General features: G+C 62.7%; 100 protein-coding genes and 2 pseudogenes (2 of these 102 cut by a window edge). 56 read left to right on the top strand and 46 right to left on the bottom strand.

Going from position 1 to position 115,343, the window contains the following annotated elements:
* The 3 genes and pseudogenes from FVP60_RS04095 to glpK all read left to right on the top strand — a co-directional run.
* A protein-coding gene (locus tag FVP60_RS04095; RefSeq protein ID WP_281289104.1) for a glycerol-3-phosphate dehydrogenase/oxidase crosses the window boundary here: on the top strand, positions 1–1,550 show its 3' portion. Its footprint begins 172 nt before the window's first position; 1,550 of the gene's 1,722 nt are visible here — the last part of the coding sequence; its start codon lies beyond the left edge, outside the window; the stop codon is at positions 1,548–1,550.
* 141 nt (positions 1,551–1,691) lie between these two features.
* Positions 1,692–2,397 (top strand): annotated as a pseudogene (locus tag FVP60_RS04090) (MIP/aquaporin family protein).
* A gap of 38 nt (positions 2,398–2,435) precedes the next feature.
* Positions 2,436–3,950 carry a glycerol kinase GlpK gene (glpK, locus tag FVP60_RS04085; RefSeq protein WP_147824958.1) on the top strand — a complete coding sequence of 505 codons (1,515 nt, stop codon included), beginning with the start codon at positions 2,436–2,438 and terminating at the stop codon, positions 3,948–3,950.
* A gap of 63 nt (positions 3,951–4,013) precedes the next feature.
* On the opposite strand, the gene FVP60_RS04080 is transcribed toward glpK, so the two are convergent.
* The 3 genes from FVP60_RS04080 to trpS all read right to left on the bottom strand — a co-directional run bounded on the left by FVP60_RS04080 (position 4,014) and on the right by trpS (position 6,601).
* Positions 4,014–4,886: an Fpg/Nei family DNA glycosylase gene (locus FVP60_RS04080; RefSeq protein WP_147825505.1), complete on the bottom strand. Its 873-nt coding sequence runs from the start codon at positions 4,884–4,886 to the stop codon at positions 4,014–4,016.
* Positions 4,887–5,009: 123 nt separating this feature from the next.
* Positions 5,010–5,588, bottom strand: coding sequence for a GNAT family N-acetyltransferase (locus FVP60_RS04075; protein ID WP_246132454.1), 579 nt, complete (start codon positions 5,586–5,588; stop codon positions 5,010–5,012).
* A 2-nt stretch (positions 5,589–5,590) separates the two neighbouring features.
* Positions 5,591–6,601: a tryptophan--tRNA ligase gene (gene trpS / locus FVP60_RS04070; RefSeq protein WP_147824957.1), complete on the bottom strand. Its 1,011-nt coding sequence runs from the start codon at positions 6,599–6,601 to the stop codon at positions 5,591–5,593.
* 54 nt (positions 6,602–6,655) lie between these two features.
* On the opposite strand from trpS, the gene FVP60_RS04065 reads away from it, so the two are divergent.
* Positions 6,656–7,156 (top strand): hypothetical protein, encoded by a 501-nt coding sequence (locus tag FVP60_RS04065; protein ID WP_147824956.1) that lies wholly within the window; start codon positions 6,656–6,658, stop codon positions 7,154–7,156.
* 60 nt (positions 7,157–7,216) lie between these two features.
* Here the strand turns inward: FVP60_RS04065 and FVP60_RS04060 are convergent, their stop codons facing one another.
* The 6 genes from FVP60_RS04060 to sdhC form a co-directional block, all read right to left on the bottom strand.
* Positions 7,217–8,056 (bottom strand): exodeoxyribonuclease III, encoded by an 840-nt coding sequence (locus FVP60_RS04060; protein ID WP_147824955.1) that lies wholly within the window; start codon positions 8,054–8,056, stop codon positions 7,217–7,219.
* A gap of 9 nt (positions 8,057–8,065) precedes the next feature.
* Entirely contained in the window at positions 8,066–9,253 is a 1,188-nt protein-coding gene (locus FVP60_RS04055) for a YihY/virulence factor BrkB family protein (protein ID WP_246132453.1), read from the bottom strand.
* A gap of 86 nt (positions 9,254–9,339) precedes the next feature.
* Complete coding sequence (locus tag FVP60_RS04050; protein WP_147824954.1) at positions 9,340–10,107, bottom strand: succinate dehydrogenase iron-sulfur subunit; 768 nt, start codon at positions 10,105–10,107, stop codon at positions 9,340–9,342.
* The gene (gene sdhA, locus FVP60_RS04045; RefSeq protein WP_147824953.1) at positions 10,107–11,912 is read right to left on the bottom strand and encodes a succinate dehydrogenase flavoprotein subunit; all 1,806 of its coding nucleotides are present in this window, start codon (positions 11,910–11,912) and stop codon (positions 10,107–10,109) included. The genes FVP60_RS04050 and sdhA overlap by 1 nt, the downstream gene beginning before the upstream one ends.
* Before the next feature lie 25 nt (positions 11,913–11,937).
* Positions 11,938–12,399 carry a succinate dehydrogenase hydrophobic membrane anchor subunit gene (locus FVP60_RS04040; protein WP_147824952.1) on the bottom strand — a complete coding sequence of 154 codons (462 nt, stop codon included), beginning with the start codon at positions 12,397–12,399 and terminating at the stop codon, positions 11,938–11,940.
* The gene (gene sdhC, locus FVP60_RS04035) at positions 12,399–12,833 is read right to left on the bottom strand and encodes a succinate dehydrogenase, cytochrome b556 subunit (RefSeq protein ID WP_246132452.1); all 435 of its coding nucleotides are present in this window, start codon (positions 12,831–12,833) and stop codon (positions 12,399–12,401) included. The genes FVP60_RS04040 and sdhC overlap by 1 nt, the downstream gene beginning before the upstream one ends.
* A 228-nt stretch (positions 12,834–13,061) precedes the next feature.
* Between sdhC and FVP60_RS04030 the strand changes: the two genes are divergently transcribed.
* The 8 genes from FVP60_RS04030 (at position 13,062) to FVP60_RS03995 (ending at position 22,654) form a co-directional block, all read left to right on the top strand.
* Positions 13,062–14,177: a mannose-1-phosphate guanylyltransferase gene (locus FVP60_RS04030; protein WP_147824950.1), complete on the top strand. Its 1,116-nt coding sequence runs from the start codon at positions 13,062–13,064 to the stop codon at positions 14,175–14,177.
* Between the two features lie 153 nt (positions 14,178–14,330).
* Positions 14,331–15,449 (top strand): BMP family lipoprotein, encoded by a 1,119-nt coding sequence (locus FVP60_RS04025; RefSeq protein ID WP_246132451.1) that lies wholly within the window; start codon positions 14,331–14,333, stop codon positions 15,447–15,449.
* 97 nt (positions 15,450–15,546) lie between these two features.
* Entirely contained in the window at positions 15,547–17,058 is a 1,512-nt protein-coding gene (locus FVP60_RS04020) for an ABC transporter ATP-binding protein (protein WP_147824948.1), read from the top strand.
* Positions 17,055–18,539, top strand: a complete 1,485-nt coding sequence (locus FVP60_RS04015) for an ABC transporter permease (RefSeq protein ID WP_222705888.1) — start codon at positions 17,055–17,057, stop codon at positions 18,537–18,539. Before FVP60_RS04020 ends, FVP60_RS04015 begins: the two co-directional genes overlap by 4 nt.
* Positions 18,536–19,801 (top strand): ABC transporter permease, encoded by a 1,266-nt coding sequence (locus tag FVP60_RS04010; protein ID WP_147824947.1) that lies wholly within the window; start codon positions 18,536–18,538, stop codon positions 19,799–19,801. The genes FVP60_RS04015 and FVP60_RS04010 overlap by 4 nt, the downstream gene beginning before the upstream one ends.
* Before the next feature lie 9 nt (positions 19,802–19,810).
* Positions 19,811–20,212 (top strand): cytidine deaminase, encoded by a 402-nt coding sequence (locus tag FVP60_RS04005; RefSeq protein WP_147824946.1) that lies wholly within the window; start codon positions 19,811–19,813, stop codon positions 20,210–20,212.
* Positions 20,209–21,501, top strand: coding sequence for a thymidine phosphorylase (locus FVP60_RS04000; protein WP_147824945.1), 1,293 nt, complete (start codon positions 20,209–20,211; stop codon positions 21,499–21,501). The genes FVP60_RS04005 and FVP60_RS04000 overlap by 4 nt, the downstream gene beginning before the upstream one ends.
* A 37-nt stretch (positions 21,502–21,538) precedes the next feature.
* Positions 21,539–22,654, top strand: coding sequence for an adenosine deaminase (locus FVP60_RS03995; RefSeq protein ID WP_147824944.1), 1,116 nt, complete (start codon positions 21,539–21,541; stop codon positions 22,652–22,654).
* A gap of 21 nt (positions 22,655–22,675) precedes the next feature.
* Here the strand turns inward: FVP60_RS03995 and FVP60_RS03990 are convergent, their stop codons facing one another.
* The 8 genes from FVP60_RS03990 to FVP60_RS03955 all read right to left on the bottom strand — a co-directional run bounded on the left by FVP60_RS03990 (position 22,676) and on the right by FVP60_RS03955 (position 31,478).
* Entirely contained in the window at positions 22,676–23,629 is a 954-nt protein-coding gene (locus FVP60_RS03990) for an SDR family oxidoreductase (protein WP_147824943.1), read from the bottom strand.
* The gene (locus FVP60_RS03985) at positions 23,626–24,582 is read right to left on the bottom strand and encodes a bile acid:sodium symporter family protein (RefSeq protein WP_147824942.1); all 957 of its coding nucleotides are present in this window, start codon (positions 24,580–24,582) and stop codon (positions 23,626–23,628) included. Before FVP60_RS03985 ends, FVP60_RS03990 begins: the two co-directional genes overlap by 4 nt.
* Complete coding sequence (locus tag FVP60_RS03980; protein ID WP_246132450.1) at positions 24,579–25,877, bottom strand: flavin-containing monooxygenase; 1,299 nt, start codon at positions 25,875–25,877, stop codon at positions 24,579–24,581. The genes FVP60_RS03985 and FVP60_RS03980 overlap by 4 nt, the downstream gene beginning before the upstream one ends.
* Before the next feature lie 122 nt (positions 25,878–25,999).
* Positions 26,000–26,725 carry a TSUP family transporter gene (locus FVP60_RS03975; RefSeq protein WP_187240551.1) on the bottom strand — a complete coding sequence of 242 codons (726 nt, stop codon included), beginning with the start codon at positions 26,723–26,725 and terminating at the stop codon, positions 26,000–26,002.
* Positions 26,725–27,339, bottom strand: a complete 615-nt coding sequence (locus FVP60_RS03970; RefSeq protein WP_147824940.1) for a GNAT family N-acetyltransferase — start codon at positions 27,337–27,339, stop codon at positions 26,725–26,727. The genes FVP60_RS03975 and FVP60_RS03970 overlap by 1 nt, the downstream gene beginning before the upstream one ends.
* Positions 27,340–27,395: 56 nt before the next feature.
* Positions 27,396–28,835: an MFS transporter gene (locus FVP60_RS03965; RefSeq protein WP_246132449.1), complete on the bottom strand. Its 1,440-nt coding sequence runs from the start codon at positions 28,833–28,835 to the stop codon at positions 27,396–27,398.
* A gap of 142 nt (positions 28,836–28,977) precedes the next feature.
* A complete protein-coding gene (locus FVP60_RS03960; protein ID WP_246132448.1) occupies positions 28,978–30,648 on the bottom strand; it encodes a phospho-sugar mutase in 1,671 nt (556 codons plus the stop codon).
* The gene (locus FVP60_RS03955) at positions 30,645–31,478 is read right to left on the bottom strand and encodes a purine-nucleoside phosphorylase (protein WP_147824938.1); all 834 of its coding nucleotides are present in this window, start codon (positions 31,476–31,478) and stop codon (positions 30,645–30,647) included. Before FVP60_RS03955 ends, FVP60_RS03960 begins: the two co-directional genes overlap by 4 nt.
* A 115-nt stretch (positions 31,479–31,593) precedes the next feature.
* Between FVP60_RS03955 and FVP60_RS03950 the strand changes: the two genes are divergently transcribed.
* Together FVP60_RS03950 and FVP60_RS03945 are read left to right on the top strand one after the other, a co-directional pair.
* Positions 31,594–33,045 (top strand): NAD(P)H-quinone dehydrogenase, encoded by a 1,452-nt coding sequence (locus FVP60_RS03950; RefSeq protein ID WP_147824937.1) that lies wholly within the window; start codon positions 31,594–31,596, stop codon positions 33,043–33,045.
* Positions 33,046–33,125: 80 nt separating this feature from the next.
* Complete coding sequence (locus FVP60_RS03945; protein ID WP_147824936.1) at positions 33,126–33,920, top strand: hypothetical protein; 795 nt, start codon at positions 33,126–33,128, stop codon at positions 33,918–33,920.
* Between the two features lie 111 nt (positions 33,921–34,031).
* On the opposite strand, the gene FVP60_RS03940 is transcribed toward FVP60_RS03945, so the two are convergent.
* Together FVP60_RS03940 and FVP60_RS03935 are read right to left on the bottom strand one after the other, a co-directional pair.
* The gene (locus FVP60_RS03940) at positions 34,032–35,798 is read right to left on the bottom strand and encodes an acetyl/propionyl/methylcrotonyl-CoA carboxylase subunit alpha (RefSeq protein ID WP_147824935.1); all 1,767 of its coding nucleotides are present in this window, start codon (positions 35,796–35,798) and stop codon (positions 34,032–34,034) included.
* A gap of 78 nt (positions 35,799–35,876) precedes the next feature.
* Positions 35,877–36,524 (bottom strand): Maf family protein, encoded by a 648-nt coding sequence (locus FVP60_RS03935; RefSeq protein WP_147824934.1) that lies wholly within the window; start codon positions 36,522–36,524, stop codon positions 35,877–35,879.
* Positions 36,525–36,606: 82 nt separating this feature from the next.
* Here FVP60_RS03935 and FVP60_RS03930 point away from each other — a divergent pair, with 82 nt between their 5' ends.
* From FVP60_RS03930 to FVP60_RS03910, 5 genes are all read left to right on the top strand, one after another.
* Positions 36,607–37,290: an NUDIX hydrolase gene (locus FVP60_RS03930; protein ID WP_147824933.1), complete on the top strand. Its 684-nt coding sequence runs from the start codon at positions 36,607–36,609 to the stop codon at positions 37,288–37,290.
* Between the two features lie 79 nt (positions 37,291–37,369).
* Entirely contained in the window at positions 37,370–38,617 is a 1,248-nt protein-coding gene (locus FVP60_RS03925) for a class I SAM-dependent RNA methyltransferase (RefSeq protein WP_147824932.1), read from the top strand.
* A 41-nt stretch (positions 38,618–38,658) separates the two neighbouring features.
* Positions 38,659–39,333: a response regulator gene (locus FVP60_RS03920; protein WP_147824931.1), complete on the top strand. Its 675-nt coding sequence runs from the start codon at positions 38,659–38,661 to the stop codon at positions 39,331–39,333.
* On the top strand, positions 39,320–40,513 hold the full coding sequence (locus FVP60_RS03915; RefSeq protein WP_147824930.1) for a sensor histidine kinase: 1,194 nt from the start codon (positions 39,320–39,322) through the stop codon (positions 40,511–40,513). The genes FVP60_RS03920 and FVP60_RS03915 overlap by 14 nt, the downstream gene beginning before the upstream one ends.
* Complete coding sequence (locus FVP60_RS03910; protein ID WP_147824929.1) at positions 40,510–41,580, top strand: hypothetical protein; 1,071 nt, start codon at positions 40,510–40,512, stop codon at positions 41,578–41,580. The genes FVP60_RS03915 and FVP60_RS03910 overlap by 4 nt, the downstream gene beginning before the upstream one ends.
* Positions 41,581–42,612: 1,032 nt before the next feature.
* On the opposite strand, the gene FVP60_RS03900 is transcribed toward FVP60_RS03910, so the two are convergent.
* On the bottom strand, positions 42,613–42,831 hold the full coding sequence (locus FVP60_RS03900; protein ID WP_147824927.1) for an acyl-CoA carboxylase subunit epsilon: 219 nt from the start codon (positions 42,829–42,831) through the stop codon (positions 42,613–42,615).
* The gene (locus FVP60_RS03895; protein ID WP_147824926.1) at positions 42,828–44,477 is read right to left on the bottom strand and encodes an acyl-CoA carboxylase subunit beta; all 1,650 of its coding nucleotides are present in this window, start codon (positions 44,475–44,477) and stop codon (positions 42,828–42,830) included. Before FVP60_RS03895 ends, FVP60_RS03900 begins: the two co-directional genes overlap by 4 nt.
* Before the next feature lie 51 nt (positions 44,478–44,528).
* On the opposite strand from FVP60_RS03895, the gene FVP60_RS03890 reads away from it, so the two are divergent.
* The 6 genes from FVP60_RS03890 to FVP60_RS03865 all read left to right on the top strand — a co-directional run bounded on the left by FVP60_RS03890 (position 44,529) and on the right by FVP60_RS03865 (position 50,286).
* Positions 44,529–45,308, top strand: coding sequence for a biotin--[acetyl-CoA-carboxylase] ligase (locus FVP60_RS03890; RefSeq protein WP_147824925.1), 780 nt, complete (start codon positions 44,529–44,531; stop codon positions 45,306–45,308).
* A gap of 72 nt (positions 45,309–45,380) precedes the next feature.
* On the top strand, positions 45,381–45,926 hold the full coding sequence (locus tag FVP60_RS03885) for a PH domain-containing protein (protein ID WP_246132446.1): 546 nt from the start codon (positions 45,381–45,383) through the stop codon (positions 45,924–45,926).
* Positions 45,927–46,029: 103 nt separating this feature from the next.
* The gene (locus FVP60_RS03880; protein WP_425463441.1) at positions 46,030–47,157 is read left to right on the top strand and encodes a 5-(carboxyamino)imidazole ribonucleotide synthase; all 1,128 of its coding nucleotides are present in this window, start codon (positions 46,030–46,032) and stop codon (positions 47,155–47,157) included.
* Between the two features lie 129 nt (positions 47,158–47,286).
* Positions 47,287–47,754, top strand: a complete 468-nt coding sequence (purE, locus tag FVP60_RS03875; RefSeq protein ID WP_147825498.1) for a 5-(carboxyamino)imidazole ribonucleotide mutase — start codon at positions 47,287–47,289, stop codon at positions 47,752–47,754.
* Positions 47,751–49,163: an LCP family protein gene (locus tag FVP60_RS03870; RefSeq protein ID WP_147824923.1), complete on the top strand. Its 1,413-nt coding sequence runs from the start codon at positions 47,751–47,753 to the stop codon at positions 49,161–49,163. The genes purE and FVP60_RS03870 overlap by 4 nt, the downstream gene beginning before the upstream one ends.
* Positions 49,164–49,185: 22 nt before the next feature.
* A complete protein-coding gene (locus FVP60_RS03865; RefSeq protein ID WP_147824922.1) occupies positions 49,186–50,286 on the top strand; it encodes a glycosyltransferase in 1,101 nt (366 codons plus the stop codon).
* 115 nt (positions 50,287–50,401) lie between these two features.
* Here the strand turns inward: FVP60_RS03865 and FVP60_RS03860 are convergent.
* Both FVP60_RS03860 and FVP60_RS03855 read right to left on the bottom strand, forming a co-directional pair.
* Positions 50,402–50,986, bottom strand: a pseudogene (locus FVP60_RS03860) (ABC transporter ATP-binding protein); the annotation flags it as partial.
* Between the two features lie 139 nt (positions 50,987–51,125).
* Complete coding sequence (locus FVP60_RS03855; RefSeq protein ID WP_147824920.1) at positions 51,126–52,004, bottom strand: ABC transporter permease; 879 nt, start codon at positions 52,002–52,004, stop codon at positions 51,126–51,128.
* Positions 52,005–52,199: 195 nt separating this feature from the next.
* On the opposite strand from FVP60_RS03855, the gene FVP60_RS03850 reads away from it, so the two are divergent.
* Genes FVP60_RS03850 through FVP60_RS03820 form a run of 7 tightly spaced genes read left to right on the top strand, consistent with a single transcriptional unit; the run spans position 52,200 to position 62,076 of the window.
* Positions 52,200–53,888, top strand: a complete 1,689-nt coding sequence (locus tag FVP60_RS03850) for a glycosyltransferase (RefSeq protein ID WP_147824919.1) — start codon at positions 52,200–52,202, stop codon at positions 53,886–53,888.
* A complete protein-coding gene (locus FVP60_RS03845; RefSeq protein WP_147824918.1) occupies positions 53,858–54,793 on the top strand; it encodes a glycosyltransferase family 2 protein in 936 nt (311 codons plus the stop codon). The genes FVP60_RS03850 and FVP60_RS03845 overlap by 31 nt, the downstream gene beginning before the upstream one ends.
* Before the next feature lie 7 nt (positions 54,794–54,800).
* Positions 54,801–56,729, top strand: a complete 1,929-nt coding sequence (locus FVP60_RS03840; protein WP_147824917.1) for a DUF6541 family protein — start codon at positions 54,801–54,803, stop codon at positions 56,727–56,729.
* A complete protein-coding gene (locus FVP60_RS03835; RefSeq protein ID WP_147824916.1) occupies positions 56,726–57,616 on the top strand; it encodes a glycosyltransferase in 891 nt (296 codons plus the stop codon). The genes FVP60_RS03840 and FVP60_RS03835 overlap by 4 nt, the downstream gene beginning before the upstream one ends.
* 53 nt (positions 57,617–57,669) lie before the next feature.
* Entirely contained in the window at positions 57,670–58,806 is a 1,137-nt protein-coding gene (locus FVP60_RS03830) for an NAD-dependent epimerase/dehydratase family protein (RefSeq protein ID WP_147824915.1), read from the top strand.
* Positions 58,803–60,953: an acyltransferase family protein gene (locus tag FVP60_RS03825; protein ID WP_147824914.1), complete on the top strand. Its 2,151-nt coding sequence runs from the start codon at positions 58,803–58,805 to the stop codon at positions 60,951–60,953. Before FVP60_RS03830 ends, FVP60_RS03825 begins: the two co-directional genes overlap by 4 nt.
* Positions 60,954–60,984: 31 nt before the next feature.
* Positions 60,985–62,076 (top strand): glycosyltransferase family 4 protein, encoded by a 1,092-nt coding sequence (locus FVP60_RS03820; protein ID WP_147824913.1) that lies wholly within the window; start codon positions 60,985–60,987, stop codon positions 62,074–62,076.
* Here FVP60_RS03820 and FVP60_RS03815 read toward each other — a convergent pair.
* From FVP60_RS03815 to FVP60_RS03800, 4 genes are read right to left on the bottom strand one after another with little or no spacing between them, the layout of a single operon-like run.
* A complete protein-coding gene (locus tag FVP60_RS03815; RefSeq protein ID WP_147824912.1) occupies positions 62,073–63,326 on the bottom strand; it encodes a lipopolysaccharide biosynthesis protein in 1,254 nt (417 codons plus the stop codon). The genes FVP60_RS03820 and FVP60_RS03815 overlap by 4 nt on opposite strands.
* A complete protein-coding gene (locus FVP60_RS03810; RefSeq protein ID WP_147824911.1) occupies positions 63,316–63,708 on the bottom strand; it encodes a DUF2304 domain-containing protein in 393 nt (130 codons plus the stop codon). Before FVP60_RS03810 ends, FVP60_RS03815 begins: the two co-directional genes overlap by 11 nt.
* Positions 63,705–64,442 carry a glycosyltransferase family 2 protein gene (locus tag FVP60_RS03805; RefSeq protein ID WP_147824910.1) on the bottom strand — a complete coding sequence of 246 codons (738 nt, stop codon included), beginning with the start codon at positions 64,440–64,442 and terminating at the stop codon, positions 63,705–63,707. Before FVP60_RS03805 ends, FVP60_RS03810 begins: the two co-directional genes overlap by 4 nt.
* Before the next feature lie 50 nt (positions 64,443–64,492).
* Positions 64,493–67,240: an LGFP repeat-containing protein gene (locus FVP60_RS03800; RefSeq protein WP_147824909.1), complete on the bottom strand. Its 2,748-nt coding sequence runs from the start codon at positions 67,238–67,240 to the stop codon at positions 64,493–64,495.
* 113 nt (positions 67,241–67,353) lie between these two features.
* On the opposite strand from FVP60_RS03800, the gene rfbA reads away from it, so the two are divergent.
* The 8 genes from rfbA (at position 67,354) to FVP60_RS03760 (ending at position 77,838) form a co-directional block, all read left to right on the top strand.
* Positions 67,354–68,226 carry a glucose-1-phosphate thymidylyltransferase RfbA gene (gene rfbA / locus FVP60_RS03795; protein ID WP_147824908.1) on the top strand — a complete coding sequence of 291 codons (873 nt, stop codon included), beginning with the start codon at positions 67,354–67,356 and terminating at the stop codon, positions 68,224–68,226.
* Positions 68,223–69,221 (top strand): dTDP-glucose 4,6-dehydratase, encoded by a 999-nt coding sequence (rfbB, locus tag FVP60_RS03790; protein ID WP_147824907.1) that lies wholly within the window; start codon positions 68,223–68,225, stop codon positions 69,219–69,221. Before rfbA ends, rfbB begins: the two co-directional genes overlap by 4 nt.
* Complete coding sequence (locus tag FVP60_RS03785) at positions 69,218–70,639, top strand: sugar nucleotide-binding protein (protein ID WP_147825497.1); 1,422 nt, start codon at positions 69,218–69,220, stop codon at positions 70,637–70,639. The genes rfbB and FVP60_RS03785 overlap by 4 nt, the downstream gene beginning before the upstream one ends.
* 43 nt (positions 70,640–70,682) lie before the next feature.
* A complete protein-coding gene (locus FVP60_RS03780; RefSeq protein WP_147824906.1) occupies positions 70,683–72,818 on the top strand; it encodes an acyltransferase family protein in 2,136 nt (711 codons plus the stop codon).
* Between the two features lie 58 nt (positions 72,819–72,876).
* Positions 72,877–74,013 (top strand): UDP-galactopyranose mutase, encoded by a 1,137-nt coding sequence (glf, locus tag FVP60_RS03775; protein ID WP_147824905.1) that lies wholly within the window; start codon positions 72,877–72,879, stop codon positions 74,011–74,013.
* Positions 74,014–74,115: 102 nt separating this feature from the next.
* Complete coding sequence (locus FVP60_RS03770) at positions 74,116–76,179, top strand: acyltransferase family protein (protein WP_147824904.1); 2,064 nt, start codon at positions 74,116–74,118, stop codon at positions 76,177–76,179.
* A gap of 64 nt (positions 76,180–76,243) precedes the next feature.
* Positions 76,244–77,041, top strand: a complete 798-nt coding sequence (locus FVP60_RS03765; protein ID WP_147825496.1) for an ABC transporter permease — start codon at positions 76,244–76,246, stop codon at positions 77,039–77,041.
* A 59-nt stretch (positions 77,042–77,100) separates the two neighbouring features.
* Entirely contained in the window at positions 77,101–77,838 is a 738-nt protein-coding gene (locus FVP60_RS03760; protein ID WP_425463449.1) for an ABC transporter ATP-binding protein, read from the top strand.
* Positions 77,839–77,926: 88 nt separating this feature from the next.
* Here FVP60_RS03760 and FVP60_RS03755 read toward each other — a convergent pair whose 3' ends face one another.
* From FVP60_RS03755 to FVP60_RS03740, 4 genes are read right to left on the bottom strand one after another with little or no spacing between them, the layout of a single operon-like run.
* A complete protein-coding gene (locus FVP60_RS03755) occupies positions 77,927–78,502 on the bottom strand; it encodes a hypothetical protein (protein ID WP_147824902.1) in 576 nt (191 codons plus the stop codon).
* A gap of 13 nt (positions 78,503–78,515) precedes the next feature.
* Positions 78,516–79,487, bottom strand: coding sequence for a glycosyltransferase family 2 protein (locus tag FVP60_RS03750; protein ID WP_147824901.1), 972 nt, complete (start codon positions 79,485–79,487; stop codon positions 78,516–78,518).
* Between the two features lie 41 nt (positions 79,488–79,528).
* Positions 79,529–80,827 (bottom strand): O-antigen ligase family protein, encoded by a 1,299-nt coding sequence (locus FVP60_RS03745; protein WP_187240549.1) that lies wholly within the window; start codon positions 80,825–80,827, stop codon positions 79,529–79,531.
* On the bottom strand, positions 80,824–82,260 hold the full coding sequence (locus tag FVP60_RS03740; protein ID WP_147824899.1) for an O-antigen ligase family protein: 1,437 nt from the start codon (positions 82,258–82,260) through the stop codon (positions 80,824–80,826). Before FVP60_RS03740 ends, FVP60_RS03745 begins: the two co-directional genes overlap by 4 nt.
* Before the next feature lie 231 nt (positions 82,261–82,491).
* On the opposite strand from FVP60_RS03740, the gene FVP60_RS03735 reads away from it, so the two are divergent.
* From FVP60_RS03735 to FVP60_RS03725, 3 genes are all read left to right on the top strand, one after another.
* A complete protein-coding gene (locus FVP60_RS03735) occupies positions 82,492–82,809 on the top strand; it encodes a WhiB family transcriptional regulator (protein ID WP_147824898.1) in 318 nt (105 codons plus the stop codon).
* Positions 82,810–82,885: 76 nt separating this feature from the next.
* Positions 82,886–85,729, top strand: a complete 2,844-nt coding sequence (locus FVP60_RS03730; RefSeq protein WP_147824897.1) for a glycosyltransferase — start codon at positions 82,886–82,888, stop codon at positions 85,727–85,729.
* Positions 85,726–87,114 (top strand): DUF5719 family protein, encoded by a 1,389-nt coding sequence (locus FVP60_RS03725; RefSeq protein ID WP_147824896.1) that lies wholly within the window; start codon positions 85,726–85,728, stop codon positions 87,112–87,114. The genes FVP60_RS03730 and FVP60_RS03725 overlap by 4 nt, the downstream gene beginning before the upstream one ends.
* A 36-nt stretch (positions 87,115–87,150) precedes the next feature.
* Here FVP60_RS03725 and FVP60_RS03720 read toward each other — a convergent pair whose 3' ends face one another.
* The gene (locus tag FVP60_RS03720) at positions 87,151–87,573 is read right to left on the bottom strand and encodes a hypothetical protein (protein WP_246132444.1); all 423 of its coding nucleotides are present in this window, start codon (positions 87,571–87,573) and stop codon (positions 87,151–87,153) included.
* A gap of 85 nt (positions 87,574–87,658) precedes the next feature.
* Between FVP60_RS03720 and FVP60_RS03715 the strand changes: the two genes are divergently transcribed.
* Complete coding sequence (locus FVP60_RS03715) at positions 87,659–87,865, top strand: DUF3499 family protein (RefSeq protein WP_147824895.1); 207 nt, start codon at positions 87,659–87,661, stop codon at positions 87,863–87,865.
* A gap of 61 nt (positions 87,866–87,926) precedes the next feature.
* Here the strand turns inward: FVP60_RS03715 and FVP60_RS03710 are convergent, their stop codons facing one another.
* A complete protein-coding gene (locus tag FVP60_RS03710) occupies positions 87,927–88,724 on the bottom strand; it encodes an RDD family protein (protein ID WP_246132443.1) in 798 nt (265 codons plus the stop codon).
* 25 nt (positions 88,725–88,749) lie between these two features.
* On the opposite strand from FVP60_RS03710, the gene FVP60_RS03705 reads away from it, so the two are divergent.
* Complete coding sequence (locus FVP60_RS03705) at positions 88,750–89,742, top strand: stage II sporulation protein M (RefSeq protein WP_147824893.1); 993 nt, start codon at positions 88,750–88,752, stop codon at positions 89,740–89,742.
* Between the two features lie 33 nt (positions 89,743–89,775).
* Here the strand turns inward: FVP60_RS03705 and FVP60_RS03700 are convergent, their stop codons facing one another.
* From FVP60_RS03700 to FVP60_RS03665, 8 genes are all read right to left on the bottom strand, one after another.
* Positions 89,776–90,531, bottom strand: a complete 756-nt coding sequence (locus FVP60_RS03700) for an aquaporin (RefSeq protein ID WP_147824892.1) — start codon at positions 90,529–90,531, stop codon at positions 89,776–89,778.
* A 135-nt stretch (positions 90,532–90,666) separates the two neighbouring features.
* Positions 90,667–92,115, bottom strand: a complete 1,449-nt coding sequence (locus FVP60_RS03695) for a catalase (RefSeq protein WP_147824891.1) — start codon at positions 92,113–92,115, stop codon at positions 90,667–90,669.
* Positions 92,108–92,566, bottom strand: coding sequence for a Fur family transcriptional regulator (locus tag FVP60_RS03690; RefSeq protein WP_147824890.1), 459 nt, complete (start codon positions 92,564–92,566; stop codon positions 92,108–92,110). The genes FVP60_RS03695 and FVP60_RS03690 overlap by 8 nt, the downstream gene beginning before the upstream one ends.
* Positions 92,567–92,624: 58 nt before the next feature.
* On the bottom strand, positions 92,625–93,932 hold the full coding sequence (locus FVP60_RS03685) for a DUF58 domain-containing protein (protein WP_147824889.1): 1,308 nt from the start codon (positions 93,930–93,932) through the stop codon (positions 92,625–92,627).
* 1 nt (position 93,933) lies between these two features.
* The gene (locus tag FVP60_RS03680; RefSeq protein ID WP_147825494.1) at positions 93,934–94,920 is read right to left on the bottom strand and encodes an AAA family ATPase; all 987 of its coding nucleotides are present in this window, start codon (positions 94,918–94,920) and stop codon (positions 93,934–93,936) included.
* Positions 94,921–94,922: 2 nt separating this feature from the next.
* Positions 94,923–96,119, bottom strand: a complete 1,197-nt coding sequence (locus FVP60_RS03675) for a DUF4350 domain-containing protein (protein WP_147824888.1) — start codon at positions 96,117–96,119, stop codon at positions 94,923–94,925.
* Positions 96,116–96,778, bottom strand: a complete 663-nt coding sequence (locus tag FVP60_RS03670) for a DUF4129 domain-containing protein (protein ID WP_147824887.1) — start codon at positions 96,776–96,778, stop codon at positions 96,116–96,118. Before FVP60_RS03670 ends, FVP60_RS03675 begins: the two co-directional genes overlap by 4 nt.
* A 1-nt stretch (position 96,779) precedes the next feature.
* A complete protein-coding gene (locus FVP60_RS03665; protein WP_147824886.1) occupies positions 96,780–98,123 on the bottom strand; it encodes a hypothetical protein in 1,344 nt (447 codons plus the stop codon).
* 125 nt (positions 98,124–98,248) lie between these two features.
* On the opposite strand from FVP60_RS03665, the gene mtrA reads away from it, so the two are divergent.
* From mtrA to hpf, 5 genes are all read left to right on the top strand, one after another.
* Positions 98,249–98,929: an MtrAB system response regulator MtrA gene (mtrA, locus tag FVP60_RS03660; RefSeq protein ID WP_147824885.1), complete on the top strand. Its 681-nt coding sequence runs from the start codon at positions 98,249–98,251 to the stop codon at positions 98,927–98,929.
* Position 98,930: 1 nt separating this feature from the next.
* On the top strand, positions 98,931–100,613 hold the full coding sequence (mtrB, locus tag FVP60_RS03655; RefSeq protein WP_147824884.1) for an MtrAB system histidine kinase MtrB: 1,683 nt from the start codon (positions 98,931–98,933) through the stop codon (positions 100,611–100,613).
* A complete protein-coding gene (locus FVP60_RS03650; RefSeq protein ID WP_147824883.1) occupies positions 100,610–102,331 on the top strand; it encodes an LpqB family beta-propeller domain-containing protein in 1,722 nt (573 codons plus the stop codon). Before mtrB ends, FVP60_RS03650 begins: the two co-directional genes overlap by 4 nt.
* A 223-nt stretch (positions 102,332–102,554) precedes the next feature.
* Positions 102,555–103,085, top strand: coding sequence for a ComF family protein (locus FVP60_RS03645; RefSeq protein ID WP_187240548.1), 531 nt, complete (start codon positions 102,555–102,557; stop codon positions 103,083–103,085).
* A 111-nt stretch (positions 103,086–103,196) separates the two neighbouring features.
* Positions 103,197–103,859, top strand: coding sequence for a ribosome hibernation-promoting factor, HPF/YfiA family (gene hpf / locus FVP60_RS03640; RefSeq protein ID WP_147824881.1), 663 nt, complete (start codon positions 103,197–103,199; stop codon positions 103,857–103,859).
* A 115-nt stretch (positions 103,860–103,974) separates the two neighbouring features.
* On the opposite strand, the gene FVP60_RS03635 is transcribed toward hpf, so the two are convergent.
* A complete protein-coding gene (locus FVP60_RS03635; protein ID WP_147824880.1) occupies positions 103,975–105,291 on the bottom strand; it encodes a coiled-coil domain-containing protein in 1,317 nt (438 codons plus the stop codon).
* A gap of 68 nt (positions 105,292–105,359) precedes the next feature.
* The gene (locus FVP60_RS03630) at positions 105,360–105,926 is read right to left on the bottom strand and encodes a PadR family transcriptional regulator (RefSeq protein ID WP_147824879.1); all 567 of its coding nucleotides are present in this window, start codon (positions 105,924–105,926) and stop codon (positions 105,360–105,362) included.
* A 175-nt stretch (positions 105,927–106,101) separates the two neighbouring features.
* On the opposite strand from FVP60_RS03630, the gene secA reads away from it, so the two are divergent.
* Both secA and FVP60_RS03620 read left to right on the top strand, forming a co-directional pair.
* On the top strand, positions 106,102–108,885 hold the full coding sequence (gene secA / locus FVP60_RS03625; protein WP_147824878.1) for a preprotein translocase subunit SecA: 2,784 nt from the start codon (positions 106,102–106,104) through the stop codon (positions 108,883–108,885).
* 151 nt (positions 108,886–109,036) lie between these two features.
* Complete coding sequence (locus FVP60_RS03620) at positions 109,037–110,263, top strand: pyridoxal phosphate-dependent aminotransferase (protein ID WP_147824877.1); 1,227 nt, start codon at positions 109,037–109,039, stop codon at positions 110,261–110,263.
* Positions 110,264–110,273: 10 nt separating this feature from the next.
* On the opposite strand, the gene FVP60_RS03615 is transcribed toward FVP60_RS03620, so the two are convergent.
* Positions 110,274–110,717 carry an Rv3235 family protein gene (locus FVP60_RS03615; RefSeq protein WP_147824876.1) on the bottom strand — a complete coding sequence of 148 codons (444 nt, stop codon included), beginning with the start codon at positions 110,715–110,717 and terminating at the stop codon, positions 110,274–110,276.
* Between the two features lie 126 nt (positions 110,718–110,843).
* Between FVP60_RS03615 and FVP60_RS03610 the strand changes: the two genes are divergently transcribed.
* Positions 110,844–111,416 (top strand): hypothetical protein, encoded by a 573-nt coding sequence (locus FVP60_RS03610; RefSeq protein WP_147824875.1) that lies wholly within the window; start codon positions 110,844–110,846, stop codon positions 111,414–111,416.
* Here FVP60_RS03610 and FVP60_RS03605 read toward each other — a convergent pair.
* Positions 111,413–111,691 carry a helix-turn-helix domain-containing protein gene (locus FVP60_RS03605; protein WP_147824874.1) on the bottom strand — a complete coding sequence of 93 codons (279 nt, stop codon included), beginning with the start codon at positions 111,689–111,691 and terminating at the stop codon, positions 111,413–111,415. The two genes, FVP60_RS03610 and FVP60_RS03605, sit on opposite strands and share 4 nt — an antisense overlap.
* Before the next feature lie 99 nt (positions 111,692–111,790).
* On the opposite strand from FVP60_RS03605, the gene FVP60_RS03600 reads away from it, so the two are divergent.
* The 3 genes from FVP60_RS03600 to FVP60_RS03590 are packed head-to-tail and all read left to right on the top strand — an operon-like array spanning position 111,791 to position 115,120.
* The gene (locus tag FVP60_RS03600) at positions 111,791–112,393 is read left to right on the top strand and encodes an SAF domain-containing protein (protein WP_187240547.1); all 603 of its coding nucleotides are present in this window, start codon (positions 111,791–111,793) and stop codon (positions 112,391–112,393) included.
* On the top strand, positions 112,393–113,628 hold the full coding sequence (locus tag FVP60_RS03595; RefSeq protein WP_147824872.1) for a CpaE/TadZ family protein: 1,236 nt from the start codon (positions 112,393–112,395) through the stop codon (positions 113,626–113,628). The genes FVP60_RS03600 and FVP60_RS03595 overlap by 1 nt, the downstream gene beginning before the upstream one ends.
* 4 nt (positions 113,629–113,632) lie before the next feature.
* Complete coding sequence (locus FVP60_RS03590; protein WP_147824871.1) at positions 113,633–115,120, top strand: sensor histidine kinase; 1,488 nt, start codon at positions 113,633–113,635, stop codon at positions 115,118–115,120.
* A gap of 65 nt (positions 115,121–115,185) precedes the next feature.
* On the opposite strand, the gene FVP60_RS03585 is transcribed toward FVP60_RS03590, so the two are convergent.
* A protein-coding gene (locus FVP60_RS03585; protein ID WP_121060093.1) for a WhiB family transcriptional regulator crosses the window boundary here: on the bottom strand, positions 115,186–115,343 show its 3' portion. It continues 91 nt past the right edge of the window; 158 of the gene's 249 nt are visible here — the last part of the coding sequence; the start codon falls outside the window, past its right edge; it ends in the stop codon at positions 115,186–115,188.

Below are 115,343 nucleotides of genomic sequence, written 5' to 3'. Positions count from 1 at the left end.
CATCCAGTGCGTCGAGCCACATGATTCACGGAGGTATCCGTTACCTCGAGAACGGTGAGTTCCGCCTTGTGAAAGAGTCAGTCACCGAGCGCAACCGTCTGCTTCGTATCGCCCCGCACTACGTGCGCCCGCTACAGACAACGGTTCCGATCTTCTCGACTTTCTCAGGCATCCTCTCGGCTCCGCTGCGATTCCTGACCCACAAGTCGGGCAAGCCGACGGAGCGCGGTGCGCTCTTGATCAAGACCGGGCTTGTGATTTACGACACATTCTCGCGTGACGGCGGTGCGGTTCCGCGCCACAAGTTTGTGGGCCGCCGCAAGTCGCTGGAGGTGATGCCCCAGCTGAACCCCGGCGTGAAATATACCGCGACGTATTACGACGCTTCGATGCATGATCCAGAGCGTCTCGCGCTGGATGTGTTGCATGACGGTCTCAGCCAGGGGCCGCACGCGCGCGCTGCGAACTACCTCGAAGCGGTTGGTGTGAGCAGCGACGGGGTTACCGTGCGCGACACTCGCACCGGTGAAGAGTTCGCGATCAAGTCTGACGTCGTGATCAATACATCCGGACCGTGGACCGATAAGACCAATGCGGCGCTCGGTGCCCAGACCCGCTTTATGGGAGGCACAAAGGGATCCCACATTGTGCTGGATCACCCCGAGCTGTACCGGGCTACGGCCGGTCGTGAGCTCTTCTTCGAGCACGAAGACGGTCGCATCGTGCTGATCTACCCACTCAAAGGCCGGGTTATGGTCGGAACCACAGACCTCGAGCACGACATGGACCAGCCGATTCGGTGCACGTCGGAGGAGATTGACTACTTCTTCGACCTGGTCAAGCACGTGTACCCGTCGATCGAGATCGACCGATCACAGATTGTCTTCCGCTTTTCGGGGGTACGGCCTCTGCCGCGGCACGATGATGAAGCCCCCGGTTTCGTCTCGCGTGACTATCGTGTGGAGCGTTCGGAACTTGCCCAGATACCCGGAACCACGTTGCTGAGTTTGGTCGGTGGAAAGTGGACCACCTTCCGCGCCCTGAGCGAGCACCTCGCAAATGATGTGTTGCAGATTCTGGGGCGCAAGCGCGTGCGGTCGACGGAACGGGTTGCTATTGGCGGCGGCTACGAATACCCCACCACACCCGAGGCTCGCGCCGCCTGGATCGCCAGCCATCGCGGTGCACTCAGCGAGGCACGTGCAGACACTCTCCTGGAGCGCTACGGTACTCGGGCTGCCCGCATCATCGAAGAACTCGGTGATGACGACCGCCCGATGGTGAGTCTGCCTGCTTACTCGACGGGCGAGATCCGTTGGCTTGCGCGGCATGAGCTCGTTGTTCGGCTCGACGACCTGTTCCTCCGCCGAACGTCGATTGCCTTCGTCGGGTCTATGACCGCCGAAGCATTGACCGAATTGGCAGGCATCGTCGGCGATGTATTCGGCTGGAGCACTCAAACTCGTACTGCCGAGATTGAGCACGCCCGCTGGATTCTGTCCGATGCGCATGGCGTCGGTTCGGAAACCTCGCGTCACGTAGACGCGTAAACATTCGTTCCCCGTCGGAGCGGGAACGGACTGGCACCGGGGTGCCGACGTGTCTGTCAAAGAGGTAGACACGACAGTAGAAAGAAGGTCAGTGTGGACAATCTTGGAACCGCGTTCCTTGCAGAAGTCGTGGGAACAGCGATGCTGTTACTCCTTGGTGGTGGCGTGGTGGCCAACGTGGTCCTCCACCAAAACCAAGGGTTTCGGTGGAGGATTTCTCCTCATTAACTTCGGTTGGGGACTTGCCGTGTTCGCCGGTGTGGCGGTGGCGTACAACTCGGGCGCACACCTCAACCCAGCAGTCACGTTGGGACTCGTAGCCAGCGGTGCTCCCGAGTTCGCACCCGGGGTTGCCGTCAACGTGACGACGATCCTTGCATACATTGGTGCGCAGTTCATCGGTGCCATGATCGGTGCCGTGCTCACGTGGCTCGCCTATAAAGAGCACTTTGATGCAGAAGAAGACCCGGCGAACAAGCTCGGCGTATTCTCGACCGGACCCGGGATCCGCAATTACGGTTGGAACGTGGTCACCGAGGCCATCGGCACCTTCGTGCTGGTGTTCGTTGTCATCGCCTTCGGTAAGGGCGGCGGCATGGCAGCGCTGGGCGCACTGCCCGTCGCATTGCTGATCGTGGGTATCGGTGCCTCACTGGGTGGTCCGACCGGCTACGCCATCAACCCGGCGCGTGACCTGGGCCCGCGTATCGTTCACGCGATCCTGCCCATCAAGGGCAAGGGCTCCAGTGACTGGTCCTACGCGTGGGTTCCGGTCGTCGGCCCGATTATCGGCGGCGTGCTCGCGGGTTTCGTGGCCCCGGTCCTGCTGCCCGTCATTGGCGCCTAAGCGCTTAATTCCTATACAGATGAACAACGGAGACACTGATGTCTGATTACGTACTGGCAATTGATCAGGGCACGACCTCGAGCCGTGCGATTATTTTCGACCACAGCGGTTCGATCATCTCGACCGGTCAGCTTGAGCACGAGCAGATTTTCCCGCGTGCCGGCTGGGTTGAGCACGACCCGATGGAAATCTGGGCCAACACCCGCGAGGCTATTGGCCAGGCCCTGTCCAAAGCCAACTTGACTCGCCATGACATCGCGGCGATCGGTATCACTAACCAGCGCGAGACCGCGGTGGTATGGAACAAGAACACCGGAAAGCCGGTGTACAACGCGATTGTCTGGCAGGACACCCGTACGCAAGATATCGTGGATGCCTTGTCGGTCGCGGGCGGCGTTAACCGCTTCAAGGAGCGCGTTGGCCTGCCACTGGCAACCTATTTCTCGGGCACGAAGATTGTGTGGATCCTCGACAATGTCGACGGCGCTCGCGAGGCGGCAGAAGCTGGCGACCTGCTCTTCGGTACCACGGACACCTGGGTGCTGTGGAACCTCACGGGTGGAGTCAACGGCGGCGTTCACGCGACCGATGTCACTAACGCATCGCGCACCATGTTTATGGACCTCAAGACCCTGCAGTGGGACGAAGAAATCCTCGGCATCTTCGGCGTTCCCAAGTCGATGTTGCCAGAAATCAAGTCGTCTTCCGAGGTCTACGGTGTCGCAGAAGAACAGAGCTTGCTTCGCGAGACGCCGATCGCCGGTATCCTCGGCGATCAGCAGGCGGCGACCTTCGGTCAAGCAGCCTTCGCTACGGGGGAGGCGAAGAACACATATGGCACGGGCAACTTCCTGATCTTCAACACCGGTGAAGACATCGTGCAGTCGCAGAACGGCCTGCTGACGACCGTCGGTTACAAGCTCGGCGACGAGCCGGCGCACTACGCGTTGGAAGGATCGATTGCGGTTTCGGGTTCGCTCGTGCAGTGGCTCCGCGACAACCTTGGCCTGATCTCCTCGGCCGCTGAAGTGCAAGACCTGGCAGATAAAGTGGAAGACAACGGCGGTGCATACATTGTGCCCGCGTTCTCGGGCCTGTTTGCTCCGTACTGGCGTCCGGACGCGCGCGGTGCCATCGTTGGTCTGACCCGCTATGTGAACAAGCATCACATTGCTCGGGCCGCGCTTGAATCGATCGCCTACCAGACGCGTGACGTGCTGGAGGCTGTCAACGCCGACGCTGGTGTTGACCTGACGGAGCTTCGGGTGGACGGCGGCGCTACCGCCAACGACACTCTGCTTCAGTTCCAGGCTGACATTCTGAACGTCCCGGTCGTACGACCCGTTGTTGCTGAGACAACGGCGCTCGGGGCCGCATACGCTGCAGGACTCGCTGTCGGCTTCTGGAAGTCGCTTGATGAGTTGAGTGCCAACTGGCAGGAAGACAAGCGTTGGGAAGCACAGATGGGCGAACACGAGCGCGAGCGTCTGTACCGCAACTGGAAGAAGGCCGTCTCCAAGACCCTCGACTGGGTTGATGACGACGTTCTCTAACGGTGAATGACCGATGGCGCGTACTTTCGAGTACGCGCCATCGGCGTTTCCGGAATGCGAGCGTCATTTCAGGAGACGAGATCGGCGTCGATCCGCGAGGATCTTGCCGCCGGTCTGGCACGTCGGACAGTATTCAAGGCTGCGATCGGCGAAGTAGACGCTCCGCACCGTGACACCACACACCGGGCACGGGTGACCCGTGCGGGCGTGTACGGCGAAACCCGCGCGCTTGGCGTCTTTGAGTTCGGCAGGTGGCTTGCCTGACGCGTGCTCGATCGCGTGGCGCAGGGTATCTTTCATTGCTGTGTAGAGCGTCGTGATGTCGTCGTCGCTGAGGGCCGCGGCCGATGCGTACGGGGACAGCCGCGCGGCGTGCAGAATCTCATCGGAGTACGCATTGCCGATGCCGCCGATCAACGATTGATCGCGCAGCACGCCTTTAATCTGGGTGCGTCTGCCGCGGAGAATATCGGCGAAGCTCTCGCGTGTGAAGTCATCGGCGAGCGGATCAGGGCCGAGCGTGCTGATGCCGGGCACGACCTGCGCGTCACGCACCACGTACACGGCCAGCGACTTCTTGGTTCCGGCTTCTGTCAGATCAAAACCTGAATCATCGCTAAACACCACCCGCAGGGCGATTGGCGTCTTTCCTGGCTTAATGATGGTGGGGGAGATCTGTTCGGCGAAGCGTAGCCAGCCTGCCTTCGCGAGATGAAACACCACATGGAGGTCTTCATCGGGGCTGAACAGCGAAATATCGACGAACTTGCCGTGGCGGGTGACATCACGAACCACGGAACCGCGAATCGCCTCGAGCGGCGGATCAAACGTCTTCAGCGCAGATATTGCCGCCAGATCGACGCGTGTAATGCTCACGCCGCGAAGACGCGTCGCGAGGAACATCGCAAGCGCCTGCACTTCTGGCATCTCCGGCATGCGCCCCATGATGCCACCAACTTCTGACATCCGTCAGGGTGTGCTCGGCCGCTCTTGCCAGGGCGCGAGCTCGGTTGCCTCCGGCCGCGCTACGACCGGAAACCAACCCGCACCCGTAGCGGCCTAACGCGCGAGGACGGGCCACGGAGTGCGCTTGCGGGCGTCGTGAAAAAGTAACCCGGCAACCCACGCGTCGACTCGGCCGCGCGGCGTCAGCATCGCCCCGCGCCGGACCCCCTCGTATTGGAAGCCCAGTGCACGCGCGGTTCGTGCCGATGCGACATTGCCGACCGCGCCGTTCCACTCGATGCGATCCAGCCGCATGCCGTCGATGGCAAAGCCGTTGTCGATGACAGCGGCAGCGGCCTCTGTCATATAGCGTTGACGTCGCGCGTCGGCGATGATCCAGAAGCCGAGTTCTGCCGTGTCAGGAGTTGACCGTGTCAACGACGCCACGCCCAACAGCCGGCCCGATGCGCGGATCACCCAGTGCCGGGCGCGATCATCCCGCTCAGCCTGGGTAGTGTGCGCGACAAACCACTCCGCATCCGCCCGCTCGTATGGCGAGGGTAGCGCCGTCCATTCCCGTAGCGTCGGGTCTTGGCAAGCATCAACAATGTCGTCAATATCGCGCGCAGAAGCGAGCGTCAACACCAAACGTTCGGTCGTGAGCGGGGCGATATCGACGGCCGAAGCCGTCACGATTAGCGTGCGCGGCGCAGCAGGCCGACCTTGTCGTACACGTCGGTGAGAGTCTTGGTGGCGACCTCTTCTGCCTTGTCGGCGTTGCGCGCGAGCACGCGGTCGAGTTCGGCCGGGTCATCAAGCAGTTCGAGCACGTTTTCGCGCACCGGACCAAATTCGTTCACGACGGCTTCGGCGACGGCCTTTTTGAAGTCGCCGTAGCCACGACCGGCGAACTCGTCTTCAATCGCGGGGATCTGACGACCCGTCATGGCCGCGTAGATCACCATCAGGTTCGAGACGCCGGGCTTTTCTTCGCGGTCGTACTTCACGACACCGTCGTTGTCGGTGACAGCGCGCATGATCTTCTTCGCCGTCTTCGACGGCTCATCAAGCAACCACAGCACACCGGCATCGGTCTCTGCCGATTTTGACATCTTCGACGTCGGGTTCTGCAGATCGTAGATGCGTGCGGTGTCTTGCTGAATCATCGCGTTGGGCACCGTGAAAGCCTCGCCAAAGCGCGAGTTGAAGCGCTCCGCGAGGTCGCGGGTCAGCTCAACGTGCTGCTTCTGGTCGTCGCCGACCGGAACCACGTTTGCCTGGTAAAGCAGAATGTCAGCTGCCATCAGCACCGGGTAGGTGAACAGGCCGACGCTCGTCGAGTCGGCGCCGTAGCGCTGCGACTTGTCTTTGAACTGCGTCATGCGGCCAGCCTCACCGAAACCGGTGATGGTCGACAGTATCCACGCGAGCTCGGCGTGCGCCGAAACGTGCGACTGCACGTACAGCGTCGACTTTGCCGGCTTAATGCCAGCGGCAATGTACTGAGCGGCCGTGCGGCGTGTTTTCTCCGCAAGAATCTTCGGGTCTTGCGCGACCGTGATCGCGTGCAGGTCAACGACGGAAAAGAAGGCGTCGTAGGAATCCTGCAGATCGCGCCACTGCATCAGGGCACCAATGTAGTTGCCGATCTGGAGTGAATCGGCGGACGGCTGCATTCCGGAATAAAGACGCGCTTTCTCAGTCACTCGTCAACCCTACTCGTTCTGTGCGCACGGCTCACGCGCTGACATGCTGTCTGCATGGCTAAGCCGCAGTCCACGATCACCATTACCGACGCTGACATGCGATCGCACGGTCGCGACGTGATGCGATATCTGATGACAACGCCCACGATGCTGACGGCCTTCGCCTTTGTCGCGATTCCCAGCGTCGTTGCCATCGGTGCGGCTGCTGTGACCGGAAACATCACCATGCTCATCGCCGGCATCGGCATGATCGTGATCACAATCCTGGTGCCGTTCCTGTTGCGCTCGCAGGCGAAGAAGATGCTGCGCGCTGCCGCTCCGGAAGGCGCCCGCCTCGCAACCAGCGTTGCTGATGAGACCCTGTGGCTGCAGTCACCGCTGGCGACACAGACTCTTGAGCTTGCCAGCTTTCAAAAGGCTAAAATTGTGGGAGACACCCTGATTCTGCGGTTTCGCGGATCGACGAACTATTTAGCATTGCTGGTGCGTGTTTCACGCCAGACGCGGTGGCAACGGCACGCGAACGTGTGGGCGCATAGCCCCGTCGCCCCGTAGTCGCGTGGCCGAGTCGTCGCCCCGCCGGCGCGGCGTATCCGCGCGCCACGCCGCACCCGTTTAACCGAGGCGGTAGTCGACCGTAACCGGCGCGTGATCGCTCCAGCGGGTGTCCCAGCTGGGTGCACGCCAGACCGCGTAGTTTTCCACGCGCTCGGCGAGTGCGGGGGAGGCCATGTGGTAGTCGATACGCCAGCCCACGTCGTTGTCGAACGCCTTACCGCGGCTTGACCACCAGGTGTAGGGGCCGTCGATTTCGCCGTGGAAAGCACGCCCTACGTCAACCCACCCGAGACCCGGGCCGACGGTTCCGTCGACGCCGGTCACGTCGGTGCCATGCGCCCCGAAGTATCGATCGAAATAGGCGCGCTCACGTGGCAAGAAGCCGGACTTCTTGACATTGCCCTTCCAGTTGCGAATGTCGAACTCGCGGTGGCCAACGTTGAGGTCGCCCGTGACGACCGCCAGTGCGGAATTGCTGGCGAGCTGCGGCAGTCGCTCGTTCATCGCGTCGAGAAACGCCCACTTCGGGTCTTGCTTGGCCGGGGTCTCTGCCTCACCAGTAAAGACATAGGCGCTGACGACGGTGACCACCTCGCCGTCGATGGTGAAGTCTGCCTCGATCCACCGGCCCTTCGTATCGAGGTCTTCGGGGCCGAAGACGGTGCGAACCGCGGTGGGCTCACGGCGCGACGCGATTGCGACGCCGGCGCGGCCCTTTGCGGTGGCTTCGTCGTCGACGAGAGTCCAGCCGGGCAATGCCTTTTCGAGCTCGCTGCGGGGGGCTCGCACCTCTTGCAGAGTGAGAATGTCGACGCCCGCGTCAGCGAGCCAGGGGTGCATTCCTTTGCGTGCTGCTGCTCGGATGCCGTTGACATTGACAGAGGAGATTCTCACCATGACCTCAGCCTAGCGGCGGGCAACGACAGTCACCTTGCGCTTGCCCGACTGCGCGAGTGCGTCTTCCGCTTCGGTGACGCGTTGGCGCATTTCTTCAGCGCGATGCGCCCAGTGGCGTACCTCTCGCGTGGCCGCAGGCCGTGCATACCAACGGGCTCCTGCGCGCTCGATACGGGCCTCGCGGTATCGCACCAGTGCGGCTTCGTGGAGGGTGCGCGCCTCCAACAGCGCGCGCTCCTGTTGCGTCGGTAAGACAATGGCGATGTGGCGATCCTCGGCGCTCACCGCAACCCAGGCGGCCGCCAGCAGAATCACGGTCATGATGAGTCGGAACCACAACAGCAGACCGATAATCACAACAAACGATGCCAACAGCGGGTTGGAGGGGGTCTTGCCCAGCAAGAATCCGGCACCGAGCTGGAGAACGGCAAGACTCACGCCGCCCAGGAGTGCGCCCGGCAAGATCTGCTTCGTCTTGAGGTCGGTGCCAACCAAGAAACGGAACAGCACGATGAGCGTGAAGACATTGATGGCGCACGCAATCACGACGGCCAGGATTTGCGTGCTGGTACGCAGAAGCCATTCGTTGTTGGAAAGGCCGATGAGTTCGAGGAGGAAGTTCAGCGTGCTCGAGCCCACGGTCGACAGCACCGCACCGATCAAGAGCAATATGGCGAAACCGATCGAAGCCAGCAGGTCGCGAACCTTGAGAATCACAAAGGCGCCGGTCTCGGGCGGGAGGCCAAAGATGTCGCGAACAGCCTTGCGCACGTAACCCATCCAGCCGATCGCGGTCCAAATCACGGCGAGCAGCGCGGCGATACCCGTGATCGATAGCGCCCCGGTGGAGCTGACGACCACGTCACGCACCTGATCAGGGGTGAACAGGCCGCCGCTTTCTGCGATGATACCGGGAAGATACCCGTTGATGACGTCGATCAGGCCATTAACCGCGGTCGTGCTGGCGCCCAGCCAGAACCCGAGAATGACGAGCGCCACATAAATGGCAGCCGCGATCGCAAAGAACGCTTGGAAGCTCGCTCCAGACGCCAAGATAAAGCCATTGCGCAGAGAGAAACGCTGGAACACCCGGACTGGGAAGGAGCCCATGACCTTCTGCGCTGTCTCCGTCGCCTTTTCCACAACAGACGCACGTTCGTCTGCAGTGGCTGTCTCCTGGTTCCGCTCTTCACTCACACCCCCAGCCTACTCAACGGCCACTTTCCTGCGATGCACAAAAAAGTGGGCGCCACCCGAAGGTGACGTCCACGTGATTCAGCGGACTAGCGACCGCCGCGCAGAACAGCCCGCTTGACCTCGGCGATGGCCTTGGTCACCTCGATGCCACGCGGGCATGCCTCGGAGCAGTTGAACGTGGTGCGGCAACGCCACACGCCCTCTTTGTCGTTGAGGATGTCGAGGCGCACGTTGGCTGCATCGTCGCGCGAGTCGAAGATGAAGCGGTGTGCGTTGACGATTGCTGCCGGGCCGAAGTACTGACCGTCGGTCCAGAACACGGGGCACGACGAGGTGCACGCAGCGCACAGGATGCACTTGGTGGTGTCGTCGAAGATCGCGCGATCCTTGATGGACTGCGTGCGCTCCTTACCCGGGGTCGTCGGGCTGGACGGCTGCAGGAAGGGCTGCACTTCGCGGTAGGAGGCGAAGAACGGCTCCATGTCGACGATGAGGTCCTTCTCCAGGGGCAGACCCTTGATGGCCTCAACGTAAATCGGCTGCGAAATGTCGAGGTCCTTGATCAGCGTCTTGCAAGCCAGGCGGTTGCGGCCGTTGATACGCATCGCGTCGGAACCACAAATGCCGTGTGCGCAAGAACGGCGGAAGGACAGCGAGCCGTCAACCTCCCACTTGATCTTGTGCAGAGCATCCAGAACACGGTCGGTCGAGTACAGCTCGACGTCATAGTCCACCCAGCGCGGCTCTTCATCGACCTCAGGGTCGAAGCGGCGCACGATGAACGTCACCAGGAAAGACTGAACCTCAGACTCTTCTGCTTCAGGCGCGGTGGCCTCGGCGACGGCAGTAGACATCAGTACTTCCTTTCCATGGGCTGGTAGCGGGTCACGACGACGGGCTTCCAATCGAGCTTGATGTGGTCATCAGCGTTCGACGAGTGCGGGTCTCCCGTGAGGTACGCCATCGTGTGCTGCATGTAGTTCTCATCGTCGCGGTTGGGGTAGTCGTCGCGCATGTGTCCGCCACGGCTTTCCTTGCGGTTCTTCGCGGTGACCACAACGACCTCGGCGAGGTCAAGCAGGAAGCCCAGCTCGACAGCCTCAAGCAGATCGGTGTTGTAGCGCTTGCCCTTGTCGTCGACGTGCACGTTCTTGTAGCGCTCGCGCAGCTCTTCGATGGTTCCGAGAACCTCGGTAAGCGACTCGTCGGTGCGGAACACCTGCGCCTTTGCGTCCATGTCGTCCTGCAGCTTCTTGCGGAGTACGGCAATACGCTCGGTGCCCGGGTTTACCCGCAGGCCCTCGATCATCTCGCGAACTTCCTTGGCCGGGTCTTCCGGCAGCGGAACGAAGTCTGCGGTCTTGACGTACTCGACGGCGTTACGGCCCGCGCGCTTACCGAACACGTTGATGTCCAGCAGCGAGTTGGTTCCGAGGCGGTTCGAGCCGTGCACCGACACACATGCGCACTCGCCAGCCGCGTACAGACCCGGAACAACGGTGGTGTTGTCGGCGAGAACCTCGGCGTTGACGTTGGTGGGGATGCCACCCATGGCGTAGTGCGCGGTCGGCATCACCGGAACGGGCTCGACAACCGGGTCAACACCCAGGTAGGTACGAGCGAACTCGGTGATATCGGGGAGCTTGGTTTCCAGAACCTCGGCACCGAGGTGCGTGCAGTCGAGGAGAACGTAGTCCTTGTGCGGGCCGGCGCCGCGACCCTCGGCGACTTCCTGAACCATCGAGCGGGCAACGATGTCACGCGGCGCGAGGTCTTTAATCGTCGGGGCGTAGCGCTCCATGAAGCGCTCACCCGAGGCGTTACGGAGGATAGCGCCCTCACCACGGGCACCCTCGGTGAGGAGAATACCGAGGCCTGCGAGGCCCGTCGGGTGGAACTGGAAGAACTCCATGTCTTCCAGCGGGAGGCGCTTGCGCCAGATGATGCCGACGCCGTCACCGGTGAGGGTGTGTGCGTTCGACGTCGTCTTGAAGATCTTGCCGAAGCCACCCGTTGCGAAGATGACAGCCTTCGAGTGGAAGACGTGCAGCTCGCCCGTGGCCAGCTCGTACGCAACGACACCAGCAACCTGGGTCTTGCCCTCGTCATCGACAACAGTGATGAGGTCGAGCGCGTAGAACTCGTTGAAGAAGTTGATACCGAGCTTGACGCAGTTCTGGAACAGCGTCTGCAGAATCATGTGACCGGTGCGGTCAGCTGCGTAGCACGCACGGCGAACGGCGGCCTTACCGTGGTCGCGGGTGTGACCACCGAAGCGACGCTGGTCGATCTTGCCGTCTTCCGTGCGGTTGAAGGGCAGACCCATGTTCTCGAGGTCGATAACCGCGTCGATGGCTTCCTTCGCCAGAATCTCCGCCGCGTCTTGGTCGACGAGGTAGTCGCCACCCTTGACGGTGTCAAAGGTGTGCCATTCCCAGCTGTCTTCCTCGACGTTCGCGAGGGCTGCAGCCATGCCACCCTGCGCCGCACCGGTGTGCGAGCGCGTGGGGTAGAGCTTGGTGATGACGGCGGTCTTGGCGCCCGGGCCAGCCTCAATAGCTGCGCGCATGCCTGCTCCACCGGCACCGACGATGACAACGTCGAACTGGTGGTAGTGAACGCCGTCGCGGATGACGGAATCTGAAGTATTCGTGCTCACGTGAATGTGCCTAGCTTTCTGAGTTCTACTTGCCCGTCAGTTCTGCACATGCTTCCCACAGCGCGCCGTCTTCGAAGACACCGTTGCAGGGGTCAAATGTGAAGACAACAAGCGTGCCGAGGACGATGAGCAGACCAACGGCGATCCAGATCGCGGAGACAAGCACCTTACGTGCCGTCTTGTTCAGGACGTAGTCGTTGGTGATGGTGCGCATGCCGTTTGCGCCGTGGATGAGACCGAGCCAGAGCATGGCGACGTCCCACCACTGCCAGAACGGGGTCGCGAACTTTCCGCCGACGAAACCGAAGTCAATGGCGGAGATGCCGTCGCCGACCATGAGGTTGACGAACAGGTGACCGAAGATCAGGACGACCAGCACGACACCGCTAATGCGCATGTACAGCCAGCCCCACTTTTCGAGGTTGGCGCCACCGTTGCGGGGAGCGGATGCCTTCGAACGCGGAGCGGCGAGAGTTTCAGCAGTCATTAGTGTCCCCCTCCAACGTGCGAGAGAACGTTCGGGATGTGACGCACAGCGAAGGCGCCGACCAAAACAACCCACACACCGATGACAATCCAGAACAACTGCTTCTGGTACTTCGCGCCCTTCGACCAGAAGTCGACCAGGATGATGCGCAGACCATTCAGGGCGTGGTAGACGATGCCGGCGACGAGTACCAGCTCGCCGAAGCCCATGATCGGGTTCTTGTAGGTCGACATGACAGCGTCGTAGGCCTCAGGAGAGACGCGGATGAGTGCAGTGTCCAAAACGTGGACAAGCAAGAAGAAGAAAATCGCGACACCTGTAATTCGGTGCAGCACCCATGACCACATGCCCTCGTTGCCGCGGTAGAGCGTTCCCCGCGGCGTTTTTGAGGTGGTCTCGGATACCGACGGTGTCAAGCGAGCGCTTGCGGACACGTCGTCCTCCCTGATCGATGCGAGTTTTGCGGGCGCCAAGAGAGCGCGTGCGTAGACCTCCATCCTATTCCTGTAATTTCGCTGGGGGCGAATGAGGCATACCTAACACCGCACACTAATGACCACAATGTGCCTGAATCGTGACCTTGCCGTGGGTGCGCCCTGCGGTCTCTGGTGCCGAGCGGCGAGCATCCCGACTCCCAGGACGGGGGAGGCTAACCTTGCACCATGCAAGGCAAACTTCCTGATTTTTACGCCGTCATTCCTGCTGGCGGTATTGGCAGTCGGCTGTGGCCGCTTTCGCGCGCAGACGCCCCCAAGTTCTTGCACGACCTCACTGGTTCCGGTCAATCGCTGTTGCGTGACACGTGGGACCGCCTCGAACCGCTCTCGGGAAGCGACCGCATCGGCGTCGTGACGGGGCGCGCTCACCGCGCCGCGGTGGAGAAAGAGCTCCCCGGCGTCGCCGACCTGAACGTGTTTCTGGAATCTGAGCCGCGCGAGTCGGCCGCGGCAATCGGTCTTGCCGCCGCGATTCTGCACCGCCGCGAACCGAACGTGATTATTGGTTCCTTCGCCGCAGATCACGTGATTCAGGGCACCAACCGTTTCGAATGGGCCGTCGAGCAGGCCGTTGCGGTCGCGCGTGCGGGCTACATCTGCACGATCGGCATTCCGCCTGCCGAGCCCAGCGTGGGCTTCGGCTACATTCGCACCGGCGATGAGTTGGAGATCAAGGGCGCCCCCGAGGCGCTGCTGGTCAAAGAATTCGTTGAGAAGCCCAACCTCGAGACGGCGAAGCGCTACGTCGAGGAGCGCACATATTTGTGGAACGCTGGCATGTTCATTGCGCGTGCCGACGTGATTCTTGCCGAGCTCGAAAAGAATGAGCCCGAGTTGCACGCCGGCCTCATTGAACTTGCGGCGGCCTGGGATGACCGCAACCAGCGGGGCCCCGCGGTGGATCGGATCTGGCCGGGGCTGAAGAAGATCGCGATTGATTATGCCGTTGCGGAACCAGCGGCAGCGGCGGGCAGATTGGCCGTGATTCCGGGGCACTTCGACTGGGACGATGTGGGCGACTTCGCTAGCCTCGCCAAGCTGAACTCCCGCGGGCGCGGCAGCGACCTTGCGATTTTGGGAGAGAACGCGCGCGTGCTCGCAGATGCGTCGAGCGGAATTCTGGTGTCGCAGACCGATCGGGTGATCTCCGTCGTGGGCGTGAAAGACATCGTGATCGTCGATACTCCCGATGCGCTTCTGGTGACAACAAGTGAGCACGCGCAGCGCGTGAAGGGTGTCGTTGACGCCCTAAAACTCACCGGAAGAGGCGACGTACTCTAACGAGAGGGGCACCCCGCAGCTTCTGCTCATATGAGCAATCTGTTTCGGCTTGGTAACCATTGCCGTCAGAGTAAGGCGACAGATGCGTCATGCGGGGTAACTTTCTGGGAGCGAACCCGTGAATGGCGCGGGCGATCAATCGCGGAGGCAACCTTGACCATTTCCACCACTAAGAAGCTCGCTGGAGGCGTTTTCGCCGCCGGCCTCATCTTCTCGCTCGCCGCATGTGGCCAGGCACCGACGACGGAGCCGACCACCGATGCGACGTCGGGTGCATCGACCGAGGCTTCGGCTTCGGCAACCGACTTCCTCGGCTGCGTCGTTTCTGACGCTGGCGGGTTCGACGACAAGTCCTTCAACCAGCTCTCCTTCGAGGGTCTGACGATGGCTACGGACGAGCTCGGTGCTGAGTCGAAGTCCGTCGAGTCGAACTCTGAGGCAGAGTACGGCCCGAACATCGACGGCCTCGCAGCTGAGGGCTGCAACGCCATCGTTTCGGTCGGCTTCGCGCTCTCGGCCGCAACGGTCGAAGCCGCGCTGGCAAACCCGGACACCGACTTCATCCTCGTCGACGACGCTGCCGACAACGACTTCGACGGTGAGAAGGACGCAGAGAACATCAAGCCGCTGCTGTACAACACCGCTGAGGCAGCATTCCTCGCCGGTTACCTGTCGGCTGGCTACTCGGAGTCCGGCAAGGTCGGCACCTTCGGTGGCATGGAGTTCCCGACTGTGACGATCTTCATGGACGGCTTCAAGCAGGGCGTTGACTACTACAACGAGACCAACGGCACCGCCGTTGAGGTTGTGGGCTGGGACGGCAAGACGGGTACCTTCACCGGTGGCTTCGAAGCCAACGCTGACGCCAAGACCGCAGCATCCAACGTCATCGCCCAGGGCGTCGACGTGATCCTGCCCGTTGGTGGCCCGATCTACCAGTCGGCTCTGCAGGTTATCGAAGAGTCTGGCCGCGACATCGCCCTGATCGGTGTTGACGCTGACCTCTACGAGACCGACCCCAACACGCAGGACGTCGTGCTGACCTCGATCCTGAAGGCCATGGACCTGTCGACCTACGAAGCAGTTCTTGCTTCGGCTGACGGCTCGATCGACTTCGACGCATACGTCGGAACGCTGGAGAACGAGGGCGTCGGCATCGCCGACCTGCACAACTTTGCAGACAAGGTTGACGCAGCCCTGCTCGCCGAGGTGGAGGCCCTGAAGGCTGACATCATCGCCGGCAAGGTCACGGTCACGAGCTACCTCGACTAAGAACAACAGATAGAGGGAGGTCGGCGTATGCCGGCCTCCCTCTCCTGTCCACCGCAGGGCATAGCCCTCGACTACTACTGCTCACTAGGATCTGACCATGAAGCTCGAGCTGCGCGACATTACGAAGAGGTTTGGCGCTCTCACCGCAAACGACCACATCAATCTGGTGGTCAACCCCGGTGAGATTCACTGCCTCCTGGGAGAGAACGGCGCTGGCAAGTCCACGCTGATGAACGTTCTCTACGGCCTGTATCAGGCCGACGACGGCGACATCCTCCTCGATGACGAGGTGCAATCCTTCTCCGGCCCCGGAGACGCGATGGCGGCTGGCATTGGCATGGTGCACCAGCACTTCATGCTGGTTCCGGTGTTCACCGTTGCTGAAAACGTGATGCTCGGTCACGAGCCCAACAAGCTCGGCGTGCTCGATCTGAACGCCGCACGCGAGCTGGTGCGATCCATTTCTCAGCGCTTCGGCTTTGACGTTGACCCGGATGCGGTCGTCGAAGACCTCCCGGTCGGTGTGCAGCAGCGCGTTGAGATCATCAAGGCGCTCTCGCGCGATGCGAAGGTGCTCGTTTTTGACGAGCCCACCGCCGTGCTCACCCCGCAAGAGACCGACGAGCTCATGGCAACCATGAAGCAGTTGCGCGACGCGGGCACCGCCATCGTCTTTATTACCCACAAGCTGCGCGAAGTGCGCGCCGTTGCCGATCGCATCACCGTGATCCGCCTCGGCAAGGTCGTCGGTGAGGCCAGCCCCACCGCCACCAACGAAGAGCTTGCCTCGCTGATGGTTGGCCGCGCCGTCGCGCTCACCGTCGACAAGGGCAACGCCAACCCGGGCGAGGTGGCCCTTGCGGTGCGCGACCTCACCGTGATTGCCCCCAACGGCGTTGTCTTGGTTGACGATGTCTCGTTCGAGGTTCACGCCGGTGAAGTGCTCGCCATCGCCGGTGTGCAGGGCAACGGCCAGACCGAACTCACCGAGGCCATCATGGGCCTACAGCCGAAGACGCGCGGTTCGATCTCGCTCAACGGCACCGAGCTGGTCGGCCGTTCTGTGCGCGACATCGTGGAAGAGGGCGTCGGCTTCGTTCCAGAAGACCGCAAGGTTGATGGCCTCGTGGCCGAATTCTCGATCGCAGAAAACCTGCTGCTGACTCGTTCCTACGGTGAGCCGTTCTCCCGATTTGGAACCATTCGCCGCCGGTTCTTGAACGACTACGCGCGTAAAGAAATCAAAGAGTTCGACGTTCGCACCCAGGGCCCCGATCAGGCTGCAGGCCGCCTCTCCGGCGGAAACCAGCAGAAGGTCGTGCTGGCACGAGAGCTCGGTCACGACCTCTCGCTCTTCGTGGCGGCCCAGCCAACGCGTGGCGTCGACGTGGGCTCGATCGAGTTCATTCACAAGCGCATTATTGAGACGCGCGACACCGGGGTTCCGGTCATCGTGATCTCCACAGAATTGGATGAGGTCGCGGCTCTGGCCGACCGCATCATGGTGATGTACCGCGGCAAGGTTGTCGGCATTGTGCCCGGCGACACCTCCCGCGACACTCTCGGCATGATGATGGCCGGCATCGCCGCGGAAGGAATCGACGCATGACTACCGAAACGATGACCCAAACGACGACGCAGGCTCCTAAGAAGGGCCGCTTTGACGGCGTCGGCCGCGAAATCATGATGAGCCAGTTTCCGGTGGTGCTTGGCGCTTTCGTGCTCGCCATCGTCGCGGGCTCCCTCCTGATCGTCTTCACAAACGCAGACGTGCAGGCGGCCGCGGGCTACTTCTTCGCGAAGCCGCAAGACATGCTCTCGGCTGCTGGCAACGCCATCTCTGAGGCGTACTCTGCACTGTTCCGCGGTGCCATTTACGACTACACCAAGCCGACGTTCGAGCAGGGCATTGCCAGCCTGATGAACTCGCTGCACGAAGCGACCCCGCTGATCGCCGCCGGTCTCGGTGTTGGTCTCGCGTTCCGCGTTGGCATGTTCAACATTGGTGGTCAGGGCCAGATTCTGCTCGCCGCCGCCGGTGCTGGCTGGGTCGCGACTCGAATGGAACTGCCTGCCGGCATCCACCTGATCGTCGCCCTCGTCGTCGGTATCGCGTTTGGTGCGCTGTGGGCCGGTATCGCCGGAATCCTGAAGGCCCGCACCGGTGCCCACGAGGTGATCGTGACGATCATGCTGAACCACGTGGCGCGCTACCTGTTGCTGTTTGCCCTGGGCACGCAGTGGCTGCTGCAGGCTATTGGCTCCTCGAACGTCAAGTCTGGCTATATGGCGGAGACGGCCGTGCTGCCCAAGCTCTTCGGTGACCAGTACCGCGTGACCGTTGGTCTGCTGATCGCCATCGCTGCGGTGTTCTTCGTGTGGTGGCTGTTGGAAAAGTCGAGCCTCGGCTTCCGCATGCGTGTTGTCGGCCAAAACCCGGCCGCCGCCCGCACCGCTGGCATCAACGTTGGCCGCATGTACTTCCTCGGCATGCTGATCGCCGGTGCCCTCGTCGGCATCGCCGGCGTGACTCTGGCACTTTCCAGCAAGGCGCCCTTCGGTGACGGTGTCGATGCCGGTATCGGCTTCGACGCGATCACCGTCGCGCTGCTGGGTGGTTCCACGCCGTTCGGTATCCTCGCCGCCGGCTTGCTGTTCGGCATGTTCCAGGCAGGCTCGGTCACGATGAAGATCGCTCAGGTTCCGGCCGAGCTCGTCGATATCGTGCTCGCACTCATCGTGCTGTTCATCGCCGCGCCGCCCCTGGTGCGCGCGATCTTCGGCCTCCCGAAGCCGGGCAAGCCGTCGCGTAAGGAGCGCAAGGCTCGAAAGAGCGCCGCCGCCGATCGTGCTTCGCTCGTCGCGGCCGCCGCCGGAACCGTGACCGCCGTCACGACCGAAACGCTGGTGACCGATGCCGCAGGCTCTGAGGTTGTCACCGACGTTGCGGTTGAAATCACTCCCGAGGTGATCGCTGAGGATGCGGCAGACGCCCAGGTGCTGACGGACCTCGCCGAAGGAAACGTCGAGCCGGTGGAGTCTGATGCGGTCGGAGTCGACCCCATCGACGAGGAAGGATCCGAGAAATGACCAGCGCTGAGATGTCGACGATTGTCGAACCGCGCACCGTGGTCGTGCGCTCGCTGAAAAACCCCATCGTGATGACGGTCGTGGCCCTGGCGCTCAGCGCGCTGGTGGTCTTGGTTCCGCGCCACGACGTTGCAAACTTCTGTGTTCAGGTGCTGTGCTCCGGTGGCGAGGGAATCATTCCGATTCCTGCTGGCCCCGTCAGCATCGCCTCCGCCCTGGTGATGCTGGCCATCGCCGCCTACTCCTTCGCTCTTGCCAACAAGGGCAAGAAGATGCCGTTGTGGCTCACCGCGCTGTACATCTTCGCCCTGGTGTTTTCATTTGCCACGTGGGCAAGCGCAGGCAAGATGCTCACCGTGGTTCCGTTGCTTGCCGGAGCCCTGGCACTGGCCATTCCGCTGGTGCTGGGTGCGCTGGGCGGTGTGATCGGCGAGCGCGCCGGTGTCGTCAACATTGCGATTGAAGCGCAGCTGCTTGGCGGCGCTTTCACCGCAGCGGCGGTCGGAACCATGACGGGCTCGCCGTGGTGGGGTCTGGTTGCTGCCGTGGTTGCGGGAGCGCTCATCGGTCTGGTGCTCGCGGTCTTCGCCATCACCTACTACGTCAACCAGGTCATCGTTGGTGTGGTGCTCAACGTGCTGATCGCGGGCCTCACGACGTTCTTGGTGAAGGCATGGCTTGACCCTGCTGGCCTCAACGCGCCGCCGCTTCTTCCGCGCGTCAAGGTGCCGCTGCTCGGCGATATTCCCATCATCGGGCCGGTGTTCTTTGACCAGTCGGTGCTGGTTTACATCATGTACGTGATCGTGTTTGCGGTGTCGTTCGCGATGTTCCGCACCCGCTGGGGTCTGCGTCTGCGCGCCGTTGGTGAGCACCCGCAGGCTGCCGACACCGTTGGTATCAAGGTTGCTCGCACGCGCTACCTCAACGTGATGATGGCTGGTGGCATCGCCGGTATCGGCGGCGCGTACTACACGCTCGTGGTCAACCCGGAGTTCGGTGAGAACATCACCGCGGGCGCTGGCTTTATCGCGCTGGCCGCCGTGATCTTTGGTAAGTGGGATCCCATCAAGGCGACTCTTGCCGCGCTGCTGTTTGGTTTTGCCACCAACCTGCAGTCGCAGCTGTCGGTGATGAACTCCGGCGTTCCCAGCCAGTTCCTCGCGATGGTTCCGTACCTGCTGACGATCTTCGTGGTTGCCGGTCTCGTCGGTCGGGCACGCCCGCCGGCAGCCTCGGGCCAGCCCTACATCAAGAACTAACGGAGAATCATGACGGATATTGACTGGGACGAGCTGCGCACGGCAGCAACCGCAGCGATGAAGAATGCCTACGTGCCCTACTCTCGCTACCCGGTCGGAGCCGCAGCCCTGGTCAGCGACGGCCGCATTGTTTCGGGCTGCAACGTCGAGAACGCGTCGTACGGCGTCACGCTGTGCGCCGAGTGTGGCTTGGCATCGCAACTGGCGATGACCGGCGGCGGCAAGCTCGTTGCCTTCGTGTGCGTTGACGGCCACGGGGCAACCCTGATGCCGTGCGGCCGCTGCCGGCAGTTGCTGTTTGAGCACGCGCTACCCGGCATGCTGCTGGAGACCGTTTCGGGCATTCGTACGATTGATGAGGTGCTGCCCGACGCCTTTGGTCCGCGTGACCTTGAGGAGTATGGACGATGACAATCGAAGCATTTGACGCCGTTGATGTGATTCGCGCAAAGCGCGATCGCCAGCCGATCGCTGAAGACGCGTTGCGCTGGATGATCGACGCATACACGCGTGAGTACGTCACCGACGCGCAGATGGCCTCGTTCGCCATGGCGGTGTTGCTGAACGGTATGACGCGCGATGAGATTCGTGTGATGACCGACGCGATGATCGCCTCGGGGGAGCGCATGAGCTTCACCGGGCTCGGCAAGCCGACCGTTGACAAGCACTCCACCGGTGGCGTCGGCGACAAGATCACCCTGCCGTTGGCTCCGCTGGTTGCCTCGTTCGGCGTCGCGGTTCCGCAGCTCTCCGGCCGTGGCCTTGGTCACACCGGCGGCACGCTTGACAAGCTGGAGTCGATTCCGGGTTGGCGTGCGGCGCTGACTAACGAAGAGATGTTCGCGCAGCTGGGCAGTGAGGTTGGCGCGGTTATTTGCGCCGCAGGCTCGGGCCTTGCTCCCGCAGACAAGCGCCTGTACGCGCTTCGTGACGTGACCGGCACGGTGGAGGCTATTCCGCTGATCGCCTCGAGCATCATGTCGAAGAAGATCGCGGAAGGAACCGGCGCGCTGGTTCTTGACGTGAAGTTCGGCTCTGGCGCCTTCATGCAAGACATTGATCGGGCGCGCGAATTGGCGCAGACGATGGTTGCGCTGGGCACCGACTCCGGCGTTGCGACGACCGCGCTGCTGACCGATATGAACAGCCCGCTGGGTCGCGCTATTGGTAACGCCAATGAGGTGCGTGAGTCTGTCGAGGTACTGGCAGGTGGCGGCCCGGCCGATGTGGTCGAGCTCACCGTCGCGCTGGCACGAGAAATGCTCTCGCTGGTTGGCCAGCCGGACGCCGATGTTGAAGCCGCGCTGAAGGATGGCCGTGCGATGGACGCCTGGCGCGGCATGATCGCCGCTCAGGATGGCGACCCGGATGCCCCGCTTCCGCAGCCGAACGAGACGCACACCGTGTTCGCGCCGCGATCCGGTGTTATCACGCGGCTTGAGGCCCTCCCATTCGGAATCTCGGCGTGGCGCCTGGGAGCTGGCCGTGCCCGCCCGCAGGATCCGGTGATTCACGCCGCCGGTATTGATCTGCACGCCCAGCTGGGCGATACGGTTGAAGCAGGAGCGCCGCTATTCACACTGTCGGCGAACGACGAGTCTCGTTTCTCCCGTGCGCTTGAATCCCTCGAGGGAGCGTGGGAGATTGGAGACACGGCTCCTGGCCGTGGTCCGCTCGTGCGTGAGCGCATCACCGCGTAATTTCGCTCTCTCATCACTGCCAGAACAGGGGTAACTCATGTCTATCGACCAGCACGGTGACGCCAAGCTCGAAGGCGTCTCGCTGCGTAGCCTGCCGAAGGTGTCGTTGCACGATCACCTCGACGGCGGCGTTCGCCCGGCGACGATTCTGGAGCTGGCAGACGAGTACGGCATTGAGGCACCCGCCGCCGACGCGAAGGCGCTCGATGCGTGGTTCGCAACGCAGAGCGACTCAGGATCGCTCGTTGAGTACCTGAAGACGTTCGAGCTGACCACCGGCGTCATGCAGACGGAGGCCGCGCTCACCCGCATTGCTCGCGAGTTTGTCGAAGATCTAGCCCGTGATGGCGTGGTCTACGGCGAAATGCGCTGGGCTCCGGAACAGCACGTCGCCGGTGGCTTGACGCTGCAGCAGGCGGTTGACGCGATTCAAGATGGCATCGAGGAGGGCGAGGACGCGGCTTCCAGCCGCGGGCACGACATTCGCGTTGGTCAGCTGATCACCGCCATGCGTCACACCGATCGTTCGCTAGAAATTGCCAAGCTTGCGGTTGAAAACCGCGGACGCGGCGCCGTTGGCTTCGATATTGCCGGGCCAGAAGACGGATTCTTGCCTGCTCGCCATCGCGAGGCCTTCGACTACCTGGCTGCCAACTTCTTCCCGACCACGGTGCACGCCGGCGAGGCGGCAGGGCTCGACTCGATCCGTTCCGCACTCATCGACGGTCGTGCCCTGCGATTGGGTCACGGTGTGCGCCTGGCCGAAGACCTCGACGTTGTCGCCCGCGACGATGAGGAAGTGCGCGTACAGTTCGGCGACCTTGCCCGCTGGGTGCGCGATCGTGAGATTCCGCTTGAACTGTCGCCGAGCTCCAACCTGCAAACCGGGGCGATCGCGGCATGGGGGACCGACATGGTCGATCACCCGTTTGACCTGCTGTATCAGCTCGGTTTCGCCGTCACGGTTAACGTCGATAACCGCACCATGAGCCGCACATCGCTGACGCGTGAGCTCAAGCTTCTCGCCGACGCCTTCGAGTACACGCTCGACGACATTGAGGCGTTCCAGCTCAACGCCGCCGCCGGCGCGTTCCTCGCGGTTGAAGAGCGCGAAGAACTGATCGAAATCATCGCCGAGGGCTTCGAAAAATAACGTGCACCCGGTGCTGCTCGCCTAGGCGCGAGCAACACCGGGATGCGTTTGTAGGTAGTGCTCGAAGGCCTCGGCTGAGGTGTGCGACGGAACATACCCAAACGTCTCGCGCAGCGCCGTGTTATCGAGCACGGGGCGGTAGCGAAGAAAGCCGACCTGCGCCGGTCCGTGAACCGTCAACCGCATCGCGCGCGCGACGCCCAGCGCGACAGCCAGCAGGCCTGCGGGTACGCGCAGCACGCGTTTGTTGAGTCGCTGCGCAATCTCGGTGACCGTCATTGAACCGGTTCCGGCGATATTGAAGACTCCGGCGGGGCCCCCGGTTGAGGCTCGCACCATGGCCGCGGCGACGTCATCTGCCCAGATGAAGACGAAGGGCGACTCGGAACCACGAATCGCCAGAATGCGGTTGCCATCCCACAGCGCGGTGATCTGATTCTTCACCCCCGCACCGAGGATGGTTCCGATGCGAAAGACGACTTGCTCCAGCTTCGGGTGGGTATCCCGCGCCTCGGCAAGCATTTGCTCGACGAGCGCCTTGTGGCGGGAATACGGAAACTCGTCGCTGCCGCGCGTGGGCCACGCCTCGGTAATCCAGGCGGGGTTGTCGGCGCGGTAGCCATAGGCGGCGCCTGAGCTGGAGACGACCAGGCGGCGCACCCCCGTGGCGATGCACGCATCAAGCACGTTGCGGGAGCCGGTGACGTCAACGCGGTATTCCAGCTCGACATTGTGTCCGGGGTTCACAATCGCCGCGAGGTGCACGACAGTATCGATGCCGTAGCGCTCGATGACGGGTTCCAGGGCGCCAGGGGTGGTGATATCGCAGAGGACTTCGGTGACGCCAGCCCGCGACTCGGGCGCCTCGCGCACGTCGACCGACACCACGGTGTCAACGTCTTCGCGTTCGGCGAGCGCCGCGACAACGTGAGAGCCAAGAAAACCGGAACCACCGGTGATGAGAACGCGGGTCATGCGGCGTCAGGGGTTGCCGCCGCGTGACGCGTCGCATCGCCGGTGGCAGAGCCGGTCTTACGCTTGGTGTGAAGCGCCCAGAGGCTTGCGACGATGAGGCCGGCGACGATGTCCCAGATGCCCCACCATCCCGCCACGATCGCCATCCCACCGATTCCGTCAAAGAACGCGAAGACGAGGCCGAGGCCGAGGCCGGCGTTACGAATGCCAACCTCGAACGTCATCGCCTTGCGTTCGCGTGTGCCAAGGCCAGCGAACGCTGCGGTGGAGTATCCGATCGCAAGCGCGACGGCGTCATGCACGGTGACCACCAGGATGATGATGCCGAGAAAAGCGATGAAGAACGACCAGTTGCCGACCAGCGCGATCACGATGAAGGCGACCAGTGCGATCAGGCTGAACCACTTCACGGCCGGCTGTACCCGCTTGGCGAAGGTGGGAAACTTCGCCCGAATCAGCAGCCCGAGCACAAACGGCAACCCGATAATCAAGAACACGTCAAGCAACAACTGACCGGTGTTGAGCTCGACCCGGCGAAGCAGTTCGTGCGCGGTAGGGTGCAGTGAACCCCAGAACGCGATCGAAAGCGGCATCGCGACGATGTAGAGCAGATTGCCGACGGCCGTCATCGACACGCTCAGCGCGACGTTGCCGCCGGAGCGGTGCGTGAGCACCTGCGAAATATTGCCTGGCGGGCAGCACGCGACGAGGATCATGCCCAACGCCATGGACGGGGTTACCGGCAAAATCAGCGTGAGCGCAAAGGTCACGGCAGGCAACACCAGAAGCTGCGCGAGAATCGCGACGATGAAGGGCTTGGGGTGTTTGACGACGATCTTGAAGTCGCGTGGTGCGACATCGAGCGCGATGCCAAACATGATGAGCGCCAGCACCACGTTTAGCATCACGAGTGAATTGGGGGAGAAGTTGAGAACAACCTCGTCGATGTTCACGCGCCCACCTTCAAGGTCTTGGTAGCCGTCGCGACCGCGCCGCGATAGGCGTCTTTGTTGACGTAGTAACTCATGCGGTCAAGGCCCAGGTAGTTGTAGCCGCCGGTGACATCGGGCCAGGGATCGGCGGCTACGCGTTCGCGAAACTGTCGCGCGCGTTCCGGGTCCTCGCGCTCGGCGCGCAGGTACGCCGCAACGAGCTCGGCTTGCTCCGCCCGCCCCTGCCAGCCGATGCCCGACGCCTCGATCATGCCCAACACGTACAGTCCGTTAAAGCTTGGCGGAAAGACGTTGAGATAGAGATCGGGTGAGGCACCGCCCCAGTGCAGATCAGCCCGATCGGCAAACGGGTAGTCAAGCTTGTAGCCGGTGGCAAGCACCACCGTGTCGTACTCTGTCGACGAGCCGTCACGAAAGTGCACCGTGGTTCCGTCGAACCGATCAATGTCGGCGCGAATGCTGAGATCGCCCTGCCCGAGGTAGTTGAGGATCAGGGTGTTAACGATGGGATGAGACTCGTAAATTTTGTAGGTCGGCTTCGGAAACCCGAAGCGCACCGGATCGCCCGTGAAAGCCTGCAGTACGCGCTTGTCGATGAACTGTTTGATCTTGGCGGGTAGCGGCTTGCCCTGATTGAGCGTGTCAGAGGGGCGACCAAACAGGTAGCGCGGCACGAAGTAGTAGCCTCGCCGCACGCTCATATCGACCGCCGCGGCGTGATGCACCGCGTCGACGGCAATATCGCACCCGCTGTTGCCCGCGCCGATGATGAGCACCCGCTTGCCGGCCAACTGCGTCGCAGCTTTGTAGGCGCTGGTGTGCAGAATTTCGCCCGTGAATTCGCCCCGGAACGTCGGCACATTGGGCTCTGCCAGGGTGCCGTTGGCCAACAGCACGCCCGCATAGCGCTGCGTCTCGGTTCCGTGCTCCCCGGTTGCGGTGACGAGCCAGTCGGAACCATCACGGCGAATGCTGTCGACGCGCGTATTGAAGTGAAACTGCTCGGCAAGACCAAAGTGCGCGGCGAAGTCTCCGAAATACTTCTTCAGCTCGCGGTGGCTCGGATAGTCAGCCGTTGAGGCCATCGGAAATTCGGTGAACTCCGTGGTGGTGCGCGAAGAAATCAGGTGTGCAGATTCGTACATCGTGCTGCGGGGATTCGTGATGTCCCACAGCCCGCCAACGCCACTCGCCGCCTCATATCCCTGAAACGGAATCTTGGCTTTTTGCAGCGCGCGGGCGGCAGCGAGTCCGGTGGGGCCCGCGCCGATGATGGCATAAGGCAGTGGGGGCACGAAAAACTCCTCGCACGACAGTGTGCGCCTCGGGTAGGCGATATCGCCATCCTACTCATTGTGCTGGCACAGCCACTCGGCACACGCGCACACGAGTCGCGCGCACGTGTGCGTGTGCGGCGTCACCCGGCGATCAGCATGGCGACGCCGCGAACGAGCGCGACGAACGCTCCCGCCCAGGCGATCGCCAGCATCGCGCGCCGGGCGATGCTCGGGGGCACAAACCTCGACAGCATGGTGCCGATGATGATGCCGACAACCGTCACGATGATGAGAATGACGACACCGCCGCTGTCGGAGGTGGGCAGGCCTCGGGAGATAACGGAGGTGGCGCTCAGGATGGCGAAGATGGCCTGCACGGTCGCGGTAAAGCTGCGCTGACCCCACTTGTCACCGATGGCATAGGCCGCAAGCGGCGGCCCAGACAGCCCGCTAGTGACATGCATGAAGCCTGCCGCTGCCCCCGCGGCGATGGCGCCCGTGCGACCAACGAACAGGCGAGACAGCGCCGAAATCTTGTTGGCGGTGAGCGCGAAGAAGGCCAGCAGCGCAATGAGTACCAACAGCCACCCCTCATTCAGGTTTCGCACCACGAGGGCTCCGAGCGGAATGACGGCGATTCCGGGAATGGCGAGCCAGGCAACCCGGCGCCAATCAATCTCACGCCAGACAAACGGCAGCGCGCTGACGGAGGCCGCCAGCGCGAGCAGAACAGCAATTCGCGTACCCTCCATGGCGCCATAGATCAGCACCATCGGGCCAAACAGGGCAAGCACAAAACCCAGCCCGGTGATGCGCTGAATGATGGCCGCGATGAGCGTCGCGGCAGCCGCAATAACGAGAGTCACTACGGCGTGACGGTGCCGGGAGAAGCGTCGAAGCGTGCCAGGCGTGCGCGGAGACCGAGGCGCACGGTCGGCCACTCGTGCGGCAGAATCGAGAACACCACGGTGTCGCGCATTGTGCCATCGCGGCCGACGCGGTCGTTACGCAAGATGCCATCTTGCTTCGCACCCAGCTTTGCGATGGCCGCGCGGGAGCGCAGATTGTGGGCGTGCGTGCGAAACTCAACGGCAATGACGACGCACTGTTCGAAGGCATGCTGAAGCAGCAGGAGTTTTGCGGCGGGGTTGATCGCGGTTCCGCGCGCCGCCGGCGTGTACCAGGTGTACCCGATCTCGGCGCGTGGCACGTCGACGAGAAGGTTGCACAAGGTGGTGGAACCAACGACGCGGCCATCGGTGGCGCGGCGCACGACAAAGGGGTTCATCAGGCCGCTGTCGCGCTGCTGCAACCGAAAGGCGGTGTCGGCCATGACCTGGTCGGGGCGCGGTACCGACGTGAACCACAGGTCTTCGGTAATTTCTGCCGCGGCTTCGCTCAGCTCGTCGTTGTGAGACTCGGTGAGCGGCTCTAAGACAACATGCTCAGATCGCAATGTCGTGATTTCAGTGAGACGCACCCTACGAGCATAGAGTGCGTCTCACGCCCAGCCAGACGCGGCGCTGGGTCGTTCAGCTACTGTTCTTCCCGCATCTCGGCCACCGAGTCCGCCAGCGTGGCCGCCGCCGCGCCCGAGGATCCGCTGGCCGTGGCGTTCTGAATGGATGAAGCGTCAAACAGTCCGGTGCTCGTATCCTCCTGCGCGCTCGCGGCGGTGCCCATGGTTCCGCCACCCGTCATCGCCTTAGCGGCTGCCGTGGCGCGGCGACCAGCGGGGGAGAGGATGGCAATGCCGACGACAACAAAGGTCAGCACACCGGCGGCGATCAACAGGGTTTCGATGGGGATGACATCGGCGAGCGGGCCGAGAATCACCATGCCAAACGGCATAGCCACCGCCATCACGATGCTCACGAAACCAAACACGCGGCCCTGGCGCTCTGGTTCCACCGTCTCCTGGATCAACGTCATCGACGCGGTGGAGAAGAAGGGCACGGCGAGGCCGACCAAGAACATGAAGGCGAAGAACACGATGGTGTTGGGACTGAGACCAAGGCCAATCGATAGGGCGCCGAACACAAACGACGACACCACGATCGCGGCGATGCGATTGACCTTCGCGAACACGGTGGCGATCAGAACGCCGCCGAGCATCATGCCGACGCTGAAGGCGATCTCCAAAATGGTGAGGTTCGCGATATCGAGCGACTCGTTGCCGGTGCCAAACGTGCGCACCAGCATGAGCGGCGTGAGGTTGCTGGGTGCGACGGTCAAGATAAACACGATCGCGAACAGCACCAGTAACCATCGCAAGAAGGAGTGCGTTGCCACGTACTTCACGCCGTCGACGAGGTCGGTGAAGTAGCCGGTTTCGACGTCGCCCGTGCGCTCGACCTTGCCGACCTTGACGAAGGCGATCAGACCAATGCCGATGGCAGCCGTCACCACGTCAATGAAGAAGATCGGAACCAGGGCGGCAGTGGAGGAGCCCGCCGCCTGCGCGGCGACGGCGAAGAGGGCGCCGGCGGCTGCCGGAACCAACAGCGCCATCGCCGAGTTGATGGACTGCAGGATGCCGTTGACGCGGATGAGGTGTGCTGGCGGGGTGATCTGCGGAATCATCGCGGAGACGGCGGGGGTTTGCACACCGGCGCCCGCCGAGCGGATCGCCAGCGTGAGGAAGATGGCCCACAGTGGTGCCTCGCCTGTCATCAGCTGGATCGCGAGGGCAAGGGTGGTGATCGCGATAGAAGCATCGGCCATGATGATCAGGTATTTGCGGTTGTGGCGGTCGGCCCACACTCCGCCGAACACGGAGACGATGGCCTGGGGCAGAAAGCCGAAGACGGCGGCCAGCGTCATGATCCAGCCCGACTTGAACTCCAGCGTCAGGTACCAAAACACCGCGTACTGCACGAGCATCGAGCCAAAGAGGCTCACGGTTTGGCCCGACATGAAGGTCACGACGGAGCCGAGCCAGCGAGAGGGCGGCTGAGCGGTGGGGGTGGCGTCCATAATCATCCTTCGTGAGTCGCGATATATCGCGTTGGAACTGTAACACGATATATCGCGACTGGGGTAGTGATTTTTGTTACAAACGAAACCCCTGGTTCCAAAGCTGTGGGCGCCGGAACCAGGGGTGCGTTATCGGAAGTCGTTACGACAGCTGATCAAGCAGCTCCCGCATCGCGTTCTCCATCGCGGTGATTCGCTCTGCCGACGCCGCCGCGGAGTCAGCCTTGGCGTCAAGGTAGGCCTTGAGCTTGGGCTCGGTTCCGCTGGGGCGCACGATCACACGGGAGCCCGATGCCAAGCGGTAGCGCAGGACGTCGCCAGACGGCTCATCGGCGGGCACCGAAAGCAGGTCTTCTGCACTCACCACAGGATCATCACCAATGCTGGTGGGAGGCGTGGCGCGCAGAGCCGCCATGATTCGGGCGATCACGGCAACGTCGTCAACGCGAATCGAGACCTGCCCGCTGGCGAAGTGACCAAACGTCTCGCTCAGCTCGTCAAGCAAGCCCGCCACCGTGGTTCCGCTCTCACGAGCCGCCGCAGCCAGACCCAGCAACGCGACGGCGGCAGAAATGCCGTCTTTGTCGCGCACCGTTTCTGGGTTGACGAGATAGCCGAGTGCCTCTTCAAAACCGAACACGATGCCGGGGGCGCGGGAGATCCATTTGAAGCCGGTCAGCGTCTCGTGAAAGTCGAGCCCATAGTGCGCGGCGATCGTTCCGAGCCCAGGGGATGAAACGAGCGAGCAGGCGAGCGATGCGCCGGCCGTGCCCTCGGCCGCGCGCGCTGCACGCCAGCCGAGGAGGAGGCCGACCTCGTTGCCGGTCAGGCGGCGCCAACCGTCGGGGGCGGGAATGGCCACCGCGAGGCGGTCGGCGTCGGGGTCGTTCGCGATGATGAAATCGGCCTCGGCCGCGGTGGCCGTCTCGTATGACAGATCCATGGCGCCCGGCTCTTCCGGGTTAGGAAACGCCACCGTGGGAAATGCGCCGTCGGGTTCAAGCTGCGCTGACACCGTCTCCGGCAGTGGGTACCCTGCCCGCTCCAACACGCGCTTCACGGTCTCCCAACCGACGCCATGCATCGCGGTGTAGACCCAACGCATGCCAGCCGCGGCAGCCGGTGCCGGAGCCACGGCTGCGGTCGCGGCAACGTAGGCGTCGACGATCGACTCGGAGCCGATCTCATACGCCTCGGAGCGTTCCAGATCGGCGACCGAAAGCGTGTCGGCAATGCGCTGGATGTGCGCGGCAATCTCGGCGTCCGCAGGAGCAACAATCTGGGCGCCCTGGTCGTTGCCGCCCAGGTACACCTTGTAGCCGTTGTCGTTCGGCGGGTTGTGGCTTGCGGTGACCATGACACCCGCATCAGCACCCAGATGGCGCACCGCAAACGCCAGCACCGGGGTCGGCAACAGTCGCGGCAACAGCACGGCCTTAAGACCTGCGCCAGCGAACAGCTCGGCGGAGTCTTTAGCGAAGACGTCGGAGTTTCGGCGACCGTCATAACCAATCACCACGGTCGGGGTGTGGTCGGGGTTCTTCTCACGCAGGTAGGCGGCAAACCCGGCAGCGGCCTGGGCCACGAGCACGCGATTCATGCGCGCGGAACCAGCGCCAAGCTCGCCGCGCAAGCCCGCGGTTCCGAACGCCAGACGGGAGTCGAAGCGGTCGATGATCTCCGCCTGCGCGGCCGGATTGCCGTCCATTGCACGGTTGATGAGCTCATCGAGCTCGCGATGAGTCTGATCGTCAGGATCTTGCGCGAGCCACGCCGTGGCGCGGCGCAGTGCTGTGGTGAGGTCGATCGTCACAGTGCCTCGATAATCTTCGCGAGCAGAGCCGAAATGATCGGCTCCGCGGTCTTTCCGGCTTCAATAACCTCTTCGTGGCTCAGCGGAGTCTGCTGAATACCAGCGGCGAGGTTGGTGATCAGGCTCAGGCCGAGCACCTCCATGCCCGCCTCGCGCGCGGCAATGGCTTCCAGCGCCGTCGACATGCCGACGATGTGGCCGCCGATGGTCTTTGCCATCTGAACTTCGGCCGGGGTCTCATAGTGCGGGCCGCGGAACTGCGTGTAAACGCCCTCATCAAGCGAGGGGTCAACAGTGCGCGCAATGGCGCGCAGGCGTGCCGAATACAGATCGGTAAGGTCAATGAACGTTGCACCCTCGAGCGGCGAGTCGGCGGTGAGGTTCAGGTGGTCGCTGATGAGCACCGGCTGCCCGGGGTTCCACGTCTCCTTGATGCCGCCGGCGCCGTTGGTCAGCACCATGATCTTGGCGCCGGTGGCGGCGGCCGTGCGAACGGAGTGAACGACCCGGCGCACGCCATGGTTCTCGTAATAGTGCGTGCGCGCACCAATCACGAGCACGTTCTTGCCGTCGGGCGTGCGCACGCTGCGGATGGTTCCGACGTGACCCGCCAGAGCCGGACGCGAAAAGCCGGTGACTTCGGTCGCCGGGATCGTCGCCACAGTCTCACCGATCAGGTCGGCGGCCTTGCCCCAACCACTTCCCAGCGTCAGCGCAATGTCGTGATGGTCAACGCCCGTCAGACGGGCAATGTCAGCAGCGGCCTGGGCGGCGATCTCGAACGGATCAGCGGCCGGGTTCTCAAGAGGGTTATCCCACGTTTCAGACATTCCTCTACTTTAGGAACCCTTGCGCGTGCGCGCCAGATGAAATCGCGCTCATCCGTGCACCCGAAAGGAAGGGGTGTCGTTTTTCAACGCGCCCCCGGTGAGCGAGAATAGAAATATGTCTTCACTCTCGTTTGAGCGCACCCAGTCCGTCGCGATTTTGGGTGGTGGCCCCGGTGGCTACGAAGCGGCGCTCGCGGCCGCGCAGCTCGGCGCAGATGTCACCCTTATCGAGCGTGCCGGCGTCGGTGGTTCCGCCGTCATTACTGACGTGGTTCCGTCCAAGTCGTTGATCGCGACGGCCGATGCCGCCGTCGCGATTTCGGAGGCGTCAGACCTCGGCGTGCAGTTCTTCGCGAAGGGCGCATCGGGCAAGCCGCTCAAGCCCGAAGTTGCGATCAACCTCGCCGCCGTCAACAAGCGTCTGCTGGCGCTGGCGCGTCAGCAGTCGGAAGACATGCGCACCGCCCTGGTTGAGGCGGGCGTCCGCATTATCAACGGTTTTGGTCGTCTCGAAGACGAGCACACCGTCGTGGTTTCGACGGGCGAGGACGGCACCGACTTTGACCGTGTCGAGGCCGACACGCTTCTGGTTTCGGTTGGTGCGTCGCCCCGTCAGCTGCCGTCGGCAATGCCCGACGGCGAGCGCATTCTCACGTGGACGCAGCTGTACGACATGAAGGCGCTTCCGGAGCACCTCATCGTCGTCGGTTCTGGTGTCACCGGCGCGGAGTTTGCGTCGGCCTACATGAACCTGGGGGCCAAGGTCACCCTGGTCTCCTCGCGCGATCAGATTCTGCCGTCGGAAGATCAGGATGCGGCCGCCGTGCTGGAGAAGGTCTTCACGCGTGGTGGCATGACCGTCTTGAACAAGTCCCGCGCCGACAAGGTGGAGCGCACCGAAACCGGTGTGCTCGTCACCCTGGCCGATGGCCGCACGGTCGAGGGATCGCACTGCCTGATGGCCGTCGGATCGATCCCCAACACCGCCGGCATCGGGCTCGAAGAGGCGGGTATTCAGCTCACCGACTCCGGCCACATTCGTGTTAACCGCGTTGGTCGCACGTCGGTTCCCAACATCTACGCCGCCGGTGACTGCACCACGTTCATTCCGCTGGCCTCCGTCGCCAGCATGCAGGGTCGCACCGCCGTGTTCCACGCCCTCGGCGACATTGTCATTCCGATGGAACAGCGCCGCATCACCGCCAACATCTTCACCGCACCCGAGATCGCGACGGTTGGCTGGTCGCAGCAAGATGTCGAAGACGGCAAGATCAACGGTGTGGTGCACAAGTTGCCGTTGTCGGCCAACCCGCGCGCGAAGATGATGGGAATCAAAGACGGCTTCGTGAAGGTCATCGCCCGTGAGGGTTCCGGAACCGTCATCGGTGGCGTCATCGTGGCGCCCAAGGCCTCCGAACTGATCTACCCGATCGCCGTCGCGGTGGAGCGTCGCCTCACGGTCGACCAGCTCTCCCGCGTGTTCGCGGTGTACCCCTCGCTCACTGGTTCCATTACCGACGCCGTGCGTGCCATGCACCTCGTCGAGCGAGACAACTCGGGGGAGTGATCCCTCACACGCCGGTAACGCCCACGCAGCCGCCGGTTGCGTGGCCTGAACAGTGGCAGTGGCCGCGCGCCAATCGTACGATGCTGTTGGGCGTTGTCGCGTGCGTTGTGGCCTTGGCGCTTGGTGCCGTGACCTGGAATATTCCCGTCATGGTTGCAAGCGCGATGATCGGCGGCATCTGTGCTCTGTTGTGGGGCGACAGCACGGTGCCGGACCGCACCAGCACGCTCGTGAACGCGGTCACCCTGACCGAGGCCACCGAGTTGCCGCCCGACACCTGGGTGCACTTCTTTCGTGAGCGCCGCCGGTCCGTTGGCGTCGTCGTGACGTTGGTCGCCGTCGGGGCGGCTCTGGTCGGCGTCGGGGTTGCCGGCTGGCTGGTTGATCGTTTCGACTCGGCCGAGACTGCCGTCTTGGTGCGCATTGTGAGTACCGTGATCGGCGCGATCGGGGTCCTGTTTGTGCTCGGCGGCACCCGTGCCGCGGTCGGGCGAAAGCGACTCGGCTCGTTTGGGGAGCGACCGCTCGGGGTGGCGCTTGGGGAGACCGCCCTGCTGTTCGCGACGGTGACCGGAGACATGATCGTGCCGTGGCGCGACGTTGTGGCGGTGCGCGCAGAGCAATCGTCTGGGTCTGCGCGATCGTCGAAGCGTGGTGTGATGTGGCTTCGCCTCACCGTGCGCCGTGCCGACGGCAGCGATGCCCCGGTCATGCTCGCGCCCGCCTCCAGCGATGTTCATCCGTGGGTGACGTATGCGGCGATCGTCCTCGCCGTCACCGACGAGAACTTTCGTGCCTCACTCGGAACCGCTCGCGCGCAAGAACAGCTGGACTCGTGGAGTGCATACGCCGCAGCCCGCAGGCGCGCTGCGTAACGCTCCGCCCGCCCCCATGTCACCGCGAGACACAGTTTGGTCGGCGAAACACAGTGTGGCCGCCGGTTTCTCGCCGACCAAACTGTGTCTCGGTGACCTGCGGTCAGCGCGTTAGCTAATCGTCAGCAGCTGGTGGCCGGCAGAAACCGTTGAGCCAGCTTCGGCGTTGATCGCGCCGATGACGCCGTCTTTGTGTGCCTGGATGGGCTGTTCCATCTTCATCGCCTCCAGCACCACGACCAGATCGCCCTTGACGACCTGCTGGCCCTCTTCGACGGCGATCTTGATGACGGTTGCCTGCATCGGGCTCTTCACGGCGTCGCCGGAAGCGCCGGAACCACTGGCGCCGGCTGCGTGCGAGCGGCGAGCGGGCGGAGCCGCCGCGGGGCGACCAACGCTCTGGGTGGCGACGATGTGGTCGGGCAGGCTGACCTCAAGGCGCTTGCCTGCGACCTCAACTACGACGCTGTGGCGGCCGGGCTGTGCCTCTGGGGTCTCCAGCTCGCCATCCCACGCCGGGATGTTGTTGACGAACTCGGTTTCGATCCACCGGGTGAAGATGCCGAAGTGGCCGTCTTCTGCGGTGAAGGCGGGCTCGGTGACCACCTGACGGTGAAATGGCAGCACGGTTGGCATGCCGGTCACTTCAAACTCGTTGAGCGCGCGCCGGGCGCGAGCCAGCGCCTCATCACGGTCACGACCGGTGACGATAATCTTTGCGAGCAGCGAGTCGAACGCGCCCGAAATCGTGTCGCCCGCGGTGACGCCGGAGTCCAGGCGAATGCCGGGGCCGCCGAACGTCTTGAACGTCTTGATGGGGCCAGGCTGGGGGAGAAATCCGCGGCCGGCGTCTTCTCCGTTGATGCGGAACTCGAACGAGTGGCCGACGGGAGTCGGGTCGTCGTAGCCGATCTCGTCCCCCGCTGCGATGCGGAACTGCTCGCGAACCAGGTCGATTCCGGTGACCTCTTCGGAGACCGGGTGCTCCACCTGCAGGCGGGTGTTCACCTCGAGGAAGGAGATGGTTCCGTCAGCGCCAATCAAGAACTCACAGGTTCCGGCGCCGACGTAGCCGACCTCCTTGAGGATCTTCTTCGAGGCGTCGTACAGAATCGCGTTCTGCTCATCGCTGAGGAACGGCGCGGGCGCTTCTTCTACCAGCTTCTGGTGTCGGCGCTGCAGCGAGCAGTCACGCGTCGAGATGACGACGACATTTCCTGCCGAATCGGCAAGGCACTGGGTCTCAACGTGGCGCGGCTTGTCGAGGTACTTCTCCACGAAGCACTCACCACGACCGAAGGCGGCGATGGCCTCGCGCGTTGCCGACTCGAAGAGTTCGGGAATTTCGTCGAAGTCGCGAGCCACCTTGAGGCCGCGACCGCCACCACCGTAGGCGGCCTTGATCGCGATAGGAAGCCCCGCCTGCTGTGCGAATGCGATGACCTCATCGGCCGTCTCAACCGGCCCCGGGGTTCCGGGAGCAAGAGGCGCACCCACCTTTTCGGCAACGTGACGCGCCGTCACCTTGTCGCCGAGAGCGTCAATAGCTTCGGGCGACGGGCCGATCCAGGTGATGCCTGCGGCGATTACGGCGCGGGCAAAGTCGGCATTTTCGGCGAGGAAGCCGTAGCCGGGGTGAATGGCGTCGGCTCCGGAGCGGCGGGCGATCGACAGGATCTTGTCGATGACGAGGTACGTGTCGGCGCTGGTTTCGCCGTCAAGCGCATAGGCTTCGTCGGCCATGCGGGTGTGCATGGCATCGCGATCCTGATCGGCGTAGACGGCGACGGATGCGATCGCACTGTCGCGGGCGGCGCGAATGATACGTACGGCAATCTCGCCGCGGTTCGCGATGAGAACCTTCGAGATTTGAGGCATGAAAGCCAGCCTACCGAGCGAACGGTCGTCGTTTTTGCGCACTCTCGATAAAGTAATCAGAAAATCGTTGAGTGGAACCTACATGCGGTTCCAGAGCGTCGGCCACGAGATTCCGAGGCGGGCAGCAAGGGCGCGGATCGTGGAGAGCGACATGCCGACCACGGTTGACGGGTCGCCCTCGACGCGATCGATGAAGGCAGCACCCAGGCTATCGACGGTAAAGGCGCCCGCGACTTCCAGCGGCTCGCCGGTGGCGACGTAGGCTGCGATCTCTTCGTCTGAAATATCGGCAACGAAGTGCACCGTGGCGTGCGCGATGTCATCGGCCGCGTCAACCACGACGCCCTGCTGCACCAGCAGCACGCTGTGACCCGAGTGCAGCACGCCGGAACGACCGCGCATGTGCAGCCAGCGGTCGGTTGCGGCCTCGGCGGTGTGGGGTTTGCCGAAGATTTGGCCATCGAGCGCAAACATGGAGTCGCCGCCGATCACGATGCCGGTGAAGTCCGGGTGCGTGGTTGCGAGCCCTGCGGCGACGGCAGCGGCCTTTGCCTGGGCAAGTAGCAGCACGTGCTCTTCGGGGGTCAGGGGACGGCCCGCCTCCGCTTCCGCGACGGCAATAGCGGCATCCTCATCGACGTCGCTCGCGATGGTGAGCGGCTCGATACCCGCTTGGCGAAGCAACATGAGTCGGGCGGGGGAGGTCGAGGCGAGACAAACCTGCATGGCTTAAACGCTAGCAAGGTGCTCGGCATAACGGCGCAAATCGCCCGGGGGAGAGCGCAACCGGCCTAGACTCGGTGGCGCCATGACTGACACTTCTCTTGCGCTCGGCGCCCGCGCACAGCTCTCCCGTGGATTGCTCGATCGCAGCGCATTGCGGGATCTGCCGCCGGTCAACGAGGCGCAGGCGCGCCGATCCGCAGTCCTGGCGCTGTTTGGCCCGCGCCCCGACCGCATGCATCTGGCGCCCACCGATCTCGAGGCTGCTGACCTCGATGTGCTGCTCGAGATTCGTGCCGATACGTTGCGGGCGCACCCCGGCGAGGTGTCCTTCCCCGGTGGTTCCGTCGACGCTGACGACCTCGATGCCGTTGACACGGCGCTTCGCGAGGCCGAAGAGGAGACTGGTCTTGACCGCACCGGTGTTGAGGTGATTGGCGCACTGCCTGACTTGCCGCTGCTGGCCAACAACTTTCTGGTGTCGCCCATCGTGGGGTGGCGTTCGCGAACCCTTGCCGTCACGGTGATGGATCCGGCAGAGACGCACGAGGTGCGGCTGGCATCGGTGGATGAACTGCTGGACCCTGCGAACCGATTCACTTCGGTGTTTCGTCATGAGCTGGGGGAGTTTCGCGGCCCCGCTTTTGACATCGGCGGCGCCACGGTGTGGGGCTTCACGGCACTTGTCATGGACCACCTGTTTGAGGTCTCGGGCTGGACAAGGGCCTGGAACCAAGACGACGAACGCGACATCTTCACCCTCCGCTAACGGCGCCCATCGAGCGAGCGCCGCAAGCGCCTGGTGCGCCGATGAGGTGTCATTCAGCCGGGCATGAGATTCTGTAAGGATGCACGCGCCCCACGAACTCGATCTGACCATCTCCGACGTTGCCCACGGCGGCATCTTCGTCGCCCGCCACGAAGGACGGGTCATCTTCGTTTCTGACGCGATCCCCGGCGAAACCGTACGCGCCCGCGTGAGCGATGACTCCAAGTCGTCGTTCTGGCGAGCCGAGACCGTTGAGGTGCTCGACGCTTCGCCCGAGCGTCAGGCGCACGTGTGGGCTGCGGCCGATGTTTCGGTCGCGCCGGCACTTCGCCCCGGTGGTGCTGAGTTCGGCCACATCAAGCTCGCACACCAGCGCGATTTGAAGACCAAGGTGCTGCGCGATTCGCTCGCTCGCTTCGCCAAGATTGACTCCGACGTTCGGGTCAAGGGCGTGGGCGGGCAGACCGACGGCACCCGGTGGCGCACGCGCGTCAGCCTGCACGTTGACGACGCCGGTCGCATCGGTCCGTTCGCAGCCCGCAGCCACCGCATTATCGAGGTTAACGACCTGCCGTTGGCAACGGCCGCAGTGGAGCGCGCTGCCGACAAACTTTACGGCGACAACGCCGACCGCATTGATCTCATTCAGGCCGCCGATGGCCACGTGCGGGTACTGAACCGCACTTTGGATGAGCGTGGCCAGCCCGTTGAGCGCCAGGCCAGCAAGCGCGAGGTGCTCACCGAGCGCGTCGGCGAGCGCGAGTTCCGCGTTGATGCTGATGGTTTCTGGCAGGTTCACCATGACGCAGCCACGACCCTTGACGGCGCGGTACGCCGCGCGCTCGCAGGCGTTGACGTCGACCCCAACGCCTGGCACCTTGACCTCTACGGCGGTGTTGGCCTGTTTGCCGCCACGATCGCGGAGCTTGGCGGAACCCGCGTGACGAGCGTGGAATCCAACGCGCGCGCCACCGAGCACGCAGGAGAAAACCTCTCCGAGTGGATCGGCGCTCGCGCCGAGACCGCTCGCGTGGACCGCTACACCCGCTCGCTGCTGTCTGGTGCCTCGGAGCGTGAGCGGGCCCGCCTGCGCGATGGCGTCGTCGTTATTGACCCGCCGCGTGCGGGTGCTGGCAAGAACGTCGTCTCTGACCTTGCCACGCTTGCCCCGCGCGCGATCGTGTACGTCGCATGCGACCCGGTGGCATTGGCCCGTGACCTCGGCACCTTCGCCGAGCGTGGTTACGAGCTTGCGAACATTCAGGCGTTTGACCTGTTCCCGCACTCGCATCACCTCGAGACGGTGGCTCTGCTGCAGCAGGCATAGGCCTGCGTCAAACGGCGCAAATAACCAACTAGGCTGGCGCTGTGAAACGCATCGCCCTCATTGACGACCACGAGTCGGTTCGTTTGGGCCTTGAAGCCGCATGCATCCGCGCCGGACGCCTCGTTGCCTTTGCGGGTCCGAGCGTCAGTGCCTACCTGCAGTGGCGCGTCAACACCGGTGAGGCACCCGTTGACGTGGTGGTGCTCGATTTGTCGTTGGGCGACGGAACCACGGTGACAGACAACGTCACCCGCGTCGTGCACGATGGTTCCAGCGTCATCATCCACAGCGTTGCCGACCGCCCCGCCGCCGTGCGCGAGGCGCTCGCGGCAGGGGCTGCCGGCGTCATTAGCAAGTCGAGCCCCATCGATGATGTGGTGTCGGCGATCAACACTGTCGCCGAGGGGCTGCCGCTCGACAACCTGGAGTGGGCATCGGCCGTCGAGGGTGACATTGTGTTTGCGAATGCGCAGCTCTCGGCGCGTGAGCGTGAGGTGCTGCGGTTGTATGCCGCCGGGCTGCCACTGAAAATGGTGGCCGACCGCCTGGGCATCGCGTACTCGACCGCGAAAGAGAATATTTCGCGCATTCGGTTCAAGTACGTCGACGTTGGCCGGCCCGCGCCGACCAAGGTTGATCTGCTGATGCGTGCGATGGAAGACGGCATCATCGACGACCTCAGCGACGACCACGGAGACCACGGTGGTAGCCGCTGAGGGTATTCCCGGGCGGCAAGAGGTCTTTGCGGCGGGTTCCTTCACCAGTAAGCGCATCGAACGCATCGTTCAGATTGCCGCCGGCGTTGGCTCGCTGATCGTCGGAATCCAGGCCTTTTTTGCCGCCCTCGGCAGCTCCGATGCGGGCGCGTGGCATGTTCCATTCACGATCGTCGTGTTCACCAGCCTCGCGGCATTCGTGCTCTCGTGTTTCACCGGGCGGGGCCTGCGCGTCACGGCCATCGTCTTCGTGCTGGCCTACACCCTGGTGTTGTGCGCCTGGCCGTGGGTGACAGATCACGCCAAGGATCCGGGCTACGCGCAGCCATGGATTTGGTACGTCACGAACATTTCAACGATTGCGGCGGTGCTGGTGATGTCGTTGCCGTGGCAGGTGGTGTTTACGATTGGGCTGCCGCTGCTGTTCTTCGTCGCTCGCATGCTGCAGGTGGACTTCGCGCAGCCGTATTTGGCGGCAAACGCGTTCGATCTTTCGTTTGGGTTGTGCCTCGGAACCATTCTGCTGATTCTGGTGCGAACGCTTCGGGCGACGGGGCACCGGGTGGACGAAGCGCGCGGAACGGCGCTGGCCGAATACACGCAGGCCGCGGCGACGGAGGCTGCGGAGTCGGAGCGCATTTCGATGGCGGCGCTGATGCACGACAGCGTAATGGCGGCGTTGATTTCGGCCGCGCGGGCAACGACCGATCGAGAACGCGCGCTCACTGTAGGAATGGCCCGCGAAGCCTTGACCGGCCTCGCCGACGCCGAATCTGATGAGCGCATGGCGCTGGGGCGACCCATTAGTGCGCGCCTGATCGCGCAAGATTTGCGAAACGCCGCCCACGACTTTGGTGTTGACGTGGTGATCGCCGCTCCCGCTGACGTTGAGGTTCCGGGTCACGTGGCCCGAGCACTCACGCTCGCCGCAACGCAGGCGATTGCCAATGCCGTGCAGCACGCCGAGGCTATGGGGCTTGAGGTCACCGTGGCGGCAGGAGCCGGCGAATGCCGGGTGCGGGTGAGTGACACTGGCGGCGGCATTGACTTTGCGTCAATTCCAGACGATCGTCTGGGTATTCGCGCCTCGATCTACGCGCGCATGGCAGCGGTAGGCGGAACCACGAAGATTTCGTCACGACCGGGCAGTACCGTCATTGACCTGAGGTGGCAGCGATGAACCTCAACGCCACGCGTACCGCACTGCTGCTCGTCGGAATCGTCTTTACCGCCTATCACTCGGCACGCACGCTGTTTTGGACCGGCCCCGTGATGTATCCGGTGCTGATCATCATTACGGTGTGCATCGTCGCGCTGGTGACACTGATCGGCCTGTTTGCGCAGTCGCGCACCTCGCCTGCGGCCGCTGATGCGCCATTGACGGCGGGCGGAAACGGGCCGAGCGTACTGCCGGGGTGGGCGGCGATTCTGGCGATCGTGACGGCGGGGTTGACGCCGACCGCGATCGCGATTGGCGTCGGACGCGAGCATGTCGATGCGCCTTACGCCACCGGTTACATCGGCGGGGTCGGCATGATGCTCACGGTCGTCATGATTCGCCGCCGCGTGACGTGCGCCTGGATTGGGATCGGGCTGCTGGTCTTGGGATCGGTCGCATGGTTGGGGCCGCTCGGCGCCTTCTCGTTTGGCCTGGTCGGCGCGATCATGTGGGTCAGTGTCGCGCAGATCATCATGGCATCGCTCGATCGCGCCTCGCGTGACACGGTGCGGCTCATCGAACTGCAGCGTGCGGCGGCGGCGTGGCAGGCGGCGCAGTCAGTCTGGCGGCGTGAGCGGCGTGTGCGCGTGCAGTTTGCCCTTCAGGTCGCCGGGCCGCTGCTGACCAAAATCATCGCGCAGGGCGGCAACGTGAGCGATGAAGACCGCGCCGAGGCTCGGGTCGCCGAGGGAACCCTGCGTGACGAACTGCGCGCCCCAAACCTGCTGGATTCACGCGTACGCATCGCCATCGAACAGGCGAGGCGCCGGGGCAGCACCGTCACGCTGCTTGATGAAGGTGGACTCGACGGCATCACCGATGACGAACTTGCCCGCATTCGTGGCGAAATCGCTGGCGCAATTTCGCGGGCTGACTCCGCCCGAATCATCGTGCGAAGCTCTCGGCACCGTGAGACAGCCGTCACCGTCGTCGGCCGTTCAGCCGCCGGCGACGGTCTCACCCCCGATGACACGGTCGAACTCTGGCAGGAGATCGCCCGCGCAGCCGCACCGCACGGCGCGACGTAGGATCTCTCCGCTGCCGCTGCCGCTGCCGCTGCCGCTGCCGCTGCCGCTGCCGTTGCCGTTGCCGTTGCCGTTGCCGTTGCCGTTGCCGTTGCCGTTGCCGTTGCCGCCCCGGTCGCGACCGTTGTGCACGCAATTTTTCGGCATGCACGCACAATGTGCCTCATGAGTCACTTCTGTCACTCCCGTCACATGATTCCGTGCATAACGGTTGCTTCGGGGTTTCGGGGTTTCGACGGCGGCCTGCGCCCTCTTGCCGCTCGGTTCCGGAGCCCCGTGGCTCCGCTTCGCAGGCTTCGCGGCTCCGCTTCCCAGGTTCCATGGTTCCGCTTCGCAGGTTGCGTGGCTCCGCTTCCCAGGTTCCGCGGCTCCGCTTCCCAGGTTCCATGGTTCCGCTTCGCAGGTTGCGTGGTCGCTTTCGTCGCCGGCGGTCGCGGTTACAGCCGTTATGCACGCAATTTTTCGGTATGCACGCAGATTGTGCCTCATGAGTCACTTCTGTCACTCCCGTCACACGATTCCGTGCATAACGGTTGCTTCGGAAAGCCAAATGGAACCGCCCGGGGGCGACAGGGAACCACCTGGGGGCGACGCGGAACCAGGTGGCGGCGACGCGGAACCAGGTGGGGGCGACGCGGAACCACGTGGGGGCGAGGTGGAACCGTCGAATCGCCGTCAGATTGCGTTACTAGCCAACGTTGAGATGGCAGGCCAGGGCCAAACTGGCTGAAGATGTGTTCCATGACGGAAGATGCGCCCCGGCCGCGACGTCGGTGCTGGCGTGCGGAAAAGAATGAGCGGGGATGGCGTCTGAACACCATCCCCGCCTGGGGCGAGACTGTTACCCGAAAACAGCCCCGCAAGAGCCGGGTATAAGCTGGCACGTCTACCCTGGGACGTGCAGTCCGGCTAACGCAATGCGTTTGCCTTATCAGTATGCGACGGCCAGATGACCCGTGTCTGTAGGTACTTTGGGGGACAAAAGTGGCCGATTTTTTCGTTTCTCGGGCGCGTCGGCCGCAAATTTTTCGTCTTTTAGCGTGCCCAGGAGCCGAAACCCAGGTCGCGACGCAGAGGGCTGCGCATTTGTCGGCGCGTGCGCATCCACTCCGAGGGCTCGGGTTTGTCGGCGCTTTTCGCGTCGTGAACCTCGGCGGCATACGTCTCGGAGAGCACGGCAATGACGGCCGCTAGTTCTTCCGGCGTCGGCTCGCCGCGGGTGACCGCGAGCGACAGTTCGGGCTCGTCGGTCACAGCGGGATGTTTCCGTGCTTCTTGGATGGCCCTTCGACACGCTTGCCGCGTAGCGCGCGAACCGCCTTGGCGATCATGACCCGGGTCTGGGCGGGCTCGATAATGCCATCGATCTCGCCGCGCTCGGCCGCGAGGAACGGGCTGGTTACGTTGTACGTGTACTCGTTGGCCAGGCGCGTGCGCACCGCATTAACGTCTTCGCCGGCCTCTTCGGCCTTGCGCAGGTCGTTGCGGTACAGAATGTTGACGGCACCCTGGCCGCCCATCACCGCGATCTCGGCCGTCGGCCACGCGAGGTTGACGTCGGCGCCGAGCTGCTTTGAGCCCATAACGATGTACGCGCCGCCATAGGCCTTGCGCAGGATGACGGTGACCATCGGAACCGTGGCCTCGGCGTAGGCGTAGATGAGCTTTGCGCCGCGGCGGATGACGCCCGTCCACTCCTGGTCAGTACCGGGAAGGTAGCCGGGAACATCGACGAGCGTGACGATGGGAATCGAGAACGAGTCGCAGAATCGCACGAAGCGTGCCGCCTTCTCGCCAGCCTCAATGTTCAAGGTTCCGGCCATTTGCGATGGCTGGTTGGCGATGATACCGACGGTGCGGCCCTCGAGGCGTCCAAAGCCGATCACGATGTTTGGCGCGAAAAGCGGCTGAACCTCGATGAAGTCACCGTCGTCGACGATGCGGCCGATGACCTCGTGCATGTCGTAGGGCTGGTTCGGCTGGTCGGGGATGATCGTGTTGAGCTGGCGATCTTCGTCCGTCGTCTCCCAGGAGAAGGGCGAGGCGTAGGTCGGCGTCTCTGACAGGTTGTTGTCGGGCAGGAATGACAGCAGCGTGCGTGCGTAGTCAATCGCGTCGTCTTCATCGGAGGCGAGGTAGTGGGCGACACCGGAACGCGTGTTGTGCGTGTACGCGCCGCCGAGTTCTTCCATGCCGACGTCTTCGCCGGTGACCGTCTTAATGACGTCGGGGCCGGTCACAAACATCTGGCTCGTCTTGTCGACCATGATGACGAAGTCGGTGAGCGCCGGGCCATACACGGCGCCGCCAGCGGCCGGGCCCATGATGATTGAGATCTGTGGGATGACGCCAGATGCGGCGGTGTTCTTGCGGAAGATCTCGCCGTATTTGCTCAGGGCGAGCACGCCCTCCTGAATGCGCGCGCCGCCGGAGTCGAGGATGCCGACGATCGGAATTCCGCTGCGCAACGCGAAGTCCATCACCTTGATGATCTTGTCGCCGGTGACCTCACCGAGTGACCCACCAAAGGTCGTGAAGTCTTGGGAGTAGACGGCGACGGTACGGCCATGGATGGTGCCGACGCCGGTGACGACCGAGTCGCCGTAGGGGCGCGATTTGTCCATGCCGAACGCCGTGGTGCGGTGACGCACATACTCGTCGAGCTCGACGAAGCTGCCCTGGTCAAGCAACATCTCGATGCGCTCGCGCGCCGAGAACTTGCCCTTGGCGTGCTGCTTCTCCTGTGCCAGCTTCTCGGGTTCAACGATGGCCTCGTTGAATCGAGCGCGCAGGTCTGCGAGCTTGCCAGCGGTCGTGAAAAGGTCGTTCGTGTCCGTCACGGAGTCAACCCTACCGGCGGGTTTGCCGCATTCGTTAGAGACTTTCGACAACGACTTCATCAATCGTTAGTTTGTGCTCTCCGCATGGCCCGGTACGCATAGGGTGTGCACATGGTCATCAACGCGTCAGATTTTCCGCTTACGGCAGCGCATTCTCCGCACATTTCTGTCGTGGAGAGCACGGGATCAACCAATGCCGACCTTCTCGCGCACAGCGTTGATGCAGACACCTGGCCCCACTTGTCTGTGCTGATCACCGATGATCAGCGCTCCGGTCGCGGCCGCCTCGACCGCTCGTGGCAGGCGCCGGCGGGGGCATCCCTTGCCCTGTCAGTGCTGCTTCGCACCTCCGAGGTTCCGGAACCAGCACGCAGCTGGGTGCCGTTGATCGCGGGACTTGCCATGACCGAATCGATCGCGGCGCAACTGGGAAGTGGCGTGTCATCGAAGTGGCCCAACGACGTGCTGGTTGGCGACCAGAAGATCTGCGGAATCCTCGCAGAAATGAGCCCGACAGGCGAGGCGATCATTGTCGGTAGTGGCGTCAACACGACGATGACGGCTGATCAGGCTCCGGTGGAGACCGCGACGAGCTTTGCCATGCACGATCGTTCTGCGCACCTCGATTTGCTCGTCTCGCATTACATCGGGCGAGTGGCGGCAGAGCTTCAGAGCCTGCGCGACCATGACGGTGACGCCGTGCGATCCGGGCTGCGTGACCGATTTTCGGCCGTATGTTCCACGATCGGCAAGGTTGTCACCATCCACCTACCTGGCGGTGCGAGCTACACGGGCGACGCGACCGGCATTGACGATGACGGGCGCCTGCTGGTTCTCGCCGATGGCGAGTCGCGCACGGTGTCTGCCGGAGACGTCGTGCACGTGCGCTGACTCGCGCTGACAGAAACCTGAACCTGCGGCGAGGCGAAGAACAATGTCGGCGGCCTGGTTCACAATGAAATCGTGACCCAGCCCAGCACGATTGGCGGGCGGCCCTCGATGCCGCCACCGGGGTCTGGCACGCAGGAGCACCTTATTGCGCGGTTTCGCGGCCAATCGCGACGGTTGTTTTTCAGCGGCCTCATCCTGATCGCGGTAGCGGGGGCGACGGGCTACTTCACCGACAATCTGCCTGACGGCTTCGAAAACTGGATGCTGTGGGCGGCGGCCGGAACCATTGTGCTGCTGTTTGTCGTGGTTCCGTACTTGGCATGGCTGAGTCGGCGATACACCATCACAACGCGGCGAGTGATTACAACGACGGGTCTGATCATCCACCGTCGTTCCGAGCTCAGCCACGCCCGCGGCTACACCATGACGGTGACGCGCGGGCCGCTACAGCGGCTGTGGGGAGGCGGAACAATTTCGCTCTCCAATGGAGCCGAGCCGCCGATGCTGCTTCGCAACGTACCCAACGTGCGATTGATTCATGAGGTTCTGGTCGATCAGGTTGAAATCAACCAGATTCTTGCGCACCGCGATGCGCAGGCGCTCCCGTACGGCTACTAACCAGCCGCAAGCCGAGGTCTCACCTGGTTCCGCTGTCCGCACGAGCGCGCGGTGAGGCGGGCGCCATTCATGCGGAACAATAGAGGGGAGCGAAGGAGTGTTCATGCGTGTAGGTGTCATTGGTGGCGGGCAACTGGCTCGAATGATGATCGCTCCGGCGGTGGAGCTGGGCGTTGAGATTCGCGTTCTGGCCGAGCAAGAGGGCATGTCTGCCGCGCTCGCGGCAACCGCCGTCGGCGACTACCGCGATATTGACACCGTGCTGGCCTTCGCGCGCGACGTTGATGTCGTCACCTTTGATCACGAACACGTGCCGCAAGAGGTGCTTCGCGCCATGACGGCCGAAGGCATCTCGGTGCACCCGGGCGCTGACGCGCTGCGGTTCGCGCAAGACAAGCTCGACATGCGCAGGCGACTCACCGAGCTCGGCGCGCCGCAGCCAGACTGGGCCGCGGTTACCAATTCCACTGAACTGGCAACATTTCTCGACGCTCATGGTGGTCGCGCCGTGGTGAAGACGGCGCGCGGTGGATACGACGGCAAGGGTGTTCGCGTCGTTGACAGCGCGAACGGGGCAGATGACTGGTTTGCCGCGCTCGCTGAAGATGCCAACGGTGGCGCACTGCTTGTGGAGGAGCTGGTTGATTTCACCCGCGAGCTTGCGCAGCAGGTTGCTCGGCGACCGTCTGGGCAGGTGGTGGCGTATCCGCTGGTTGAGACAGTGCAAGACGGCGGCGTGTGCTCTGAAGTGCTCGCACCGGCACCCGGTGCGAGCGCCGCGCTTCTCGCTGAAGCTGAGGCGCTGGGCGTCGCAATTGCCGAGGGGATTGGGGTGACCGGCATGCTTGCCGTCGAGCTCTTTGAGACTCGTGACGGGCGAATCCTGGTGAACGAGCTGGCCATGCGGCCACATAACAGTGGGCACTGGACGCAAGATGGCGCGGCCACCAGCCAGTTTGAGCAGCACCTTCGTGCTGTGCTCGATCTGCCACTCGGCGCGACCAACCCGACGGCGGGCAATGCCGTGATGTTGAACATTTTGGGCGGTCCGCTGGGGCAGACGCTGGAGTCACGTTTTGACGCCGCGATGGCTGCTGAACCCGGCGTCAAGATTCACACCTACGGCAAGGAGCCGCGCCCCGGGCGCAAGGTCGGGCACGTGAACGCTGCCGGTGCCGACGCCGGTGCGATCCTGGCTGCCGCTCGTGTCGCCCGCGATTTCTTCGCCTGAGCGCGGTTTTTCGCCCACTTGGGCGGTAATATCCGCGCGCCGCACGGGCAAATTTCCAGGCCGCACGCCTAGCCTGGAGTGGTGACTGAACCCTTGCACTCGTCTGAATCGCCGCTCGTCGGAGTCGTCATGGGCTCCGACTCGGACTGGCGCGTGATGGCTGACGCCTCCGCAGCCCTCACCGAGTTTGGCATCGCCCACGAGGTCGAGGTCGTTTCGGCTCACCGCACGCCCGCGAAACTGCATGAGTACGGAACCACGGCGCGGGCGCGCGGTATCAAGGTGATTATCGCCGGTGCCGGTGGTGCAGCGCACCTGCCGGGCATGCTGGCATCGGTGACAGCGCTTCCGGTGATTGGCGTGCCGGTTCCGCTTGCCCTGCTTGACGGCATGGATTCGCTGCTCTCGATCGTGCAAATGCCAGCGGGAATTCCGGTTGCAACGGTATCGATCGGCGGTGCGAAAAATGCCGGGCTTCTGGCGGCACGCATTCTCGGCGCCAGCGATGAAGCCATCGGCGATCGCATTGAAGCGTACGCGCGCGAGCTTGAGGCTCAGGTCGAGGAGAAGAACGCGCGCCTCAAGGCGTCCCTATGACGGCGGCCCGCAGCGGCGCCGCCCGCACGACCAAGCCGATGCGGTATCCAGACGTCACCAGCGCCGATGTGATGACGCGACGCGGCTGGTGGCTGGTGCTGCTCGGATTCTTCATTCCTGGTTCCGCACAGGTGCTTGCTGGCAACCGCAAGCTGGGGCGCGTGGGACTTGCCGCGACGCTGACGCTGTGGTTTATCGCGCTGGTTGGCCTCATCGTGTTTTTCTTCGCACGCGACTGGTTCTTCATTGTGCTGGATCAGACGTGGCTGCTGTACCTGGCGCGCATCATCATGATTGCTTACGCCGTGCTCTGGCTGGTGCTGGCCGTTGACACCTTGCGCCTGGTGAAGTTTGTGCGGGCGAGAAACGGTGCCCGCATCGGTATTGCGGCGCTTGCGACCGCCCTCATGGTGGTCAGCAGCGGCGGCGCGCTCTATGCCGCCAACATTGTTGGCGTGACGGGCGAGACGCTCGACAGCGTGTTTCAAGACGGGCCGGTCGCCGAACCTGTTGACGGGTATTACAACATTTTGCTGCTCGGTGCCGACAGCGGCGAGGGCCGCGATTCGATGCGCTTCGACAGCATTTCTGTGGTGTCGGTCAATGCCGAGACCGGCCAGGTGACGATCACCGGTATTCCGCGCGATATGCCGGGTGTGCCGTTTGCGCCGGGGCCCATGCAAGACCTGTACCCCAACGGCTACGAGGGGCACGTTGACTCCGAGTGTGGCTGGGAGGGCAAGATTAACCAGCTGAACACCGAGCTCGGACTCTGCCGCGACGGCGCAGCGCTCTACCCCGACGCCGTTGCCAATGGTTCCACCCCCGGCATCGAGGCAACGAAGGATGCCGCCGAGGGCGTGCTCGGCATGGAGATTCCGTACTACGCGTTTATCGACATGAACCACTTCGCCGCGCTCATCGATGCTCTCGGCGACGTTGACATCAACGTGATCGAGCGGCTGCCCAAGGGCGGCGGCCCGGCGTACGAGGGCCAGAGTGCCGACGAGTGGGCGATCGGCTGGATCGAGGCCGGCCAACAGCACATGGATGGCGATACCGCGCAATGGTACGCACGCTCGCGGTACACCACGAGCGACTGGGATCGCATGCGCCGCCAGCGCGAGCTGCAGGCCGCGATTCTGGCGCAGTTTGACCCACAGACGGTGCTGCTGCGCTTCCAAGACATCGCGCAGGCCGGAAGTGATCTGGTCGACACCGACATTCCGAAGGGGCTGTTGAGCAAGCTCGCGGGCCTTGCCGAGAAGTCGCAGCAGTTGGAGATGGTTTCGATCGAGCTGGTTCCGCCGCTGGTTGACCCCGATTACCCGGACTATGCCGCGATTCAGCAGATGATGCAAGACACGCTGCACCCCGCCGCGCCAGAAGACGAGGGTGGTGAAGGCTAGGCGCGTGCGCCAGCATAGCGATATGGGTGTGACGCTTCGCTTCGTTGCCGACCAGCTGGTCGCGCCAACCGATGCTGACCTCGAACAGGCCAGTGGTGATCTTTTGCAAGCGCTCATTGCGTCGACCCCGCGTGGGTGCGATGTGGCGGCGATCGTGCCGAGCGGTGATGAACACCTCGCCTCATCCTTTTCTGGGCTGCGTGAAGTGCAACCCGTGGGGTTTGGGCGGCGCGAGTTGGCGGCGTCGTGGCAGCTCGGTATCAGCGGAACCGTCGGCGGCGGGTTGATCCATTCGGCCTCGCTGATGGCGCCGCTCGTGCGCCATGACCGGGCGAATCGCGGCGATCAAACCGTTGTCACGCTGTGGAACTACGACGCGTGGGAATCCAAGGCCAGCATGACGAAGACGCAGCGCCTGTGGACGCGCGCGATGCTGAAGCGCGCCGTCAAGCATGCTGACGCGATCGTGGTGCCGAGCTTCGCGCTCGCCGAAAAGCTCAGCGAGCGCCACCGATTCGGCGAGCGTATTCGCGTCATCGCCGGGGCGGCGCCCTCGCGCTTTGTGGTTCCGAGCGACGCCGTCGCTCGCCTCCGCGACCACAATATTCCGGCATCGTTTGTGGTGGTTCCGATTGACGACATGCCGCCAGCAGACATTGCGGATGCTCTGGCGGGCGCGGCGGGTGGCGTGACTGCCGAGCGTGACGTGGTGATTGTGGGTGCCGCAGAGGGTACGGAACCACAGATCGCCGATATGGCTGAGGCCGCCGGGATTGCGCAGCGTCATGTGCACGTGCGTGGCGTGATGGATGCCGCAGACCGGGCCGCGGTGATGGACCGAGCCGACGTTGCGGTGTTTGCGGGTTCGCGCGTGGCGTGGCCGTGGCGGATCATCGAGGCGCTGCGGCTCGGCATTCCCGTGGTGGCAACAGACAGCGCGCTGCACCGTGAGGTGGTTGGCGACGGTGGATTGGTTGTTGCTGCCAGCGACCTCAAGGATGCCGTCGCGCAGGCTGTCGGCGACGAGGCCGAGCGTCTGCGGGTGCTTTCCAGCGACCGCGGGCGCGCCTACTCGTGGCAGAGCGCGGCCGAGCAGGTGTGGCAGCTGCACGCCGAACTGTAGGTTCTGCTGCCGCGGTGAGGCTCCGCGGTTTCGCGACGCGACCCACGCTTGCGCGGCTTGTGGTTCCGGTGTCTCTTTTGTGGTTCCGGTGCCTGCTTGGGGTGCTGGGGCGCGGCTACTCGCGCATGACGGCGACGGCCTCGTGTGATTCGCCGTCGAAGCGCACCTTGCCATCGCGCAGCACGATGCCGCGTTCGCAGAGGTCGGCGACCATGTTGAGGTCGTGAGAGACCACCACGAGTGTCTTGCCTGCGGCGTGCATTTCGCGGATGCGTGCGATGCACTTGCGCTGGAACGGCTCATCGCCGACCGAGAGGATCTCGTCGATCAGCAGCACGTCTTGCTCGGTGTGGATCGCGACGGAGAACGCGAGGCGCAGAAACATACCCGAGGAGTAGTGCTTGACCTCGGTGTCAATGAACTGCTCGATCTCGCTGAACTCGACGATGGATTCGTACGCCGCTTCGGTCTCTTTTTTGCTCATGCCGAGGATGGCGGCGTTGAGGAAGATGTTTTCGCGGCCGGACAGGTCGGGGTGAAAACCTGCACCGACTTCGATGAGGCCGGCGACGCGCCCGCGGGTTTGCACCTTGCCGGTGTCGGGGGAGATGACTCCCGAGATCATCTTGAGCATCGTTGACTTGCCGGAGCCGTTGAAGCCCATGAGTGCGACGGCTTCGCCCTCGCCAATTTCGAACGAGACGCCGTTGAGTGCGTGAAAGTCGCTGGTCAGCTTCTTGCGCTTGATCGCGGCCATCGCGGTCTCTTTGATGGAGTGCGTGTGGCGCAGGCGGAACGACTTGTGCACGTCGTCGACGACGATGCGGGGGAGCGTGGCATTAGAGGTCTTGGGCAAAACGACCCTCCAGACGGCGGAAGACGAGTTCGCCGCAGATGAGAACAACGATCGCGATGATGAAGGCGATCAAGGCGTGCATACCGAGCTCGGGGATGGTGGTGTCGGCAACGCCGGCTGTTTCGGGGCCGAGCGGAATCCAGAGACCGTAGTGAAAGAGCTCCACCGCCACGGTGATGGGGTTGAGGAGGTAGAGCTGGAAGAGCCAGTTCGGAACCTCGGATGCCACCATCGTCCACTTGTACATGACGGGGGAGGCCCACACCGAGATCATGGTGATGATTTCGACGAAGCTTTGGGCATCGCGGAACGTGACGTTGATCGCACCGAACAGCATGCCAAGGCCGGTGGCGAGCATGATGATGATGATCAGTCCCGCAACGATGGCCGCGATGTGGAGGAAGGACGGGGTCCAGCCGAAGAAGATCGCGATGATAGCGACAACGATGATTTGCGGGATCGTATTGACGAGTGCGACCAGTGTGGATGCGATCGGGAACATCTGCCGCGGGAAGTAGATCTTCTTGATGAGGGCCGCGTTGTCAATGAGGGAACGCGTGCCGTTCATGAACGCTTCGTTAAAGAACGTCGTGACGGTGATACCAGCCAGCAGGTAAATCGGGTAGAACTCGATCGCCCGGTTCATGCCCATGAACACGCCGAGGGCGAAGAAGAAGACCAAGAACTGGATGAGCGGCTTGACATAAGACCACAGCCAGCCAAAGGCCGAGCCGCGATAACGCAGCCCCACCTCTTTCTTGATGATGAGGCTGAGGAGGTACCGTCGCCTAAAGACATCGAACAGGCCAGATTGGCCGCCGGGAGACACCAATTTGGTGTCGCTCACAGTTGCATCGGGCACAGCCTATCCTTCACCTCCGCACGCTCCTCGGGTCAGAACGTCATTTCATCATAGTAAGTTCGTGGTCGGCCCCTGGTCATTCAAGGGGAGCCGTACAGTATCATCCCTGAGTGCGCGGCGGACATTCGGCAGTCTCCAGGTTACCCATTGGTAGGCTTTGGAGGTTATCCGAGCTCCATATCTGAAAGCGTTCCAGTGACCATCGAATTCGTTCTCGGCCAGCCGGCACTCTTCCGCATTCTTGGTGACCCCCCATACTTCCCGGAGCTTTCAAAGCGCGAAGCTCGAATCACCGTAGGCGCGTTGAATTTTCACGCACTCATGGCACCGGAACGGGTTCTTGAGGTCCACTTTTACGATGGCAACTGGGAAACCACGCCGCGTACTTCCGATGATTCGACATTCACTGGAAGATCGCGCCATAATCGCAATCGGACGCGCACTCTCCGGATCGAGAGTCTCATGCGCGCTGAGGATCCGGCCCGCTGGGCGGGGACGGAGCACGCGCGGGAACTCATCGCTCCACCGCGTCGACACATCCACATTTCGCGCGATGCCGTCCTGAAGTATGACCCACCGCGCAACATCGCACGAGACCCCATCCGCAAGGTGATGAGCGCTGTCCGAGCAAAAACACCCTTGTTGTACGACGACGCACGCGATCTCGAACTCTTGCGACATCGTTATCCACTGACGCACGCCGTTGAGCGTCGCGCATATGAGGCAGAGTTTGCCCCCGGTGGGAACCACCAGGAAAATGAGATCGTTCCCGCGCCGGCAGCGTTCGACGGAGCGCCTAAGGCAGTCATCGTGGGAATGCACTGGTTAGAAACCGGTGGTGCGGAGCGCTGGGCATTCGAAACCGTACGTCTTATCCGCGAGGCGGGTTTCTTGCCGATCGTCATCAGCAACCGCGATTCACACCATCCGCTTATCACGCGCCCGGAGTTCGACGGCGCCATCGTGATCCCATTCTCCGAGCCCACGGCGCTCTCTCAAACGCCCGGGGTCGAAGAACTCTTGCGGGCAGTCTTCACCAACTTTGATGTGCATGGCGTCGTGGTACACCACAATCAGTGGCTGTACGACCGACTGCACTGGATCCGCGCTTCGCGGCCAAACTTGCCTGTGGTGGACTCGACTCACATTGTCGAGTATCGAGGTGGCGGCTATCCGGTTAGTAGCGCACTCGTTGCTGACGCGATCACGACTCACCATGTGATCTCGCCCGCCCTTGAGCGCTGGATGACGAATGTGCAAAATATCGATCCCGCGACTCTCGTCATGGCGCCGCTCATCGGACTGACTGCGAATCCTGAGGACGGCACCTTCCGTGAGAAGGCGCCGGGAGAAACTTTCACGGTCGCCTTCATTGGACGCATGAGCCGGCAGAAGGCGCCGGAAGTGTTCATTGAAATTGTTGCCCGCGCGCGAAAAGCCAACCTTGGGTTGCGCTACATCATGCACGGCGATGGGGAACTCTCGGGGCTCATGGATGATCTCATCCGCGCTGAAGGGCTGGAGAGCATTATCGAACGTCGCGACTCTTCTGTTCCTGTTGCTCAGACACTGGCTGAGTCGCACTTGCTTGTGGTTTCTTCGCACAACGAAGGATTGACGCTCACAACCTTTGAGGCGCTTGCGGCGGGGGTGCCCGTGATCTCAACAGACGTTGGAGCGCAATCGGATATTGTTCCGCCCGATGCTCTCGCACCGCGTTATGCACGCTCCGCTGTGCGCTCGCTTTTCGAAAAGCTGGCTGTTCTGTCTGTCGATGAACAGGCTCGCCGCGAACTGTGGGAAGTTGAAAGGCAATCGGAGGCTGTTTTGCTTTCACATCAATCAGCGAACGCATGGTTCGCGCAGGAGGTTTCACAGTGGTAAACGTTGCAGCAGTCGTAGTGACGTTCAACCGTCTGGACAAACTCAAGACCGTTATCTCGTCCATCGAGGCGCAAACGCTCCAGCCGTCAACCCTCATCATCATCGACAATGCATCGACAGACGGTACGGATCAGTATCTGAGCTCGCTGACGAGCACGTTGAACGTTGAGATTGTCACGATGAAGGAAAACACGGGTGGTGCCGGCGGATTCGCAGAAGGCATGAGTCGCGGATACCGCGCGGGAGCTGACCACGTGTGGATCATGGACGATGACTGCTATCCGTCCGAAACCGCACTCCAGAATCTCGTGGTCGGTTTCGACGAAGCGGTTGCGGAGCTCGGTCCGGATGTTCCCTTCGCGTGCTCAGCGGTGAAATTCGTTGACGACACGCTTTGCGAGATGAACAACCCTGTCCCGACATGGGACTGGGGACGTCTGCTGATCAAGGGGCAGCAGAATGTCATGGTGACGAGCTGCTCTTTCGTCTCGGTGCTAATTCCACGGTGGGCGATCGCGGAATACGGTTTGCCATACTCCGAGTACTTCATCTGGTTCGATGACAAGGAATATACGATGCGCCTCACCCACCGGTGTCCGGGAGTGCAGGTACTCGATAGCGTGGTGACGCACGACATGGGCGAAAACAAAGGCGTCAACTTCGCGGATGTTAACTCGAAGAACGTATGGAAGTTTGCCTACGGAGTACGCAACGAATCATCGTACCTACTTCACCATCGCGGTTTCCTCTACTACGTCGAGTTCGGAATGCGACTATTCGTGTCGTTGCGCCGGGGGCGGGTTGCGATTCAACTGAGGGGGAAACTCATGGGCAAATGGCTGCGAGGAATCACGTTCAATCCGAAAGTCTCACATGTTGACGATGTTCCTCTGACGCGAGCCTAGAAGCGCCATGACAACGTGGATTGAGTTTGTCCCCACCGTTCTGGTGGCGATCGCGGTAATTGTCGGCCCAGGGGCTGCCGTTGCGCTTTCGTTGCGCCTACGTGGGTGGCATGCGGCGGCGTTGGCTGCACCGCTAAGTGTCTCGCTGATAGTCGTCGCATCCGTGCTCGGCGGATGGTTCTCGATTCGATGGTCCATTGCGCCGGTGGTCGGATTGACTGCAATCGCGTGTCTTGCTGGATGGGGGTGGTCGCGCTACATCAGTCGCGACCAGCGGAGGAGTGTCCGCTGGCGCCTGCCGTCATGGGCAAGTCTGGCCGCAATCGCGATTCCTGGCCTGGTAATTTCCTTTATCCTTCTCCGCGCGATCCAAAGTCCTGAGCTCTTCTCGCAAAGATACGACAACTTCTTCCACCTCAACGCGACCCAGTATGTGCTGCAGACGGCGAATGCGTCGCCTTTCTGGCTCGGAACCATGACGTCCAACGAGAGCCTCGCCTTCTACCCATCCGGTTGGCATGCCCTTGTCTCTCTCGTTGCGCAGTGTTCAGGTGCGTCAGTCGTCGCGTCGACAAACGCGACAATAGTGATCGTTGCTGCACTAGTTTGGCCGCTATCCGCCGTCTATCTTGTTCGAGTGCTCATGGGCGGGGGGCGAGCAGTCACGATTGGGGCGGGCATCCTCTCCTCAGCGTTCCCCGCGTTCCCGTACCTGCCCCTTCACTACGGCACGCTTTACCCGCTATTTCTTGGTCTCGCGATTGCACCGGTGGGCATTGGGCTCCTAATCCGGCTGGTGAGACCCGGCAAGCTGGGTGGGCGATTCGATACTGGACTCGTGTTACTCCTCACGATCCCGGGAATCGCTGTCGCGCACCCTGGAGCACTTCTTGGCGTGATCGCGCTTGGCTTCGCCGCCGTTGTCGTCTCCGCGGTGGTGGCATTCCGACGGGCAGTGACTGCTCAACGGCGCGTCACAATAGCCAGCTCGTTGGCTGGGATTGTGGTGATCGGGATTGGAATCTGGCGTGTGGTTAGGCCGCCAGCGGACCAGATCTATTGGCCGACGACGGGGAGCTTCGCTCAAGCGATCGGTGATGTGGTGATGGCCGCACCTTACGGCTATCCCGCCGCGTGGCTCGTCGCAGCGTTGACATTGACTGGAACTGTCGTCGCGTTGGTCCACCCAACGCTGGGCAGGGCTACCGCACTCGGAATGGCATTGGCCGGAAGCGGCCTTTACATCGTCGTGGCCGGGTCACCGTCGGAGCTTGTTCGAGCCTGGCTAACGGGTCCGTGGTACAACAATGCTCCCAGGCTCGCGTCGATTTGGGTTATTGCTGTCATCCCACTCACTGCGTTAGGAGCCATGTGGATCGTGCGTCGGGTGAGCCGCCTCGCGCGCTCTAGGCGGGCTCGGATCGCCATAGGCATGGCGGCTATCGCGCTGGGCGTCCTCGGAGCGCAGGGAGCTGCAATGGACCAGGCCAAAGCCGATATCGCTTACACGTACGGGGACGGGCATGGTGCTGGTCCGATCCTCAGTCAAGGCGAGTTCGACTTGATGATGCGCCTGGGGGATCTAGTGCCCGCCGAAGCGGTGATCGCGGTTAATCCATGGAACGGGAGCGGGTTCGCTTGGGGTATCAGCGGGCGAGAGGTCTTGATGCCTCACGTGCTCATGGATACTCCGGCCGACGTCGCCGTGATAAATGACGCGCTCGATGGCGACGCGGTATCTTCTGAGCTTTGCGCGGCAATTTTGGAAAACAATGTGCAATTTGCACTGGAGTTCGACGGCGGAGACTTCATGGATCATCCCGCGGCTACGTTTGCGGGCCTGGACAACCTGTCTTCATCCGACAACGTTTCATTGGTTGCCGAGGAACCCGGTGCTCGGCTGTTTGAAATCACAGCATGTGAGGCTCCCAAATGACCATCGAAATCTTCCTTCCCTTCTGGGGAGACCCCGGACTCCTGTACGAGACGGTGGACTCCGTTCGCGCTCAGACTCGTGATGACTGGAAACTGATCGTGTTGGACGATCAGTACCCAGATCTCACCGTTGCGGACTATTTTTCGGCACTGGATGACGATCGCATCACGTACATCCGTAACGAGAAAAACCTTGGCATCACCGACAACTATCGCGAGGCGATTTCACGGGCGACGACGGAGTTTATTTCCATCTTGGGATGCGATGACCTGTTGCACCCGAACTACCTAGACGTGATTCACCGCACGATTTCAGCATTCCCAGACGTTGACGTAATCCAGCCTGGCGTTGAAATCATCGATGAGCATGGCGTCGTGGGTACACCCCTGGTTGACCGTGTCAAGCAGGGGCTCCTTGCTCCCAAGATCTCAAATGGCGTTGCCGTCCTGCGTGGCGAGGAGATGGCTACGAGCTTGATTCGCGGCGATTGGCTGTATTGGCCTTCGCTGACCTTCAAGACGGAAACGCTAAAGCGCATCGACTTTCGCGATGGGCTGCCCATCATCCAGGATCTCGCTCTCCTCATGGACATCGCGTTCCAGGGCGGCGCTCTCGCATATACCCCGGAGCTCGCCTTCTCCTACCGTCGACATGGTGCGAGTGCATCGCAGAAGACGATCATGGATGGTCGTCGCTTCCGCGACGAGCGAACGTACTACAAGAAGGCGATCGCACTCGCGAAACAGCATGGATTTAAGCGCACCGCGCGCACCGCGCGCATCAGGCTGATGTCTCGGCTACATGCGATCACCGAAATCCCGGGCGTTCTCAGGCACGGAAGTCGGGCTGGACTACAATCGACTCTGGCGCACGTTTTCGCGATCTGAGCGAGAGCACCGTGGCACAGACCGTGCCCGCAACATACTTGGAGGCGTTTCGCATGTCAGAGCACGTGCTAATCACCGGCGGTGCCGGCTTTATCGGTACCCGCCTGGCGGCACGGTTTGTGAAAGCCGGGTACACCGTAACGGTGCTCGACTCCCTCATCGCACAGGTGCACGGCGACGACCCCAAGATCACATCACCGCTGCTACGTTCGCTCGATGGCGTCGCCAACACGGTGCATGGCACAGTGACGTCGAAGGACGACCTGCGCACCGCGCTGAAGGGTGCGACGATCGTTGTTCACCTTGCTGCGGAGACCGGAACTGGGCAGTCCATGTACGAGATCGATCGCTACGTTGACGCGAATGTAGGCGGCACAGCCAAGCTTCTCGACATCATTACCAATGAGCCCAATGAGGTGAAGCGCGTCGTTATCGCGTCTTCGCGTTCCATCTACGGCGAGGGTAGCTACCGAACTGAAGACGGTCGCCTGGTTTTCCCGAATCACCGTGTTGATGCAGACATGGCGGGCGGCGACTTCGACGTTCACATGCCCGGTGAGGGCCCGCTCACGATGGTCCCGACCGACGAGTCAGCGCTGCTGCACCCGTCAAGCGTTTACGGCATCACAAAGCAGATGCAGGAATCGCTCATCATGACGGTAGCTCCGACGATCGGCAAGGAAGCTGTGTCGGTGCGCTATCAGAACGTTTACGGCCCTGGTCAGTCGCTCAAGAACCCCTACACCGGCATCCTCTCGATCTTCTCGACCTTGATCCGTCAGGGCAAAGAGATCAATATCTTTGAGGATGGCCTCGAGAGTCGTGACTTCGTGTATATCGACGACATCGTTGAAGCAACTTTCCTCGCCGCGACACTCCCGCAGGCCGCAGGCGGGACCTTCAATGTTGGTTCCGGCGTCGCGACCACCGTCAACGATGTCATTGCAGCGCTCTTTGATGCGTTCGGAACCACGGTGCCGACGAAGGTTTCTGGTAACTATCGACTTGGAGACATCCGTCACAACATCGCAGACACAACCGCCCTGCGGGATGTGCTCGGTTACGAACCGCAGGTTGCGTTTGCGGACGGCGTGAAGCGGTTCGTGGAATGGGTTCTTACTGAGCCTATCGAGGGAGACAACTACGAACGCTCGCTCGCCGAGATGGCAGAGCGAAACCTCCTCAAGTGACGACATCATCCACGCGGCTGCCCTCACCGAGCCGCGGCAAGAGCCGCGCGTTCTTGTATGAAGTGCAGGCGCTGCGCGCCGTCGCCGTCTTGCTCGTCGTGGTGTACCACCTTTGGCCAGGGCGACTTTCTGGTGGGTTCGTCGGTGTCGACGTCTTCTTCGTCATCTCTGGTTTCCTGATTACAGCTCACCTTCTTACGCCACTTGTAGAGACTGGAAAAGTGGCGCTGGGGCGTTTCTGGGCGAATCGGGCGTGGAGACTTCTTCCAGCGTCGTTGCTCGTCTTGGTAATCTGCTGGATTTTTACATTCTTTGCCGCGCCTGTCAGCACAGCCTCGAACGCCTTGCGGCAGATTGGCGCATCATCGGCATACGTCGTGAACTGGGTTCTCGCGGGCGACGCCGTTGACTATCTCGCCCGGGACAACGAACCGACCATCGTTCAGCATTATTGGTCTTTGTCGGTCGAAGAGCAGTTCTACCTGGTCTGGCCTGTGCTACTCGTCGCTGTTTGCCTGATTCTGGCGGTATTGGCTCGACGCCGGGGCAAGCGGAGTGCCGCTGGCCGCATGACCGGACTAATGATCTTTGCCTCGATTCTTATCGTTGTGTCTCTTGCGTATTCGATTTGGACTACCCACTTTTGGCCGTCGCGCGCCTACTTCGACACGTTCGCACGCGCGTGGGAATTCGCCGCGGGGGGGCTCCTCGCGATGGTGGTGGCGAGGTTCCCCGCTGCAATTGAGAAGTTCCGGGCGTCTCACGCGGTGTCGACCTTGGGTTTGCCCATGCTGATCGGCATGGCAATGATCCTGGGTTCAGCCCTGCTCATCGACTCCGCTACGCCATTCCCCAGCTTCTGGGCGGCTGTTCCCGTCGTTGGTGCTCTATTGGTAATTCTCGGCGGAATGCCCAGCGGCAGATTCCTCGCCCGCATTACCGGTGCACGAATCGTTCAATTCTTCGGCGACATCTCATACTCGCTCTACCTGTGGCATTGGCCCATCATCATTGGGTTCGGGCAACTGGCGGCGAGAAAACACAGTGTCCTGGAGGGGATCGCAATCTTTGTGATCGCGGTTCTGCTGGCATGGATGACGAAAGTCGCGGTCGAAGACCCGGTGCGCAAGTACGGCCGAGCACGGAAGTCGAGCTGGTCAGCATTAGGGCTGGCGGCAACGGGAGCGATCGTTCTTGTGGTTGCATCGACGGTTGTTGTCACGCAGCGCGCTGAGGCCGCGGCTCAGCAGCAAGAACAGCGTGCTGAGTCTTTGGTCCAGACCGACGGCTGCGTCGGGGCAAACGCGACGCTTGGTAATGGTGAATGCCTAACGCCGTTCGATGTCACTCCTGGCGCGTCTCCGGTCCCTGCTGAGCAGGATCTCAATCCCGACTGGTGCCTGACCTGGTTCGATGAGGATTGGCGATCCTGTACTTTCGGTGATGACAGCGCCCCAGCTGCTCAGACCGTAGCGATTGTTGGAGATTCCCACGCGGCAGCCCTGACCAACCCGTTCGGGGACTGGCTTGCGGATGAAGGTTACAAGCTCGAGACCTTCACGCGTTTCGGATGCCCGGCGCTGAGCCCGACTCCGATTGGGCTGCGCGCGCAGACCCCCGAGACAGAACAAGCATGCGCTACTTGGTCGGAGCGAGTCATTGACGAGCTCGTCCAGCGGGATGATATTTTGCTCGTCATTTTCACGTCGTTCGAATCTGCGTATGCGACTCCGGAGGAGCCGGGTGCCGTTCAGCTGACGTCGGCCAACATCGTAGAGTCCTTGAGCGCAGTGGCTGCGAGCGGAAAACAGGTCGTCCTGCTGCGTGACTTCGCATCAACGGGCGCTGTTGATGTGCCGACATGTGTCGCAGCAGCCGCGGACCCAGCTTCGGAGTGCTCCGTGCCGCTTGATATCGGTTACCCGGCAACACCATTCGACGAGGCGATTGAAGCGCTCGGGAACCAAATCAGAGTGGTGTCTCCGCGGCCAGCGACGTGCGATGAGAGTGCTTGCTACGCTGTCGTCGGCGACGTGCTGGTCTACGCCGACGATAACCACGTCTCTGAGTCGTTTGCAAAGTCCCTTATGCCCTACTTGGGGCGCGCCTTGATCGACGCGCAACCGCTCGACGTGTCGAACCAATAATCTGTTGTACTGATGAATGTGATGGGTACTGATGGCTCGCGTACTGGTTGATCTCCTCTCCTACACCGGTACCAAAGGCGGTATGGAGACGTATACGCGCGAGGTTTATCGCGCGCTTGGCGCCATGAACACGGGGTGGGAGTTCATCGGCTATGTATCGAAAGAGGGAGCACAACTTGACTTATCGTGGTTCCCTGGTCAAATCGTTGAGTCGGAGATCTCCGGGGAGAATCGGTTTGTTTGGGCGTGGGGTGAACTAACGCAGGTCGCAAAGGCTGCGAATAGCGCGAGCGCAGATCTCATCCACGCGCCGGCGACGCTCGGACCCAGGAAGTCGGCCATGCCTACTGTCGTGACCATGCACGACATGCTCTACTGGAGCCACCCTGAACTCATGACGACTCCGCTTTACACTAAGCCCGTGAAATGGATGGAGCAGCAGGCAGCGAAGAACGCCACGCGCATCGTGACGATCAGTCCCACCTCCGCGCGCGAGATCACCAAGTACCTGCATGTTCCAGAGGAGCGGATTGATGTGATCCCTCTCGCTGGCGCGGTGCCGTCTGGTATCGATCGTTCTTTGGCCAGCAGTGAGGGGGCACTCATTCTCGCCATGGGTAACCGTCGCCCTCACAAGAACTGGCGTGCTCTCGTTCACGCGTGCGCCCGTCTGCCGGAAGATCAGCGTCCACGGATTGTGATCACGGGGGGCCGCGGTGATGACCCGCTTGCTCCGCTCGTAGCTGAGCTCGGTGTTCAACGATGGGTGGAACTTCGTGGCTGGGTCGATGATGCCGAGGTTCAGCATTTGATGTCCACTGCCACGGCGCTGGCTATTCCTTCGTATGCGGAGGGATTCTCCCTTCCCACGCTTGAGGCGATGGGAGCAGGAATTCCGGCGTTGCTCAGTGACATCGAAGTACACCGCTACGTCGGCGGGGACGCGGCGAGATACTTTGCGCCCGACAACCACGATGCGCTTGCGAGACTCATCGCTCAGGTCGTCTCTGACGAGAATCTGCGCGCGACAATGGTCACCGACGGTTATGAGCGTGCCGCAACGTTTACGTGGGACCGCACGGCGCGCGAGACCTTCGCTTCCTTCGAAAAGGCGCTGATTTAGGCAGCGTTCGGTTGCGGGCGCAGCGAAAGCAGATGGAAGACTGCGCCTGCCGCTGGGGCAAGCACGATTGCGGCCAGCACCTGGGCGTGCCAGTTGCCAAGCGGTAGAAAGAGCGTCGCGATGGTGATGACCGCGGCAAGTGCCCAGCCGCTGACGTATGCTGCGTGCTTACCTACCGCGAGGACGGCCGGTGCCGTGATACACATTACGCCCGTCAGCCCAGCGCTCAATACGATGATCGCGAAATCGACGGCACCGAGCGCGTATTCGCCGCGATAGAGCCACTGCAACAGTCCCGGTCCGATCCACGCGGCAACGGTCGCGAGCATGGCAGCGACGAAAAATAGCATGCCTGCGTATCGCATCACGGTGGCTCGCGCGTGCTCTGGTCGCGCGCGAAACTGAACGATGAGATAGCTTTGCAACGCCATCACGGGAACGACGAGTGGTGCCCGCGTGAGCGTGATTACGAGCATCAACGAAGCAACGAGCGTGACGTCAGTTGCGCTCGCGCTCGCGCGTAACAGGAAAGGGAGGCCACTAATAAGGATCCCGGTTGCAAACGCCGCCGCGACTGTGCTCAGGGTTCCTGATACAAGGGTCCGCGCGGTCGCATCAACCCGAAGCTGGCGTCGTACACGACCGCCCACGACCAGGAACAGAATGACGGCGGCGAGGAGGAACGGGAGGGCAACCGCCCATCCGAGCGCCGTCATGCCGAGTCCGAGTGCAAGGACTCCGGCCATGAGTATGAGACGAATAGCGGAGTCCGCCACCGTCATCGCCGCGACACCGCGCCAGTTCCGCGTGCCGTAGAGTGCCGCGCTCAATCCAGCAACGAGGGTATAGCCGAAGACTGCAATAGCCAACGGTGCTGCAAGCCCCGCTGTGTTCTTGCCGAGTACCGTTTCGCTCAACGGGAAGAACACTACGGCGACAATGACGGCTGCGATGATTGCCGTCGCCAAAATGAAGCGTGCGGCAAGCGGCCATCGCGCACGCGAGTCGTTTGGAACCACCGTGTGCGAGACACGGGTCAGTTCCTGTTGCACGCCGCTGAGGGCGGAGACGAGGAGATACGTGATCGCCCAGAATGCGCCGAAGGTAGCGTAGTCAGCCGCACCCAGAAAGCCTGGAACAACCCCTTGGATCAGATAGCCGATAGCGCCAGCGATGACGGTCGCGATCAGGATGAGGCTCAGCGCGCCCCGCCCAACCGTCGGCTCATCAGGTGAGTCTTCAGACGTCATTCGGCTCATTTGATGGGGCACCATGGCCGGCATCATTGGTGTGTATTTGATTCTGCAGTCGCTCGACATCAGCGCGGAGAATTGCGATGTCTTCAGCTGCCCGCCGAATTTCGTCTTCGGCTTGCGACTGTTCCCACGACAGGTGCAATGTCACCGCCATGAGGAGCATGATCGCGATCGAGAACAGGAGATTGACCGGGAGCTCAACGCCCACCCATTCAGTCACCGCGTACAGAGCCTGGGGAATACAGGCAAGCACAAGCATCGCTGTGCCGATGAGAATCCAGAAGAACGCGTACTTCTCCCGAAGTTTACGCGTCAGTAGCATCCAGATCACGACGCCAAGCATGGCGACGGCTAGGACAATTCCGGCGGGTATCATGCTGAAGCCTCCAGGCGGCGGTCCTTGCCGGGCCGACGCATCACCGCGAGAGTGAGTGCGAACACGGAACGTAGCAGGTAGATGGCGGAGCCAACTGGCCCCTTGCTGGGCTGACCGTGTACGCGTGGGCGCATAGCCACAGGAACCTGACTCACGGTGAGGCCGGCGTGGCACGCCGCTACCAACGAATCGAGTGTGTCGCCGAGGTATTCGGCTGGGTAGTAACGCACATATTGATCGATGGCGCGCTTGTTTGCCGCGCGAAATCCGCTCGTGACATCAGTCAGCTTGGTCTTCGCGACGCGCGAGACGACGAAGGCGAGCACAACCATTGCCCACTTGCGCGGACCTCGCACAGAGTAGTCGCCCTCCGTGCTGAAGCGCGCTCCGATGGAGATGTCGGACTGATCGAGGCCGGCGAGCACCTTTTCAATGTCGGCGGGATTGTGTTGACCATCCGCATCGACCTGGATTGCCCGCTGGTAGCCTTTCCGCTGCGCGTAAGTGAACCCGGTACGCATCGCCCCGCCAACCCCGAGGTTGAACGGCAACGTGAGAACCGTCGCACCCGCTTCGCGGGCGACGGCGGCCGTGTCGTCGTGCGAACCATCATCAACGACCACCACGTCGTAGCCTGGGTCCGTTGCCAGAATTTCCCGAACCGTGTTTCCGACGTTTCGAGCTTCATTCCAAGCGGGGACGATGATGAGTGCGGAATTGGGAGGAGCGCTCATAGTGTTGCCAGTCTACGTGGAAGTTTTGGAGAACCCTTGAGCCTTTACGGTCATTTGTTCTCTATGACAACGCGCCCGTCAGGGAACAAAGTGATCGTGCCGTTCTCGAAGCTCTGCTGAGCGCCACCTTGGAAGGGGACTTCATTGCTGATGGGCCAGCCCAGTGAGCCCGTGGCGCCGCCCATTGAAAGATACTCTCGATGGAGCACGCCGCGGGTGACAAGTTTTGCTCGCGGGGTCGCATAGGCTTGGCCCCCCTGGAAAAGCTGGGTGGCCCCGTCTCGAACGAGCTTCTCTTTGCCAATCGGGAAACCCAGGGGGCCAGCAAAGCTCCCAGCCTCGTTGTGCGCAAGCAGGATCACCCCGCGCAAAGCATACGACCCGGCCCGACTCGTCGCGATATAGCCTAGGGCGAAGGGTATGGTCGTGCCGCCGGCGATCGAGGTTGTGGTGCCCGTCGGGTACCCCAGAGCATCGATCCCGCCGGTAGCAGCAAACGCCTCGTACTCGGCCCCTGTGAGCGCACGGGCGGGTGCGCCGAACGGTACAAGAATGACTCCGCGTTCGAACTTTTGGTAGACACCCGCCGAGGTCGCGATCTCGCCAGATACTGGTGCGCCGATCGTCGGGGTTCCACCCGCGTAGCGATAGATCGATAGTATGAGCCCAAAAATGGGGTGCGCCGAACCCTTCCGGTTCGTCATGATGACCCCGCCAACAAACTCCTGCACGGAGGTTCCATCAACCTCATAGGCGGTGAGGATAGGTGCACCGAGGCGTCCCGCAACACCGCCGTTTGCGTCCCAAGCCTGCGCCACCGATGCCGTCATAGCAACGGTAGCCCGGCTGGTGCATACAATTCTTCCGGTCTCGAACGTTTGCATCGCTCCGCCGAGGATGGGAGTCTCCGCGCCCGTGGCGCCGCCCAGGGCACTCGTTACACCTCCGAGTCGGTCATATTCGCGTTTGACCGCACCTCCTACCGCCTTCGTTTGAGAACCAACCTTCGTCAAGGTGAGGAGCGCAAATCGTTGTGAGTATGACGATCCTTTTTGGCGTTGCGACTCTTGTGCGACGCCAACCGTGGAGGCTCCGCCCAGGCTGTTGAACGAAGAGGCGAACGTCGTAATTGTGAAGGTTCCAGCTTCTGATGAGTGGATTGCTCCGCCCTTAAACGACTGAAGCGTTGACTGTCCGGTTGTCGTGGCGTTCGCGGTCGGGCGGCCGAGGACGCCGCCATCGAGGCCCTGCAAAGCGAACTCGGAGTTGATCGTGCCACGTACCGTGATCGCCGTCTTCCCGAGGCGGAACACCGAGCCCTTTGTGAAGGCAACGCGAATGAACGAGTCTGACGACCCTGTCTGGCCCGAAGACGGCCATCCCAACGACCCGCCGGGGCCACCGTTCGAATCGAGCCAGTCAGACCAGCCCTTATCCAACGCAAATGTACCGGCAGCTGACTGGTAAGTCGTGCCACCCTCGAATGTCTGGATCGAACCGTCCTTGACAGGGTGGGCGCGGGAAGTGGGCCACCCAAAGTGTCCGGAGACTGTGTAGTAGACGGACATCATTGGGTCGCCAATGGCGTATGTGCCGCCGCCCGACTGGGAGAAGATTCGTCCTGCGGCGAACTCTTGGTATGCACCGCCGCTGACATTAACGATGTTGCTGCTTGGCCATCCGATACCGCTCGCTGGGCCGCCTACCAGACGATACTCATCTCGAACCGCTCCGGCTGTCACAAACACCTGCCCGCTCGGGGTGGCGAAAATGTCCGCTCCGACAAAGCTCTGCGAGGTTCCACCGTCGGGCCATTTCTTGCCTTTATCGGTTGGCGCTCCAACCCAGCCCGTTGAACCCCCCTGGGCGGCCCAGTACGACTCGATGGCCGCGGAAATGGTTGATGATCCGCCTTGCGTGGAGCCGAACCAGTCCTCGAAGAAGTTGTAAAAGTTTCGGTTGCCATATGCCGAGCAACCATCACCCGTACCGTATCCGGCGCGCAGCGCTGCGGCGTTCGGCTGATATGGCGTGTAGTAGTACAGCGCGGCGGTGGCCTTGTTCTCAATATAGACGGGTGCGGAACCACAGGATTGGTTCGGGTTGTAGAGAATGTTCCACGTCTTGCCCGGTGCATACCAAGTGAACCAGCGTCCCTCCGCGTAGATCTGCATCTGACGCGCTGCGCCGTAGATCTGGTAGAAGAATCCAGCGAACGCGGGATCACACGGCGCTGTGTCGGGGCATCCCTGTCCGAGAGCCATGTCGTAGCGCCATTGGCTTGGCCACGTGTGGGTCACGAGGCTCTGTTCCTTCTCAAGCATGACGATAAGCACCTGCGGGTTGATACCGCAGGAGACAGCCGCTTTGTAGATGATCGTGGCAGCACTTTCGTTGGCCGCGCCGCTGTACCCGTCGCAATACGCGTCGGCCGCGCGATTCGGAGTGGTCTGCCGGTAGTCCTTTAGACACGTGTAACCGCTACGGCAGGCGCCACCCTTCGACTGCAGGAAGGACTCAACCTGCGCCTGCGTCATCGACGCAGAATTGAAGAACACTGCGTCGGAGATGATGTTTCCCGCGCGAAAGTTTGCGAGATTGGCGGCCGGAACGATTTCGTGAGCGGAACGAGATTGGTCGATGGTTGGCGGGACTATCGGGCTTGCCATCGGGGATGTACCACTTGCGAGCGCCGTAGAAGGGACGAGCGCGGAGGCAACGATGGCGAGCACCGCCACGAGCGCGCCGATTCGACGCTTCGTGCGAGCAAGCGGGCGCGGAGTGGTGGGGGAGAGCACGACTCCATTGTGCCTGGTGTCGAGATTTCTGAGGGATGCAACACCGTAATTCGGCTCGAGCGGCCCGGTGCGTGCTCAGGAATTAGAAGGTGTGCTGTGCGACGATGGACGGTGTGAAGGGCATTATTCTCGCTGGCGGTTCGGGTACTCGGTTGCATCCGATTACGCTGGGCGTTTCGAAGCAGCTGGTTCCGGTTTATGACAAGCCGATGGTGTACTACCCATTGTCGACGCTGATGTTGGCGGGGATTCGCGATATTTTGGTGATTACGACACCCCATGACGCGACTCACTTTGAGCGGCTGTTGGGGGACGGTTCGCAGTTTGGCGTGACCATTTCGTTTGCGCAGCAGGAGTCACCCGACGGCTTGGCCCAGGCGTTCACTATTGGTGCGGATTTCATTGGTGATGATTCGGTCGCGCTCGTGCTGGGCGACAACTTGTTGTACGGCCCCGGGCTCGGATCGCAACTACAGCGGTTCGCGAACATTGATGGAGGGGCGGTCTTTGCCTACTGGGTTTCGGGGCCGCAGGCGTATGGCGTTGTGGAGTTCGATGCTGACGGCAACGCGATCTCGTTGGAGGAGAAGCCAGCCCACCCCAAGAGCAACTACGCTGTTCCGGGTTTGTATTTCTTTGACAACGATGTGATCGAAATTGCCCGGAACTTGCAGCCGAGTCCGCGCGGCGAGTACGAGATCACGGATGTGAACTTGGAGTACTTGCGACGCGGAAAGCTGCAGGTTGAGGTATTGCCGCGAGGAACGGCATGGCTAGATACCGGGACGTTTGACCAGATGACGGATGCGGCGGAGTATGTGCGCACGATGGAACGTCGTACGGCGCTCAAGATCGGTGTCCCGGAAGAGGTGGCGTGGCGTCGCGGGTTCCTCTCGGACGAGGAGCTTCGCGAGCGTGCGGAGAAACTCGTGAAGAGCGGCTACGGCACGTACTTGTTGGAATTGTTGGAGCGGGGTCAGGGATGAGTCGTCTGCTGGTGACCGGCGGTGCCGGTTTTATTGGTTCAAATTTTGTTCACCATGTTCTGGAGCACACGGATCATGAGGTCACGGTTCTTGACAAATTGACGTATGCCGGGAACCGGGATTCGCTTGCAGGGTTGGAAGACTCACGGTTCACGTTTGTGCAGGGTGACATCGCCGACGCCACTCTTGTCGATTCGCTCTTCGCAGAGGCGGATGCTGTCGTGCACTATGCGGCGGAGTCGCACAATGACAACTCGCTAAACGACCCGCGACCATTTTTGGACACGAACATCATCGGGACCTACACGCTGCTTGAGGCGGCGCGTCGGCATGGCACGCGATTCCACCACATCTCGACGGACGAGGTGTATGGCGATCTCGAACTTGATGACCCGGAACGTTTCACCGAGTCGACCCCGTATAACCCTTCGTCGCCGTATTCGTCGACGAAAGCCGGCAGCGACCTGTTGGTGCGCGCTTGGGTGCGTTCGTTCGGTGTGGGTGCGACGATCTCGAATTGTTCAAACAACTACGGGCCCTACCAGCACGTCGAGAAATTCATTCCGCGTCAGATCACGAACGTGATCCGCGGGATCCGTCCGAAACTCTACGGCGCGGGGCAAAATGTCCGCGATTGGATCCACGCGGACGATCACTCCTCCGCTGTCCTCACCATTCTTGACAAGGGTGAGCTCGGAGAAACGTACCTGATTGGTGCGGACGGTGAACGTAACAACAAAGACGTCGTCGAACTCATCCTGGAACAGATGGGGCAGCCTCGCGACGCGTATGACCACGTCACCGATCGGGCAGGTCACGACCTTCGGTACGCGATCGACTCCGCGAAGCTCCGCACCGAACTCGGCTGGGCGCCTCAGTTTGGCGACTTCGAAGCTGGACTCGCCGCCACCATTCAGTGGTACCGCGACAACGAAGCATGGTGGGCTCCGAGCAAAGACGCCACCGAAGCGTTCTACGCAAAGCAGGGACAGTGAGCATCGAATTCTCGAAACCGTTAGCCACAACTGAAACGACGATCCCTGGGCTGTTGCTTGTGCAACTTCCGGTACACGGCGATAGTCGGGGTTGGTTCAAGGAGAACTGGCAACGCGAGAAAATGCTCGCGGTTGGGCTCGAAGATTTCGGACCCGTGCAGAACAACATTTCTTTCAACGATGCTGTTGGTACGACTCGTGGCATTCACGCTGAGCCGTGGGACAAGTATGTCTCAGTCGCAACGGGACGTATTTTTGGTGCTTGGGTTGATCTGCGTGAAGGGCCATCCTTCGGTGCAGTGTTCACGGCTGAGCTGGACCCATCGGTAGCGATTTTCGTCCCGCGCGGGGTCGCGAATTCATACCAAACTCTCGAGGAAAATACTGCGTACGTGTACCTTGTGAACGATCACTGGTCACCGGATGCGCAGTACTCTTTTCTGAATCTCGCCGACGAAACCGTGAACATCGAGTGGCCGATCCCTCTTGATCAGGTTGAAATTAGCGAGAAGGACCGTAACCACCCGCGTCTGGCCGACGTCACGCCGATTACGCCCCGGAAGACTCTCGTCCTAGGCGCTGACGGACAACTTGGTCGCGCGTTGCGCGACATGTGGAAGGACCGTGCCGATGTAGAGTTTGTCGGTCGAAGCGGTCTGGATCTGACGAGCGACGACCTGCCAACGGCTCGACGTTGGAAGGACTATGCCATCATCGTGAATGCGGCGGCGTACACGGCTGTTGACATCGCTGAGACTCCTGGTGGGCGAATCGCCGCGTGGGCGATAAACGCTACGTCTGTCGCACGCCTCGCCGCCGTGGCTACGAAACACGACATCACGCTTGTTCATGTGTCCAGTGACTATGTCTTCGACGGCACCTCGACGGCCGAATACGACGAATCGGCTCCGCTCGCACCCCTCGGCGTGTATGGGCAGACCAAGGCCGCTGGTGACATTGCCGCGGCAACCGCGTCCCGTAGCTATGTCATCCGCACTTCCTGGGTCATTGGCGACGGCAACAACTTCGTTAGGACCATGGCTTCCCTTGCGGAGCGCGGAATCAATCCGCGGGTCGTCGATGATCAGTTCGGTCGGCTAACATTTGCCGTTGACATCGCCGCAGCGATCAAGCACCTTCTTGACGCGCGTGCTCCCTATGGCACGTACAATGTGACCAATACCGGCGAGCCACAAACGTGGGCGAACATCGCGCGGACGATTTTCGAGCTCACCGGACACGATCCCAACCGAGTCTCATCCGTCACCACAGATGAGTACTTCGCGATGGCTTCAACTCCCGTCGCGCCCCGGCCCCGAAACTCTGTATTAGATCTTGCGAAATTGGAAAGTACCGGGCTGATCCCCCCGCTGGCGAGTGACCGCTTGGTTGCGTATCTGAAGGTCGACGTCGACTGACTCCCGTCACTGATGGCGATCAATCTCAGCAATCTTGGAAAGTATGAAGAACCCAATCGTCGCGCCTCAATCACGCGTCATACGGCAGCGAGCCGAACGATCTCCGCAGCCGGATAGGATTCGCAAGATCCGTCCTGATGTGCAGGCATTGCGTGCAGTCGCGATAACGGCCGTCGTGCTAAACCACCTCTTCCCGGCACGGTTAACCGGGGGATACGTAGGTGTAGACGTCTTCTTCGTCATTTCCGGGTACCTGATTACAGCCCACCTGGTCCGTGAGATTGCGGCGTCAGGCACAGTAGCTTTCGGCGCGTTCTATGCGCGGCGCATCAGAAGGTTGATTCCTGCGGCGCTGGTCGTTCTCGCGAGTGTGAGTTTGGGAGTGTGGTTGTTTCTCCCATACTCACGGTGGGAAGACAATGCGATTCAGATTGCCGCGAGCGGTGCGTACGTCGAGAACTGGGTGCTGGCGGCGCTCTCGGTGAACTACTCTGCGCACAACGATGCGGCGAGTGCGGTGCAACACTATTGGTCGCTGTCCGTTGAAGAACAGTTCTACATCGTCTGGCCCATCTTGCTCATCATCGGCGGGTGCTGGCTCTGGCGGAGGAGCACAATCTCGTTAGTCCTGCGCTTGGGAATCGTCGTCGCGCTTGTGACTGCCGCATCTTTCGTGTCAAGCGTGATTATGACTGCTCTACATCCGCAGGAGGCCTACTTCGTTACCTATACGCGAGCCTGGGAGTTTGGTGTTGGAGCTCTTGTGGCGCTCGCCCCCTCCGCGCGATTCAGGGGAAGGGCGATTGTCTCAATCATCGGGCTCGGGGCGATCGTGGCTGCTGCAATTGCATTCACCCCACTCACGCCGTTTCCCGGCTATTGGGCGTTGATCCCTGTCCTCGGTACGGCGCTCGTCATATACGCCGGCCCGGGGGTCGAGGCGCAGGGCGTGGCGGCGAAGGCATTTGCATTCAGGCCAGTGCAGTGGGTCGGTGACGTTTCCTATTCCCTCTATCTCTGGCATTGGCCAGTGCTTGTCATTCTCCCGTTCGCGCTAAGCCGGGAAGCAGACACAGCGATGAAGGTGAGCGTATTGGCCGTATCACTTGTGCTGGCCTGGCTGACTCGTCGCCTCGTGGAGTTGCCCGCTCAACGCCTAGGGTTCTGGACCAAGTCAGTCCGCGCCAGTTTCCTCTCCATGATCGCGGGAATGCTCGCTATCTCCCTCCTATGCGTTGGCCTCGTGCTTACGGCAAGGTCCGAGGCGCCAACGACCTCGCCTGAGGCACCGCTGGAGGTCGGCATTTGTCTGGGCCCAGATGCGGTAGGAGAGCCAGGATGCGATCCGTTCGGAACGCCGGTCGACACCGCGGTGATGTCGAGTGTGAATGAGTATTTCTATACACCAGATGAGTGTGGGGATTTCATTGGGCCGCTGTCGTACGGGGAGACTCGCACAACGCACGTTTGCGACTTTTCGAACGGCGCACCGACGAAGCGGGTTTGGCTCGTCGGAGACTCGCACGCTCAGCAGTGGCAAGGGGCGATATTCGACTTAGCACGAGAAAATCAGTGGGAACTCAGCATCAGCTACTACGGCGGGTGCCCTGTTGCCGACATCGACTTCGTCGGATTCAACTCTGAGTGGGGTGACTCCGATGCGGAGCAATGCAATCGTTGGTCCGATGAAGTCGCGGACTATATCGAGGAAGATGCCCCTGATCTTGTCATAACATCAATGGCCGCGCGCGATCAACTGATTGACGGGGCAACGGGGGCGGATGCTTCGGAAGCCTTCGCAGAGGGGCTGAATTCGTACTGGACTCGATGGACTGCGGCCGGGACAGATGTTGCCGTTATCGCGGATAGCCCACATAACATTGCCGTACGACCAGGCGACTGTCTCCTCATGAACGAAGAAACTCCGATTGAGTGCGCTCGACCCCGTGCCGTCGCGGCGTCTTCGGACCCACTCATGATGGCTGTTAAGGCCAGCAACAACCCAAACGTCTTCGCTATAGACCTGACGGACAAATTTTGTGACGCAGACGCTTGCTATGCGGCCGTCGGTGGCGAACCAATTTACTACGATCACGATCACCTTAATCTCGTGATCGTCCGTATGCTCGCCGACGACATCGGCGCCATTATCAGCAGTCACTCTGGGGCGATGAGATAGGCTTTTTGAGGCTCTCTCACCCGAAACTGCTCGGCACGTCCCAAGGAAACGGCTTTTCATGGATCTTCTTGTTGTGGGCTCCGGCCTGTTCGGACTCACCATCGCAGAGCGGGCGGCTGAAGCCGGCCGCAAGGTCACGATCATCGACCGCCGCCACCACCTGGGCGGCAACGCCTACAGTGAGGCAGAACCAACGACGGGTATTGAGGTCCACCGCTACGGCGCGCACCTGTTCCACACGTCGAACGAGACCGTGTGGGAATACGTGAACCGGTTCACGAAGTTCACGAACTACCAGCACCGTGTGTACTCGACCCACAAGGGCATCGTGTACCCCCTCCCCATTAACCTCGGAACCATCAACCAGTTCTTCGACGCCGCGTACACGCCGGCAGAAGCTCGCGCCCTCATTGCTGAGCAGGCCGGCGAGTTCGACGCGCACTCGGCGACCAACCTGGAGGAGCGCGGCATTGGCTTGATTGGCCGCCCGCTGTTCGAGGCCTTCATTCGCGACTACACCGCAAAGCAGTGGCAGACCGACGCCCGGGAGCTCCCCGCGTCGATCATTAGCCGCCTTCCGGTGCGCTACACCTACGACAACCGGTACTTCAACGACACGTACGAGGGACTGCCGGTTGACGGCTATACCGCGTGGTTGGAGCGGATGGCTGACCACAAGAACATTGAGGTCAAGCTGTCGACCGACTTCTTTGACGAGTCGCAGCCGCTGCACAAGAAGGCGGTCGTTGGCCAGGTTCCGATCGTCTACACCGGCCCCGTCGACCGCTACTTCGACTACGAGGCAGGCGCACTGTCATGGCGCACGATTGACCTGGAAGAAGAGGTTCTAGATATTCAGGACTTCCAGGGCACGAGCGTCATGAACTACCCGGATGCCGACGCGCCCTACACACGCATTCACGAGTTCAAGCACTTCCACCCCGAGCGCAAAGAGATCTTCGCGCAGGAGAAGACCGTCATTCACCGCGAGTTCTCTCGCTTCGCGACTCGGGATGACGAGCCCTACTACCCGGTGAACACCCCGACGGACCGCGAGGGCGTTCTCGCCTACCGCGAGCTCGGCGCAGGGGAGAAGGACGTTCACTTCGGTGGTCGCCTCGGCACGTACCAGTACCTCGACATGCACATGGCCATCGGGTCTGCACTGTCGATGTGGAACAACCAACTCGCCTAAGGAGCACCCCATGGCGGAAACCCCCCGTTACCTTCTCTCCGACATTACGGGCCCAGAAAGCTGGCGCCAGGTGTACGCGGAGGCGGGCACGCCCGCAACGTAATGACGGTTGCAAACGCGAGCCCGGCGCGGGAGCAAATAGACGACCGACGACGTACTTCCGTCGACTCGGTGCTTGACGCATCGCAAAATCACCGCCATGACCTTGATGGTCTGCGCGCGTTTGCGATCGCGCTCGTGGTCGCGTACCACGTGTGGGTGGGGCGGGTCTCCGGTGGCGTCGACGTCTTTCTGCTGCTGTCCGCGTTCTTCATGACGGGTTCCCTCGTCCGCAAGGCGGATCGGGGGCACATTGGGCTTGGCGCCTACTGGGTCAATCGTTTCTGGCGGCTCGTTCCCGTCGCTGCACTCACCATTGTGGGCGTGCTCGTCGCGACAATGTTGCTGCTGCCCTCTGGCTTTTGGCCGGCGATTTGGGATCAAGCCTGGGCATCGCTGTTCTACTACCAAAACGTGGAACTCGCAGCGAACGCGGTCGACTACTACGCCCGCGGCGTCAATGACGTCAGCCCACTGCTGCACTTCTGGTCCCTCTCCGTGCAGGGGCAGATCTTCATTCTGTGGCCGCTCATCCTGCTCGCATGCTGGGGCATCGCACGATGGACGAAACGTCGCGTCGGAACCATTGCTCTCGTTGTCTTTTCGGCTATTTTCGTCGCGTCGTTCATCTACTCGATCTGGCTAACCGACACGAACCAGACGGTTGCGTACTACAGCACTCCCGCGCGCATGTGGGAGTTCGCCATTGGTTCCATCGTGGCGCTCATTCCCCTCCACCGGGCATTGCCGCGTGTTGCCGCCGAAATTGTCGGCTGGGGCGGCATCGCTGCGCTCCTCGTGTGCGGCATGGTGATCGACGTTTCGGGTGGCTTCCCGGGATACCTTGCGATGTGGCCGGTGCTCGCCGCGGTCGCCCTCATCATTGGCGGTGCGACGGCCAACACCACCTTTGCCGCCGTGCTCGGCTCACGGTTCATGCGATGGATGGGAACCTTTGCCTATCCGCTGTATCTCGTGCATTGGCCGATTCTCGTCTTCTTCATGATCACCACCGACACCGCGCGGCCAGACCTGCTCCAGGGCGGCGCCATCGTCGCCGCGTCAATCGTGTTGGCGATCGCGATTCGATATGGCATTGATCGCCCGTTGCAGAGGCTGCGATTTGAGAAGCGCAACGCATGGGCAGGCGGACTCGCCCTCATCGCGACGGCTTCGATGGTGGTGGTTCCGCTCACTCAGTGGCAGGCGCTGGAGAATCAGCGTGCCGAAATGATCGAAGCGGCAGCGCAGGAGCAGGCCGCTGAGCTCGCGGTTGCGCTCGAAGCGAGCGAAGGCCCGCTTGACGGCGACCTCCTGCTGCCCATCGGTTCACGCATGGCGGAAGAATGGGTGGGGCTCGAAGAGGAATGCACCGGCGACACCATTCCGATTGGTGCGAGTGCCGCGGCCCTGTGTTCGCAGACCATCATCGACGAAGGCGCGCCCACCTTCCTCATCGTCGGTGACTCGCACGCGCAGCAATGGATGGGTGCCTTCGCCCCGCTCGCGGTAGACAACGGCTACAACGTGGTCGCGCTGCTCAGGGGCGGCTGCCCGTTTGCGCTCGACGAGTTTTCCGGAGAGCTAGAGGCATGCAACGAGTGGCGCGGCGAAGTCACCGATTACATCAATGAGACTCAGCCCGACGTGCTGTTCACGGTTGGTACGCGCGCACTCGCTTCAGAGCCCGATGATCGTCCACTCGACGGCATCGATCGAACGCTCCTTGAGGTCGAAGACGCGGTTGGTCAGATCATCCTGGTGCGCGACAACCCCCGGTACTCCGAGAACATCTATTCCTGCGTGTTTGAGAACCTTGATGACGGCATGGCGTGCGCTGCCCCGCTGCAAGACAAGCTCGCCATGACAAACCCGATCGAAGACATCGCCTCAGACAAGATTCACGTCGTCGACATGACGGAACAGTTCTGCCCAGAAGGCACATGTCGCGCGGTTATCGGCAACACCGTGTTGTACATGGATGACAACCACATCACCAAGACCTTCATGCAACACCTGATTGAGCCGGTCGGCATCGCGTTGGACGAGAGTGGATTCCGTTGGTGACGCAAACCTCTGCCAACGACCGCGCCACATCGGCTCAACGCAACCTCCCCCCTCTAGACTCGACATCGTGACCGCTCCCTCCGGCCGCGCCCACACTCCGGCTCGGCGATACCTCCACGCGCTACGACTGTTGTCGGCGCGCGATCTCAAGGTGCGATATGCGACAAGCCTGCTCGGATACTTCTGGAGCGTGCTTGACCCGCTGGTGATGGCCGGAATCTACTGGTTCGTTTTCACGCAGGTCTTTCAGCGTGAGAACGTCGGAGCGGAACCATACATCGTCTTCTTGGTGGCGGGTTTACTGCCCTGGGTGTGGTTTAACCTCTCGGTCAGCGACTTCACGCGCGCGTTCCGTAAAGACGCGAAGCTGGTGCGATCGACGAACATCCCGCGGTCGATCTGGATCGCCCGCATCATCGTCAGCAAGGGCACAGAGTTTCTGCTCGCCTTGCCAGTGCTCGCCCTCTTCGCGATCTTCGCCGGCGCGACCCTTGGGTGGGGCGTGCTGCTATTTCCGCTCGCCGTGTTGCTGCAAGCCCTCCTCCTGCTCGGTCTTGGTTTGCTGATCGCCCCGCTCTGCGTGCTCTATAGCGATTTGGAACGCACCACCAAGCTCGTGTTGCGGGCCCTGTTCTACGCGTCTCCCGTCATCTACGGCATCAAAGATCTCCCCGAACCGTTCAATCAGATAGCTGCGTTCAATCCGCTCTCTGGCATCTTCACGCTCTATCGCATGGCTTTCTTCCCCGAGGAGTTTGACCTGTTCAGCGTTGTCATCAGCGTCGTGATCACCCTGCTCTTCCTGGTCGTCGGCGTGCTGATGTTCCGCCGACTCGAGCGCCCCGTGCTGAAGGAGCTGTGATGTCTGCAACCACGAACACACCCCCGGCGCAGGGGGAGCGTGCAAACCCAGGCAACGCGATGACGATCGTTGACCTTGGCATTTCGTTTCGCCGCAATCGGCGTGGCCGCCCAAGCCTGAAAGATCTGTTTGGCGGCGCCAAACGACGCAAGAAGGCGGGCCTGTTCTGGCCGCTGCGCCACGTCTCCTTCACGGTGAACTATGGCGAAGCCATCGGCGTCGTCGGTCGCAACGGCCAGGGCAAGTCGACGCTGCTCAAGCTTGTCGCCGGAGTCTTGCTGCCAGACGAAGGAACCGTGCAGGTACACGGCGGCGTCGCGCCCCTCATCGAGCTGACTGGCGGCTTTGCTGCCGACCTCACCGTTCGTGAAAACGTGCGCCTCATCGCAGGGCTGCACGGCATGTCACGTGCCGAGATCGACGCCCGCTTCGACGACATCATCGCCTTCGCCGAAATCGGCGACTTTCTCGATACGCCGTACAAGCACCTTTCCAGCGGCATGAAGGTGCGACTCGCGTTCTCCGTCGTCTCCCAGCTCGACGAGCCCATTCTGCTGGTCGATGAGGTGCTTGCCGTGGGCGATAAAGCCTTCCGCGACAAGTGCTACAAGCGCATCGACGAGCTTCTCGCCGAGGGGCGCACGCTCTTCTTCGTGAGCCACAATGAGCGCGACCTACGCCGCTTCTGCACGCGGGGTCTCTACCTCAACAAGGGCGAGCTCCTGCTCGACGGCCACATCGGCGATGTGCTCGATCAGTACAACGCCGACCACAACTCCGGAACCACCAAGCGCTGAAAGCGCTCGCCGGTAGCGGAACCACGCAACCACCAAGCGCTGAAAGCGCTCGCCGGTAGCGGAACCACCAAGCGCCGAAACGGCGGGGTTAGCTGGCGAGGTTGACGAGCGATTCGAGGTCGCGTCGCGCCGACTCCAGTGCCGTTGCGGTGCGGTCGGCATCGGCGTTGCCGAGCGCCTGGCTTAGGTTCTCGATGGCGCCAGCGTACGTCTGCACAGCGCCGTTCCACGTCGCCGGGTCACTGGGCTTCGCATTGTCAAAGAGGCGCTGCACGTCGTGCTCGAGCTGCGTAATCACGTCTTGCGTGCCATCGAACGAGCCGCCGGCGACGCTCTCAGCAATGATGTCTAGACCCGTTCCGGCATCCATCAGGTAGGGGGCAACGGCGGCATTAAAGTCGGCGTCATCCGGCACCGGGTCACCCGTTGGCGTCGCCGACGGGGTGGGATCAGCGGTGGGCGTAGCGCTCGTCGTCGGCGAAGGCGTTGCCGAAGCGGTGGGCTTCGCCGTGCTCGATGCGCTCGCGGTTGGCGTCGGGGTACCGTCACCCTGAAATGGCGGGTTCATTGCCAGCACGACGGCGCCGCCGGCGATCACCAGCGCGACCACGCCGATCGCGACCAGCATGCCAATGCGACCAGAATTACCAGAGCGAGGGGACACGAGGCTCCTTGACTTACTTTGCGTCGGTGGTCAGAGGCGCGAGCGGCGGCATGGGCGTCCAGCTGCGGTCACGCGAGAGTTTGCGACCGTCGCGAATGCCGCGGAACAGATTGCTGGTTCCGCGCACCTTACGCTCCACAATTGTGAGGCGAATCAGCTCTTTCGTAAACGTCAGGAAAGAACCGAATGCGAACGCAATGGGGCGGTACGCGCCGTGCTGCTTGTAGTAGTGCCGCATATATGCCCGATTGCGCATGATGTAGTAGCGGTAGGCGTCGCTTGACGCATTCAGGTGGCGAAGACCCATGTCCCACTGCTTAATTTCGCGGGTTCGGCGCAGCACAAAATCGTCAACGATCACGGCCGTCGTCTTCAACGAGGCAAGCCAGCCGTAGACCGTGTCATCCCAGTAGATAAAGAACCGCGGGTCAGGCAGTCCGATTTGCTGCACGATGTCGCGGTGAATGAACATGCCCTCAAAGCAGCCCGAGTTCATTTCTTTGAAGCCGGAACCATCAAAGGCGGCGGGAGCGAACGGGATGGGAATACCCATGGCAACAGAGACCCGGTACTGCCAATAGAACTCGCTACCGTCGTAGTCGTAGCGACGACCCTGGATGCTCTTGAACCGCGGAGCCCACTTGCCCATCTTCGCGAGGCCGTCTTCGACGAGTTCCACATCGTCGTCCATCATCCAGATCCACTCAGAGCCCAGCTCATACGCAACGCGCATGCCTTCGCTGAAGCCGCCGGAACCACCTGTGTTCGTCTCCATGCGCCGGTATACCAACGTGGTTCCGAGACGCTCGTTGAATCCCTCAACAACGGAGGGCGTGTCATCGGATGAAGCGTTGTCGATCACGACGACATGACCGGGCTTGGGGTCCATGCAAATGATGGAGTCGAGCAGGCTGGTCAGCAGGTGCGAGCGGTTGTACGTGACGATAACGATCGTTGCCGACGCCGGTTCGAATGCAGCAGACATGATTCCCAGGGGGTGAGGGGGGGAGTGGAACGCCTTCGAGCCTACCCTGGCTGGATGGACGGATTCTGAGGGCGCGGCGCGTCCATCAGTTCTCGCCACGACTTCACCTGGCCGGCGCGCGTTGCGCACAGTACAAACAACATAAATCCCACACTCGTGATGATGGTGCTTTCGAGCATGGAGTTGGCGAGTAGCGTGATGAGCACGAGTGGCGTCCACGCGTAGAGGATCGACTTGCGCTCTGTTGCGATGAGCCACGAGCGGGTTAGTGCGAGCCCCGCGGCAAACAGGAAGAGCATGAGGCCGACGATGCCGAGCTGAATCAGCACATCGAAGAATGCATTGAGTGCGCTGAGGTGTTCCGCCCCCGCTCGGTCGTTGATCGACCAGAACGGAAACTCATTGGGTGCCCACGGGCCGAAATATCCCCAACCCTGCCACGGGCGCAGCCTGCTGTAGTCGAGCAGCGCGTTCCACAGATCCGCGCGCACCGAAATGTCGGTTCCTGCCCCCAGCCACCGAATGATCTGATGGCGAAAGATCAAGCCGAGGGTAATGGCACCCACCACGAGCCCGGCGAGGGCGATTTGAACGCTGACGCGGCGCTCCTTGGGCGTCGATCGCACGATGGCGAGCGCGCCAGCGCTGGCGGCAACGACGCCAACGAGCACGATCGCGGTGGGGGAGAGGGAAAGCGCGATCAGTGCCAGCGCCATCGTCATGCTCACGATTGCGCGCGGGCGTTCGACAGACTGGGTACGCATTTCAATCACAAACGTCACCAGCGCGATGACGCTCACCAGGCCGAGCAGGTTTCTGGTTTCAAAGATGCCCTGCACGGGGCCGCCCGCTGTCAGATTGCCCTGCACGCCGAGAAAGGCGAACGGTGCATCGAAAATGACACCGCTCAGCAGCTCGACGACAATCGAGAGGGCAAGCAACACCCGCAGCACGTCGCCGATCGCGCGCACCGTCTGGAGCGAGTCGCGAATATGCGCGATGACGATGGCCATGAAGGCGTAACCCAACAGACCCCACATGCCGATCCACGTCCACCGTTGGTCAGACGACCAGGTGAAGGACAGGCAGGTCCACACCAAGATGAGCGCGATACTCCACGGAATCAGGCGGATCCACGCGAGCTCGGCACGCCGCACGAACAGCACGGCCGCGCCGACCACGACCAGGCCGACAATGATCGTGGTGAGGGTGGCAGAGCCGACGAGATTTTCTATCAGCGGGCCGGCAAACGCGGTGGCGAATGCGGTTAGCGCATAGGCGCGCGCAAACGCCGCCGAGTCCAGCGTCTCGGCCAGGCGTGAGGGTGGGGCTGTGCTCATCGGCGAGTGAGTGGTCGGCGGACGGGGGGAGCGTCGCCCTGTTCGAGCGCGGCAGACTGCTCGGCGGTTCCCACCCCAACGATGGGGGCAGATTTGATCTTGAAGCTCAGCATGACGATGAACAGCCATCCCCACAGCATGATCGGCGCCGACTCCGTGATGCCCTGTACGAGCAACAGCGCCACCATCAAGACGGGGAAGATGCTGATGACCGTGAACGGGCGCGCGTCGTTGAGATCCCACCGTGGACGATCAACCGCGAAGAACCACGACCGCCAAATCAACGCGAGCATCGTCGCGATCAAGATCGCACATCCGATCCACCCCAGCTGATAGATCACATCGATCCACATGTTGTGTGCCTGCATCACGATTTGGCCGTGATCGACCAGCCCCGCCGAGATGGTCTCATCAAACGGAACCCACGGGCTGGAGTAACCCCACCCGATCACCGGACGCTCGGCGATTCGTTCGGCGATCGCCGCCCAAATGTCGGCACGGCCGGTGAGGTTATCGCTTCTGCCCAGCAGGCCAAAGACCACATCACGGTAGACGAAGACGAGCAGTGCGGCGGCGGAACCAACGCCTGCGAACACGAAATAGGCGAGCGAACGCTGGGATGGTTTGGTGGTGCGCCGCATGATCAGAACGCACACCAGCACGGCGACGATGCCTGCCGCGCACATGAACACGGTGGCAGAGCCCGCGCGGTACATCAGGTACGCAGACACCACGATCCAGGCAATGAGCCAGCTGCGCCGCGGTGCGCTGGACAGTGCGCGAATCGTGAAGACGATCACGGCAATCAGACACAGGATGGCCAGCAGGTTGGCGTTGCCGAGGATTCCTTGAATGCGGCCGCCATCAAACAGGTTGTCGCGTGACCAGTACCACTGCGGGTCGATCTTGCCCGCGGGAGGCTCAACGAAGAACGGGAAGATCGGATGCTGAATCACCAGTGAGACGAACAGCTCGAACATCAGAGAGAGCCCGACGACCCACTTCAGCGCAGACGCGATCACGCGCATGAGCTCTCGCCAGCTCAGCACGTGTACGAGAAAGAGCGCATGCAGTGTGACGGAAAGCATTCCGGCCACGGTTAGGGCGCTGGATGCCGGCCACGCAGACCACGAAATCGACAGCGTTGCCCACAACACGTATAGCAGTGCGGTCCACGGCAATCGTCGCCAGGGAAAAGGGTTGGTCTTTTGCTGCACCACGAGGAGCGGAATCCACCAACCCAGCGTTCCCAGCGTCATCAGGATGACAACGCCTGCCGCGCCCGTGGTTCCGAGGAGGTGGTTCCAGAACGGGAGAGCGAACAATGTGAACAGCACGAAGATGGCGTGTGCGCGCAGCATGAGTCGGCGCGTCGATTCACGCGGCGGTGCCTGGGGTGGTGCTCCGACCGGGTGGCGCGAATACGTGGGCATGATCACACAATCTATCGTTCGGGCTCCGATTTTCTGTGTGAGAACGGCGGAGGGGTGCCGGAGATCTGCGACAAAGTCGCGTTGCGGTGACGCGACACGCCGCATTTTCCAGATGAAGGTTAAAGATGGGGTTGAGGGTTTACTATCCGCGACTTGACCCACACGAATGACACGGGTGTAATTAGTTAGGGCACGGCACCCCGTGTCCGGGGGAAAAGAAAGGGAGAGCACATGACGGCTTACCGTTCCGGCGTTCCCGACAACTGGTTCGTCGACCCTGTTCACCTCGGTGTTCCTGGTGTCCGCAAACCATCCGAAGACGACGATAACGCTCTCGCTTGGCAAACGGATGCGCTGTGCGCGCAGACTGATCCTGAGGCATTTTTCCCGGAGAAGGGCGGATCCACGCGTGACGCGAAGCGCATTTGCTCGACGTGCGATGTGCGCTCCGAATGCCTGGAGTACGCCCTGCAGAACGATGAGCGATTCGGCATCTGGGGTGGTTTGAGCGAGCGCGAACGTCGAAAGCTCAAGCGCCGAGCAGTCTGAGTTTGCGGCGCGCGCTCCGGCGTGTTCGGCGCGTGCGCCGCTCTCATTCTCGTTTCCTGCTTAGGCTGGCACTGATATGCCCGCCCCCATTCACGCCGTTCTCGTTATTCGCGCCGACGCGCGCCCCGAGACTCTCGCGCACCTGAAAGAAACGCTCGCGGCCATCGCCGAGCAAACTCATCCGGTTGACGCGCTCACCGTCGTTCAGTGTGGGTCGCACCCAGATATCACCGCCGTGCTCAACGCTTCGGCGGCAGAGAGCATCATCGCGGCGTCTGCCATGACCGGATTTGCCGCCGCGGTTGACCTGGCATCGCGCCGCATTGCTGCCGGGCGCGCCCTTTGGTTGCTCGCGCAAGACACGGTTCCGGCCCCCGACGCATTGCAACACCTCGCCGCTCGACTTGAGACCTCGCTTTCGGTTGCCGTGGTGGCGCCCAAGCTCGTGCGCGCCGATGAACCGGCGATCTTGGAGTCTGTCGGCGTCTCGATGACGGAATACGGGCGCACCGTCGTGATCGGTGTCGGCCAAATCGACCAGGGGCAACACGACGCGACCGAAGACCTTCTCGGCGCCGATATTCGCGGCATGCTGATCCGTGCCGATGAGGTCAAAGAGCTCATGCCCGATCCGGCGCTCGCCGGAGGAGATGAGGGCCTCGATATCGGTGTGCGTGCCCGCCTTCGCGGTTTGCGTGTCGACCTCGCGCCGAACGCGGTTGTTGCCGTGCACGGTGACGGCGTCGCAGGCCTACCGGCGCCGCGAAAGGCGCGTGATCGGCGCCGCATTCACTATGTGAGCCGGGTTGCCCAGTTGCACCGGCGTTTGACCTACGCACCCGCGTGGGCGGTTCTGCTTCATATTCTGAGCTTTCCGTTTCTCGCTTTTGGCCGCACGCTGCAGCACCTCATCAACAAGCAACCAGAGCGCGTGCTGCCCGAGTGGGGTGCAACCCTCCTGACCGGGCTTCGCTGGGGCGCGATTGCGCGCTCACGAAGGACATTGGCCGGTAGCCGCGCGGGTTTCAAACGCGTGGCCCCGCTGCGATTGACACCGCGACAGGTCAAGGCGGCTGAGCGACAGCAGGCAACAGAAGACAACACCACGGTCAAGACCGAGCTGCATTTCTTCTCGGGCGGCGGCGCCTGGGTGACGCTGGCCGCGCTCGTCGTCTCCGTCGTGATTTTTCCCGCGTTGCTCGCCTGGCCAACCATCGCCGGCGGCGCCCTCCTGCCGCTGCGTGACAGCCTGACTCAGCTGTGGGCCGACACACAATTTGGCTATGCGGGCGTTGGGCTTGATGGCCCAGGGCCCGCCGACCCGTTCAGCGTCGTTGTCGCGCTCATCGGCAGCCTTTTCCCCACCAACCCCGGGGTGACGTTTGTTGCACTATGGGTCTTTGCCCTCCCGCTGGCGGTTCTGGGCGGCTGGTTCGCCGCCACCCGCGTGACCGAGCGCTCCGGGTTGCGCATCGTCGCCGCAATCGCGTGGGCGCTATCTCCCACCTTCCTCTCGGCGCTGATGACGCCGCGGCCGACCGCGGTGATCGTGCACCTGCTGTTGCCGTGGCTTTGCTACGCGATCATGGTGGCGCACCGCTCCTGGGGCGCCGCGGGCGCAGCCTCCCTCCTGCTGTGCGTGATCGCGGCCTGCGCACCATCGCTCGGGCTGTTCCTCATCGCGGCGATTGTCGTTGCCGCCATCGTGTTCGCCTGCTTCGGTCGCGTGCGCGGTGGCGTGCGCTACCTTTGGATCATCGTGCCCACCCTGGTGTGGTTCCTTCCGCTGGCGTGGCGCAACTTCACGCTGGGCACGCCGCTTGCCACACTTGCTGACCCGGGTGCGGTGTACGGCGGTGCACGCGCAGAACAGACGTGGCTGGGCAACCTGCTCACGGCCGCGGGCTTTGCCGATGCCGACCCGGGTAGTTGGTCTCAATTCTTGCTCACGTGGAACCTCGAAACGCTTGCTCCGCTGGCCGCGCTGCTGCTGGTTCCGGTGCTGGTCCTCGCCCTGGTTGCGCCGTTCTTGAAGCGCTGGCGTATCGGGTCTGCGCTGGTGCTCACGGCCGCCGCCGCGACGATTGCGGCCCTCGTGGCCTCCCGCATTTCCGTGTCTTTTCACGACTCGCAGGCGGTGCCGATCTGGCCCGGCGCCCTGCTGTCGACCGCATGGTTGTGCCTCGTGCTGGCCGCCCTCGTCACGCTTGACGGTGCGCGCCTCAAGCGCGCTGTGACATCGAGCATCGCGGTCGCGATGACCACGCTCATCGTGGTCTCGGCCGTACCGATGCTGACACAGCCCGCGCGGGGCGTCGCGGTCCTCACGCAGGGGCGTGAAACGACGCTGCCGGCGTATGTGGCGGCCGAAGCGCGGGAGAATCCCAACATCGGAACGCTGGTGCTGGTTCCGCAGCCTGACGGCTCTTTCCTCACACGGGTGGTGTGGGGCGGAACCAATGCGCTGGGCGCGCAGTCGACGCTGGTACATACGCGCACCACCGTGACGGCGGCTGACGAGCGCCTCGCCGCCGAGGTCGCGGCCATCGTGACGCCCGGAGCGGGGAGTTCGGCCGAGGCCATCGGCGAACTCGGCGTGCAGTACGTTCTCGTCGCGCTGACCGTTGAGGAGCCTGCGGCGCAGGCAGCGCGCGAATCTGCCATCGCATCGCTCAACGTGCTTGCGGGACTCACTCGGGTTGGCGAGACGGGCAAGGGGGCGCTGTGGCGCCTTGACGGCGAGCCCGCCGCGCGAGCGGAACCTCGCCCCGAAGACACCCCGTATCTCACGACGATGACGGCGGCGGCTGCCATTGTCACGCTCATCGCGCTGTTGCTGGCGATTCCGACCCCAACGTCGGTGCGCGCCTCACGGCGCAAGCCCCGCGTCGTTGACGCTCAAGGATCGGAGAACCTATGAGCACGCCGCGCAACAAAGCGATTCATCTCAGCGCTCGTCTCGTTGGCGGACTCGTGATTATCGCTGGCGCCACGATCGGGGTGGCGGCATCGATTGCGGCACCATTTGATGGGGTCACCGCCGTTCGACCCGCCATCACCGCGCAGCCGGCGGCCGGAACCACGATGCTCGGCTGTTCGGGGCCGCTACTCGCTGTTGGGCGTGATGCCGCAAACGCGCAGGCGCTGTCGATCGCGCAGACGCCGCGCTTTGTCACGTCGGATGCTCCGGGGTTGCGAGAGGAGCCCGTCGCGCTGGTGAGCGTTCCCGATGCCACCTCGACGATGTTCGCCGCCGATCCGATCGACGGGGAGCGGGTCGCGATTGCCGCGGCCGGTTCGTTGAGTATCACCAGCCCGGATATCACCGGCTTCGCCGCGTACGCGTGTCAGCCAGCGGCGATGCAGTCGTGGATTGTGGGGGCCGACACCCTCACCGGATCGACCGGTGTGCTGACGTTGACGAACCCGGGTGAGGTCACGGCGACCGTTGACGTCACCATCTACGGCGCTACCGGCCCGCAACCGGTTCCGGGTTCTACCGGCATCGTTGTCGCGGCAGGCGCCACGGTTGCCGTAGATCTGGCGTCGCTGGCAGGCGACGAGTTCGGTCCGGTGCTGCGCGTTGACGCGCACGATACGCCGGTTCTTGCCAATTTGCAGTCCGGGCTCGTTCGCACGCTCGTCACCGGAGGCGTTGACGTGCAAAGCGCCGTTGCGGCGCCGTCCACGATGCAGATTGTGCCGGGCATCGTCGTGAGTGACAGCGGTGACGGTGCTATGGAGTTTCAGCGTGCGCGGATTCTCTCGCCAGCAGAAACCACCGCAGCCCAGGTGTCGTTTCGTGCTGTCGGTGAGAGCGCCGACTCGTATGTGACGACGGTGGCGCTTGAGGGCGGAATTCCGACCGAGGTTGAATTGCCGGCACTGCCTGCGGGCACCTACGTGATGACGGTGAATGCCGTGAAGCCCGTCGTTGCCGGTGTCTGGTCGACAACCGGCTACGAAGACGGATCAGACTTCGCGTGGGCAACGGCCACCCTGCCGCTGACCGAGGGGGCGACGCCGTTTGCTGTCGCGGATGGTGCGGCCCCGTCTCTCACCCTCGCGAACCCCGGCGAGACGAGGGCTCGCGTGAGCGTGACGACTCCTGCAGGCGACCGCGACTACACGATCAACCCGGGAGCTGCGATCGCCGTTCCCGTTACAGCGGCATCGAGCGGAACCGTGACGGTGGCCTCGGGGACGGTGCACGCTGCGGTGAGTTTCGCCGGAGAAAACGCCACGGCAACGTATCCGGTGTGGCCAGCCGATGCGGCGGCTATGCCCGTCGTGGTGCGGCACTAGGGTTTCGGCGCGCGCCGGGCCCGTGGACCGAATCGGCTAGCGTCGCCGGTCGGGGGCGAGCTCCCAGGGCTCCTTGCCCAGGTATTCTGCTGCCGCGTAGATCACGGCGGTTTCCACGATCATGCGGCCGTGCCATTCATCGTCGCGGTGCCACTTGTCGAGTCGCTCGAGCGGAACCCGAAACACGATGATCCGCTTTTCGTTCTGCGAGACCGACCAGCGGGGCATCTCGCGGTTCGCATGAAACGGGATGGTTCCGATTTCGAACCGCACATCGCGCAGGGCTTCGTGCGCAGAGCGCAAGTATTCGCTCGTGGTGGCAACGATCACATCAAAGCGATCGATGCGGCTCTCCAGCTGCGGCAGCGGGGGGCGCGTCAACTGTGAACGGCCAGCGCGGCCGTGACGGCCATGACGCGAACGTGCGCGCAACGGAGTCGGCTCGGCCTCGGAGGTCATGCCACCATCCTACGCGCACGGGTTTTGGCGGATCACCGCTGCATCAGCGAAGGCAACGGCCGGCGTTCGCTAGTGTGGGACTGTTATGCAGACCAGGTTGTGTTCCAAGGTGGGGTGTGCCCGCGAGGCGGTTGCCACGCTCACCTACGACTACGCCGACCAAATGGCGGCCGTCGGCCCCCTCGGCCCTGCGGGCAACCCGCACGCGCACGACCTCTGCCAGATTCATTACGAGCGTCTTTCGGTTCCGCGCGGCTGGATGATCGTTCGACACGAGACGCTTCAGTCTTAAACAGCGCGGCGCTGTCAGAACACAGGTTCCGCCCCGCGACCGTAGGGCGCCACAGTTACGTTCAGGTTCCGGCGAGCAGGCGGCCGGAGCGGGCGCTTCGCGTTTGGAGCGCACGCAGTTCGCGATCGCGCCGCACCACCATGATGCCGACGACCGCCGCGGTTGGTTCTGCCGGCGGCATCGGGTTCACATACGGCTGGGACTGCGCGAGCAGCTCCGTTGCGAGACGATGACGCGAAGCCGGATTCATGACACCTGCCTCGTGCGAGAACTGCCATAGCTTGCGCGAGAGATGATCGGGCATGCGTGACACATCGGCCACGAGGGCCCATGCTGTCAGCTCCGGGGGCAGGGCGAGATGCGATGACGGAACCTGGGGGGCGCGCACCCGCTCGCTGTAGGTACCAGCGGCCAGATCGCCGAGGCGCTGCGCTCGCGGCGTGAAGATCCCGACCAGCAGCGCAATGGTTCCAAACGTCATCAGCACCTCGACAACGCCCACCAACGCGCGCAAGAAGGCGTGACGAAACCCGATGGTTCCGCCGTCGGATCGCACGATGCGTCCGCCCATGATCAGTTTGCCGAGGCTGCGTCCGTGGCTCAGGGTTTCGATGGCCGTCGGGATGGCGACGGCGATGAGCACCAGTGCCACAATCATGCCGATTCGTGAGGTTTCGGCATCGAGCACGCCGTTGCCTGTGAGCCAATTCATCAGCAGCATGATCGCGACGAACTCCACGACCATCAGCAGCACGTCGAAGCCAGCACCGACGGCCCTGGCGATGAGACCGAGGGGCTGCAGGTCTAACGCGACGGCCTCGCCGGTGAGGACTTCGTCCTGCATAGTTGCAGTGCTCACGGTTGGCATGAGTACAGTAAATCAAATGGATCTGGATGCATTGCGCGCGGCACGGGCGGGGGAGTGGGATCGCCTCGCCGAACTGTCGCGGACAAAACGTCTGAGCGGCGCTGAGGCCGACGAACTCATTTCGCGGTATCGGGCAGCATCCGCCGACCTCGCCGACGCGAAAACGAGCGCCGGTCGCACCGTGCTCAGTGACTACCTCTCCACCTTGCTGAGCAATGCTCGCGCGCGACTGACCGGCGCACCTGACAACGTGATGCGCCAGATTCCGCGGTTCTTTGCGGTACAACTCCCGGCAGCGCTGTACCGATTGCGATGGACGACCCTCGCCGTTGCGGTCGCCTTTCTCATCATTGCGTCGACCGTGGCGTTCTGGATCTCCTCAGACCCCGCGCTGATCGCGGCCCTCGGCAACCACGACGCGCTTCGGCAATACGCGGAAAACGACTTCACCGAGTATTACAACCCTGCCGCCTCGTTTGCCGGCATGGTGTGGACCAACAATGCATGGATTTCTGCGCAGGTGATCGCGCTGGGCATCACCGGAATCTACCCGGTGGCCGCCCTCATGCAGAATGCGGTTGGCCTCGGGCAGGCGGCTGCGGTGCTGATGGAGTTTGATCGCGGCGATGTGTTCTTGCTGCACATCTTGCCCCACGGCATGCTCGAACTCACCTGCATCTTTGTCGCGGTCGCCGCGGGTCTCCACATTTTCTGGGCCTGGGTCGCGCCCGGCAGGCAAACCCGCCTGGAATCGCTCGCGCAGGCCGGTCGTTCGCTCGCGACCGTCGTCGTTGGCCTGATTCTCGCGCTAGCGCTCTCGGGCGTAGTCGAAGGATTCGTGACCGGCCAACAGTCGTGGCCGTGGGCGGTCAAGATCGCCATCGGCGCGCTGGCGCTCGGCATCTTCTTGTTCTACATGCTGTTCTTTGGTCGCCGGGCCGCGCGCGCCGGCGAGAGTGGCGACCTCACCGAGCACGAACGCGGAACCCCGCAGTTGGTTGCCGGTTAGAACAACTCGGCAACCAACTGCGGGGCATCGGCGTTAGCGCTTGACGTTGTCGAAGACGGCCCGATACGTGTAACCGGCGATGAGTGCGCCAATGATCGGGAACACAATGAACACCCACAGCTGCATGAGTGCATCGCCGCCGCCATACAGCGCCGTGGCGAGCGAGCGGGCGGGGTTCAGCGACGCGTTGTCGACGGGGATCGCGATCAGAATGAGCAGAAACAGTGTGGAACCAATGGCAACACCGGCAAACGGCGTTGGGCGGTCGGGGTGCGTCACGCTAATGATGACCCAGAGGAAGATGGCAACGGCCACGACCTCGATGATCATGGCGGCTACCAGGCCAAACCCGCCCGGCGAGTGATCGCCGTAGCCGTTGGAGGCAAAGCCGCTCGCCTGCGCCGCGGCCAACCATCCATCGGGGCCGAACACGCCGATGGCCATGGCGACGGTCGTTGCGAGCAAGCCGCCAACCACCTGCGCCACCAGGTAGCCGCCGACATTGCGCCACTCAAAGCGGCCAGCAGCGGCGAGCCCCAGAGTGACAGCAGGGTTAAAGTGCCCGCCAGAGATCGGCCCAAACGCGTACACGCCGATGGTGAGAGCAACACCGAGGCCGAGAGCGACGGCAATCGGAACGGTGCCGCCGACGGGGGCGGCTTCCGGAACCATGAAGAAGGCTCCGAAGACTCCTGTGCCCATGATCGAAAACACAAGGAGGAAGGTTCCCACCGCTTCAGCGGCGAGCTTGGAGCCGAGGGTGGGCTCCGCGACTTTCGTAGTGCTCATGATGTTTCCCGATCTGGTCAGGGATGCATGTGATGCCGAGCATGCTACCGGTCACGATGAGCCTCACGGTGAAGGATCGCGAACAAAACGACAAACGGGCCCAGCATGTCACCATGCTGGGCCCGTTTGATTGTCTTAGGCGCCGACGCGCTCGCGCAGGGTCGCGCCGAGACCGGCGTCAACGTTCGTCCAGTACTGGAAGAAGCGCTCCTTGATGCGGTCGACCGTCAGGCCGCCGTACTGGCCAACGAGCGTGTCGATGAAGCGAGCCTTCTCCTCATCGTTGAACACATCGCGGTACAGCGTGCCTGCCTGACCGAAGTCGTCGTCCTCGGCGTGCAGCGTGTAGGCCGAACGCACCAGTTCGCCGTCGTTCTCCCACGTCGCCTCGATGCCGCGCTCGGCGTCGGCTGCGGGGCCGCCGTACGAGTTGGGGGCGTAGACGCGTGCGTCAGCCGGGTTGAACAGGAACTGCATGGCACCTTCGTGCATGTAGTTGCGAACTTCGGCTGCGTGCGGCTGGTTGACCGGCAGCTGGTTGTAGTTCGTGCCGATGCGGTGGCGCTGAGCATCCGGGTACGAGAAGACGCGAGCCATCAGCATCTTGTCGGGCGAGATGCCGGTTCCCGGAACCTGGTTGCCAGGGGAGAATGCTGCCTGCTCGATTTCTGCGAAGAAGTTCTGCGGGTTGCGGTTCAGCGTGAACGTGCCGACCTTGATGCGCGGGTAGTCCTTCTTTGACCAGGTCTTGGTGAGGTCGAACGGGTTGAAGCGGTAGTTCTTCGCCTCTTCGTAGGGCATCACCTGAACGTAAACGTCCCACTTCGGGAAGTTACCCTCGGCGATGGCGTTGTAGAGGTCGCGACGGTAGTAGTCGGCGTCGGCGCCAGCAATGCGCTCAGCCTCGGCAGCGTCCATGCGAACAACACCCTGCTGGGACATGAAGTGGTACTTCACCCAGAAACGCTCGCCGTCAGCGTTGACCCACTGGTAGGTGTGCGAGCCATAGCCGTTGAGCTCACGCCAGGAGTTGGACAGACCGCGGTCGCCCATCAGATACGTCACCTGGTGTGCGGACTCGGGGGAGAGGGTCCAGAAATCCCACTGCATGTCTGCGTCACGCAGACCCGAGGCGCCGAGGCGCTTTTGCGAGTGAATGAAGTCGGGGAACTTGATGCCGTCACGGATAAAGAACGTGGGCGTGTTGTTGCCGACGATGTCGAGGTTGCCCTCGGTGGTGTAGAAGCGCAGCGAGAAGCCACGAACGTCGCGCCACGTGTCGGGCGAGCCCTGCTCACCAGCGACGGAGGAGAAACGGATCAGCGTTTCAGCCTTGGCGCCGGGCTGAAAAACAGCCGCGCGCGTGTACTGCGACACGTCTTCGGTGACCTCGAACTCACCGAACGCGCCGCCACCCTTGGCGTGCGGGTTGCGCTCGGGTACACGCTCACGGTTGAACGATGCGAGCTTCTCAACCAGGTAGCGATCGTGCAGTGCGGTGGTTCCGTTGGCGCCAGACGTGAGCGAGAACTCATCGCTGGCGACCGGGGTGCCGGTCTGCGTGGTGGTGAAGTTGTCAGTCATTGCTGCTGCTTTTCCTTTCACATTCGGAGCAAATAGCACGGAAGGTTACGGTCGCTTCAAGCACCCGCATTCCGTGGCTTTGGGACGGAGTAAGACAGGGGGCGTGGCCGACGGCGCATTCGACGTCTTGAACGGAACCACAGACGACGCACTGCACGTGGTGGTGGTTGTCGGCGGGTTGGGCCAGCTCGTAGAGTGCGCGATCGCTATCTGGCAGGCTCACGCGACGCACCACATTGGCCGAAACGAGATCGCCAAGCACGTTATGAACGGAGGGGAGTGCGATTCCGGGCACGGCTTCACGCACCTGACCGAAGACAGCATCGGCACTCGAATGCGGATGCATGGCCAGCGCGCGATAGACCGCCACGCGCTGCGCGGTCACGCGCAACTCTGCACCGCGCAGCGCCTCTTCGGCTGGTGCCGGGGCAACGTGCGGGTGGGAGTGCATGCCCCTAGATTATCACTAGATATGAATCATTCATAAAAAGGAATCATGCGTGAGTGGCTTACAGTCTGCCCAATTTCTTCAGCGCAAGGTAGCGATCCGCGACGCGCGGCGGCAGGTCTTCCGGGGTATCGCTAATGGCCTCGGCGCCGGCGCGTTCCATCGCGAGAGCGACGCCGCGAGCCTCACCTTCGGTCTGTTCTGCCGCTGCCGCCCGATAGACGCCATCGATATCGGCGCGCTCGTGAGCGATGTCGTCAAGCGCGGTGTCGGTTGCCGATCCCACGATCACGCACGAGCGTGCCGTGACCGACTGAAGCGAGCCGAGAAAGGCACGGGCAGAGTCGGGCGAGTCTTGAGCCGTCAACAGCACGACGAGTGATGGTCGAGTCGTCAACGTACGAATTTCCGCAAACGCTGCGTCCCAATTGGTGTCAAGCAGTTGCGCTTCGATGGGGGCCATGGCATCGACAATGGCGGGCAGCAGGCGCGGGCCGTCGACACCGCTGACGCGGGCGCGCACCACGCGATCGAACATCACGACATGTACGTGATCGCCTGCGCGCTGGGCGAGCGCGGTGAGCAGCAGCGCCGCTTCAAGAAAGGCATCAAGGCGCGTGGCATCGCCGACACGTGCCGCCGACGTGCGCCCGGTGTCAATCAGGATCACGACATGACGATCACGCTCGGGGCGCCATGTGCGCAGCATTGTGGTCGCCGCTCGCGCCGTTGCACGCCAGTCAATAGAGCGCACATCATCGCCGCGCACGTACTCCCGCAGCGAGTCGAACTCGGTGCCCTGACCGCGTACCTGAAGAGACGTGTTGCCATCGAGCTCTTTGAGCCTTGCCACGCGAGAGGCCAGGTGCCTACGCGAGGTGAACGGTGGGAGCACACGAAGCGTTCCTTCGTTCTTGATCACGCTCTGACGCCCGGCGATTCCCAGCGGGCCGGCGCTGCGGATCGCCACGAAAGCGCTCTTCAACTCGCCGCGTCGTCGGGGTTGAAGCGGAACGGAAATATGCCTGCGCTCGCCACCAGGGATGTTGACGGACGCGCGCGCGCATGGCGCGCCCGCGGTGGGCTGCCACGCGTCACGGATCGTGAGATGAGCAGTGCGCTCGTGCGGATTCGTGATCCACATTCCCGTCAATACCCGATCCCCCAGCCGCGCCCTCGTGGTTCCGTCGCGCACCACCGCGAGCTCTCGCGCGTTGACGGCCATCGCCGCATCGCCGCACGCAACCGCTACCGAAAACAGCAACCAGGCCAGCAGCACCGCCCACGATGACACCCCCGCCACGGAGAGAACCATGAGGGGAACGACGCCGATGGCGACGAGAAGCGGAAATCGACCGGTGACGTACACGCTAGATCGGCACTCGGGTCTGCTGCAGCACACTCGCCAAAACGCTGTCGGCCGTCACCGACTCAATTTCGGCCTCCGGTCGGAGCTTGATGCGGTGACGCCACACCGGCACCACCATTGCCTGAACGTGATCTGGCGTAATCGCCGGATACCCGCTCAGCCACGCCCACGCCTTCGCTGCGGCCAGCAACGCGGTCGAGGCGCGCGGGCTCACACCCACCTGCACCGAGGGGCTGAGGCGCGTGGCTCGCGCCAGGTCGACGATGTAGGCCAACAGGTCATCGGTGGCGTTGACGGCGGCAGCCGCTCGCTGGGCGGCGTGGATTTCTTCCGGCGTGATGACGGCACGAAGGCCGGCATCGGCTAGCTTCGTCGGGGTGAAGCCCGATGCGTGCTTGCGCAGCACCGACACCTCGGCGTCGCGCTGTGGAACCTCGACGATGAGCTTCATGAGAAAGCGGTCAAGCTGCGCCTCTGGCAGGGTGTAGGTGCCCTCTTGCTCGATCGGGTTTTGCGTGGCGGCCACGAGGAACGGGTCGGGCAGCGTACGGCTCACGCCGTCTGCCGAAACCTGACGCTCCTCCATTGCCTCCAAAAGCGCCGACTGTGTTTTCGGGGGAGTGCGGTTGATTTCGTCTGCGAGCAGGATATTGGTGAACACCGGGCCTTCACGAAACTCAAACTCGCCGCTCTTCGCGTCATAAATGAGCGAACCGCTGACATCGCCAGGCATGAGGTCGGGGGTGAACTGGATGCGTTTGGTGTCCAGCCCCAGGGCGGTCGCAAACGAGCGAACGGTGAGAGTCTTGGCGACACCCGGAACACCCTCGAGCAGCACGTGCCCGCGTGCTAGCAGCGCGATTAGCATGCCGGTGATGGTTCCGTCTTGTCCGACGACGGCCTTTGCGACCTCATCACGCACCCGCGCGATCGCGTCGCGCGCGGGGTCTGGCTGCGCTGGAACAATCGGGGCAGCATTCGCATTCATGCTCACGAGGTGGTCCTTTCGCTGCGGAAGGCCGCGGTGACGGCGGCTTCCAAGTGAATCAAATGATCGCTGAGGTCTTGTAACCCGGCATCCGTCGCGGGGGCGGGGCCGGCGAGAAGAATTTCAACATTCTGCACATTCATACCCAGCACGTTCGCGGCGCTCGCGGCGACCCGATGTGGGGGCGAGGCCAGTGCCAGGCCGAGCTTGCGCGCGAGGTTGCGAGTCGTCGCGGCACGCAATACTCCGGCGGCATGCGCGATATCGCGACCCTGGGCGTACAGCTTGGCTCGACCTTCGAGGGTTTCTGAAATCTTGACGGTCACCGGAAGTCGCTCGGCAACGAGCGGGCCGAATCGGCGCCCACGCCACGCGATTGCGGCCAAGGCGGTCGCGATGCCAAGCACGATGACGGGCGTGACCCAGCCGGGCGTGAGCTCGGCGAGCGAACTGGCGGGTGGCGGGTCGCGGTCGGTGTCGGCCGCCGTCGCGACGTACCAAACGATGCTGTCGCGCTGGGAGAGCAGGCGTAGCGCCAACCCGGCATTGCCCGCGTTTCCGATGGCGCTGTTGGCGATAACGGTGGTGCCGTCGATAGCGATGATGGTCTGGTCATCGCGCTGCGCGATCAGCACGCCGGCGCCGTCACCGGCCGAATAGCATGCCGCCGCATCGGGGGCCGAGAAGACGCCGCCGATGGTGGCATCGCCCAGATCGCTCACCAGCTCGTTCGAGCAACTGGCCGCTACCGTGGCGTCGGCAAAGCCCGCCCGTTCGCCACCCAACGCGGTATCTAGCTGGGTGCTGGTGGGCGAAATCAACACGACAATATCGGCGTTGGCGATCAGCGATGCGAAGCCGTCGTCGGTGAGCGCGGGTGTCGCCGGAACCACGAGAGTTGCGCCCGCGGATGCGCTCGCGGCGGCGGTGTACGACTCGGTTCGCATGAGGTCGATGCCGTGATCTTTCAGCACCTCCGCGACTGCGCCCGCACCCGCAGGGGAGGGGCTGTCGGGAGCCAACCCCGGCTTCATCGCATCGTCAAGCGATGGCCGGGTGAGGGCGATAACGGATCCTAATACGAGGGCAATCAGGCCGAGCGCGACCCAGAACAGCACGCGCCGCCTTCGACCCTGTGATGGCGATTCGCGAGCGAGTGGTGTAACGGGTGGCGGCACCACGGGGGAGAGTGTCGTCATGCCGAACCCGCCATCGTGGGCAGTGCGCTGAGCTTTTCGGCTCGAGTGGACTGCAGGTCGGAGTCAAGGCTCGCAAGGCTCTGATAATCGGCAGGGGTGCCGTCGATGCGCACATACCTCACGTTGTCGAAGAGACGGGCCGCCTCATGCAGGCCACCGCCATGTCGGGGAAAACTGCGTGATGCCTCGTGCGCAAACTGTTGCACTGTGGCTCCGGGGGAAAGCACGACGATGCCGCGTTCATCAAGCCCGCGGGCCAGGGCTCGCATTCGCAAGATCAGTGCCTGGTTCCAATCTCCCGCTCTGGCCGCGGCGTCGGCCGCTTCGCGCAGTTCGGCCGCAGAACGGCCATCGTCCTCGCCGAACAGCGCGTCGGGCGTGGCGCGGGAGGTGATACTGAGGCGTGGTCGACCCCAAATGAAGAACGCGGCGATGATGAGCACCACGATGACGGCCGCCACGATCCACACGATGTAGGGCCCCGCAATGTCGGAGGTTACTGACGAAAACAGATCGTTCCAGAAGTTCACCACACTGGTGACGAGCTTGTCCCACCACGTCGGCTCGGCCGCACTGTAGCGGGGATCGCTCAGTTCTTTTTCAATCAGATCCTGCGCCTCGTCAGGGTCGGGCCAGGCCGTCGGCCAGAAAAATCTCACGTTATCGTGAGCCTTCCTGTCGTGGTGCGTCTGGGTCGATCACCGGGAAGAACGGTCGTGGGGCGTCGTAGCCGGGCGTGGGTTCGGGCGTTGCCGGTGCGGCGTAGCCGGCGCCGGGAGGGGCGTATCCGGGAGGGGCGTACGCGCCGGGCGCGAAGCGCTGGTCACCGCTCGGTTGCGGTTGTTGCGTATCGTGCGTCGCCCAACTGCCCGGCTGCGAGAAACCGGGCTGGCCATAACCGGGCTGCCCGTAACCAGGCTGTCCAAAGCCGGGCTGGCCGTAACCGGGCTGGCCGTAGCCGGGCTGAAACTGCGCCTGAGCGGGGTTGAAGGCGTACGGGTTTTCAACCACGGCGCGGCCCGCATCACGGTTGTCCATGTAGTTCTGCAGGTCGAGGCTCAGCCCCTCCTTGCGCATCCGCGAGTCGACGTAGACGATGGCGACGCCGGTAGCCGACACCACGGTTCCAATTGCTCCGATAACCGTCGTCACCGCGGTCGGAACGATGCTGGCCAGGATGATCTGGCTGAAGAAGTCGACATTGACGTCGCCGGTCGGAGCGAGAACGGGAACAAACTGTTGCGTCACCCAGCCGAAGACGGTGCCTGCTGCTTGCCCGGCAAAGCCGAAGATCACGCTGATCAGAACGATGACGCCGAACGTCTTCCAGAAGAAGCCGCGCGTCAGGCTGAACGAGCGCGCCATGCTGGCAAAGAGGGTGCTGCGTTCCAGCACGATGATGGTGGGCGTGAGGGCGAGCTTGATACCGAGCCACACCACGACGGGGAAGGCGGCAAGGGCGAGTAAGACGGCAAGGAACGCCGCGCGACCGAGCACCACCATGAGGATCGTGAGGATGATGGCCGCAGCGACCAGGCCAGCGCCGACCAGCAGTGTGAAGCCCAGAATCCGCCAGATCGCGGGGCGCACACTACGGAAGATCTCGCCAAGAGATTGCCGCTCGGCGACGACGGCGCCGCCGACCTCTGCCGCAACGACGGCCTGCACAACGGTGGACACCAGCATGGACACGATCGTGAGGGCAAACGTCACCACACCGAGTGTCGCAAGCGAACCCAACATCACTTCGTTGAACGCATCGCTGCCGTACTGATCCCGCGGGAAGCTATCGATGCGCTCGATGAGGGCGAAGGTCATCCAGATCACAACAGCCGCGCTGATGAGGCTGGTGACGGCGGTCACGCCGATGGAGAAGCCAAGCAGCACGCGCGGGTTGTGACGCAGCGCGCTGAAGCTTTTGCCGAGGATCTCACCAAACGTCAGCGGACGAAGCGGAATGATGCCCATTCGGGACGCCGGAGTCCATCCGAAGGTTCCTGACATGCGGTGCTCCCTACTCGATTCGCTTCCATCGTGTCATACCACTGCCGATATTCTTCGGAGGTCTACTAACCTGGGTATGAGGGACGCCTATGTCCTGGATCAGAATTGAAGGATCAGTCATCACTATGACCTCACGCATCCTCGTCGTTGACGATGACACCGCTCTCGCGGAGATGATTGGCATCGTGCTGCGCACGGAAGGATTTCAGACGGTTTTCTGCGCAGACGGTGCTGAAGCTGTCGAGGCTTTCCGCTCGTCACGCCCCGATCTGATTCTGCTCGACGTCATGTTGCCGGGCATTGACGGCATCGAGGTGTGCCGCCGCGTCCGTGCCGAAAGCGGCGTGCCGATCATCATGCTCACCGCACGTGCAGACACGTCCGACGTCGTTGTCGGTCTCGAAGCCGGAGCCGACGACTACATCGTCAAGCCGTTCAACCCTAAAGAGCTGGTTGCTCGCATTCGCACGCGCCTGCGCCCCGTCGCAACCGACACCGCCGAAGTCCTCCGCGTCGGCGATCTTGCCGTCGACGTCGCCGCGCACGAGGTGCGCCGTGGTTCCGAAGCCATCGCTCTCACGCCACTCGAATTCGAGCTGCTGGTGGCACTGGCCTCCAAGCCGCAGCAGGTGTTCTCGCGCGAAATGCTGCTCGAACAGGTGTGGGGCTATCACTACAAGGCCGGCACCCGCCTGGTGAACGTTCACGTGCAGCGACTGCGCGCCAAGGTTGAAATCGACCCGGACAACCCCAAGATCGTGACGACGGTGCGTGGCGTTGGCTACCGCGCCGGCGCCGTCGTATGACATGACCAAGACCTCACCGTTGCAGCGGCCTCGAACCTCGGGGTCGCTTCCGGCAACGTGGTCGGCGCTGTGGAAAGGCTCGGTGCGGTTTCGCACCACGGTGCTGACCGTCGTGCTCTCGGCGCTGGCCGTGATTATTGCGTGCGTGTGGATGGCTCTCGCCATTCAGGATCGCCTCTATGAGGCGCGCAAAGACCAGGCGATGACGGCCGCACTGCAGGCCGCGGCGGAGGCGCAGAGCTTGCTGGATGCCGCCAACCCCGAAGGCGACCCCGGCAAGCTCCAAGAAATCATGGGCGGCGTGCAAACGCGTGTCGCCAACCTCGCAGCGACGGACTACGCCCGCATTGTGCGCTCGCCGGCAGAGGCATCGACAACGCTCGCGCCGGTGCCGTGGGTGACGACGCCGTTTGAAGCGAATGCCGACATGCTGACCGAGGGGCTGCGCGAGCGCGTGCGCGATCAAACCACGCGCCAGTGGCTACAGGCCGTCGAGATTACGATGCCCTCTGGCGAGTTGGTTCCGGGAATTCTGATCGGCCAGAGCCTGCGTTTTCCCGAGGTCGGCATGTACGAGCTGTACCTGGCGTACCCGCTCGATGAGGAGCAACAAACGCTGTTGTTTGTGCAGCGCACCCTGTGGCTTGCCGCCGCCGCGCTGCTGTTCATCATCGGCGTGATCAGTTGGTTTGTGATGCGATCGGTGACCGCGCCGATTCGGGAGGCCGCCGAAACCAGCGCGCAACTGGCGGGCGGCGATTTGGGCGTGCGCATTGTGGTCGATGGTGAAGACGAACTGGCGACGCTCGGGCGCTCGTTCAACGCGATGGCCGACTCCCTTGAGGGTCAGATCAAGGAGCTCGCCGAGCTCTCGCTGGTGCAGCAACGATTCGTCTCCGACGTGTCACATGAACTTCGCACGCCGTTGACCACCATTCGCCTCGCCGCCGACATGATCAACGACAACAAGGCGTCGTTTGATCCGACGACGGAACGCGCCGCCGAGCTCTTGCACGCCCAGGTGCAGCGATTCGAAGGGCTGCTGAGCGACCTGCTGGAGATCAGCCGCTACGACGCCGGGTCGGTGCAACTCGAAATTGAGCCAACGAGCCTCGCGCACCTTGCCGAAGACGTCATCGATTCGATGCAACAACTTGCCGACCAACATGGTTCCAATCTGCGCCTCGTCGCGCCCGGCGGATACTCACCCGTCGATATGGATGCGCGCCGCGTGCGCCGTGTCGTGCGCAACCTGATTGGCAACGCGATCGAGCACAGCGAGGGTAAGCCCGTCGTTGTCACCGTTGATTCCAACCAGCAGGCGGTCGCCATCGGCGTGCGCGATTTCGGTCTCGGCATCAAGCCGGAACACATTGAGCACGTTTTTGATCGATTCTGGCGCGCCGACCCGTCGCGCAAGCGCACGATCGGCGGCACCGGCCTCGGACTCTCCATCGCGCTCGGTGACGCGAAGCTGCACGGTGGCACGCTCACGGTGTGGAGTGAACCTGGCAACGGGTCAAACTTCGTGTTGACGCTGCCCCGAGTCGTCGGCGGCGCCATTACGGTGATGAGCTCACCGATTGCTGTCGAGGGGCAAGACGCCGAGACACCCATGGGAACCCTGGGGCTCACCCAACCCATCGATGTTGTCCTTGACACTGATCTTCGGGGGAAGAAATGACGGCACGGTTGCGCGCAGTCGCGATTCTCACCGCAGCGCTCCTCGCGCTCACCGGTTGCACGGGTTTTCAGAAATCCGGTGAAGTAACCGTCGGTCTTGAGGTGGGGGAGATCCCGCCGGTTCCGTTCTCCTTCACACCCAGCGGCCCGCAGGCGGGAGCGGAACCACGTGAAATTGTGCAGGGATTCTTGGCCGCAGCCATCGCCCCCGACGGCGGGTGGAGTGCAGCCAAAGAGTTCCTCTCCGACGAGTTTGCCAATGACTGGGATCCGTCGGCCGGAACGGTCGTTGACACGGCGTCACGCCGCACCGTGATTGAACCCGAGGTCGTTCCCACCCCGACGGCGAGCGCCGTGCCGGAGGCGGCGAGCCTGACCACCGTTTCGCTGACCGTTACGACCATCGCCACGGTGGATGCCTCGGGCGTTTACCGCGTCTCCGAATCGTCGGAAATGCAGATGGACTTCGAGCTGCAGACCCAGCCGGACGGGCAATGGCGAATTACCTCGGCACCCGACGGCGTGCTGCTTGACCGCTTCTCCTTCGAGAATGTCTTCGACGACTACGACCTGGCCTTCTACGACCCGACCTGGACCTTCCTGGTTCCAGATACCCGGTGGTACCCCCACGTCACAGCCGTACGCGACATTGTGAATGGCCTTGTTGAGGGCCCGGCGCCCTGGCTGGCGGGTGCCGTATCAACCGCGGTTCCCGAGGGCGCCCGCGCCCTCGCCTCGATTCCCATCGACAACAACGTCGCCAGCATCACACTCGCTGGCACCGACAGCCTGGAAGCCGATGCCATCGGCCGGCTCAAACTGCAACTCACCAGAAGCCTCAGCGGCACGGCGGTGCGCGAGGTCGTGCTATCGAGCTCAACGCGTGAGCTCACCGCGCCGATCGCAACCGTGACGCCAACGACAGTTCCCACGAGGGCACTCGTGGGGACGGAGGCCGGGTTCGGATACTTCACCTCGGGCGGCCTCGATCCGCTCGACGATCTGGATGAAGCGGCGCTCGGTTTTCCCGTCGTCGCGTGGGAGATGAGTGAGGCAGCCGGTCATGGCGTCGCGCTATCGCGCTCTGGTGAGGTGGTGCGTCTGAATGGCGACAGCCCCGAGAACGTGACAATCGACGTGCGACCGGGCCTGATCGAACCGACGCTCGGACCCTTCGGTGACATCTGGACGGTACCGGCCGACACACCCGGAGCCCTCACGATTACGATGCAGGGCGGCGAGGCAACACAGTTGCCCGGAACCATGGCCGAGCTCACCAAGATTTCGCATATGCAGCTCTCGCGCGACGGCACGCGTCTCGCGGTTGTCGGCCTGGCGGGAAGCCAAGCTGAAGTCATCGTGTACTCGGTGTTGCGCGGGGCTGACGGAACCGTGTTGAGCCTGGGTAAGGGCAATCGAATTCGCGATCTGCGCAGCGCCGACGTCAAGAGTCTCTCCTGGGTTGATGACACCTCCATTGGCCTCGTGGTGGCGAATGAGACAGACAGCACCGTTATCGTGCAGCCATTGAGCGGCCCAGCGGTGAGTAGCAGGGCAGTCGCCGATGTTGTTGACATTGCCGGTTCAAGCGATCCGGGTGCGATCTGGATCCGCACCAGCGACGGCAAGCTCTACTCCTCACGCGGCACGACCTGGGCGTTGGCTGGTTCCGGCATTCTGGTGCTCGCTCGCCAGCAGGGTGCCGCGGTCGCGCACTGAGCCTTCTCCCCGAATTGCGGAACCGCGAAATTCGTCCCCAAGGTATAGCTCGCGATGATGGGGAGGGGAGCGCCTCTGCAAACTTGTGGGCATGGCGCAGCGCGGGCGTGGGGCATGGCGGGAGGCCGTACATCAGGCCTCGGCCATGGTGTTTGGCTCGCAGTGTGTCGTCTGCGGCGCGGTGACGGGGCCGGTATGCGCGAGCTGTCTGCCGATGCCCGACGTGCAACATCGAAGCTTGCCTGGTGGTCTGCCGTGCTTTTCTGGCGCGCTGTGGAGTGATGAGACGGCCTCGCTCATGCTCGCTTTGAAGCAAGACGGTGTGACGCGCATTGCCCGCGAGCTCGCGCCGCTGCTCACCGCCGCGCTCGACGCAGCCGTGCCCGGTGGTTCCGCCCCCGCCATGCTGGTTCCGGTGCCGACCCGAGCCGCCGCGGATCGCCGCCGTGGTTATCGGCCCGTCGAGGTGCTGTTGCGTGCGGCAGGGCTGCCGTTTCAGCGGGCGATGCGGGTCACCAGCGCGGTGCAGGATCAACGAGAACTGACCCGTGCCGAACGCGTGCGCAACACGCAAGGGGCGTTCGCTGTGCGCAGAACAGCCGAGAATCTGGGCCGGGTGATTCTCGTCGATGACGTCGTGACGACGGGCGCCACGCTGGTGAATTCCGCGCAGGCACTGCAGTCTGCGGGCATCACGGTTGCGGCGAGCATCACGGTGTTGAGTACACCGAAACGGCACACAGGCAACGCGTAGAAAATTTATATGCGAATGGTGGTGACACGCATCGGTTGGGCGACTACGGTGAGGGGAACAAAGGCGACAAGGTCCGCCCTTGAACCGGTGGACCGGACAAGGAGGTCAGACATGGAAACGAGCATCGTCGGCGTAGGCGTCGGGATTTCGGATCGTTTTCGTGAGGTGGCTGACGAGAAGGCAGAGCGTATTTCAAAGCTCGCCACTCGCGCAGAACGGCTCGACGTCAAGGTGACTCACCATTCCAACCGGCAGGGACGAATGGATGATGAAACCGTCGAACTCACCCTCAACGGCCGTGGCCCGCTGGTGCGGGCAGAAGCAACAGATCCTGACAAGTTCGTCGCACTTGATCTCGCTGTCGATAAGTTGATGGAGCAGGTTCGCCGCGCAAAGCGCAAGCGCCTCGATGGTCGCCATGACGCACGTGGTGCGCACCTCGACAAGAACACCGGCGCGCTGCACGGCATCGATGTGCGCCCAGCTTCGGCCGATGTATTGCGCGCGGTCAAGACGGGGGAGATTCCCATCATCACCGGCAACGAGGAAGAAGAGGACTACACGCCCGTCGTCATTCGCACGAAGCAGTTCGGTGCCGAATGGATGTCAGTTGAAGAGGCCGTAGACCGTATGGAATTGGTCGGACACGACTTCTTCCTGTTTGTTGATGCTCGTACCGATCACCCCTCCGTTGTCTACCGCCGCAAGGGCTGGGACTACGGCGTGATCTCGCTCAAGACCAACGCGCCGCCGGAGGCTGTCGCGGCGTCATAAGCCAAGAGAGAGGGGTGGTCCCGGGTTTCCGGGACCACCCCTCTCTCTGTTTCCGGGGCTATCCCGAGCTGAAATTTGCCCGGCAGGGCTGAGTCGAAATTTGCCCGGGCAGGGCTTAGTCGAAAATGTCGCCCAGAATGCCGCCGAGGATGGCGCCACCAATAATGCCGCCCATCATGTCGCTCATGCCGCCACCCTGATTGCGGCCACCGCCACCCCACGTGTTCTGCTGCTGGGGGCGGGAGGAGTCAATGTCACGCTGGGCGAGCTGAAGCGCTTCGCTGGCCAATTGGGCGGTGCGACGGGCAAGGGTCAGCGCTTCTTCACGCGTGTCTTCGGGAACGATCAAGGCATCGATGCCGGTACGAAGGCGCTCCGCCTCGGCGAGTCGGGTGCGAGCGTCTGCGCCGATCCAGCCGCGGTGGCCAGCGATGACGCTGCGGGCGACGGCGATTTGGCGGTCGGCATCGTCCAGCGCGTGGCGGACGACGTCAACCGTCGGCAGCGGTCGCGCGGCACGGTCGCGGGCTTTCGCCACGGCCGCATCGAGGTGCTGGTTAGCATCGCGCAATGCCGAGAGGGATGAGAACGGGTCTGTCTTCGAGCCGGCTGCAGGCAGGCCCGCGAGGGCGGTCTCCAACTCCTTCATGGCCTCGGCGACGGCAGGAGTCGAGGCCAGGTCGCGAGCGGCCACCAGGTCGCCTCGCGAGTCTGCGACAACATCGGTGAGGGTTGATTCTGCTCGCAGCGCTTCCAGCTCGTAGTCTTCGACGCTGTCCAACACGGTTCCGGCGCGGCGTACCGCCTCGATAGCCGTTTCCAGCGCCAGGTTTGCCTCTTCGTTCTGGCCCGACGCGCGACGGCGTGCGGAGATATCGGCGCTGTGGCGGGCAAATGCGATGAGCTGAGCGGCCTCGTCGGCCCCGGCCGAAACCTTGGCCATGGCGGATTCGTTGTAGCGCTCGGCGAGGCGCACGATGGTGTCTCGCGCTGCCGGAACCCGATTGTCAAGACCGTTGGCATCGGCCTGTACCCGCGCCAAGACCTCCGGAGCGCGGCGTACGCGATCGATGCGATCGGCGAGAGCAGCCGTGCGCTCATCGAGCACGTCATCTGCCCACTCGCACAGTTGCACAATGCGGGCGTTACGGGTGCGCAACTCCTCCGCAGTGTCGGGGATGTGGTCGTGGTTGAGCTGGTGCAGTGAGAATGCCTCCTGCATGTGCTCGCGAACGGCGGTGAGGGCATCACGCAGGTCTTTTGTCGCGGCATCGCCGAGCTCGGCCTGCGCAAACCCAACCTCGTCAGCTGCGGTGCGCATACGCTCGTCAACGGCGACCATGGCCGCCTCAGCGCGCCGGCTCAGTTCGGTGTCAGCCGCTTGCTGTTCTTCTTGCTCAGCGCGACGACGTTTGCCCCAAAATCCTGCCATGGTTCGATCATAAGGATTCCGCCACCCACATGCCTAAGCTTCGGCTCAGCGGTAAGCGAACGTGCGGTTTAAGCGACGGCCTTCTTAGGGCGGCCGCGACGCGGGCGACGAGTATCAACGGCCAATGGTTCCGGGGCTTGCTCCGCCGACGCGACACGAACGGTGCTCAACCAGTCCACGTCAGCGCGGGCACGATGCACGGCGGCGGAGAGGATGAGCGCACTGAGCGGGTTGGGTTCGGCGTCACGCCGTTGCTCCGCCTCGTGCAGCCGCATGCGGGCTGCCTGCAACTCAATATCGATCAGCGCGTCGGCGTCGACGCCAGGCAACGAGATGGCGAGCGAAATTTTGGCAGCGAGGTCGTCACGCGCATCGGCTCGCGGGGTCGCGCGGGAAAGCCAGGCCGCAGCCTCCTCGCGCCCGGCGGGGGTGATGTGCCACATGACATGGCCATGCTCGTCGGCGACACCTCGTTCGGTGTGCCCGTCGCGCTCGAGGCGTTCCAGGGTGTTGTAGATCTGACCGACGTTGACCGGCCAGATCTGCGCGGTTCGCCGCTCAAACTCGCTACGCAATTGATTTCCGTAGCAGGGCGACACCGCAAGGATCGCCAACAGACTGTATTTGATCGTCATGCAGCCCTTTCCGGTTCACTATATGTATACCGGACGATCCATTATTTTCACGGATTCATGGTGTGCTCTGAGCGTATCCAGCACGCGTCAAGGTCACGGGCAGATAACATGGATCGGTGTCGGTACCCCGACGCTCGCGGATATCCCGCTTGACGCAATGGATGGAGAACACTCCGTGGCCAACCCGATTGAGAAACTGCTACGCGCTGGTGAAGGTCGAATCCTTCGCCGTTTGCAGCAGGTGGTCAAGGCTGTTAACGCGCTCGAAGACGACTACGCGCAGCTCACGGATGACGAGCTTCGCGGCGAAACCGCCGAGTTGCGTGCCCGCTACGAACAGGGCGAAACGCTTGACCAGCTCATGCCCGAGGCGTTCGCCGCCGTACGTGAAGCCGCCAAGCGTACGCTGGGCCAGCGTCACTACGACGTTCAGATCTTGGGTGGCGCAGCGCTGCACGCCGGCAACATCGCCGAGATGAAGACCGGTGAAGGAAAGACGCTTGTCGCGACCCTTCCCGCGTACCTTAACGCCATCGCCGGTGAGGGCGTGCACGTCATCACCACCAACGACTACCTCGCGTCGTACCAGTCCGAAATCATGGGTCGCGTGTTCCGCGCCCTCGGCATGACGACCGGTGTCATCGTTGCCAGCCAAACCCCGGACGTGCGTCGAGAGCAATACAACGCAGACATCACGTACGGAACCAACAACGAGTTTGGCTTCGACTACCTGCGCGACAACATGGCGTGGTCCAAAGATAACCTGGTGCAGCGCGGTCACTTCTTCGCCGTCGTCGATGAGGTCGACTCGATCCTGATCGACGAGGCGCGTACGCCGCTGATCATCTCTGGCCCGTCATCGGGTGAAGCAAACCGCTGGTTCACCGAATTTGCCCGCATCGCGAAGACGCTGGAGGCAGGTGAAGACTACGAGGTTGACGAGAAGAAGCGCACCGTCGGTGTGCTGGAGCCCGGTATCGAGAAGGTCGAAGACTACCTCGGCATCGACAACCTGTATGAGTCGGCCAACACCCCGCTGATCTCGTTCCTCAACAACTCGATCAAGGCTCTCGCGCTGTTCAAGCGTGACACCGACTACGTCGTCATGAACGACGAGGTCATGATTGTCGACGAGCACACCGGTCGTATTCTCGTTGGCCGCCGCTACAACGAGGGCATTCACCAGGCGATCGAGGCGAAGGAGGGTGTTCCCGTCAAGGCGGAGAACCAGACTCTTGCCACGGTCACCCTGCAGAACTACTTCCGCCTGTACAAGAAGCTCTCCGGCATGACCGGTACGGCCGACACCGAGGCCGCCGAGTTCATGTCGACCTACAAGCTCGGCGTGATTCCGATCCCGACGAACAAGCCGATGATCCGCAAGGACCAGGCCGACCTCGTGTACCAGAACGAGCAGGCTAAGTTCGCGCAGGTCGTCGAAGACATTGCCGAGCGTCACGAGGCTGGCCAGCCGGTGCTGGTCGGAACCACGAGCGTCGACAAGAGCGAGTACCTGTCGCGACTGCTCGCCAAGAAGGGCATCAAGCACGAGGTTCTTAACGCCAAGAACCACGCTCGTGAAGCCGAGATCGTGGCGCGAGCCGGTCGAGAAGGCGCGGTCACCGTCGCAACCAACATGGCCGGTCGTGGTACCGACATCATGCTCGGCGGTAACGCTGAATTCCTCGCGGTTCAGAACATGAAGGCGAAGGGTCTTGACCCGGTCGAAACGCCCGAAGAGTACGAGGCCGAGTGGGACAAGGTCTACGCCGACGTGCGTGAGCAGGTCGAGGTGGAGAGCGCAAAGGTTATTGAGGCCGGTGGCCTCTACGTGCTCGGCACGGAGCGCCACGAGTCGCGTCGTATTGACAACCAGCTGCGTGGTCGTGCCGGACGTCAAGGCGACCCCGGTGAGAGCCGTTTCTACCTGAGCCTCACCGACGATCTGATGCGGTTGTTCAAGAACGGGCTCGCCGAGACGATGCTTGCTCGTACCAACCTGCCTGAAGACGTCGCAATTGAGTCCGGCATCGTGACGCGCGCTATTGCCAGCGCACAGTCTCAGATTGAGGCACGTAACGCGGAGATCCGCAAGAACGTGCTCAAGTACGACGACGTCCTGAACCGTCAGCGTGAAGCCATCTACGCCGACCGCCGTCAGATTCTTGAAGGCGATGACATCCAAGACCGCATTGGGCACTTCATCGAAGACTCCATTGAGGCAATGATCGACTCGCACACCGGCGAGGGCCACACCGAAAGCTGGGACTTTGACGCGCTGTGGACGGAGCTGAAGACGCTCTACCCCGTCAGCGTCACGGTTGAAGAGGTCGTCGCCGAAGCCGGTGGTTCCAAGGGCAAGGTCACGGCCGAAGGGCTCAAGCGTGAGCTGCTGAGCGACGCACAGATTGCCTACTCTGCTCGTGAAGAGCAGCTCGGTGAGGCGGCGATGCGTGAGCTGGAGCGCCGTGTTGTGCTGCAGGTTCTCGACCGTCGCTGGCGCGACCACCTCTACGAGATGGACTACCTGAAAGACGGCATCGGCCTGCGTGCGATGGCTCAGCGTGATCCGCTCATCGAGTACCAGCGCGAGGGTTTCCAGATGTTCCAGTCCATGATGGGCCAGATCAAGGAAGAGTCTGTCGGCTACCTGTACAACCTTGAGGTTGAGGTGCGCCAGCCCGAAGGCGGCGAGGTGACGCAGGTTGAGGCCAAGGGCCTCGCCGCGCCGACGCAAGACGTACAGAAGCTGGAGTACTCCGCGCCGAGCGAAGACGGCGACGTCGAGGTGCGCAACGACCGCGGTCAGATGCAGCAGTCATCAACGAACCGGATGCGCCAGGCCCGGTCGGAGGCTCAGGCACCGGCGGAACAGCGGGGTGCGTTTGGTCAGAAGGTTGACGCAGCGCCCGCGCAGGCACCGCAGAACCGCGCCGCGCGTCGCGCCAAGAAGAAGTAACACGACGCAGCGCCATACGTTGCTCGCAGATGGCCCCACCTCACCGAGGCGGGGCCATCGCCGTTGTGTCAGGCGATCCACTTCGGTCGAAGTGGATCGCGATGGGTCACGATGGTCTCAGGCACGTATCCGGCGGGGCTAGGGTTTATTCATGAGCCCACTTCGACCGCTGGATCAATCAGCCAAGCTTCAGAACGTTCTCTACGAAATTCGCGGAAACGCGTTGGTTGAGGCGTCGCGGCTGGAGGCGGCCGGGCACGCGGTACTCAAGCTCAACACCGGAAACCCGGCTATTTTTGGCTTTGAGGCGCCGTACCAAATCGTGCGCGATATGATCGCCGCCGTGCCGACCGCGCACGGCTACAGTGACAGCCGAGGCATTTTGTCTGCCCGCCGCGCGATTATCAACCGCTACGAGCAGGTTGAAGGCTTCCCGCACATCGACCCCGACGATGTGTACCTCGGAAACGGTGTTTCTGAGTTGATCACGATGACCATGCAGGCGCTGCTGAACGAGGGCGACGAGGTTCTCATTCCGGCCCCCGACTACCCGCTGTGGACGGCCATGACATCGCTGTCCGGCGGCACCCCGGTGCACTACCTGTGCGACGAAAACAACGACTGGAACCCGGATCTGGAAGACATCCGCTCCAAGATCACGCCGAAAACCAAGGCAATCGTGATCATCAACCCCAACAATCCCACGGGTGCCGTGTACTCGCGTGAGGTGTTGCAGGGGCTGGTAGAAATCGCGCGGGAGCACTCGCTGCTCATCCTCAGCGATGAGATCTACGATCGCATTCTGTTCGACGACGCCGAACACATTTCTACCGCGACGCTCGCGCCCGACCTCTTGGTGATGACGTTCAACGGGCTCTCAAAGACGTACCGCGTCGCCGGATTCCGCGCCGGCTGGGTCGTCGTCACCGGCCCAAAGAAGCATGCCAAGGGGTTCTTGGAGGGCATCACGCTTCTCGCATCGACCCGCCTCTGCCCCAACGTGCCGGCACAGCACGCCATTCAGGCGGCGCTTGACGGCGTGCAGTCTATTGACGCCCTCATCGCGCCCACCGGTCGCCTGCATGAGCAGCGTGACGCGGCATGGGAGGGGCTTGAGGCGATTCCCGGTGTCTCGTGCGTGAAGCCGCGCGGCGCGCTGTACGCGTTCCCGCGGCTCGACCCCGAGGTTCACGAGATTCGCGACGACGGCAAGTTCATTTATGACCTGCTCGTTGCCGAACACATTCTGGTGGTGCAGGGCACCGGCTTTAACTGGCCGGAACCCGATCACTTCCGCCTCGTGACGTTGCCGGAGGCGCGCGTCATTACCGACGCCGTCGAACGTCTCGGTAACTTCCTCTCCAGCTACCGGCAGTAGTTCCGCTCGATTAGAGCAACGCGACGGAACTGGCACGCCAGCGACGGTCGGTGCCCTCCAGGCGAATCGCGAGCACGCGCGTGCGGGCGGGCATCGACACCACGATGCAGGCTTCGACGACGCCATCGGCTGGAGCCATGTGTCGCACGCTCACGATGGAGTAGGCGGGACGAACCGCTGCGCGGGAGGTTGCCGACCGGGCACGCGTCGCCAGTGATACGCGCTGCGCGACGGTGAGAAACGCATCTTGCGACATCCATCTGGCAAGCTGCTCCACTTCACGCACCCCGGCGAGGCATTCGATCAGGCCGATCGTCAGGTTGCGCAGAAGCGGCTCAGGATCGGGCAGATCGGCGGTAGGCGTCGGCTGTGGCGCGAAGAATTCGGTCACGTCGACTTCGCTCAGGTGCTTGCCGCGGCGGCGCGGCCCGACACTTGCTGCTACGGCAGACATGGGTACTCCTGATTCGCGTGGGGACGCAAAATCGAGCAAACCACACCACGCCGTCCCGTGGCGGAACATGAAAAAATCTGTGGAAAACTCTCATGTCGCCGATCTCCTGCGCGATACGCTCGGCGCGTGAACTGGGAGTCGTATTTCGCTGAGCTTGAGGGGCAATTTGCCGATGACGCGGCCGCCGAGCGCGCCGCCGTCGCGGTCGAGAGCGAGCGGCTGCGCCTTTCGCGCCTCGATTTGGCGACTCGCGTTCGGGCCGCGACTGCCGATCACGCTCGAGTTCAGCTCAAGACGCTCGGTTCTCACCACGTGGCCGGAACGTTGTCGGCGACGGGCGCTGACTGGTGCGGAGTCGATACCGGCAACACCGTGCGCTGTGTGCGGTTCGAAGCGATTCGCGCGTTGAGCTTCGCTGCTGACGCCTTGCAGCGCAGCCTGATGCCGGTTCCAACGGCGGCGATGGCCGGTCGGGCAACCTTCGGCTATGTGTTGCGCGGTTGGGCGCGAAGCCGTACTCCTGTCATGATCCATCTTGCTGATGCATCAGTTGCCACCGGAACCATCGACAGAGCGGGCGCGGATCACTGCGATCTGGCGTTGCACGACGCGCATGTTGCGCGACGCGACGCCGAGGTCTCGCGCATTGTCGTGGTTCCGTTCGCCGCAATTGCGATGGCGAGCCCGCTCTCGCGCTAGCGGGGCCTGCGGCCCTCCGTGCCGCCCCACAGCTCGGGGAAGCTGGCGTTGACCGATTGGTTCCACAGCGCAATGCGGCGAGACTCCTCACGCTGCTCGTCGAGATAGGCGCCGACACTGGCTTCGGCAACACGCCACTGCGCGGGCGAGCCCAGGCGGGCGCCGCGAAGCTGCCCCTCCTGCACCAGGCGCAATACCTCGTCGACCTCGAGGTCGAGAAGTTCGGCAACTTGGGCCAGGGAGACGTAACGCTCGGGTGCGTTGGACTCAGACATGTCCCCATTATTTACCCATCAGCCGAATCTGGTGGGTGGATTGATTGTGCTGTGGATAACCTTCGGCACGGCGGCTCGCCTCGTGTCAGCATGACCGCTATGTCTTCGCGCACAAACCGAGCAGTCTGGGCGGACGCACGCTTTCTCATCGGCCTTGCCCTCGTCGTCGCCTCGATCGCCGGGGTGTGGTGGGTGGTGGCCGCGGCCCGCACGACAACCCCGGTGGCGGTTGCCGATACGACGCTGCTACCCGGCACGCCGATCGATGAAAGCGATGTGCGGTGGGTTGAAGTCGCGCTGGGGGAGGCGGAGGGCAGCTACCTCACCGCGCTACCCAAAGACTCGACAATTACGCGCCCACTGGCCGCCGGTGAGCTCATTCCCGCGGGCGCGGTGATAGAAACCGCGCGCAGCACGGTGACCACGGTTGTCATTACCAGCACGGTTGATGTGGCCAGTACCGTCACGGTGGGCAGTTCTGTTGAGGTGTGGATGTCGCCCGTCAAAGATCGCGGCTATGACGATGCGCAGGTCTTGATTGAGACGGCGACGGTCGCCGCGATTCGCGAGAGCACGGGCCTTGCCTCCGGCGGAACGGTCACGCTTGAGCTCATCGTCGATCGGAACCAGGTGGCAGCCCTGCTGGATGCGCAGGCGTCGAAGGCGGCGCTGTGGGTGGTTCCGTTGGGCGGTGTGCGGTAATGACGCGTATTGTCCTCGCGCTGGCGCAAGAGCTGGCAGCAATCGTGGCGGTCGGGTTTGCCCAGCGCGACGAGGAGGTGCACCAGGCCGATCCGGCAACGGTGGCCGCCGCCGATTTGAGTGGTGTCGATGTGCTCGTCGTGCGCAGCGAACCACGCGTCTTAAACGCCGCGCTGGTGGCGGCGTGTGATCGCGCCGGCGTTCGCATCGTGCCGTACGCCACCGATGCGGCAGGGCATCGCCTCGCGGCCTCCTTCGGCCTGGCGCTGCTCACCACCCTTGAGGCCGAGCACATCGTGCACCACACGGTTCCGCCGCACCGCGAGCCGGTGTGTGGCGGTGTCATCGTAGTGTGGGGCCCACATGGTGCGCCCGGACGGTCAACGCTCGCTGCAAGCCTCGCCGCAGAATGTGCTCGCGGCAACCGACCAACGGCGCTGATCGATGCCGACAGTCATGCGCCGGCGCTGGCGATGATGCTGGGGTTGACCGATGACGGTCCGGGCTTTGCCTCCGCGTGTCGGGCGGCAGAGCGGCGCACATTGGACGCCGCCGAACTCAGCCGCGTCGCGCAACCGCTTCGTGCCACCGACGGGGCGTGCTCGGTACTGACCGGCATTAATCGTCCCGGCCGGTGGCCAGAGCTCTCTGCCGAACGGGTGACCGCGTGCCTGGAGATTGCGCGGGGCTGGGTCGAAACCATTGTGATTGACGTTGCCGCGAGTCTCGAAGAGGACGGGGAGATTCTGAGCGATATGGCGAGCCCGGCCCGCAATGCGGCAACGATTGCGGCGCTGCGATCGGCCGATCACATCGTGGCGGTCGCCTCAGCCGATGCCGTCGGCATCGCACGGTTCATTCGTGCCTATGGTGAGCTTCGCGCGCTGGTCGGTGACACTCCGGTGCATGTTGTCGTCAATCGGGTGCGCACGGCTTCGCTGGGTCTTGATGCGAAGGGCCAAATTCGGCGGACGCTGGCCCGCTTCACGAACGTCGAGGAAATTCTGTTTCTCTCGCACGAACCCGACATTGCGGATGGCGCGGCGCTGCACAGTCGCACCATCACCGATATCGCACCGAAGTCCGCCTTCGCGGCCGGCGTGCGGCGCCTCGCCGCTGACGTGCTTGGCCAACCCGATACTGCGGCGACCGCAATGCCGCGGCGCGCTCGCCGCGGCAGGAAGAATAAACCCGCTATCGCTGACGTCGCCGGAGTGCCAGCCCAACTAGGCTGAGCTTGTGTCAACACTGAGCGACCTCGTTTTTGCCCAGGGCCTCGCCGATCAGGCCGATGTGGAATGGCTGCATCGCCTTGCCGGTGATGGTCAGCTGCTCGCCGATCTTGCGATCGCCGACATTGTGTTGTGGGTGCCCACCGCTGATGATTCGTTCATTGCTGTCGCCCACACTCGTCCGGGCGGCGCGGCCACGCTGTTTTACCGCGACATCGTGGGGGAGACGGTGCGCCCGCAGTGGGCAACGCAGGTGCGCGGTGCCTTCCAGTCCGGTGAAATCGTCGATTCGTCATCGCCCGACTGGTTCGAGGAGATGCCGACCCGCGTGCGGGCGGCACCTATCGTGCGCCAGCGCCCCGCCCCTGGCACGCCGCCGCGCGTCATCGGCGTGGTCACCAGGCACACGAACCTGGGCGAGGCTCGCACTCCGTCTCGCCAACAGATCACTTTCAATGCGTGCGCGGACGATCTCTTTGAAATGATCGGCTCGGCCGACTTCCCTGACATGGATGCTCCGGCATCGCCGCGTCGTGGCGCGCCGCGTGCCTCTGACGGTCTGATTCGCCTCGACGTTGACGGCATCACCACCTTCGCGAGCCCCAATGCGCTCTCCGCGTTTAACCGGATGGGCTTTGACGACGAGCTGGAGGGCGAACCGCTCGTCGAAGTGGTGAGCGAAATCGTGCCCAGCGTACGCGAGGTTGATGAGTCGCTCCCCGTTGTGGTGACGGGCCGCGCGCCGTGGCGTGCGGACATTGAGTCGCGCGGCGTGACGGTTTCGCTGCGCGCGATTCCGCTGAAGAAGAATGGCACCCGCACCGGTGCGATCATTCTGTGCCGCGATGTCACCGAGATGCGTCATCAGGAGCAAGAGCTCATCACCAAAGACGCCACGATTCGCGAGATCCACCACCGGGTGAAGAACAACCTGCAGACGGTGTCGTCGCTGTTGCGCATCCAGGCGCGCCGCACGCACTCTGAGGAGGCGCGTGATGCGCTCACCCAGGCCATGCGGCGAGTTGCGTCGATCGCGATCGTGCACGACACCCTCTCCGAAGGCCTCACGCAAAACGTTGACTTTGATGAGGTGTTTGCTCGCGTGCTCAAGCTGGTGGCCGAAGTTGCCGCCGGGGCCGGAACCTCGGCTCGCACGAAATCGGTTGGTCGCTTTGGCCGCCTGCCGAGCGCCTATGCCACGCCGCTCGCGCTGGCACTCACCGAGGTTGTTACCAACGCCGTGGAGCATGGTCTTGCCGGGCGTGAGGGGGAGGTAGAGATCATTGCGGAGCGTACCGAGGAGGAGCTCATCGTGCGCGTCGTTGACACGGGCTCCGGGCTGCCCGAGGGCACCGTGGGGCGCGGTCTTGGCACCCAAATTGTGCGCACCCTGATTCAGGGTGAGTTGAGCGGAACCATCGACTGGCGCACCGGAGATGAGGGCGGCACCGTGGTGACCATTCAGATTCCGATGCGCTGGATTGCAAGCAACTAGCGCATTTGCGCGAAAAACAGTGAGGGAGGGCGACCAGCGGTCGCCCTCCCTCACGAATTCTGTTTTTACGAAGCGCGGCGCGCGCGAGCTGCGCGTCGCTTCAGAGCGCGGCGCTCGTCTTCGCTGAGGCCGCCCCAGACGCCGGAGTCTTGACCGGTCTCGAGTGCGTACTGCAGGCAGATCTCGGTCACCGTGCACCGTGCGCACACCGACTTCGCCTTCT

Source organism: Microbacterium mitrae, from assembly GCF_008017445.1.
Taxonomy (GTDB): Bacteria; Actinomycetota; Actinomycetes; order Actinomycetales; family Microbacteriaceae; genus Microbacterium; species Microbacterium mitrae.
This window is presented reverse-complemented; position numbering and strand designations above follow the sequence as displayed.

What these genes read in the sequence shown, in the direction of transcription:
- glf (WP_147824905.1), top strand. Translation starts at nt 72,877, where the DNA reads ATGGATCTTCTTGTTGTGGGCTCCGGCCTGTTCGGACTCACCATCGCA.
- FVP60_RS03735 (WP_147824898.1), top strand. Translation starts at nt 82,492, where the DNA reads ATGACGGCTTACCGTTCCGGCGTTCCCGACAACTGGTTCGTCGACCCT.
- FVP60_RS03630 (WP_147824879.1), bottom strand. Translation starts at nt 105,926, where the DNA reads ATGACGATCAAATACAGTCTGTTGGCGATCCTTGCGGTGTCGCCCTGC.
- rfbB (WP_147824907.1), top strand. Translation starts at nt 68,223, where the DNA reads ATGAGTCGTCTGCTGGTGACCGGCGGTGCCGGTTTTATTGGTTCAAAT.
- mtrB (WP_147824884.1), top strand. Translation starts at nt 98,931, where the DNA reads ATGACCAAGACCTCACCGTTGCAGCGGCCTCGAACCTCGGGGTCGCTT.
- FVP60_RS03865 (WP_147824922.1), top strand. Translation starts at nt 49,186, where the DNA reads ATGGGTGTGACGCTTCGCTTCGTTGCCGACCAGCTGGTCGCGCCAACC.
- FVP60_RS03990 (WP_147824943.1), bottom strand. Translation starts at nt 23,629, where the DNA reads ATGACCCGCGTTCTCATCACCGGTGGTTCCGGTTTTCTTGGCTCTCAC.
- FVP60_RS03650 (WP_147824883.1), top strand. Translation starts at nt 100,610, where the DNA reads ATGACGGCACGGTTGCGCGCAGTCGCGATTCTCACCGCAGCGCTCCTC.
- FVP60_RS03815 (WP_147824912.1), bottom strand. Translation starts at nt 63,326, where the DNA reads ATGACGTCTGAAGACTCACCTGATGAGCCGACGGTTGGGCGGGGCGCG.
- FVP60_RS03895 (WP_147824926.1), bottom strand. Translation starts at nt 44,477, where the DNA reads ATGAAGTCGTTGTCGAAAGTCTCTAACGAATGCGGCAAACCCGCCGGT.
- FVP60_RS03605 (WP_147824874.1), bottom strand. Translation starts at nt 111,691, where the DNA reads ATGTCTGAGTCCAACGCACCCGAGCGTTACGTCTCCCTGGCCCAAGTT.
- FVP60_RS03845 (WP_147824918.1), top strand. Translation starts at nt 53,858, where the DNA reads ATGGTTCGCGCAGGAGGTTTCACAGTGGTAAACGTTGCAGCAGTCGTA.
- FVP60_RS03595 (WP_147824872.1), top strand. Translation starts at nt 112,393, where the DNA reads ATGACGCGTATTGTCCTCGCGCTGGCGCAAGAGCTGGCAGCAATCGTG.
- FVP60_RS03680 (WP_147825494.1), bottom strand. Translation starts at nt 94,920, where the DNA reads ATGAATGCGAATGCTGCCCCGATTGTTCCAGCGCAGCCAGACCCCGCG.
- FVP60_RS03955 (WP_147824938.1), bottom strand. Translation starts at nt 31,478, where the DNA reads ATGTCTGAAACGTGGGATAACCCTCTTGAGAACCCGGCCGCTGATCCG.
- FVP60_RS04080 (WP_147825505.1), bottom strand. Translation starts at nt 4,886, where the DNA reads ATGCCGGAGATGCCAGAAGTGCAGGCGCTTGCGATGTTCCTCGCGACG.
- FVP60_RS04000 (WP_147824945.1), top strand. Translation starts at nt 20,209, where the DNA reads ATGACAATCGAAGCATTTGACGCCGTTGATGTGATTCGCGCAAAGCGC.
- mtrA (WP_147824885.1), top strand. Translation starts at nt 98,249, where the DNA reads ATGACCTCACGCATCCTCGTCGTTGACGATGACACCGCTCTCGCGGAG.
- FVP60_RS03620 (WP_147824877.1), top strand. Translation starts at nt 109,037, where the DNA reads ATGAGCCCACTTCGACCGCTGGATCAATCAGCCAAGCTTCAGAACGTT.
- FVP60_RS03890 (WP_147824925.1), top strand. Translation starts at nt 44,529, where the DNA reads ATGGTCATCAACGCGTCAGATTTTCCGCTTACGGCAGCGCATTCTCCG.
- FVP60_RS03910 (WP_147824929.1), top strand. Translation starts at nt 40,510, where the DNA reads ATGAACCTCAACGCCACGCGTACCGCACTGCTGCTCGTCGGAATCGTC.
- FVP60_RS03870 (WP_147824923.1), top strand. Translation starts at nt 47,751, where the DNA reads ATGACGGCGGCCCGCAGCGGCGCCGCCCGCACGACCAAGCCGATGCGG.
- FVP60_RS03705 (WP_147824893.1), top strand. Translation starts at nt 88,750, where the DNA reads ATGGATCTGGATGCATTGCGCGCGGCACGGGCGGGGGAGTGGGATCGC.
- FVP60_RS03700 (WP_147824892.1), bottom strand. Translation starts at nt 90,531, where the DNA reads ATGAGCACTACGAAAGTCGCGGAGCCCACCCTCGGCTCCAAGCTCGCC.
- FVP60_RS03675 (WP_147824888.1), bottom strand. Translation starts at nt 96,119, where the DNA reads ATGACGACACTCTCCCCCGTGGTGCCGCCACCCGTTACACCACTCGCT.
- FVP60_RS03930 (WP_147824933.1), top strand. Translation starts at nt 36,607, where the DNA reads ATGACTGACACTTCTCTTGCGCTCGGCGCCCGCGCACAGCTCTCCCGT.
- FVP60_RS03600 (WP_187240547.1), top strand. Translation starts at nt 111,791, where the DNA reads ATGTCTTCGCGCACAAACCGAGCAGTCTGGGCGGACGCACGCTTTCTC.
- FVP60_RS03925 (WP_147824932.1), top strand. Translation starts at nt 37,370, where the DNA reads ATGCACGCGCCCCACGAACTCGATCTGACCATCTCCGACGTTGCCCAC.
- FVP60_RS03935 (WP_147824934.1), bottom strand. Translation starts at nt 36,524, where the DNA reads ATGCAGGTTTGTCTCGCCTCGACCTCCCCCGCCCGACTCATGTTGCTT.
- FVP60_RS03965 (WP_246132449.1), bottom strand. Translation starts at nt 28,835, where the DNA reads ATGGACGCCACCCCCACCGCTCAGCCGCCCTCTCGCTGGCTCGGCTCC.
- FVP60_RS03745 (WP_187240549.1), bottom strand. Translation starts at nt 80,827, where the DNA reads ATGAGCACAGCCCCACCCTCACGCCTGGCCGAGACGCTGGACTCGGCG.
- FVP60_RS03820 (WP_147824913.1), top strand. Translation starts at nt 60,985, where the DNA reads ATGGCTCGCGTACTGGTTGATCTCCTCTCCTACACCGGTACCAAAGGC.
- FVP60_RS04030 (WP_147824950.1), top strand. Translation starts at nt 13,062, where the DNA reads ATGCAAGGCAAACTTCCTGATTTTTACGCCGTCATTCCTGCTGGCGGT.
- FVP60_RS04065 (WP_147824956.1), top strand. Translation starts at nt 6,656, where the DNA reads ATGGCTAAGCCGCAGTCCACGATCACCATTACCGACGCTGACATGCGA.
- FVP60_RS03665 (WP_147824886.1), bottom strand. Translation starts at nt 98,123, where the DNA reads ATGTCAGGAACCTTCGGATGGACTCCGGCGTCCCGAATGGGCATCATT.
- FVP60_RS03720 (WP_246132444.1), bottom strand. Translation starts at nt 87,573, where the DNA reads ATGACCTCCGAGGCCGAGCCGACTCCGTTGCGCGCACGTTCGCGTCAT.
- FVP60_RS03780 (WP_147824906.1), top strand. Translation starts at nt 70,683, where the DNA reads ATGAAGAACCCAATCGTCGCGCCTCAATCACGCGTCATACGGCAGCGA.
- FVP60_RS04040 (WP_147824952.1), bottom strand. Translation starts at nt 12,399, where the DNA reads ATGACTGCTGAAACTCTCGCCGCTCCGCGTTCGAAGGCATCCGCTCCC.
- FVP60_RS03945 (WP_147824936.1), top strand. Translation starts at nt 33,126, where the DNA reads ATGCTGTTGGGCGTTGTCGCGTGCGTTGTGGCCTTGGCGCTTGGTGCC.
- FVP60_RS03615 (WP_147824876.1), bottom strand. Translation starts at nt 110,717, where the DNA reads ATGTCTGCCGTAGCAGCAAGTGTCGGGCCGCGCCGCCGCGGCAAGCAC.
- FVP60_RS03715 (WP_147824895.1), top strand. Translation starts at nt 87,659, where the DNA reads ATGCAGACCAGGTTGTGTTCCAAGGTGGGGTGTGCCCGCGAGGCGGTT.
- FVP60_RS04015 (WP_222705888.1), top strand. Translation starts at nt 17,055, where the DNA reads ATGACTACCGAAACGATGACCCAAACGACGACGCAGGCTCCTAAGAAG.
- FVP60_RS03940 (WP_147824935.1), bottom strand. Translation starts at nt 35,798, where the DNA reads ATGCCTCAAATCTCGAAGGTTCTCATCGCGAACCGCGGCGAGATTGCC.
- FVP60_RS03635 (WP_147824880.1), bottom strand. Translation starts at nt 105,291, where the DNA reads ATGGCAGGATTTTGGGGCAAACGTCGTCGCGCTGAGCAAGAAGAACAG.
- FVP60_RS03740 (WP_147824899.1), bottom strand. Translation starts at nt 82,260, where the DNA reads ATGCCCACGTATTCGCGCCACCCGGTCGGAGCACCACCCCAGGCACCG.
- hpf (WP_147824881.1), top strand. Translation starts at nt 103,197, where the DNA reads ATGGAAACGAGCATCGTCGGCGTAGGCGTCGGGATTTCGGATCGTTTT.
- FVP60_RS04050 (WP_147824954.1), bottom strand. Translation starts at nt 10,107, where the DNA reads ATGTCTACTGCCGTCGCCGAGGCCACCGCGCCTGAAGCAGAAGAGTCT.
- FVP60_RS03695 (WP_147824891.1), bottom strand. Translation starts at nt 92,115, where the DNA reads ATGACTGACAACTTCACCACCACGCAGACCGGCACCCCGGTCGCCAGC.
- FVP60_RS03750 (WP_147824901.1), bottom strand. Translation starts at nt 79,487, where the DNA reads ATGTCTGCTGCATTCGAACCGGCGTCGGCAACGATCGTTATCGTCACG.
- FVP60_RS03830 (WP_147824915.1), top strand. Translation starts at nt 57,670, where the DNA reads ATGTCAGAGCACGTGCTAATCACCGGCGGTGCCGGCTTTATCGGTACC.
- FVP60_RS04060 (WP_147824955.1), bottom strand. Translation starts at nt 8,056, where the DNA reads ATGGTGAGAATCTCCTCTGTCAATGTCAACGGCATCCGAGCAGCAGCA.
- FVP60_RS03840 (WP_147824917.1), top strand. Translation starts at nt 54,801, where the DNA reads ATGACAACGTGGATTGAGTTTGTCCCCACCGTTCTGGTGGCGATCGCG.
- purE (WP_147825498.1), top strand. Translation starts at nt 47,287, where the DNA reads ATGGGCTCCGACTCGGACTGGCGCGTGATGGCTGACGCCTCCGCAGCC.
- glpK (WP_147824958.1), top strand. Translation starts at nt 2,436, where the DNA reads ATGTCTGATTACGTACTGGCAATTGATCAGGGCACGACCTCGAGCCGT.
- FVP60_RS04020 (WP_147824948.1), top strand. Translation starts at nt 15,547, where the DNA reads ATGAAGCTCGAGCTGCGCGACATTACGAAGAGGTTTGGCGCTCTCACC.
- FVP60_RS03805 (WP_147824910.1), bottom strand. Translation starts at nt 64,442, where the DNA reads ATGAGCGCTCCTCCCAATTCCGCACTCATCATCGTCCCCGCTTGGAAT.
- FVP60_RS03690 (WP_147824890.1), bottom strand. Translation starts at nt 92,566, where the DNA reads ATGCACTCCCACCCGCACGTTGCCCCGGCACCAGCCGAAGAGGCGCTG.
- FVP60_RS03835 (WP_147824916.1), top strand. Translation starts at nt 56,726, where the DNA reads ATGACCATCGAAATCTTCCTTCCCTTCTGGGGAGACCCCGGACTCCTG.
- FVP60_RS03810 (WP_147824911.1), bottom strand. Translation starts at nt 63,708, where the DNA reads ATGATACCCGCCGGAATTGTCCTAGCCGTCGCCATGCTTGGCGTCGTG.
- FVP60_RS04010 (WP_147824947.1), top strand. Translation starts at nt 18,536, where the DNA reads ATGACCAGCGCTGAGATGTCGACGATTGTCGAACCGCGCACCGTGGTC.
- FVP60_RS04005 (WP_147824946.1), top strand. Translation starts at nt 19,811, where the DNA reads ATGACGGATATTGACTGGGACGAGCTGCGCACGGCAGCAACCGCAGCG.
- FVP60_RS03950 (WP_147824937.1), top strand. Translation starts at nt 31,594, where the DNA reads ATGTCTTCACTCTCGTTTGAGCGCACCCAGTCCGTCGCGATTTTGGGT.
- FVP60_RS03770 (WP_147824904.1), top strand. Translation starts at nt 74,116, where the DNA reads ATGACGGTTGCAAACGCGAGCCCGGCGCGGGAGCAAATAGACGACCGA.
- FVP60_RS03760 (WP_425463449.1), top strand. Translation starts at nt 77,101, where the DNA reads ATGACGATCGTTGACCTTGGCATTTCGTTTCGCCGCAATCGGCGTGGC.
- FVP60_RS03880 (WP_425463441.1), top strand. Translation starts at nt 46,030, where the DNA reads ATGCGTGTAGGTGTCATTGGTGGCGGGCAACTGGCTCGAATGATGATC.
- FVP60_RS03725 (WP_147824896.1), top strand. Translation starts at nt 85,726, where the DNA reads ATGAGCACGCCGCGCAACAAAGCGATTCATCTCAGCGCTCGTCTCGTT.
- FVP60_RS03995 (WP_147824944.1), top strand. Translation starts at nt 21,539, where the DNA reads ATGTCTATCGACCAGCACGGTGACGCCAAGCTCGAAGGCGTCTCGCTG.
- FVP60_RS03730 (WP_147824897.1), top strand. Translation starts at nt 82,886, where the DNA reads ATGCCCGCCCCCATTCACGCCGTTCTCGTTATTCGCGCCGACGCGCGC.